General features: G+C 59.2%; 77 protein-coding genes, 1 tRNA gene and 1 pseudogene. 41 read left to right on the top strand and 38 right to left on the bottom strand.

What is annotated here, in order from left to right; all coding sequences use genetic code 11:
- The 10 genes from I3J13_RS09200 to glpK form a co-directional block, all read left to right on the top strand.
- On the top strand, nucleotides 1-365 hold a 365-nt coding region (locus I3J13_RS09200; protein WP_268884130.1), incomplete at its 5' end, for a formyltransferase family protein.
- Between the two features lie 166 nt (nucleotides 366-531).
- A complete protein-coding gene (locus I3J13_RS09195; RefSeq protein WP_020812079.1) occupies nucleotides 532-1,305 on the top strand; it encodes a DeoR/GlpR family DNA-binding transcription regulator in 774 nt (257 codons plus the stop codon).
- A gap of 108 nt (nucleotides 1,306-1,413) precedes the next feature.
- On the top strand, nucleotides 1,414-2,937 hold the full coding sequence (gene glpD / locus I3J13_RS09190; protein ID WP_196378625.1) for a glycerol-3-phosphate dehydrogenase: 1,524 nt from the start codon (nucleotides 1,414-1,416) through the stop codon (nucleotides 2,935-2,937).
- Between the two features lie 36 nt (nucleotides 2,938-2,973).
- A complete protein-coding gene (locus tag I3J13_RS09185; protein WP_196378624.1) occupies nucleotides 2,974-4,044 on the top strand; it encodes an ABC transporter ATP-binding protein in 1,071 nt (356 codons plus the stop codon).
- Nucleotides 4,045-4,056: 12 nt separating this feature from the next.
- Nucleotides 4,057-5,127: an ABC transporter ATP-binding protein gene (locus I3J13_RS09180; protein ID WP_059758107.1), complete on the top strand. Its 1,071-nt coding sequence runs from the start codon at nucleotides 4,057-4,059 to the stop codon at nucleotides 5,125-5,127.
- Between the two features lie 2 nt (nucleotides 5,128-5,129).
- A complete protein-coding gene (locus I3J13_RS09175; RefSeq protein ID WP_003519739.1) occupies nucleotides 5,130-5,996 on the top strand; it encodes a carbohydrate ABC transporter permease in 867 nt (288 codons plus the stop codon).
- A 3-nt stretch (nucleotides 5,997-5,999) separates the two neighbouring features.
- Complete coding sequence (locus I3J13_RS09170) at nucleotides 6,000-6,920, top strand: carbohydrate ABC transporter permease (protein ID WP_035261093.1); 921 nt, start codon at nucleotides 6,000-6,002, stop codon at nucleotides 6,918-6,920.
- A 2-nt stretch (nucleotides 6,921-6,922) separates the two neighbouring features.
- Nucleotides 6,923-7,216: a DUF2160 domain-containing protein gene (locus tag I3J13_RS09165; protein ID WP_003519736.1), complete on the top strand. Its 294-nt coding sequence runs from the start codon at nucleotides 6,923-6,925 to the stop codon at nucleotides 7,214-7,216.
- A gap of 75 nt (nucleotides 7,217-7,291) precedes the next feature.
- On the top strand, nucleotides 7,292-9,013 hold the full coding sequence (locus I3J13_RS09160; protein WP_196378623.1) for an ABC transporter substrate-binding protein: 1,722 nt from the start codon (nucleotides 7,292-7,294) through the stop codon (nucleotides 9,011-9,013).
- Between the two features lie 69 nt (nucleotides 9,014-9,082).
- Entirely contained in the window at nucleotides 9,083-10,582 is a 1,500-nt protein-coding gene (gene glpK, locus I3J13_RS09155) for a glycerol kinase GlpK (RefSeq protein WP_196378622.1), read from the top strand.
- A gap of 5 nt (nucleotides 10,583-10,587) precedes the next feature.
- Here the strand turns inward: glpK and I3J13_RS09150 are convergent, their stop codons facing one another.
- Nucleotides 10,588-11,448, bottom strand: coding sequence for a LysR family transcriptional regulator (locus tag I3J13_RS09150; RefSeq protein ID WP_003519733.1), 861 nt, complete (start codon nucleotides 11,446-11,448; stop codon nucleotides 10,588-10,590).
- A 98-nt stretch (nucleotides 11,449-11,546) separates the two neighbouring features.
- Here I3J13_RS09150 and I3J13_RS09145 point away from each other — a divergent pair, with 98 nt between their 5' ends.
- Nucleotides 11,547-12,566, top strand: a complete 1,020-nt coding sequence (locus tag I3J13_RS09145; protein WP_196378621.1) for a bile acid:sodium symporter family protein — start codon at nucleotides 11,547-11,549, stop codon at nucleotides 12,564-12,566.
- 66 nt (nucleotides 12,567-12,632) lie between these two features.
- Here the strand turns inward: I3J13_RS09145 and hspL are convergent, their stop codons facing one another.
- The gene (gene hspL, locus I3J13_RS09140) at nucleotides 12,633-13,115 is read right to left on the bottom strand and encodes a heat shock protein HspL (protein ID WP_065117174.1); all 483 of its coding nucleotides are present in this window, start codon (nucleotides 13,113-13,115) and stop codon (nucleotides 12,633-12,635) included.
- Nucleotides 13,116-13,494: 379 nt separating this feature from the next.
- On the opposite strand from hspL, the gene I3J13_RS09135 reads away from it, so the two are divergent.
- Nucleotides 13,495-14,436, top strand: a complete 942-nt coding sequence (locus tag I3J13_RS09135; RefSeq protein WP_196378620.1) for an alpha/beta fold hydrolase — start codon at nucleotides 13,495-13,497, stop codon at nucleotides 14,434-14,436.
- 21 nt (nucleotides 14,437-14,457) lie between these two features.
- On the opposite strand, the gene hisN is transcribed toward I3J13_RS09135, so the two are convergent.
- A complete protein-coding gene (gene hisN, locus I3J13_RS09130; RefSeq protein WP_196378619.1) occupies nucleotides 14,458-15,234 on the bottom strand; it encodes a histidinol-phosphatase in 777 nt (258 codons plus the stop codon).
- A gap of 318 nt (nucleotides 15,235-15,552) precedes the next feature.
- On the bottom strand, nucleotides 15,553-16,437 hold the full coding sequence (locus tag I3J13_RS09125) for an N-formylglutamate amidohydrolase (protein WP_196378618.1): 885 nt from the start codon (nucleotides 16,435-16,437) through the stop codon (nucleotides 15,553-15,555).
- 182 nt (nucleotides 16,438-16,619) lie between these two features.
- Here I3J13_RS09125 and cpdR point away from each other — a divergent pair, with 182 nt between their 5' ends.
- Together cpdR and I3J13_RS09115 are read left to right on the top strand one after the other, a co-directional pair.
- Nucleotides 16,620-16,982, top strand: a complete 363-nt coding sequence (gene cpdR, locus I3J13_RS09120; protein ID WP_003497910.1) for a cell cycle two-component system response regulator CpdR — start codon at nucleotides 16,620-16,622, stop codon at nucleotides 16,980-16,982.
- A gap of 81 nt (nucleotides 16,983-17,063) precedes the next feature.
- A tRNA-Val gene (locus I3J13_RS09115) sits at nucleotides 17,064-17,138 on the top strand.
- A 60-nt stretch (nucleotides 17,139-17,198) separates the two neighbouring features.
- On the opposite strand, the gene I3J13_RS09110 is transcribed toward I3J13_RS09115, so the two are convergent.
- From I3J13_RS09110 to I3J13_RS09100, 3 genes are all read right to left on the bottom strand, one after another.
- On the bottom strand, nucleotides 17,199-18,344 hold the full coding sequence (locus I3J13_RS09110; RefSeq protein ID WP_196378617.1) for a tyrosine-type recombinase/integrase: 1,146 nt from the start codon (nucleotides 18,342-18,344) through the stop codon (nucleotides 17,199-17,201).
- Nucleotides 18,345-18,532: 188 nt separating this feature from the next.
- Nucleotides 18,533-19,174 (bottom strand): hypothetical protein, encoded by a 642-nt coding sequence (locus tag I3J13_RS09105; RefSeq protein ID WP_196378616.1) that lies wholly within the window; start codon nucleotides 19,172-19,174, stop codon nucleotides 18,533-18,535.
- A 42-nt stretch (nucleotides 19,175-19,216) separates the two neighbouring features.
- Nucleotides 19,217-19,390, bottom strand: a complete 174-nt coding sequence (locus I3J13_RS09100) for an Arc family DNA-binding protein (protein ID WP_196378615.1) — start codon at nucleotides 19,388-19,390, stop codon at nucleotides 19,217-19,219.
- A 101-nt stretch (nucleotides 19,391-19,491) separates the two neighbouring features.
- Between I3J13_RS09100 and I3J13_RS09095 the strand changes: the two genes are divergently transcribed.
- Genes I3J13_RS09095 through I3J13_RS09085 form a run of 3 tightly spaced genes read left to right on the top strand, consistent with a single transcriptional unit; the run spans nucleotide 19,492 to nucleotide 20,458 of the window.
- Complete coding sequence (locus I3J13_RS09095) at nucleotides 19,492-19,935, top strand: Arc family DNA-binding protein (RefSeq protein ID WP_206696140.1); 444 nt, start codon at nucleotides 19,492-19,494, stop codon at nucleotides 19,933-19,935.
- Between the two features lie 8 nt (nucleotides 19,936-19,943).
- Nucleotides 19,944-20,237 carry a hypothetical protein gene (locus I3J13_RS09090; RefSeq protein WP_196378614.1) on the top strand — a complete coding sequence of 98 codons (294 nt, stop codon included), beginning with the start codon at nucleotides 19,944-19,946 and terminating at the stop codon, nucleotides 20,235-20,237.
- Nucleotides 20,237-20,458: a hypothetical protein gene (locus I3J13_RS09085; protein ID WP_196378613.1), complete on the top strand. Its 222-nt coding sequence runs from the start codon at nucleotides 20,237-20,239 to the stop codon at nucleotides 20,456-20,458. Before I3J13_RS09090 ends, I3J13_RS09085 begins: the two co-directional genes overlap by 1 nt.
- A gap of 7 nt (nucleotides 20,459-20,465) precedes the next feature.
- On the opposite strand, the gene I3J13_RS09080 is transcribed toward I3J13_RS09085, so the two are convergent.
- The 7 genes and pseudogenes from I3J13_RS09080 to I3J13_RS09045 form a co-directional block, all read right to left on the bottom strand.
- The gene (locus I3J13_RS09080; protein ID WP_196378612.1) at nucleotides 20,466-20,705 is read right to left on the bottom strand and encodes a hypothetical protein; all 240 of its coding nucleotides are present in this window, start codon (nucleotides 20,703-20,705) and stop codon (nucleotides 20,466-20,468) included.
- A gap of 17 nt (nucleotides 20,706-20,722) precedes the next feature.
- A pseudogene (locus I3J13_RS25730) lies at nucleotides 20,723-22,561 on the bottom strand (phage tail tape measure protein).
- Between the two features lie 44 nt (nucleotides 22,562-22,605).
- A complete protein-coding gene (locus tag I3J13_RS09065; protein WP_196378610.1) occupies nucleotides 22,606-23,712 on the bottom strand; it encodes a glycine-rich domain-containing protein in 1,107 nt (368 codons plus the stop codon).
- A 174-nt stretch (nucleotides 23,713-23,886) separates the two neighbouring features.
- Nucleotides 23,887-25,878 carry a head maturation protease, ClpP-related gene (locus I3J13_RS09060; RefSeq protein WP_196378609.1) on the bottom strand — a complete coding sequence of 664 codons (1,992 nt, stop codon included), beginning with the start codon at nucleotides 25,876-25,878 and terminating at the stop codon, nucleotides 23,887-23,889.
- Nucleotides 25,879-25,882: 4 nt separating this feature from the next.
- The gene (locus tag I3J13_RS09055) at nucleotides 25,883-26,425 is read right to left on the bottom strand and encodes a hypothetical protein (RefSeq protein ID WP_196378608.1); all 543 of its coding nucleotides are present in this window, start codon (nucleotides 26,423-26,425) and stop codon (nucleotides 25,883-25,885) included.
- A gap of 256 nt (nucleotides 26,426-26,681) precedes the next feature.
- Nucleotides 26,682-27,467: a helix-turn-helix domain-containing protein gene (locus I3J13_RS09050; protein ID WP_196378607.1), complete on the bottom strand. Its 786-nt coding sequence runs from the start codon at nucleotides 27,465-27,467 to the stop codon at nucleotides 26,682-26,684.
- Nucleotides 27,464-27,766 (bottom strand): hypothetical protein, encoded by a 303-nt coding sequence (locus I3J13_RS09045; RefSeq protein ID WP_196378606.1) that lies wholly within the window; start codon nucleotides 27,764-27,766, stop codon nucleotides 27,464-27,466. The genes I3J13_RS09050 and I3J13_RS09045 overlap by 4 nt, the downstream gene beginning before the upstream one ends.
- A 482-nt stretch (nucleotides 27,767-28,248) precedes the next feature.
- Between I3J13_RS09045 and I3J13_RS09040 the strand changes: the two genes are divergently transcribed.
- From I3J13_RS09040 to I3J13_RS09025, 4 genes are read left to right on the top strand one after another with little or no spacing between them, the layout of a single operon-like run.
- Complete coding sequence (locus I3J13_RS09040) at nucleotides 28,249-29,844, top strand: peptide ABC transporter substrate-binding protein (protein ID WP_196378605.1); 1,596 nt, start codon at nucleotides 28,249-28,251, stop codon at nucleotides 29,842-29,844.
- Between the two features lie 54 nt (nucleotides 29,845-29,898).
- A complete protein-coding gene (gene oppB / locus I3J13_RS09035; RefSeq protein WP_035265000.1) occupies nucleotides 29,899-30,822 on the top strand; it encodes an oligopeptide ABC transporter permease OppB in 924 nt (307 codons plus the stop codon).
- Nucleotides 30,815-31,945 carry an ABC transporter permease gene (locus I3J13_RS09030; protein ID WP_196378604.1) on the top strand — a complete coding sequence of 377 codons (1,131 nt, stop codon included), beginning with the start codon at nucleotides 30,815-30,817 and terminating at the stop codon, nucleotides 31,943-31,945. Before oppB ends, I3J13_RS09030 begins: the two co-directional genes overlap by 8 nt.
- A 1-nt stretch (nucleotide 31,946) precedes the next feature.
- A complete protein-coding gene (locus I3J13_RS09025) occupies nucleotides 31,947-33,557 on the top strand; it encodes an ABC transporter ATP-binding protein (RefSeq protein WP_196378603.1) in 1,611 nt (536 codons plus the stop codon).
- Nucleotides 33,558-33,632: 75 nt separating this feature from the next.
- On the opposite strand, the gene I3J13_RS09020 is transcribed toward I3J13_RS09025, so the two are convergent.
- Genes I3J13_RS09020 through I3J13_RS08985 form a run of 8 tightly spaced genes read right to left on the bottom strand, consistent with a single transcriptional unit; the run spans nucleotide 33,633 to nucleotide 42,676 of the window.
- Nucleotides 33,633-34,520: a ribokinase gene (locus I3J13_RS09020; RefSeq protein WP_196378602.1), complete on the bottom strand. Its 888-nt coding sequence runs from the start codon at nucleotides 34,518-34,520 to the stop codon at nucleotides 33,633-33,635.
- 12 nt (nucleotides 34,521-34,532) lie between these two features.
- Nucleotides 34,533-36,338, bottom strand: coding sequence for an ABC transporter ATP-binding protein (locus I3J13_RS09015; RefSeq protein ID WP_196378601.1), 1,806 nt, complete (start codon nucleotides 36,336-36,338; stop codon nucleotides 34,533-34,535).
- 4 nt (nucleotides 36,339-36,342) lie between these two features.
- Nucleotides 36,343-37,281: an ABC transporter permease gene (locus I3J13_RS09010; RefSeq protein WP_196378600.1), complete on the bottom strand. Its 939-nt coding sequence runs from the start codon at nucleotides 37,279-37,281 to the stop codon at nucleotides 36,343-36,345.
- Nucleotides 37,281-38,255 carry an ABC transporter permease gene (locus tag I3J13_RS09005; protein ID WP_196378599.1) on the bottom strand — a complete coding sequence of 325 codons (975 nt, stop codon included), beginning with the start codon at nucleotides 38,253-38,255 and terminating at the stop codon, nucleotides 37,281-37,283. The genes I3J13_RS09010 and I3J13_RS09005 overlap by 1 nt, the downstream gene beginning before the upstream one ends.
- Entirely contained in the window at nucleotides 38,237-39,232 is a 996-nt protein-coding gene (locus I3J13_RS09000; protein ID WP_196378598.1) for a nucleoside hydrolase, read from the bottom strand. Before I3J13_RS09000 ends, I3J13_RS09005 begins: the two co-directional genes overlap by 19 nt.
- A complete protein-coding gene (locus tag I3J13_RS08995; RefSeq protein ID WP_196378597.1) occupies nucleotides 39,229-40,188 on the bottom strand; it encodes a nucleoside hydrolase in 960 nt (319 codons plus the stop codon). Before I3J13_RS08995 ends, I3J13_RS09000 begins: the two co-directional genes overlap by 4 nt.
- 33 nt (nucleotides 40,189-40,221) lie before the next feature.
- Nucleotides 40,222-41,103, bottom strand: coding sequence for a dihydrodipicolinate synthase family protein (locus I3J13_RS08990; RefSeq protein WP_196378596.1), 882 nt, complete (start codon nucleotides 41,101-41,103; stop codon nucleotides 40,222-40,224).
- Between the two features lie 22 nt (nucleotides 41,104-41,125).
- Complete coding sequence (locus I3J13_RS08985; RefSeq protein WP_196378595.1) at nucleotides 41,126-42,676, bottom strand: ABC transporter substrate-binding protein; 1,551 nt, start codon at nucleotides 42,674-42,676, stop codon at nucleotides 41,126-41,128.
- 129 nt (nucleotides 42,677-42,805) lie between these two features.
- Between I3J13_RS08985 and I3J13_RS08980 the strand changes: the two genes are divergently transcribed.
- On the top strand, nucleotides 42,806-43,726 hold the full coding sequence (locus tag I3J13_RS08980) for a LysR substrate-binding domain-containing protein (protein ID WP_174058247.1): 921 nt from the start codon (nucleotides 42,806-42,808) through the stop codon (nucleotides 43,724-43,726).
- An 82-nt stretch (nucleotides 43,727-43,808) separates the two neighbouring features.
- Here I3J13_RS08980 and I3J13_RS08975 read toward each other — a convergent pair whose 3' ends face one another.
- The 7 genes from I3J13_RS08975 to I3J13_RS08945 all read right to left on the bottom strand — a co-directional run bounded on the left by I3J13_RS08975 (nucleotide 43,809) and on the right by I3J13_RS08945 (nucleotide 52,312).
- On the bottom strand, nucleotides 43,809-45,413 hold the full coding sequence (locus I3J13_RS08975; protein WP_206696139.1) for a SecDF P1 head subdomain-containing protein: 1,605 nt from the start codon (nucleotides 45,411-45,413) through the stop codon (nucleotides 43,809-43,811).
- A gap of 66 nt (nucleotides 45,414-45,479) precedes the next feature.
- Nucleotides 45,480-46,523 (bottom strand): ABC transporter ATP-binding protein, encoded by a 1,044-nt coding sequence (locus tag I3J13_RS08970; protein WP_196378593.1) that lies wholly within the window; start codon nucleotides 46,521-46,523, stop codon nucleotides 45,480-45,482.
- 15 nt (nucleotides 46,524-46,538) lie between these two features.
- Nucleotides 46,539-47,381 (bottom strand): carbohydrate ABC transporter permease, encoded by an 843-nt coding sequence (locus I3J13_RS08965; RefSeq protein WP_059758010.1) that lies wholly within the window; start codon nucleotides 47,379-47,381, stop codon nucleotides 46,539-46,541.
- A complete protein-coding gene (locus tag I3J13_RS08960; protein WP_196378592.1) occupies nucleotides 47,371-48,297 on the bottom strand; it encodes a carbohydrate ABC transporter permease in 927 nt (308 codons plus the stop codon). The genes I3J13_RS08965 and I3J13_RS08960 overlap by 11 nt, the downstream gene beginning before the upstream one ends.
- Nucleotides 48,298-48,352: 55 nt before the next feature.
- Nucleotides 48,353-49,612 carry an ABC transporter substrate-binding protein gene (locus I3J13_RS08955; protein WP_196378591.1) on the bottom strand — a complete coding sequence of 420 codons (1,260 nt, stop codon included), beginning with the start codon at nucleotides 49,610-49,612 and terminating at the stop codon, nucleotides 48,353-48,355.
- Nucleotides 49,613-49,641: 29 nt separating this feature from the next.
- A complete protein-coding gene (locus tag I3J13_RS08950; RefSeq protein WP_196378590.1) occupies nucleotides 49,642-51,252 on the bottom strand; it encodes an FAD-dependent oxidoreductase in 1,611 nt (536 codons plus the stop codon).
- Between the two features lie 16 nt (nucleotides 51,253-51,268).
- The gene (locus tag I3J13_RS08945; RefSeq protein WP_196378589.1) at nucleotides 51,269-52,312 is read right to left on the bottom strand and encodes a LacI family DNA-binding transcriptional regulator; all 1,044 of its coding nucleotides are present in this window, start codon (nucleotides 52,310-52,312) and stop codon (nucleotides 51,269-51,271) included.
- 359 nt (nucleotides 52,313-52,671) lie between these two features.
- Here I3J13_RS08945 and I3J13_RS08940 point away from each other — a divergent pair, with 359 nt between their 5' ends.
- From I3J13_RS08940 to I3J13_RS08885, 12 genes are all read left to right on the top strand, one after another.
- On the top strand, nucleotides 52,672-53,583 hold the full coding sequence (locus I3J13_RS08940; protein WP_196378588.1) for an HNH endonuclease: 912 nt from the start codon (nucleotides 52,672-52,674) through the stop codon (nucleotides 53,581-53,583).
- Nucleotides 53,584-54,002: 419 nt separating this feature from the next.
- A complete protein-coding gene (locus I3J13_RS08935; RefSeq protein ID WP_035264957.1) occupies nucleotides 54,003-54,272 on the top strand; it encodes an acyl carrier protein in 270 nt (89 codons plus the stop codon).
- Nucleotides 54,273-54,621: 349 nt separating this feature from the next.
- Nucleotides 54,622-55,638, top strand: coding sequence for a substrate-binding domain-containing protein (locus I3J13_RS08930; protein ID WP_035264955.1), 1,017 nt, complete (start codon nucleotides 54,622-54,624; stop codon nucleotides 55,636-55,638).
- Between the two features lie 70 nt (nucleotides 55,639-55,708).
- Nucleotides 55,709-57,229 (top strand): sugar ABC transporter ATP-binding protein, encoded by a 1,521-nt coding sequence (locus I3J13_RS08925; RefSeq protein ID WP_196378587.1) that lies wholly within the window; start codon nucleotides 55,709-55,711, stop codon nucleotides 57,227-57,229.
- Nucleotides 57,230-57,241: 12 nt separating this feature from the next.
- Nucleotides 57,242-58,243, top strand: coding sequence for an ABC transporter permease (locus I3J13_RS08920; RefSeq protein WP_196378586.1), 1,002 nt, complete (start codon nucleotides 57,242-57,244; stop codon nucleotides 58,241-58,243).
- A gap of 41 nt (nucleotides 58,244-58,284) precedes the next feature.
- Entirely contained in the window at nucleotides 58,285-59,259 is a 975-nt protein-coding gene (locus I3J13_RS08915) for a sugar-binding transcriptional regulator (RefSeq protein ID WP_059757988.1), read from the top strand.
- On the top strand, nucleotides 59,256-60,254 hold the full coding sequence (locus I3J13_RS08910; protein ID WP_196378585.1) for an aldo/keto reductase: 999 nt from the start codon (nucleotides 59,256-59,258) through the stop codon (nucleotides 60,252-60,254). The genes I3J13_RS08915 and I3J13_RS08910 overlap by 4 nt, the downstream gene beginning before the upstream one ends.
- 120 nt (nucleotides 60,255-60,374) lie before the next feature.
- Entirely contained in the window at nucleotides 60,375-62,096 is a 1,722-nt protein-coding gene (locus tag I3J13_RS08905; protein ID WP_196378584.1) for a glycerol-3-phosphate dehydrogenase/oxidase, read from the top strand.
- 2 nt (nucleotides 62,097-62,098) lie between these two features.
- The gene (locus tag I3J13_RS08900) at nucleotides 62,099-62,941 is read left to right on the top strand and encodes a class I fructose-bisphosphate aldolase (RefSeq protein WP_196378629.1); all 843 of its coding nucleotides are present in this window, start codon (nucleotides 62,099-62,101) and stop codon (nucleotides 62,939-62,941) included.
- On the top strand, nucleotides 62,934-64,433 hold the full coding sequence (locus I3J13_RS08895) for an FGGY family carbohydrate kinase (protein ID WP_196378583.1): 1,500 nt from the start codon (nucleotides 62,934-62,936) through the stop codon (nucleotides 64,431-64,433). The genes I3J13_RS08900 and I3J13_RS08895 overlap by 8 nt, the downstream gene beginning before the upstream one ends.
- 283 nt (nucleotides 64,434-64,716) lie before the next feature.
- Nucleotides 64,717-66,921: a methyl-accepting chemotaxis protein gene (locus I3J13_RS08890; RefSeq protein WP_196378582.1), complete on the top strand. Its 2,205-nt coding sequence runs from the start codon at nucleotides 64,717-64,719 to the stop codon at nucleotides 66,919-66,921.
- 125 nt (nucleotides 66,922-67,046) lie between these two features.
- Nucleotides 67,047-67,952, top strand: a complete 906-nt coding sequence (locus I3J13_RS08885; RefSeq protein WP_059757973.1) for a LysR substrate-binding domain-containing protein — start codon at nucleotides 67,047-67,049, stop codon at nucleotides 67,950-67,952.
- Nucleotides 67,953-68,015: 63 nt separating this feature from the next.
- Here I3J13_RS08885 and I3J13_RS08880 read toward each other — a convergent pair whose 3' ends face one another.
- Both I3J13_RS08880 and I3J13_RS08875 read right to left on the bottom strand, forming a co-directional pair.
- Nucleotides 68,016-68,708 (bottom strand): SDR family NAD(P)-dependent oxidoreductase, encoded by a 693-nt coding sequence (locus I3J13_RS08880; RefSeq protein WP_078052163.1) that lies wholly within the window; start codon nucleotides 68,706-68,708, stop codon nucleotides 68,016-68,018.
- A 10-nt stretch (nucleotides 68,709-68,718) separates the two neighbouring features.
- On the bottom strand, nucleotides 68,719-69,921 hold the full coding sequence (locus I3J13_RS08875; RefSeq protein WP_035225097.1) for a pyridoxal phosphate-dependent aminotransferase: 1,203 nt from the start codon (nucleotides 69,919-69,921) through the stop codon (nucleotides 68,719-68,721).
- A 448-nt stretch (nucleotides 69,922-70,369) separates the two neighbouring features.
- Here I3J13_RS08875 and I3J13_RS08870 point away from each other — a divergent pair, with 448 nt between their 5' ends.
- From I3J13_RS08870 to I3J13_RS08855, 4 genes are read left to right on the top strand one after another with little or no spacing between them, the layout of a single operon-like run.
- Nucleotides 70,370-71,284 (top strand): ABC transporter permease, encoded by a 915-nt coding sequence (locus I3J13_RS08870; RefSeq protein WP_236000851.1) that lies wholly within the window; start codon nucleotides 70,370-70,372, stop codon nucleotides 71,282-71,284.
- Nucleotides 71,281-72,084 carry an ABC transporter permease gene (locus I3J13_RS08865; RefSeq protein WP_196378580.1) on the top strand — a complete coding sequence of 268 codons (804 nt, stop codon included), beginning with the start codon at nucleotides 71,281-71,283 and terminating at the stop codon, nucleotides 72,082-72,084. Before I3J13_RS08870 ends, I3J13_RS08865 begins: the two co-directional genes overlap by 4 nt.
- 25 nt (nucleotides 72,085-72,109) lie before the next feature.
- Nucleotides 72,110-73,186 carry an ABC transporter substrate-binding protein gene (locus tag I3J13_RS08860; protein ID WP_059757965.1) on the top strand — a complete coding sequence of 359 codons (1,077 nt, stop codon included), beginning with the start codon at nucleotides 72,110-72,112 and terminating at the stop codon, nucleotides 73,184-73,186.
- 9 nt (nucleotides 73,187-73,195) lie between these two features.
- Entirely contained in the window at nucleotides 73,196-74,299 is a 1,104-nt protein-coding gene (locus I3J13_RS08855; RefSeq protein WP_196378579.1) for an ABC transporter ATP-binding protein, read from the top strand.
- Between the two features lie 154 nt (nucleotides 74,300-74,453).
- Here the strand turns inward: I3J13_RS08855 and I3J13_RS08850 are convergent, their stop codons facing one another.
- From I3J13_RS08850 to accB, 6 genes are read right to left on the bottom strand one after another with little or no spacing between them, the layout of a single operon-like run.
- Nucleotides 74,454-75,221, bottom strand: a complete 768-nt coding sequence (locus I3J13_RS08850) for a 5-oxoprolinase subunit PxpA (RefSeq protein ID WP_196378578.1) — start codon at nucleotides 75,219-75,221, stop codon at nucleotides 74,454-74,456.
- Nucleotides 75,222-75,240: 19 nt separating this feature from the next.
- Nucleotides 75,241-76,245, bottom strand: a complete 1,005-nt coding sequence (locus I3J13_RS08845; protein WP_196378577.1) for a 5-oxoprolinase subunit C family protein — start codon at nucleotides 76,243-76,245, stop codon at nucleotides 75,241-75,243.
- Nucleotides 76,242-76,955: a 5-oxoprolinase subunit PxpB gene (pxpB, locus tag I3J13_RS08840; protein ID WP_196378576.1), complete on the bottom strand. Its 714-nt coding sequence runs from the start codon at nucleotides 76,953-76,955 to the stop codon at nucleotides 76,242-76,244. Before pxpB ends, I3J13_RS08845 begins: the two co-directional genes overlap by 4 nt.
- On the bottom strand, nucleotides 76,952-77,392 hold the full coding sequence (locus I3J13_RS08835) for a biotin/lipoyl-containing protein (protein WP_196378575.1): 441 nt from the start codon (nucleotides 77,390-77,392) through the stop codon (nucleotides 76,952-76,954). Before I3J13_RS08835 ends, pxpB begins: the two co-directional genes overlap by 4 nt.
- Nucleotides 77,389-78,780, bottom strand: coding sequence for an acetyl-CoA carboxylase biotin carboxylase subunit (gene accC, locus I3J13_RS08830; protein WP_196378574.1), 1,392 nt, complete (start codon nucleotides 78,778-78,780; stop codon nucleotides 77,389-77,391). The genes I3J13_RS08835 and accC overlap by 4 nt, the downstream gene beginning before the upstream one ends.
- Complete coding sequence (accB, locus tag I3J13_RS08825; RefSeq protein ID WP_196378573.1) at nucleotides 78,777-79,241, bottom strand: acetyl-CoA carboxylase biotin carboxyl carrier protein; 465 nt, start codon at nucleotides 79,239-79,241, stop codon at nucleotides 78,777-78,779. The genes accC and accB overlap by 4 nt, the downstream gene beginning before the upstream one ends.
- 193 nt (nucleotides 79,242-79,434) lie before the next feature.
- Here accB and I3J13_RS08820 point away from each other — a divergent pair, with 193 nt between their 5' ends.
- Nucleotides 79,435-80,361 carry a DMT family transporter gene (locus I3J13_RS08820; RefSeq protein ID WP_196378572.1) on the top strand — a complete coding sequence of 309 codons (927 nt, stop codon included), beginning with the start codon at nucleotides 79,435-79,437 and terminating at the stop codon, nucleotides 80,359-80,361.
- Here the strand turns inward: I3J13_RS08820 and I3J13_RS08815 are convergent.
- Nucleotides 80,330-81,259, bottom strand: a complete 930-nt coding sequence (locus I3J13_RS08815) for a DMT family transporter (protein WP_196378571.1) — start codon at nucleotides 81,257-81,259, stop codon at nucleotides 80,330-80,332. The genes I3J13_RS08820 and I3J13_RS08815 overlap by 32 nt on opposite strands.
- Nucleotides 81,260-81,457: 198 nt before the next feature.
- Between I3J13_RS08815 and I3J13_RS08810 the strand changes: the two genes are divergently transcribed.
- Together I3J13_RS08810 and I3J13_RS08805 are read left to right on the top strand one after the other, a co-directional pair.
- Complete coding sequence (locus tag I3J13_RS08810) at nucleotides 81,458-82,345, top strand: LysR family transcriptional regulator (protein WP_003519683.1); 888 nt, start codon at nucleotides 81,458-81,460, stop codon at nucleotides 82,343-82,345.
- Between the two features lie 94 nt (nucleotides 82,346-82,439).
- Nucleotides 82,440-83,393 carry a tripartite tricarboxylate transporter substrate binding protein gene (locus tag I3J13_RS08805; RefSeq protein WP_196378570.1) on the top strand — a complete coding sequence of 318 codons (954 nt, stop codon included), beginning with the start codon at nucleotides 82,440-82,442 and terminating at the stop codon, nucleotides 83,391-83,393.
- The last annotated feature ends 42 nt before the right edge of the window (nucleotides 83,394-83,435 follow it).

Here is an 83,435-nt window from a genome sequence, read left to right as displayed (position 1 = left end):
TGTCCGACGATATGTGCCGGAAGATGTCGGGCAAAATCATCAACATCCACCATTCCTTCCTGCCCTCCTTCAAGGGCGCCAACCCCTACAAGCAGGCCTATGAGCGCGGCGTGAAGCTGATCGGCGCCACGGCCCATTACGTCACCGCCGATCTCGACGAGGGCCCGATCATCGAGCAGGACACGGTGCGCATCACCCACGCGCAATCGGCCGACGATTATGTCTCGCTCGGCCGCGATGTGGAAAGCCAGGTGCTGGCCCGTGCCATCCACGCCCATATCCACCACCGCACCTTCATCAACGGCAACCGCACCGTCGTCTTCCCGCCAAGCCCGGGAAGTTATGCTTCCGAGCGGATGGGGTAAACGTTGAACGCAGCGCGCGTGGACAGGGTGCGACGACAAGCGCGCTATCTTTCGCCGGCCGGTTCACACCGGCCGCCGCGTGCCATGGCTGAAAACCGTCCCTTGACATTGGTTTTTCGTTCGCTCTTCAATAAAACGAAAAAATTGAAAGAGGAGGGAGGGTGAAATGCTGCTCACACCGCGTCAGGATGAAATCGTTGCGCTGGCGAAAGCGAACGGGCGGGTGCTGGTCGACGAGCTGGCGGCACGGTTCTCCGTCACTCCCCAGACGATCCGCAAGGATCTGAACGATCTCTGCGATACGCGGGTTCTGACCCGCATCCACGGCGGCGCGCTTTTTCCAAGCGGCAATGAAAACGTCAAATACGAGGCGCGTCGGGCGATAGCCTCTTCCGAAAAGCAGGCGATCGGCGCTGCCGCTGCCGCCCTCATCCCCAACAACTCATCACTCTTCATCAATATCGGCACGACGACCGAAGCCGTGGGTGAAGCGCTGGCGGATCATCACGAGTTGATGGTCATTACCAACAACATCAATGTTGCCAACAGGTTGAGGGTTTTCCCCGGTATCGAGGTGGTGATTGCCGGCGGTGTCGTGCGCGGTTCCGATGGCGGTATCGTCGGCGAGGCGGCGGTGGATTTCATCCGCCAGTTCAAGGTGGATTTCGCTGTCATCGGCGTTTCTGCCATCGATGAAGATGGTGCTTTGCTGGATTTCGACTTTCGTGAGGTCAAGGTCGCGCAGGCAATCATCTCCAATGCGCGCCATGTCATTCTGGTGTCGGATTCGCTCAAATTCGAGCGCACGGCTCCGGTTCGTATCGGCCATCTTTCCCAGGTGCATACTTTCATCACCGATCATTGTCCGGTGGATTCGATCCGGTCCATCTGTGCCGATCATGACGTCCGGTTGATCGAAACCGAGATGGTCGAGTCCTGATCGGGACGGCCCGTGAATTTCGTTTGACATTCGTTTTGTCTTCGAATTAGATGTCCGTGCTTTCAGTATATCGATGAGGAGAGCGTCGATGAAAGCGCGGGAGGATTCATGTCTGACGAGGCAATCCACGATATTTTCGTGATCGGCGGCGGTATCAATGGCTGCGGCATCGCGCGTGACGCCGTCGGCAGGGGCTATTCCGTCGCGCTTGCGGAAATGAACGATTTCGCCTCCGGCACCTCGTCTGCCGCCACCAAGCTTATCCATGGCGGTTTGCGTTATCTCGAACATTACGAGTTTCGTCTGGTGCGCGAAGCGCTGATGGAACGTGAGGTGCTGTGGGCCATGGCGCCGCACATCATCTGGCCCATGCGCTTCGTACTGCCGTTCCAGAAGGGCGGGGTGCGCCCGGCCTGGCTCGTGCGTCTCGGGCTATTTCTCTACGACCATCTCGGCGGCCGCAAGCTTCTGCCCGCGACCCGCTCGCTCGATCTGCGCCGCGATCGCGCCGGGAAACCTTTGAAACCGATTTTTGCCCGCGCCTTCGAATATTCGGATGGCTGGGTGGACGATGCCCGTCTGGTGGTGCTGAATGCCCGCGATGCGGCCAATCGCGGTGCGCTCGTCCTCAACCGCACGCAGGTGGTTTCGGCCCGGCGCGAAGGCGCCTTCTGGCGGGTCGAAACGAAAAATGCGGCCGGAGAGGCCAAGACCTATCGGGCGCGCATGCTGGTGAATGCCGCGGGTCCCTGGGTGGACAAGGTGCTGTCCTCGGCATTCGGTAAAAACAATGTCCATAATGTCCGCCTGGTGCAGGGCAGCCACATTATCGTGCGCAAGAAATTTTCCGATCCGCGTGCCTATTTTTTCCAGAATCCGGACGGGCGGATCATCTTCGCCATTCCCTATGAACAGGACTTTACGCTGATCGGCACGACGGATCGCGACTATACCGCCGACCCCCGGGCTGTTAAGATCAGCGACGAGGAGATCAGCTATCTTTGCAATGCGGCCAGCGAATATTTCGCTGAACCGGTAGAGCCGGCGGATATCGTCTGGACCTATTCCGGCGTGCGCCCGCTGTTCGATGACGGGGCATCGAAAGCGCAGGAAGCGACCCGCGATTATGTGCTGAAAACCGAAGGGGCGGAAGGCGAAGCGCCGCTTCTCAATATTTTCGGCGGCAAGCTCACCACCTATCGGCGGCTTGCCGAACATGCTCTTGAAAAAATCGGCGATGCGCTGGGTGAAAAGGGTGCGCCATGGACGGCGGGCTCACATTTGCCGGGTGGAAATTTCGGCGCCGAGGCCTACACCGCGGAAGTTTCGGCGCTGCGGTCGCGTTACCCCTTTCTTGAAGAGCGTCATGCGGAGCGGCTTGTGCGCTGCTACGGAACGGATGCGGCAGTCCTGATCGGCAATGCCACAGAGGCGGCGGCGCTCGGGCGGTATTTCGGCGGTACGCTCTACGAGGCTGAGGTTCGCTGGCTGATGGCGCGGGAATGGGCGCTGACGGCCGAGGATATTCTGTGGCGCCGCACCAAGCAGGGGCTCTTTTTTACCCCGGAAGAGGTGCGTGGGCTGGAGGATTATGTCGAAGACATTGCAGGTGGGCGCTTAAGGGCAATCTGACGATCCGGATAAAAGCGGAGGAGGCTTTGGATCACCATGCTTGAATTGCGAAACGTCTCGAAGATGGTTGGCGGTGAATATCATATTCACCCGACCGATCTGACGTTGCAGCGCGGAAGCCTGAACGTCCTGCTTGGACCGACACTTTCGGGCAAGACGACGCTGATGCGGCTGATGGCGGGGCTGGACAAGCCGAGCGCCGGCTCGATCTTTTTCAATGGCGAAGATGTGACGGGATGGCCGGTGCAGAAGCGCAACGTCGCCATGGTCTATCAGCAGTTCATCAACTATCCGGCGCTCAGCGTTTACGAAAACATCGCCTCGCCCATGCGCGTTGCCGGCAAGGACCAGGCAACCATCGACAGGGAAGTGAGGAAAGCCGCCGAGCTTCTGAAGCTGACGCCTTATCTCGACCGCACGCCGCTCAATCTTTCCGGCGGTCAGCAGCAGCGAACGGCACTTGCCCGCGCCATCGTCAAGAACGCCAATCTGGTGCTGCTCGATGAGCCGCTGGCCAATCTCGATTACAAGCTGCGCGAAGAGTTGCGCGAGGAACTGCCGCGCATTTTCGCCGAATCCGGCGCCATCTTCGTTTATGCCACCACCGAACCTTCCGAGGCTCTGCTTTTGGGCGGCAATACCGCAACGCTCAACGAGGGCAGGGTAACGCAGTTCAGCCGCACCATCGAGGTTTACCGGCGTCCGGTGGATATCGTCACCGCGGAAATTTTTGCAGATCCGCCGCTCAACACCATCGAGGTCGTCAAGGCGGGCGCTGCATTTACCCGTGCCGACCAGGCGGTGATTGCGGTGCCGGCGCATCTTGCCGCCGTGCCGGATGGACCTTTGACCATCGCTTTCCAGCCGCATCATCTTTTCCCGCAGGCGAAGGGCGAGGCCCGCCAGTCGATCCGGGCGCGGACGCTGATTTCGGAAATCGCCGGATCGGAAAGCTTCGTGCATGTGGAGTTTTCGGGTCGGCGCTGGGTCATGCTCGCGCATGGCATTCACGATATCGAGCCGGACAGGGACATAGAGCTGTTTCTCGATACAAAACACCTGATGGCCTTTGACGCGAATGGCCGCGCCATCGGCGAAGCGGCTTGAGGGAGATCGGTCATGGCACGCATCACGCTCGATCACATCCGACACGCCTATAACGCAAAGGCGCAGGCTGCCGGCGACTATGCGCTGAAGGAAGTCCATCACGAATGGGAGGACGGCGGCGCCTATGCGCTGCTCGGCCCTTCCGGTTGCGGCAAGACCACGCTGCTCAATATCATTTCCGGGCTGCTGCGCCCCTCCGAAGGCCGCATCGCCTTTGATGGAACGGACGTGACGGATTTCGCCACGGAAGACCGCAATATTGCGCAGGTATTCCAGTTCCCGGTCGTCTACGACACGATGACGGTCTACGACAATCTGGCCTTTCCGTTGCGCAACCGGCATGTGCCGGAAGCCGAGGTCGACCGCCGGGTGCGGGAAATCCTCGAAATGACCGATCTTTCCGGCATGGCCAAACGCCATGCGCGTGGTTTGACGGCGGATCAGAAACAGAAGATTTCGCTGGCGCGCGGGCTGGTGCGGTCCGATGTCAACGCCATCCTCTTCGACGAGCCGCTGACGGTGATCGACCCGCATATGAAATGGGTGCTGCGCTCGCAGCTGAAACGGCTGCACCGGCAGTCCGGTTTCACCATGGTTTATGTCACCCATGACCAGACCGAAGCGCTGACCTTCGCCGACAAGGTTGTGGTCATGTATGACGGTCAGATCGTCCAGATCGGCACGCCGGCTGAGCTTTTCGAACGGCCGGGACATACCTTCGTCGGTTATTTCATCGGCTCGCCGGGCATGAATGTGCTGCCCGCCAGTATCGACGGCGCGACCGCAATGGTCGGCGGGCTTGGTGTGCCGCTGGCCGGTGCGCCAAAGGTTGACGGAGCGCAACGCATCGAGATCGGCATCCGCCCGGAATTCGTCCGGCTGGAACGGGGCGGCATGCCCATCACTGTCGACAAGGTCGAGGATATCGGCCGGCAGAAGATCGTGCGCGCCCGGTTCGCCGGCCAGAAACTCGCGATCGTCGTTGCCGAAGACGAGGAAATCCCGGCGGAAGCGGGTGTTCGCTTCGATCCGGCCGCCATCGGCGTCTTCGCCGACTCGTGGCGTGTAAAGATGGGGGCCTGACCATGGAAAAGAGCTGGAACAACAAGGCATGGTTCATGGTGCTGCCGGTGCTGGTGCTGGTCGCCTTTTCCGCCGTCATTCCGCTGATGACCGTCGTGAATTATTCGGTGCAGGATACGTTCGGCAATAACCAGTTCTTCTGGGCGGGAACGCAATGGTTTGAGGAAATTCTGGCCTCGGACCGTTTCTGGGATGCGCTGGGGCGCAACCTGTTGTTCTCCGGCATCATTCTGGCGATTGAAATTCCGCTCGGCATCTTCATCGCGCTCAAGATGCCGAAATCCGGCATCGGCGTGCCGATCTGCCTCGTCACCATGGCGCTACCGCTGCTGGTGCCGTGGAATGTCGTCGGCACCATCTGGCAGGTTTTCGGTCGCAGCGATATCGGCCTGCTCGGTTATTACGCCAATCAGCTCGGGCTCGATTACAACTATGTCAACGATCCGGTCGATGCGTGGATCACCGTCGTCATCATGGATGTCTGGCACTGGACGAGCCTTGTCGTGCTTTTGTGCTATGCCAGCCTCGTCTCCATTCCGGATGCCTATTATCAGGCAGCCAGGATCGATGGCGCGTCGCGTTTTGCGGTGTTCCGTTACATCCAGCTGCCGAAGATGAAGCGGGTGCTGCTGATTGCTTTCCTGCTGCGTTTCATGGACAGTTTCATGATCTATACCGAGCCTTTCGTCGTCACCGGCGGCGGCCCGGGCAATTCCACCACCTTCCTGTCCATCGATCTCGTGAAGATGGCGCTCGGCCAGTTCGACCTCGGGCCGGCGGCGGCCATGTCGCTGATCTATTTCCTCATCATCCTGCTGCTGTCCTGGGTGTTCTACACCGTCATGACCAGCCACGACGCGGAGACTTGAGACATGAGCGCCTCGAATGTCACCACAAGCGTGGAGCGCAACGGCATCGGCAGTTCGCCGGTGAGAGCCACTGCGACGGGACGATCCGGCCTTGCCGTCAATGCGCGGCGTCGCCACCATGGGCCGTCGCGTTTTTCCTGGTTGGTGCCGACGATCTATATCCTGCTGCTGCTCGTTCCGATCTATTGGCTCGTCAATATGAGCTTCAAGACGAACACGGAAATCGTGTCTTCCATGACGCTTTATCCGCATCAGCCGACGTTGCAGAACTATCGGACGATCTTCACGGATTCATCCTGGTATTCGGGCTATATCAATTCGATCATCTATGTCGTCATGAACATGGTGATCTCGGTCGCGGTGGCGCTGCCGGCGGCTTACGCCTTCTCGCGCTATCGTTTTCTGGGCGACAAGCATCTGTTCTTCTGGCTTTTGACCAACCGCATGGCCCCGCCGGCCGTCTTCGCGCTGCCCTTCTTCCAGCTTTATTCGGCTTTCGGGCTGATCGACACGCATATCGCCGTGGCGCTGGCGCATTGCCTGTTTAACGTGCCGCTGGCGGTGTGGATTCTTGAAGGCTTCATGTCCGGCGTGCCGAAGGAAATCGACGAGACCGCCTATATTGACGGCTATTCCTTCCCGAAATTCTTCGTGAAGATTTTCATGCCGCTCATCGCTTCCGGCATCGGTGTCGCCTGCTTCTTCAGCTTCATGTTCTCGTGGGTCGAGCTTCTGATCGCCCGCACGCTGACGACGACGGACGCCAAGCCGATTGCTGCGACCATGACGCGCACCGTCTCTGCCGCCGGCATGGACTGGGGCCTGCTTGCCGCCGCCGGCGTGCTGACACTGATCCCCGGCGCGCTGGTGATCTGGTTCGTGCGCAATTACATCGCCAAGGGCTTTGCGCTCGGGAGGGTTTGACCATGACGAAGATGCCCGATTTTACCTGGATGGCGTGGACTTGGCAGACGGCGGCCTTTTTCGGCGCGATTGCGCTGCTGCTCGTCGGCATGTGGTTCTGGGAATATCTCTCGCCCGGCGGCAATCCCCGCTTCGGCCTCTTGCGCTTCGAGACCACGCGCGGCGACAGGCTGTTCATCTCGCTGCTCGGCAGCGCCTTCATTCATCTCGCATGGCTCGGGCTGGTCGGCCCGAACCTGTGGTGGGCTCTCGCTCTATCCTTGGTTTACGCCATCGGCGTTTTCCGTTTTGTCTAGAGCAGGAAAACGGTGCGGCGGAGGAAAACCGCACCCGCAGACTTCATGCAATCGCAAACCCCTGGGAGGACTGATATGCGACGGCATCTGATGACGACGACGGCGGCCATGCTGCTGGCAATGACGGGTTCCGCTTTCGCCGGAATGGAGGAAGCAAAGCAGTTTCTGGACAAGGAAATCGGCGATCTTTCGTCGCTTTCGCGTGGCGATCAGGAAAAGGAGCTGCAATGGTTTGTCGATGCCGCGAAACCCTTCGCGGGCATGGAAATCAAGGTCGTTTCCGAATCTCTGACGACCCATGAATATGAATCCAAGGTTCTGGCTCCGGCCTTCACCGCCATTACCGGCATCAAGGTCACGCACGACCTGATCCAGGAAGGTGACGTTGTCGAAAAAATCCAGACCCAGATGCAGACCGGCCAGAACCTTTATGACGGCTGGGTCAACGACAGCGACCTCATCGGCACGCATTGGCGATACCAACAGGTGCGCAACCTGACCGACTTCATGGCCAATGAAGGCAAGGATGTCACCAATCCCGGCCTCGACCTCAAGGACTTCATCGGCAGCGCCTTTACGACGGCGCCGGACAAGAAGCTCTACCAGCTTCCCGACCAGCAATTCGCGAACCTCTACTGGTTCCGTTACGACTGGTTCAACAACGAAAAGAACAAGGCCGATTTCAAGGCCAAATATGGTTATGACCTCGGCGTGCCGGTCAATTGGTCGGCCTATGAGGATATTGCCGAATTCTTCACCGGCCGCGATGTCGGCGGTAAAAAAGTCTTCGGCCATATGGACTACGGCAAGAAGGACCCGTCGCTCGGCTGGCGCTTCACCGATGCCTGGCTTTCCATGGCCGGCAACGGCGACAAGGGCCTGCCGAACGGCCTGCCGGTCGATGAATGGGGCATCAAGGTCAATGACAAGTCGCAGCCGGTCGGCTCCTGCGTGGCGCGCGGCGGCGACACCAACGGTCCGGCTTCGGTCTATTCCATCGAGAAATATCTCGAATGGCTGAAGAAATATGCGCCGCCGGAAGCGCAGGGCATGACCTTCTCCGAATCCGGTCCGGTGCCGGCGCAGGGCAATATCGCCCAGCAGATCTTCTGGTACACGGCGTTTACCGCCGATATGGCCAAGCCCGGCCTGCCTGTCGTGAACGAGGACGGTTCGCCGAAATGGCGCGTCGCACCTTCGCCGCACGGCGTCTACTGGAAGGACGGCATGAAGCTCGGTTATCAGGATGTGGGTTCGTGGACGCTGATGAAATCCACCCCCGACGACCGCGCCAAGGCCGCCTGGCTCTACGCGCAGTTCGTGACCTCCAAGACCGTGGATGTGAAGAAGAGCCATGTGGGCCTGACCTTCATTCGCGACACCACCATCCACCACAAGAGCTTCACGGATCGGGCGTCCAAACTCGGCGGTCTCATCGAGTTCTATCGTTCGCCGGCCCGCGTGCAGTGGTCGCCGACCGGCACCAACGTTCCGGATTATCCGAAGCTGGCGCAGCTTTGGTGGCAGGCGATCGGCGATGCTTCGTCGGGTGCGAAAACCGCGCAGGCCGCGATGGACTCTCTCTGCGCCGAGCAGGAAAAGGTCATGAGCCGTCTGGAACGCGCCGGCGTGCAGGGCGATATCGGCCCGAAACTGGCGGAAGAGCACGATATCGAATACTGGAACAAGGATGCCGTTTCGAAGGGCAATCTGGCGCCGCAGCTGAAGATCGCCAACGAAAAGGAAAAGCCGGTCACCGTCAATTACGACGAACTGGTCAAAAGCTGGCAGAAGTAATGTCTGCGTAAAATCTGAAACCGGGGCGGCTTGCCGCCCCGGTCATTGCGTCTGAAAGGGAGTTGCATGATGGGCGGTTATATTCTGGCGATCGATCAGGGAACGACATCGACACGGTCGATGGTCTTTGATCGCGACATGCGGGTCATCGGTGTCGGACAGCGAGAATTTCCGCAACATTTCCCGGCCTCCGGCTGGGTCGAACACGATGCAGAGGATATCTGGAAAAGCGTGCTCGAAACCATCCGGCTGGCGCTTGCCGATGCCGGCATCGCCGCCTCCGATATCGAGGCGATCGGCATTACCAACCAGCGCGAAACAACGGTGCTGTGGGACCGGAACACGGGCGAGGCCGTGCATCGGGCCGTGGTCTGGCAGGATCGCCGCGCCGCTCCCGTCTGCGAGGATTTAAAAAAAAGGGGGCTGGAGCCGCTTTTTTCGAAAAAGACCGGTCTGCTGCTCGATCCCTATTTTTCCGGCACGAAGCTGAAATGGCTTCTCGATAGTGTCAGCGGCCTTCGCGAAAAAGCTGTGAAGGGCGAGATCTGCTTTGGCACGGTCGATAGTTTCCTGATCTACCGTCTCACCGGCGGCCGTCGCCATGTGACCGACGCCACCAATGCCTCGCGAACGCTGATCTACAATATCGAGGAAAATACATGGGACGATGAACTCCTGTCGATCCTCGACATTCCCCGCGCCATGCTGCCGGAGGTGCTGGATTGCGCCGCCGATTTCGGCGTGACCGACAAATCGCTGCTGGGCGCGGAAATTCCGATCCTTGGCGTCGCCGGCGACCAGCAGGCAGCGGTGATCGGCAATGCCTGCTTCGAGCCGGGCATGATGAAATCCACCTACGGCACGGGCTGCTTTGCGCTGCTCAATACCGGCACGGATCGCGTCGCCTCCACCAACCGGCTGCTGACGACCATCGCTTACCGTCTCGACGGCGTCACCACCTATGCGCTGGAAGGCTCCATTTTCATTGCCGGTGCCGCCGTGCAATGGCTGCGCGATGAGCTCGGTTTCATCTCGGTCGCTTCCGAGGTCAGCGCGCTTGCGGAAAAGGCTGACGCCAATCAGCGTGTCTATCTGGTTCCGGCCTTCACCGGCCTTGGCGCGCCCTATTGGGACGCGGAGGCGCGTGGTGCGATTTTCGGGCTGACGCGTAGCACCGGTCCGGCGGAATTCGCCCGCGCGGCGCTGGAAAGCGTCGCCTATCAGACCTTCGACCTGCTGGACGCGATGCGCAAGGACTGGGCGGGTGACAATGGCAAGACGGTGCTCCGGGTCGATGGCGGTATGGTCGCTTCCGATTGGACCATGCAGCGGCTGGCGGATATTCTCGCGGCGCCGGTCGACCGGCCGGTCTTCCTGGAAACGACCATTCTCGGGGCAGCCTGGCTTGCCGCCTCGCGCGCCGGCATCTGGCCGGATCGCAAGGCCTTTGCTGAACATTGGCGGCGTGACCGCCGTTTCAGCCCCGCAATGGAAGAAGCCGAACGGAAAGACGCCATTGTGGGCTGGCGCGACAGCGTCGGCCGCTGCCTGTCGCGACGGGAGAATTGAACAGGCTATACGAAACTGCCGGGTGCGATGCTCTTGCTGGAAACGAGATCGGAAAGGGCGCGCACCAGCTTCGCATCCGCACCCTTGCTCGGTTGAAGCACGAATTCCACGTCCTCCAGCGGCGGTAGCACGCCTGCGGCAATCTCCTTCAGGCCTGCCGGCGCCATGCTGCGCGGCTGCACCAGAATTCCCATGCCCGCCCTTGCTGCGGCGGTCAGCCCGCTGAGACTGCCGCAGGTGCAGACGATCCGCCAGGCGAGACCGGCCCGGTCGAGCGCCTCCTGCGCCGCCTTCCGGGTAATGCTCGGCGGCGGAAAGGCAATCAACGGCAGGGCATCCGGCTGGTTCAGCATCCGCTCCGGGTCGCGCGCCAGCCATACGAGCGGTTCGCGGTAGAGAAAGTGGCCGAGCTTGTCGCCGAGCCGGCGTTTGGCGAGCACGACATCCAGTTCGCCATTATCCTGCATCTGGTAAAGCACGCCGCTCAGTGAAACCGTCAGTTCCAGATCTACGAGGGGGTAAAGGCGGATGAACTCTTCCAGAATGGCGGTCAGCCGGCTGGCGACGAAATCTTCCGAAACGCCAAGCCTCAACCGCCCGCGCAGACGGTTCTCGCTGAACAGCGACGACACCTTGCTGTCGATTTCAAGCATATTGCGGGCATAACCCAGCAGCGCCTCACCTTCACCCGTCAGTTTTACCTGATGGGTGCTGCGGGCGATCAGCCGGCGGCCAAGTGCGGCTTCAAGCCTTTGAATATGCTGGCTGACAGTGGACTGGCCAATCCCCAGCCGTTCGGCCGCCAGCGTGAAGCTGCCGGTCTGCTGAAGCATCACGAAGCTCGCAAGATGTTGAAGGTTCAGCATTATCCTGAATCACGATAACTGTTAATCTTTGCATCGGAATTCATGATGAGCGATAGTAGCGCGCGTTTCAAGCAAAACCGACGCCGGAAAGATCTCCCATGACCCGCTTCCTACCTGATCGCTTCACCATGATGCTGGTGGCCACCGTCATTTTGGCCTCCATGTTGCCGATCAGCGGTGAGCCGGCGGAGTATTTCGGGCTGGCGACAAAACTCGCGATAGCGTTGCTGTTCTTCCTCCACGGCGCGCGGCTTTCCCGGGATGTGGTGATTGCCGGTATCCTGCACTGGCGCCTGCATCTGGCGATCCTTCTCGTCACCTTCGGCCTGTTCCCGCTGCTTGGCGTGGCAATCGGCTTCATTCCCGAGAATATTCTGCCTGCGCCGCTTTATATGGGCGTGTTGTTCCTCTGCGTCCTGCCATCCACCGTGCAGTCCTCCATTGCCTTCACCTCCATGGCGGGCGGAAACGTGCCGGCTGCGATCTGTTCGGCCTCCGCTTCGAATATTTTCGGCATGTTCCTGACCCCGCTGCTGGTCGGCCTGCTGTTTACGGTGGGGGGGCATGGCGGTGGATTTTCGCTGGATGCGTTCCTGCAAATCTTCCTGCAGCTGCTTCTGCCCTTCATCGTCGGTCAGGTGCTGCAGCCGTGGATCGGCGACTGGATCAGGGCGCGCAAGAAATTGCTGGCTCCGGTTGATCGCGGTTCCATCCTGATGGTCGTTTATCTGGCTTTTTCCGATGCGGTTATCGAAGGCATCTGGCACACATTTTCGCTCAGGGATATCGGCGTGGTCATCGTCATCAATATCCTGCTGCTGGCGCTTGTCCTGTGCGTGACGATGTTCGGCAGCCGTTTGCTGGGTTTCGACAAGGCCGATGAAATCACCATCACCTTCTGCGGCTCGAAAAAGAGCCTCGCCAGTGGCGTGCCCATGGCAGGCGCCATCTTCGCCGGCCAGAGCATCGGCGCAATCGTCCTTCCGATCATGCTTTTCCACCAGATTCAGTTGATGGTCTGCGCGGTTCTGGCCCAGCGTTACGCGCGCAAGGCCCATGAAAAAGCGGCGATGCCGGAACCGGCAGGCGCGGAAGGCGCGGCCGCTTCCAGCCGCTGACGCGAGGGTTCTCCGCAAATAAAACGGCCCCATGAAGGGGCCGTTCGTTTTGCATGTAAGGAAAGCTTAATTGACCTGAGCCGGGGAAATCTGGGCTTCGATGGTCTTCGGCGCATCGGCGCTGTCGGACGAGATCGCAATGCGGCGCGGTTTCATGGCTTCCGGAATATTGCGGACGAGATCGATGTGGAGCAGGCCGTTCTTCAGGGAAGCGGTCTGGACCTCGACATGGTCGGCAAGCTGGAAGCGGCGTTCGAAAGCGCGCGTGGCGATACCGCGATAGAGAAACTCGCCTTCCGTGGATTTTTCATCCGCGGATTTCTCGGCTTTCACGGTCAGCGCATTGGCGCGGGATTCGATGCTGAGTTCAGTTTCGTCGAAACCGGCAACGGCCATGGTGATGCGATAAGTGTTCTCGCCGGTCCGCTCGATATTGTAGGGCGGATAGGACTGGGCCTGCTCGGGCTGGCCGAGGCCATCAAGCATCGAGAAAAGACGGTCGAAGCCGACGGTGGAACGATAGAGGGGGGAAAAATCAACGTGACGCATGGTGTCCTCCTTAAGAAGCGACTGTTTGCGGTTAAGCCCGGCGTCCCGTTCTGGCGACGGCCGGACATGTGGCGCGGTCCCGTTCTGGCGACCGCATGAATGAGATGGGAATGGCCTGCGGCTGCGTCAAGGGGGCGTGAAAAGGCGAAAGCAACATGAACCATGGCTGAACGTCAGGTTCCGGCATCGTTCAGTTTGAGAGCCATAAAACATCGGTCATCGGAGACATTCTCCGTGGACAGAAGCAATAACGTCCCTTCTTCTTCTGTCTTATTCGCCGGAACCGCGACTGCTTTAACCGACGGTTCCGGCAATTTTTTCTTTGACCTTCCCGCGCCGCCGACCTATCCCGAAAAGGCAGAAAAGCCGGAAAAGACCGATGATCGAAGCCACATTGCGCGAGAGCGAAGACAACCCGGTTCCCGGCAACCATACCGTCGGATATTTTACCGGCGATCGCGGCAAACAGCTTCGCTATGCGATCTTTCGCGCCAGCCGCCAGGTGGCTCGCGGAACCGTGGTTCTGCTGCATGGCAGGAACGAATGTATCGAGAAATATTTCGAAACGGTCCGCGATCTCACCGCCATGGGTTTCTGGGTTGCGACCTTCGATACGCGCGGGCAGGGCGGTTCCGAAAGATTGCTGAAAAAACCGGGTGCCGGGCATGTGCGGCGGTTCTCCGACTACCAGCGTGATATCAGCCTTTTTCTCGAACAGGTGGTGTTGCCGGATACGCGGCTGCCATTCTTCATGATCGCGCATTCCACCGGCGCGCTTGCAGCGCTTGCCGCCGCGCCCGGCCTGTCGAACCGGATCGACCGTCTGGCGCTTTGTTCGCCCTTCATCGAGCTGGACAGCCAACAATCCGTCCCCTCATCCGTCATTCGGGCGGTGGCGACGGTTCTAAGTCTCGTTGGTCTTGGACGGGTTCAGCTCGGCAAGGATCAGCGGGAGCGGGATTTCGACGGTAATCCGCTCACCTCGGACGCCAGACGTTTTAAAAGAAATCTTTCGCTGCACAGGCAATTTCCGGAACTTTTCATCGGTGCGCCGACGGCGCGCTGGGTCTATGAGGCGCTGAAGACCATGGGACGGGTGGTCCGTCAGGACCATCTGACGAATATCACCATTCCGACCCTTATTCTGGCGCCGATGCTGGATACCATCACGCCCTATAAGGCGCAGGAAGAACTCTCACGCAATTTCCGGGCAGCGCAGCTTCTTCCGATCACCGGTGCGCGCCACGAATTGCTGCATGAGCGCGACGTTTTCCGCAAACAGGCGCTGGCGGCCATCGACGCCTTTTTCGCGCCGGAGTGATGGTCGCTTAAGCGGGCTGCCTCAGAGTTTTGAGAGAATGGCGAGCGCCTGTTCGTGCACCGCCTTTGAGCCGGCTGCGAGAATGCGGCCGCCATTTTCCGGACGCCCGCCATCCCAGGTCGTCATGATGCCGCCGGCCTGCTCGATGACAGGGATCAACGCGCCGACATCATAGGGCTTCAGGCCGGATTCGATCACCAGATCGACGTGGCCGGCCGCAAGCAGGCAATAGGCGTAACAATCCACGCCGTAGCGGAAAAGGCGAACCTGATCCTGCACTTTTTCGTACAGGGTCTTTTCCTCCGCGGTGAAGATGTGGGGGCTCGTGGTGAACAGCACGGCGTCCGATAGCGAAGCACAGTCGCGCGTGCGGATTTTCCGCTCGCCATCCGGTCCGAAATACCACGCCGCCTCGCCATCGGCGAAATAACGCTCTTTGGTGAAGGGCTGGTCCATGATGCCCATGGTGGCGCGGCCGGCCGACTGGAAGCCGATCAGCGTGCCCCAGACCGGCACGCCGGAAATGAAGGCGCGGGTGCCATCGATCGGGTCGATCACCCAGATATGCTCGCGGTCGAGACCGATATTGCCGTGTTCTTCGCCCAGAATGCCATGCTGCGGAAAACGGGCCTCGATCAGGGCGCGAATGGCTGTTTCCGCTGCCTGATCGCCTTCCGTCACCGGATCGTAGCCGCCATCCTGCTTGTTGGCGACGGCAATGCCCGTGCGGAAGCGGGGAAGCGTTTCAGCGCTGGCGGCATCGGCAAGTTTGAAGAAGAAATCCCGGTCGGGCAGCATGCGAACCTCATTGCCTGAATATTGGGTCTGAATTCTATGGGGCAATGCATAGACCGGAATCGCATCCGCCGTCCACTCATACGAATGAAGGCGCCGGTGTTTCCATATTTTCAGCATAAGCCTAAAAAATATGCATAAAATAAAATGATTGACAATTGTGCAATTACTGCGTAGCGTGATCCTACAGTCTTTGACTGTAAATACCCTCCTTGGGTGTTTCCTCCCTAGACTTGACCGCGCCAAGGCGCGGTTTTTTTTGTCCGGCGGGCTGCCAGACGATTCGGGATAAAAGATTGAAATAGCGGATGATTCGAGCTGCTATTCGGCAGCGAGCGACGTTTCTATCGCGTATTCGGAAACGAAGGCGCCAAGCTGGCGCATGAAGATTTCAAGCGACGCCTGAATGGCGTGAAAGTCGGCTTTTTTCAAAAGCGTCTTTTCGTCCACGTAAAGCGCCCGGTTGACCTCGATCTGCAGCGCATGGAGAGAGCGGATGGGTCGGCCATAATGTTCGGTGATGAAGCCGCCGGCATAGGGTTTGTTGCAGACCGCGACGAAACCCAGTTCCTCAAGAAAATGCAGCGCGGCGCGGGAGACTTCCTGGGATGCGCTGGTGCCGTAGCGATCGCCGATGATTACATCCGGCCTGAGATTCGAGCCGGCAACGCGGATATTGCCCGGCATGGAATGGCAATCGATCAGCACCGCCATTCCGAAATTGGCGTGGGTGCGAGACAGCAGGCGGCGCAGGCAGGCATGATAGGGCTTGTAGATCGTCTCGATCCGCGAAAGCGCCTCGTCGACCGGCAGGCGGTGGGCATAGATATCCATATTCTCGGCGACAATGCGCGGCACCGTTCCCAGACCGCCGGCGACCCGCATGGAGCCGATATTGGCATAAGGCGGAAGCGTGCCTTCGAACATGCGGGGATCGAGTTCGTAGGGCTCGCGATTGACGTCCAGATAGGCGCGCGGGAAATTCGCTTTGAGAAGCGGCGCGCCGATCTCCGGTGCTGCCGCAAACAACTCGTCGACGAAGTGATCTTCGGAGCGGCGGATCTCGTGCGAATCGAGCCTTGCCGATTCCAGGAAGGAAATCGGGTAGCAGCGGCCGCTATGGGGGGAATTATAGACGAATGGCAGGGTTTGAACGGCAGGTTCCGTTACTTCGAACAGCTCATATTCACCCGTTATCCAGTCCATTCAGGGTCATTTACCATGTCGCAAAACTATCAGGATGTTCATGTTGCCAGTTACGGCGCGGCAAGTCCATACTATCGCCCAATCAGCGCTATACCGATTCACGCGTTCACAGGATATTTACCGTGAAAATCCTATAATCGGGCTAGGGTATTCCAAACATTGAGTAGTTACGGTCACTTATGATGAATCAGAAAATTCTTCTCGCTGAAGACGACAACGATATGCGCCGCTTCCTCGTGAAGGCGCTGGAAAAAGCCGGTTACAAGGTTTCTTCCTTCGACAATGGCGCCAGCGCCTATGACCGGCTTCGCGAAGAGCCCTTTTCGCTTCTGCTGACCGATATTGTCATGCCCGAAATGGACGGCATCGAGCTTGCGCGGCGCGCGACCGAACTCGACCCGGACCTGAAAGTCATGTTCATTACCGGCTTTGCAGCCGTTGCGCTGAATGCCGATTCGAAGGCTCCGAAGGATGCCAAGGTGCTTTCCAAGCCGTTCCATCTGCGCGATCTGGTGGATGAGGTCAACAAACTCCTTGTGGCGTAAGGCCTCTCAAAAAACCTTCACAAAACCGAAAAAAAGCAGTTGACGCATGAACCGGTTTTGTGGTCTATCCGCCGCCACGGAGGGCGTGTAGCTCAGCGGGAGAGCACTACGTTGACATCGTAGGGGTCACAGGTTCAATCCCTGTCACGCCCACCATCCGATTACCTGATTTATCAGGCGTTTGCGAGGTTGACGACATAACCCGCATTTCCTTTCCTATCGTTTGCCCAAACTGTGCCCACGAAATCGCCTCTTGGCGTTCGGCATGGCGTCGGGGTGATGATGTCCATACACGTCACGGATTGTTTTCTCTGACGTGCCGGTGAAGCCCGCGACTTCCCAGATTGGAATGCCGCGTTGCATCGCCCAGGTGATGTATGTGTGCTTGAGGACGTGGGGCGTAACATCGTCATCGAGACCGGCCAGAACACGCGCCCGCTCGAAGCCCTTGCGCTCTTTCTGGATCAATCGCCCGTGATACTCGACAGCGCCGTTCACTGTGATACGCCGCCACCGCTCAAGGTGAGGTGCGAGGTTTTCCGCGATGGGAACAGCGGGGCGGCGCTTGTTGGTTTCCTTCTGGCCTTGGCCGCGCCGATACATGACGCCGCCGGCGAGATCGAACCAGCCGCCCTTTGTGTTCGCCTTCCAGCGCATGGCAAGAATGGCTTCATGTCTGGTGGCCGTGTAGAGGCCGATCAGGATGAAGCGGGCGACGTGATAGGAAGGGCGGAACATTCGCCCCCATTTGACCGGGCGGCGGGTTTTCACGTCGCAGGCGGTGGCAGTGAAGCCGAGAGCGCCGCCGATCAATGCGGCGGCCTCTGACCGCGTCAGCCAGCGCGTTCGCGCCTCGGCCTTCTCAGGAAACGTCAGGTCGATATCGACCGAAAGCTTTTTCTCTTTCCGGCAGAAGCGCAGCGCTGCCTGAAGCGTTTCCAGCTCCCGCCGCGCCGTCGCGGGCTGCACCTTGCGCCGGCCGATCCTGCCAGCCTCGCGGCCCGCCACATACTGGCGGCAGGATGAGGCATCCAGCCAGTCGCACATATGCTCCCCGAAGAATTCGAGGAGCGGTGTCATGTGATAGCCTACAAGTTCGGGATGGGCGTGGTTTACGGCCTTCTCAGTTCCGTAATATGCCAGCACGTCAGCGATGGAGACTTCGTGTGGATCGCCGGTGCGCCATTCCGGTTTGTGTTTGGCGGCTAGGTAGTCTGCAAGGGCTTTTTCAGCCCCTCCGCGATCGAGTTCGCCGACGCCAGTGCTGATTTCAGGCTGTCCGCTGTCGAGGATGACCCAGATTGACGGCCTGCCCTTACGGCGGCGCAGGTAGAGGCGTGGCCCCTTGGATTTTCGCGGCATCTTGCCCTCATGTCTGCAATGTCGTTCAGCGTGACGTAGATTTTCCCGGCGATGATTTCGCGGGCGAGGTTGCCGCGCCGGATTTCCCGGCGCAGGCTGTTTTCGGTTATCGATCCGTCAGGGAAAGCCCATTTGGCGGCTTCAGCCAGGCGCAGCGGAACGTCAGGGGCGGGGCAGGCTCGCAACATTCACGCGCCGCCCGCCTCTGCGAACGAGCGCAGCAAATCGAATGTGAAATCTTCGGCCATGCCGTTCAGGTATTGATCGCTCTGGAACAGATCGGCCTTGCGGCGAACCTCATCCATGGTGGCGCAGGGGTGTATGGAAAGCGCCAGCAGCGCCCGCTGTTCGCACAGCGCCTCCGGGGTGTCGCATGCGAGGTCGCTACCGTCGCCTTTGTCTGTGGCCTTCCACGCGTCGAATGCGGCGCGCCAAGCGTCTATCGCGGCGTCGAGGCCGGAAGGTTCGGGCGCAGCTGACAACATGCCAGCCTTTCTCATCTGGTTACGCAGATCGAAAAGCGCCGATGAAAGGTCGCTCGCAAGTTTCTCAAGGGCACGGCTGCGCTCAAAAGTATCGTCAACTTGATACGTCACATATCGCCGCTCATCAGCAGAGATCAGATGATATCCGGCAAACCGATCATCTTTGAGAAACCTCAAAGCGTCGCTGTCGCGAAACATCGCCTCGATTGAGTTTTGCAGGATCTCCGTCGAGGTGACGATTTTGGACGCGTCGTCACTGAGGAAATCACTCTCTAAGGCGATTTCATAGAAGCGTTCGGAAGCACTTGCGCCGCCGGCAATTTTCTGATTAATCTTCATACGCATTGAATGACCTTTCCTAAGGTTAGAAAAAGCCCACGCTGGTTCTCAGGCCGGAGCGTGGGCTTTTTGCATTTCCGATTGCGCATATGCGCGGCTTAATTGGAAAACGATCTCAGCATTCATCGACCGGTTATTGCGGTCAGCTTCACACCGGATTTGATCACGCATGCCATCAGGCAGGCGTAAGGGAAATTTGTCGCTCTCGCGGCCAGTCTTCATTTCGTCGACTCCATTTAAATCACCGTGATGTAAATTACGGTGATTTTATTGACTGTCAACAAAATAAATTACAGTGATATACTCAAAATGGGGATTTCGACGTGGCAGAGCAAAAAGTAGGGCGTGGATCTGATCAGTTTCCGTTGCGATTACCGGACGGGATGCGCGAACTGTTAAAACGGAGAGCCGAAGAAAACGGTCGATCAATGAACAGCGAAATCGTCGCGTTGATTGAGCTGGCTATGTTAACTCAGGCGGACGTCAAGAACGTGCATGTTTTAATCAGTGAGCAAGAGCAGGAAATCAAGGACGCTAACAGACGGTCAGATGAATGGCGCTCTATTGCTCAGTCTCATGTCAAAACAAAGAACAGCTTTACGAGCATTTTCAAATCGTTTTGTAAGCAAGTGATTTCAGAAGAGAAAAACGTGCCCCCCCACATTTCGGAGCTGGCGCGAGAATTAATTACTATCGCGGATACAAACATGGACCAGGCTCGCGAACCTGTAGGCCGTCAAAATTATAAACGTGGAGACGCTGAGTAGGGAAAACGATGGTTGAAGTTGGCGACGATGATCTTGTAACCCTTAATGAGGCTTGCGAATTATTCTTCGGCGGCCGGCTGAGCAAATCAGCTTTGAGATTAGAAGCATCACGCGGCAATCTCGAAATCATCCGGATAGCGAACAAGGACTTTGTCACTCGGAACGGCATTAAACGGATGATCGACAGATGCCGTCTTCCAGTAAAGGATGACACCGGAACCAAGTCTGAGAGTGACCGAGGTCTTACAGCTCAGAGCGCCGCGAGATTGCGGCTGGCCAAAATGAAAGAGGATCTCAGCTAATGGCGCGCGCATCCTTCTTAGAGGCCGATATCGCTCGCATCATTCGAGCTGCACGAAAACAGAATGCTATCGTACAGATGGACCTAAAAACCCTTGTCGTGACGATTTTCCCGGCAGAAACTCATAGTTTGGCGAGACCAGGTGATCCAAGTGGGCTTGCTCCGGATGGAAAGGATAATTTTGATGAGGCGGGCATCGATTACTCCCGCCCATCCCTGTGATCTGTGCTCAAGTGGTCAATTTGTCCACTTGCGGCAACCGCAGCACATTTGAAAGCCCGTCACCAGGTCGTCGCCGCACCAGCAAATCGCCTGCCTTCTCCGCCTTCATGACCGCAGTGCGCGCCGTTGATTTGCCGACGCCAGCCAGCTGCGCCACTTCGATGTGAGAAAGCTCGCATCGCCGGTTCTCGCGGATGTGGGCGCGGATGACATCGAGGGCGCGGGTTTCACCTTTTGTGTAGTTCATAGCCTCACTCCTATCCGCTACCAGCCGCCGCCACTCGGCTTACTGATGTCCGGCGGGAAGGTTCGGCCCGTGTCGGCGTTGACCATTCCTTTTCCGCCCTGCGCGCCGATGACAGTCGCATTCACCTTGATGTTCTGAAGCCTGTTCGCAACGTCGCTCAGTTGCCGGATCGCGCCGAGAAGGCCACTCACAAGACCGTCGCCGGCTTCCTTGATCGCGCCGCCAGCTTCCCGGCCGCCGTCACCCAGATTGGCCGCTGCGCCGGAAATGCTTTCCTCGATCATCCGATTGCTGTCAGCGAGGGCGCGGGAAACCTTGTCGCTCAACAGCATACCGGAAACATCGCCAACCGAGTTCATGGCGGCGCGGCCTCCATTATAGACGTCATAGTTCTCACGCATGACGCGGAAGCGCTCCGGGGCCATGCTTGGGCGCGGCTTCGGGATCGGCGGCAGGCCGGTGCCACCACCGGGAAACTCAGGCACATTGTTGACGCCTGCGCGACCCTTCCCATAGAGCGCATATTGGTCTTTCGCGCCCACAACGCGCTCGCGATAGGTTTTATCCTCGCGGCGCTGGATGTTGTATTCATGTACATCGGCAAGCTTGCCTTCGCCCACGAGCTTCAGCGCTTCCTTGTATGCCTTCTGGTAGGAGCCGAAGGACGCGCCGGGATTGTCGCGGCGATAATCGGCAAGGAATTTCTGGCCGTTCTGCTCGACCTCTTCCATACTCTGGCCTTTGACAGCAGCCCGGCGCTTGTCGAGATCCGATATCGCCTCATTGACCTGTTTCATGGCTTCCGTCAGCCAGGGCAACACGAATGTTTCTCCAGATGCAGTTGCGATCCCGCGCAGATTGTTCTGCAGGATGGTGAGCTGCGAATTGAAAAGCTCCAGCTTCTTCGTCTGAACCGCCACAATCGAATTGGAAGGGTTCGAAACGTGCTGTTGCGCCATCGCGAGATTGCGGCGCAACTCATCAGAACCTGCTACCAGGCGCATGATCTCGTCGTTGAAGCCTTCACCCAGCAGGCCGCCGAGGAGACTGGCGCGGCGCTGGTTCGAAAGCTTTTCGACCTGCTGAAGGAAGAATATCAGCTTGTTATTGCCGGACAGCTTCTCGAATTTCCCGAGATCGCCGACGATGGTCGTCAGCGCCGTTCGGGCTTTCGGCTAAAGGTTTTCCGGTGCCAGCAGTTTGCCGGTAAGGCTGTCCATCGCCCGCGCGCCAACCTCTGCGGGCATCTTCAGGTTCAGCAGCGCCGCTCCATATGCGGCAATTTCTTCCGGCGTCATGCCGAAGTTTTTCAGGCTGGCGCCGGCGCGGTCGATGAAATCTGCGATGCCCGTTTCGTCGGCAATGCCGCTATCGGCAAGGTCGTTGATCAGCGAGGCGAAGGCCTGAAGGTCTTTGCGCTGCATTCCCATGCCGGCGACAAACCCGGCGAAGGTGTTGCCGACATTTTCCGCTGTCGTGTCCCATGCATCCGCCACACCTGCGGAGAGTTTCGAGAATTCGCGCAATTCGTCGAGTGGAACGCCTGCCGCTGCGCCGCGTTCGAAGGCGCTGGCGATCTCCGACATGCTGACAGGCATTTCCTTCGATAGGCCTAAGATTTCTTCGCGGAGCTTGGCCATCTGTTCCGTGGTTGCGCCGCTCTTTTTCTGGATGTTGAACAGCGATTCCTCGAAGTTTGCGGCGGCCTTCGTCGCGTAGACTGTTGCGGCTGCCAGCGCGGATGGTCCTTTCGAACCCTGCCGCCGTCTTGTTGAAGCGGGACATTTGCCGCTCGATCTGCCCCATACGGGTGGCGACGGACCGGAAGGCAGGACTTGTCTTGTCCTTGCCTTCAATTTCAAGCTCTGCCCGGACTTTCCGATTTGCCATTTTGCGATCCTCATCCCGCGAAATATTCGATGGTCACCAGGCCGGCGGCACCTGCGCCGCCGGAGAAATTCATAGCTCCGCCGCCACCTCCGCCACCGGGCGCTTGTCCCGAAGCAGGTAGGCCCGAGGAAATACCGCCACCAGGGCCACCACCTGCCGCGGCGGCGCCACCGCTTCCGCCAATGCCATATGAGGCATTAAACACCCAAGACCCGGACGAACCTTGACCGCCCATAGCCTGCCGCTGCCCCCCGACACCCGTCCCGCCGCCGCCACTGGCCCCCTGCGTCCCATTAAGCGCACCCGCACCACCAGTACCACCTGAAGCAGATACCGATGGACCGAATGAAGAACTTCCACCTGCAACACCATTCTGGGCAGTCGAATTGAGGCCGCCCGCGCCACCAGCGCCAACGACAACGGTAACAGGAGTTCCGGGGGTTACCGCCACATAACCTTCAGCGTAACCACCACCACCGCCGCCGCCGCCTGCACCGGTATTCTGATTGCCACCACCCCCGGCGCCACCGCCCCACACGCGGACAAAGACCGAGCGCACGTTTGCGGGTGGATTCCATGAGAACGAACCGGCCGCGCCATAGGATACGATGGTGCTGCCTTTATTCAGGCGCTCCGTCAGCATGGCTGATGCAAATGTGACCTGAACATTGGTGCCGTCATAGACGAACACAACAACCGCCCCTGTTTTGAGGTCCCCTCCGAGCGGATCGCTACCGTTATCGATCTTGATGGACTTCGCGCCGAGTCCGTTGACGTTGAGCGTACATGCTCCGGTGTTCGTGGTGGTGATGGTGCCGCGAAGAGGCGTTCCGATCAGGTCAGACCAGGACGCGGGAGCTTCGGGGAGGGTCATCGTCAGCGCGTTTGCCGCCCCGCCAATGGCGCTGAAGTTCAGCTTTCCCGATTGAATAGCGGAGGCAAGTTGATTTCCATCAGCCGGCTCTTTTCCTGTCTTGCTGATGACGTTCACGATTTCACGCTGCGGAACCTCGACCGCTTTCGCGGGGATCGCAGATCCTCGCACCGCGCCCGGAACGTCTTTGTCGACGTAGGATGCATTCGGATCGATTGATCCATAGGGAGGATGATACTTCACAAAGCAACCTCGTGGTTTGAAAAGGGGTAAGCGAGCCTTGCGAACCTTGACTCCGTAATGACCACCGGGCGCGGCAGAGAGGTTCGCTTTTCGTTATCGGCCTAGCTCATCAGCCTCTAGGTAATCGCCGCGCCCTGAATATTTTCGCCGCCGGTTTTGCCAGCGACGATTGCGTCAGGCAGTGCCCTTATTGAAGTATGTGGCGCGGAAGTCGAACGGCGCGCATCCAAAGTCGAGAAGGCAACGGAATTCAACGCCCAGAACGTTCCAGCCCTCGCGGAACGCGAGGGTTGGACCTTCTGTGCCGTCGAGATATCCATGTTGGAATGCTGGGCGATGTCCCGGATCTGCGAACAGCCACCAGCCGACACCGTCATAACGATTTTCCACGGCAACGCTGAGTTTTCCGGAGAACGGATTGACATCGCCGCTGGTCGTCGCTGTCAACTGGGCAACGATTTTTTCCGCTACCGTTTCCAGTTTCGGGCCAACCAGCAGGACGGTCGGGACCACACCTGCCGTCCCTGTTCCGTTGACATTCTTTTGCAAACGCATCGCGGTGCGGGCATCACTCAGCGTAGAAACGGACGGTTCGCCATAATCGGTAGCAAGGTTTCCATGATCCGCGTGATAGAGCGATTTTCCATCCGACATAACCGCGCCGCCGAAATTGTTAGCCGCCAGCATCTGGTAGAACAGATCGCCCTCAGTTTCATGAGCCGAATCAGAGAAGGCCCGCATGAAGTCGGTGAACGCGCCCAAATTATCGTTGATGATCGCGTTTCGAGACATGGCGAACAGTTTGGCGTATGTCGAGATTTGGAGGCCGTTACTGTCTTCACTCGTCGTACCATAGGTGATCTCGCCCATCTCAGTGACTTTTTCAAGCTTCGGCGCTTCACCGGGGCGGATGAATGTCTGCGGCCGGAAGTCGGCAACGCTCCGTCTGGTGGAAAGAGCCTTCAGCGGCGACGGTGTACTATTGTACCGTTCCAACAGATACCGCTGTCCAGCTGCCAGCAACAGGCTGGGGAAATCTGATGTCGTATGCATGCCTGCCGCCATCTTGGCGTAACCAGATCCCCGAGAGGCGGATAATGTCGTCATGCGCTCTGCCAAGGCGGCATCACTCATGTTTGACACCCGCTGCCCCTGCGCGGCGTAGTAGCGCCGGCCGATTTCCAGCATCGAGCAACTCATGTAAGGATTATCGCCTCCGCCATCGATGGAAGCGCCAAGCCGCGCCGCAAGGGCGTCGACGATCTGACGGCCTTCGTTAAGGCCGGCGGTCGTCCAATAATCCCTGTCATGAACGTAGCTAAGGGTCATCGGCGGGTCTTTATCCGCCAGCATGTTGATAATGATGTCGCGGGCTTTATTGCCGTCGCCATTGGCATCCATCATCACTTTTTCGGTTTCTTCCATAGTCAGCTTTGCCGCGCGGCAACGGGAGAAAATATCCTGCGTCGTTTCTTTGACGCTGGTGGGCGTGCTCATGACAGGCTCCTTTGTAGTGGTTGCCAATATGTCGAGATTGCCGGGAGCCGCCACGGCGCGGTGTGCGAACAGGTTCGCGGGGGCATTCTTGAACAGGGAGTATTTGAAGGCGGGAGCCGCCATTTCCTCCCCGCTTTCCTCGGCTTCCTCCGCGAAACCGAGGGACCGCGCGACAGAGCCGCGCATCCATGTTTCGTCCGCCATCATCCGGAGAATTTCGCGCATCGAGCGGCCGGAACGGCTGGCGTAGATTTCTGCCGCAGAGGAGGCTATCTGGTCCAGCGTGAGTGCGGCCTTGCGGTGATCCTCGGAAGTGCCAATCGTGATGGTGCCGGGATTGTGGATCATCATCATTGCGCCAGGTCGCATAACGACATGATCTCCGGCCATGGCGATCAGCGAGGCCGCCGATGCGGCGAGTGCGTCCACGAAAACCGAAACCTTGCCATCATGGGACTTGAGTGCGTTGTAGATCGCGATACCCTGAAACGCGATCCCACCTCCCGAGTTGAGGCGCACCACGATATCGCCGGACAAATCCGCGAGCGCTTCAATCACTTGCTCGTCAGTGAAACCGGTGGAAACGATGCCATCCTCGTCCCAAGTCCAGTCACCGCCGACTGTGCCGTAAAGGTGTAATTCTCCGTTTTTGATCAGGCGGTGTGTCATTAAATCAGTCCGCCTGCCAGAGAGCTTCAGCGCTCCAATCAATCCCGTTCAGCTTCGCCCGCTCGCTGATGGCCTCAAACACGCATATCGGTGCTAGCAGGTGCAGATTAGTGATTGCCGCAGCTGCATTTCCGCTAAACTTTGATGCAATCTCTTCGAGCGTGCCGAATACGTTTTGACCGCCTATGCGCAAGGCAGCATAGCCGACAAGCTCAACAGCGCCAGTCTCGCAATACCGACGAACCGCTTCAGCCAAAAATCCGCGATTGTTCAAGATGACATGGGATGCGACGGGAAACGGCAATCCCCGCTTCATGTATCCGCCGCCTGAGGACAATTGCACGGCGGCAGCTACCGCAAGTACGTCTTTGGGCGTGTAGCGAGAATAAGATTTCCGGTTGTGAACGTCGTTCAAGTCATCCTCGAACCCATCATTTGCGATGATTGGCAAATCGTCGAGGCCCGTATCACGATCCACTTTCGCGGCATTTTTGAAAGCCTCGATGTTCATATCAGCCAAGATGCAGAGAGTTTTTCGGTTATACATTTCCGTCACCATCAATGTGAGTAATCTATACCCAAAATGAACCAAGGAATTGTGAGTGTCAATTCCCCACTTTTGAAAAAATTTGTCTCTGGGCGCACGCAGTCAGGTTTCACGTCAGGTCAGTCAGGTCAGTCAGGTCAGTCAGGTCAGTTTTTTGACGGCTTTCACTAGCGAACTCTCGGGGTCGTCCCGGCCCGCATGGCGGTAGGGGCCGGGAAGGACCCATGAGGGGGAGGGGGCGACCGGTGTCATCACGTCACCCGTCCGGCTTTCGCATCTGTGACACGCGCTCGACCACCACGGCGATGCCGCCGCCTTGGCGCTTCACTTCGGCAACGATGGCTTCTTGCTGGATCTCGGCAGTCATGCGCTCGTCGATTACGCTACGCATGGTCTCGCTCAGTGCTGCAATCGCATCCTCAAGCCGATGCCTCGCAGCTTCCTGCGCTGCTACAACCGATGGTAGTTGAGGCTTCGGGCGATGGGCTTTCCTCAGGCTGTCCCTCAGAAGCCCTTGAACTCTATCCGCTGACACAGGTCTGACTGGTCTTGGCGATGAAAGAGGCTCTGCCCTTCCACTTGCTCCGTCAGTATCAGTGAGTTCCTTAGGTGAGTTCCTTATATGAGTTAGGGTGAACGTTTGTTCACTGTCTAAGTGAACGTTTGTGCACTGAGTATGTGCACGTTTGTTCACTATCTCGGCGGCTCCATCTGCCTTTTCGAACGCCTCAACGACTTCCCGAAACTTGCCCCAGTTCGGCTGGTAGCTGCTCCGAAAACCGTTCCCGCCGTGGCGTGTCTTTACAACCAATCCGCTCTCATGGAGAGCGTTGGTGGCCTTCACAACGTTGCGAGTGCTGATGCCAGCCTTAGCCGCAATGCGGTCCGTTCCGGGGTCGCACTGTCCGGTCTTAGCATTAAAATGTGCAAGCAGAACCGCACCTACGGTCTTCGCATCGCCTGACAATCCACGGGCCAGCGCGATAGCTTTGAAGGCCATAGCGAAGTCATTCTTGCCGGGAAGATCCGGCCTGTCATTCATCGATACGTCAGCCTGTGTGCCGCGTGGGCAGCGTCTGTTGCCTCGATAATTGTGAGCGCGAACTTGCGTCGCAGCGCGACCAGAACATTACCTGACACGGCCGAGCGATTGAGATACAGCCATATCGCCGCTTCTCTGACGCGTGGCTGATACTCGTCGAGTAGCCTTATCAGATCATCCGTCGGGGCTTTTTGCCCGCCCAAACTACGCCCATGATATGCGTGATCAGAAAGAGAACATGCGCCAGATTTGTCAAATCCCGTTTCCTGCTCTACAAGGGTGTCCGCAGGTTTCAACATGGTTGACATCGTAGGGGTCACAGGTTCAATCCCTGTCACGCCCACCATCCGAATTCTTGAGTATCAAGGCCTTGCGAGAGATCGCAGGGCCTTTTTGCATAGTGGCCCCCCAGCGAGTGCACTTGCATCTGCCTTACCGTCTTCGACGCCACGCGGTTCGGAGATAAGGTTCGTATCGCGCAGGTATTACCCCCCGGGTTCCGATTTCTGCTCTGGGGTATTCAGGTCAGTCGTCGACAGTCCGGACATTGAAAGAGCATCGATGAGGTTACGGCGCTTTCCAATAAGGCGTTCGAACCGGCTGTAGGTCATCAGCACATGGGGTGGCTTATCGCGATCTGTAGTCATCACAGGTCCCATTTGGGCGGTTCTCTTTGTCTGCTGAGGTCACGGCTTCCCATCAACTCACAATTTATTGTTGTTGCGCTTCGGAGCAATATCGCCTTGTTTGTAGACTCAAAATCTTCACGGGGAGAGAAACGATGTCCATAAAAACAACAACTCGCGCCACTCTGCTGGTAGGATCGCTTCTGATTGGGGCGAGTTCTGCACTTGCAGAAACAGTTCTACACCGCGGCAATGCCGGGGAACCGCAAACGCTCGATCAGGCACAGACCTCCATCAACATCGAAGCCTTTATCCTGAAAGACCTTTATGAAGGTCTCACCATTTACGATGCCGCCGGCAAGATCGTTCCCGGTACGGCGGAAAGCTGGACACTGTCTGAGGATGGTACCGTCTACACGTTCAAACTGCGTGCGGATGCGAAGTGGTCGGATGGCACGCCGGTAACGGCCGGAGATTTTGTGTTCTCCTACCAGCGCGTCGAAGACCCGAAGACCGCCGCAAAATATGCAAATATTCTTTACCCGATCAAGAACGCCGAAAAGATCAACAAGGGCGATGTTCCGGTTGACCAGCTTGGCGTCAAGGCGGTGGATGACAAGACCCTTGAGATCACACTCGAGCGCCCGACACCTTTCTTCCTTGAACTCCTTTCTCACCAGGCGGCTCTGCCAATCTCCAAGGCAAGCTACGAAAAGAATGGCACCGACTTCGTAAAGCCCGGCGTCATGGTCTCGAACGGTGCCTATAAACTCGAAGCGCATGTTCCCAATGACAGCCTGACGGTCGTCAAGAACACCAGTTTCTGGGATGCATCCAACACCAAGATCGACAAGGTCATCTTCTACCCGATCGACGATCAGGCCGCATCCGTTCGTCGTTTCGAAGCAAAGGAAATGGACCTCGCCTACAACTTTTCCGCGGATCAGATTGAACGTCTGCGCAAGGCCTATGGCGAACAGGTTCACGTTTCGCCGACGCTTGCCACCTATTACTACACCTTCGATACCCGCGAAGCGCCGTATAATGACGTCCGTGTCCGTCAGGCGCTCTCCATGGCGGTGGACCGCGATTTCCTCGCCAAGGAAATCTATAGCGGTTCTCAGATTCCGGCCTACTCCATGGTTCCTCCGGGCATGGATTCCTACAAAGAGCCGGCAAAGGCCGACTTTGCCACGCTGTCTCAGCTTGATCGTGAAGACGAAGCCCTTAAGCTCATGAAGGACGCTGGTTACGGTGAGGGCGGCAAGCCGCTTTCCATCGAAATCCGTTACAACACCAACCCGAACCATGAACGCGTCGCGACGGCTATCGCTGATATGTGGAAAAACACCTTCGGCGCGAAGGTGTCGCTGGTGAACCTCGACGTCGCCTCGCACTATGGCTACCTTCAGGAAGGCGGCAAATTCAACGTGGCGCGTGCCGGTTGGGTTGCCGACTATGCGGATGCCGAAAACTTCTTGGCGCTTTCGGTATCTTCCAACAAGACCTTCAACTATTCCAAGTTCAACAACGCCGAATACGACGCGCTGATGCAGAAGTCCTACGACGAGAAGGATCCTGCCGCTCGCTCCAAGCTGCTGCATGAGGCAGAAACCATCCTCATGAAGGAACAGCCGGTTGTTCCGCTTCTGACGCAGGCCGATCTCTGGCTGGTTTCCAACCGCGTCAAGGGTTGGGTCGATAATGCTGCCAACGCACACCTCAGCCGCTTCCTGAGCGTTTCCGAATAAGCAGCGTCGGCACGGTGGCTCACGCCACCGTGCCATGCCGGAGCCCGAAAAAGCATGATCTCGTTTATCCTGCGCCGTTTGGCGAGTGCGGTGCCGACGTTGTTTATCGTCGTCACGATTTCGTTTTTCCTGATGCGTTTCGCACCGGGCGGTCCGTTCAATCTTGAACGTCCCCTGCCGCCGCAGACGATGGAAAACCTGATGAGAACCTATCATCTGGATGAACCATTATGGCGCCAGTATCTCATCTATCTCGGTAACGCCGTCACCGGCGATTTCGGTCCGAGTTACGTCTACAAGGACAATACCGTCGCGCAATTGATCGGCAAGGGTCTGCCTTATTCGCTGGAACTCGGCAGCTATGCTCTTTTGCTGGCGCTGGTCGGCGGCGTTCTTGCCGGTACTCTGGCTGCGCTGAGGCAGAATAGTGCCTTCGATTTTTCGATCATGTCGATTTCGACGGTTGGCGTTACCGTGCCGAACTTCGTTGTCGCACCGGTTCTCACGCTTGTCTTTGCCGTCATACTCGGTCTTCTGCCCGCCGGCAGCTGGGGCGACGGATCGCTGCGATATCTCATCCTTCCGATGATCGCGCTCGCTTTGCCGCAGCTCGCGGTCATCGCGCGCCTGACACGCGGCGCAATGATCGAGGCTTTGCGGATGGACCACATCCGCACCGCCAAGGCTTATGGCCTTCCGGCGCGCAACGTGGTGGTATTCCACGCCATGCGCGCGGCGATGCTTCCGGTAGTTTCCTATCTGGCTCCCTGCGCCGCAGCGCTGTTGACAGGTTCGGCAGTCATCGAGACGATCTTCACTATCCCGGGTGTCGGCCGCTACTTCGTTCTTGGTGCGATCAATCGTGACTATACCTTGGTGATGGGAACCGTCGTTCTCGTCGCCATTTTTGTCATCCTGTTCAATCTCGTGGTCGATATTCTCTACGGCCTGCTCGATCCGAGGGTCAGACATGACTGATATCCCCGGCAATATTGCCCCTCAACCATTGGTAAAAAGCCGAAGCCTGTTCCAGCTGGCAGCCCTGCGTTTCAGACGAAACAAGGCCGCCATGGCAGGTTCCGTCATGCTGCTGCTGATCACGCTTTTCTCGTTCATCGGTCCGCATTTCCTCACGCACACCTATGATCAGGTGTTTTCGTCCTATGTCTCCGTCCCGCCGAGCCTTGAGCCGCGCCCGGATGTGAACAACCTGCAAGACGTGATGGAGGGCGTTGCCAGCCGGGCGCGCGTGGAGCTGAGGGAATTCTCCGTCGAAGGGCAAAGCTTCACGGCAACCGTCACCTCCAGCAGCCTGATTGACCCGCGCACGACACGTTATTTCGACCGCGCCAACGAATTCGAAAACACGAAGGTCGTCGCCACCGAAGATGAGGGCCGAACGCTGAAGCTGGAAGGCGACGTCAACCGCGAATACTTCTTCTTCGGCACCGATTCCAACGGTCGCGACATGCTGGCGCGCGTGATGCTGGGGGGGCAAATCTCAATCGCCGTCGGCGTTCTGGCCAGCCTCGTTTCACTCGGGATCGGCGTGCTTTACGGCGCAACCGCGGGGTATATCGGGGGGCGTGTCGACAATGTGATGATGCGTTTCGTCGAAATCCTCTATTCGCTGCCCTTCGTCTTTCTGGTGGTCGTCCTGGTGGTGTTTTTCGGCCGCAGCTTCATCCTGATCTTCCTGGTCATCGGTGCGGTGGAATGGCTGGATATGGCGCGTATCGTCCGCGGTCAGACGCTTGCCTTGAAACGGCGGGAATTTGTGGGCGCCGCACAGGCTTTGGGTTTGAGCGACTGGCAGATCATCCGCCGTCACATCATCCCGAATACGATCGGGCCCGTCGTCGTGTTCGTCACGGTCGTCGTACCCAAAGTCATTCTTCTGGAAAGCTTCCTCTCCTTCCTCGGTCTTGGCGTGCAGGCGCCGCTTACGAGCTGGGGTGCGCTGATTTCCGAAGGCGCCAACAATATCCAATCGGCCCCCTGGCTACTGATATTTCCGGCGATCTTCTTCGTGCTGACCCTGTTTTCGCTGAATTTCGTGGGTGACGGGTTGCGTGATGCACTCGATCCCAAGGATCGTTGACATGAATACGACATCTGAAACCATCCTCACCGTCCGTAATCTCAAGGTCGATTTCACAACGCCGGACGGCACGGTGAAAGCCGTCAAGGGCATCGATCTTGACGTCAAGCCGGGCGAAACGCTTGCCGTTGTCGGAGAATCCGGTTCCGGCAAAAGCCAGACCATGATGGGCATCATGGGGCTGCTAGCATCCAACGGCGTTATTGAAGGCTCGGCAAAATATCGCGGACGAGAGCTGATCGGTCTGCCGGTCGGCGAGCTGAACAATATCCGGGGTGCGAAAATCACCATGATTTTCCAGGAGCCGATGACCTCGCTCGATCCTCTCTACAGGATCGGCGCGCAAATCGCCGAACCGATCCTTCACCACAGGGGCGGCAGCAAAAAAGAAGCGCGCGCCCGCGTTCTCGAACTGCTGAAGCTCGTGGGAATTCCCGAGCCGGAGCGGCGCATAGACAGCTATCCCCACGAACTTTCCGGTGGCCAGCGCCAGCGCGTCATGATCGCCATGGCTCTCGCGAATGAACCGGATATTCTGATTGCGGATGAGCCGACCACTGCGCTGGACGTGACGATCCAGGCGCAGATCCTCGACCTTCTGAAGTCCTTGCAACAACGCTTCGGCATGGCCATCGTCCTGATCACGCACGATCTTGGCGTGGTCCGCCATTTTGCCAATCGCGTGGCTGTCATGCGCCGTGGGGAGATTGTCGAGTCCGGTACGACGGAAGATATCTTCGATCGCCCGCAGGCGGACTACACCAGAATGCTTCTCGATGCGGAACCCAGCGGGCACAAGCCGGCCATTAGTGCAGAGGCGCCGGTCGTCCTCTCCGGCCAGGGTGTGACGATCGATTATACGATTCCTGGTGGCTTCCTGTCGAAGTCTCGCAGGTTCCGAGCCGTCGATGGCGTCAATGTCAACCTTCACCAGGGACAGACCATAGGCATCGTCGGTGAATCCGGGTCAGGCAAGTCTACGCTCGGTCGTGCGCTTCTGCGTCTAATTGTGGCAGATGGACGCATTTTCTTCGGCGGGCGGGAAATTACCGGACTTGATCGGAAGGCAATGCGGCCATTGCGGCGGCGTCTGCAGCTCGTGTTCCAGGACCCCTATGGCTCGCTTTCGCCAAGACAGACGGTCGGAGAGATCATCACGGAAGGCCTGTTTGTGCATGAGCAACGGCTGAGCCGAGCGGAACGGGACAAGCGGGCAATAGAAGCACTGAAAGAAGTCGGTCTCGACCCCGCCGCTCGCAACCGTTACCCTCACGAGTTCTCGGGCGGACAACGTCAGCGTATCGCAATCGCCCGCGCGATCATCCTCAAACCGGATGTCGTCATTCTCGACGAACCGACATCCGCACTGGACCGATCCGTTCAGGGACAAGTTATCGATCTACTGCGTGATTTGCAGAAGACGCATGGCCTTTCTTACATCTTCATCAGCCATGATCTTTCTGTCATCAAGGCGATTTCGGATTACGTCATCGTCATGAGAAACGGGAAGATTGTGGAGGAAGGGGAAACGGATGCCATATTCAACAATCCGACGGCTGAATATACCGAAACACTCATCAAATCTGCTTTTTCAGTGGAGGCGGCACCATAGATTATAGCACGGCCGTGGCAGGCCTTCTCTGGCCCTGAACCACTTAAAAAAGAGCGGCAACGTCATGCGGCCAGGTTAGTTGCATCTATTTTCGACGGAATCCGTAACCCCCCGCTCGGGAATACTGCTCTGACTGCCTTTTCGCGAGCATGTCAGCGCCGCAGCGATCGACGCCCGCCGCATCGCCGCCTTCAGCGGCAAGCCGGAGTCAAGTCCTGAGGCAAACACGCCGACGAAACAATCGCCCGCTGCCGTTGTGTCCTTTACGTCGACGGACATGGCCGCGATACGAACATATTCGCCAAACGCGCAGGCTTCCGCGCCATCCCCGCCGAGTGTGCGCAGAACGCCGGTGCCAAGACGCACAGACAAGGCCTCTGCCGATGCATCGCAACCGAGCCAACCCGCCAAAGCCTCGGCTTCGTCTTCATTGACGGCAATCAGATCGCATAAAGACAGAACTTCTTCCGACAAAGGAAATGCCGGTGCGAGGTTGAGGATCGAGGTGGCCCTTGAGGCATGCGTGCGGCGGATGAGCTTTTCCACTTCGGCCACATCGTTTTCCATTTGCATGAGCACGACATTGGCCCGCTGCAACAGATCCTCCTCCACGCAATTCGAAGAAACCGCGAGGTTGGCGCCAGCCGCCACCACAATCATATTCCGACCCTTGGCGTCGATATGGATCGAGGCATTGCCGGTCGGTTCGCCAAGAGAGGCGACGCGGCTGATATCCGTTGCCGTCTTCAGGTTCTGCAAGCCGATCTCGGCCAGACCATCCTGCCCGACCGCACCCACCATTACCACCTCGGCTCCGTCCCGGGCCGCTGCAAGCGCCTGATTGGCGCCTTTGCCACCGGCTTCCGTGCGGAAACCTTTGGCAAGCAGCGTCTGGCCCGGCTGCGGCATGTCCTCGACCTCATAAACGAAGTCGACATTGATTGAGCCGAAGGTGATGATCATGACGCGGTTTCCTTAAGCGATCTGAACGAAGTGGCCTTCGCCGGCTTCTTCATAGGTCCGCTTCGGCGGCACATAATCGGCAGCGCGGAACGGGCTTTTGATCTCGTCGTTGGAGATACGGCGTGTCTGTCGGCGCGAGGGATCGGCAATCGGGACCGCCGCCATCAGCCGCTTGGTATATTCATGCTGCGGGTTTTCGAAGACGGCCTGACGCGGGCCAATTTCGACGATCTCTCCGAGATACATCACGGCGACGCGGTGGCTGATGCGCTCGACAACCGCCATGTCATGGCTGATGAAGAGATAGCCGAGGCCGTATTTTTCCTGAAGGTCGAGCATCAGATTGATGACCTGCGCCTTGACCGAGACATCGAGCGCGGACACCGACTCGTCGGCAATCAGGAGCTTCGGTTCGAGCGCAAGGGCGCGGGCGATACAGACGCGTTGACGCTGGCCGCCGGAAAATTCGTGCGGGAAGCGGTCCGCCATCGAAGCGGAAAGGCCGACACGTTCCAGAAGGTCACCAACGCGCTGACGCGCTTGCGAAGCTGGCGCCAGACCATGGGTGATGATCGGCTCGGCGATCGCCTGGCCGACGCGGATACGCGGATTGAGGCTTTCGAACGGGTCCTGGAAGATCATCTGCGCTTCGCGGCGGATATCGGCGAGATCGCTCTTGCCGGCCGTGAGTACATTTTTGCCGCCGATCTGTACTTCACCGGATACCGCATCGGTCAGCCGAATGATCGAGCGGCCGGTGGTAGATTTACCGCAACCGGATTCGCCGACCAGCGACAGGGTTTCCCCCTGACGCAGTTCCAGCGATACGCCTTCGACCGCGTGGATGCAGCCGATGGTCTTGCGCAGGAAGCCCTTCCGGATCGGAAAGCGCGTAATCAGGTTGTCGACCTTGAGGATCGGTGGGTGATTGCGCTTGACCGTATCCTCGGTCGGCTTGACCGGCTGAATCTCCCCGGTTGCCATGTCCACCTGCGGGAAGCGCAACGGGCGATCCTTGCCGGTCATCGAGCCAAGCTGCGGTACTGCCGACAACAGCGCGCGGGTATAGGGATGTTTGGCGCCGGCAAAGAGATCATGCGTCGTGCCGGTCTCAACCTGTTCGCCACGATACATCACCACCGTACGGTCGGATATTTCCGCAACAACGCCCATGTCATGGGTGATGAAGAGAACGGACATGCCTTCCTCTTCCTGTAGTGTCTTGATGAGTTCGAGGATCTGCGCCTGGATGGTCACATCGAGCGCCGTCGTCGGTTCGTCGGCGATCAGCAGCTTGGGGTCGCAGGCAAGCGCAATCGCGATAACGACACGCTGACGCATGCCGCCCGAAAAGTTCATCGGGTATTCGTTAAGCCGCGACTTTGCCGAAGGAATGCGGACCTTTTCCAGAAGCCGCACGGCTTCCGCCTGCGCTTCGGTCTCCGTCATGCCGCGATGCTGGCGCAGGACCTCGGTGATCTGCGCACCGATCTTCAGCACCGGGTTGAGCGAGGTCATCGGCTCCTGAAAGATCATGCCAATGCGATTGCCGCGGATTTTCTGCATGTCTTCAAGCGGGATCGACAGAAGATCCTTGCCCTCGAACTCGATCTTTCCGGCCACGCGCGAATTGCCCGGCGACAGAAGCCGCATGATCGACATCGCCGTGACGCTCTTGCCCGAACCGGATTCACCGACAACGGCGACGGTTTCCTTCGGCGCGATATCGAAGCTGACATCATGCACGACATTGCGCCACTCACCACCGACGCGGAAGGCCGTGTTGAGATTGGAAATCGAAAGAATTGGATTGGTCATGATCTTAGCCCTCACGACGCGGATTGAGGATGTCGCGCAGGGAATCGCCGATCAGGTTGATCGCGACGATGAGCAACAGAAGGGCGATGCCCGGGAATAGGCTGATCCAGTAATCACCGGAAAGCAGGTATTCGAAGCCGTTCGAGATCAGCAGACCAAGGGACGGTTCCGTCACCGGCAGGCCGATGCCGAGGAAGGAAAGCGTTGCTTCCAGCATGATGGCATAAGCGACGCGCATGGTGGCGACGACGATCAGCGGCGGCAGGCAGTTCGGCAGGATGTGCCGGAACAGGATGTTGCGGTCCGGCAGCGCCATCGAGCGGGCGGCATCGACATAGGCGCGTTTGCGCTCGACCAGCGCCGAACCGCGGATCGTGCGGGCATAATAAGCCCATTGCGTCACCACCAGCGCCAGAATGATCTTGTCGACGCCCTGGCCGAGAATGGCGAGGAAAATCAGCGCAATCAGGATCGCGGGGAAGCTGAGCTGGATATCGACGATACGCATCAGCACCGAGTCCAGCCGGCCGCCGACATAAGCGCTGGTGAGGCCGATCGATGCGCCGATGACGAGCGCGATTGCCGCACTGGAGAGGCCGACGAGGATACTGGTGCGCAGGCCATAGAGAATGGCGCTGAACAGGTCGCGACCCTGCGTGTCGGTGCCGATCAGATAGGTCATGCCCGACATGCTTTCCGAACCCGGTGGCAGGCGACCGTCGAGAATGTCGAGCTGAGCCAGATCATACGGGTTTTGCGGCGCGATGACCGGTGCGAAGATGGCAGCCACGATAAAGATCGTCACCAGTATGATGCCGACGAGCGCGAGCTTGTCGTGCAGCAGCGCATGGACAACCTCCCGTGCGGGGGAACGCGAGGTGGGTTTCGCGCCGCTGTTTGCGGCGGCATGAACCGAAACGGTCGAGCTGTTGTTGTCGGTCATCACGAATTCCCCTCAAGGCGAACGCGGGGGTCGACGATGGAGTACAGAATGTCGACCAGAAGATTGATGATGCTGAACATCACCACGGTGATCATCAGGTAGGCGAGGATGACGGGACGGTCGAGAACGCCGATGGCGTCGATGATCAGCTTGCCCATGCCCGGCCAGGCAAAGATCGTTTCCGTGACGACAGCGAAAGCGATCAGCGAGCCAAGTTCCAGACCGATGACGGTGATCAACGGGATCAGCGTGTTCTTCAGCACATGCACGGTGACGATACGGCGTTCCGGCAGACCCTTGGCGCGGGCGAAACGAACGAAATCGAGCTGCATGGTTTCCATCACGCCGGCGCGTGTAAGACGGATGACCAGCGAAATCTTGAACAGCGCCAGATTGAAGGCCGGCAGCAGCAGATGCGTCAAGCCATCGAACGTGAAGAGGCTGAGCGGCACGCCAAGGACGTTGACAGTCTCACCGCGACCCGATGCGGGCAACCAGCCTAAATAGACGCTGAACAGCATGATCATGACGAGCCCGATCCAGAACGTCGGCAGACTGAAACCGAGGATCGAGAAGGTCATGATCGACTTGGAAATAAAGCCCTTCGGCTTGAGGCCGGCATAAACGCCGAGCGGAATGCCGATAACAAGCGCCATGAACAGCGCGACGAAGGCAAGTTCCAGCGTTGCCGGCATGCGGTTCAAAATCAGGGTCAGCGCCGGCTGGTTGAACACAAAGGAATTGCCGAGATCGCCGGAAAGCGCTTGCGTGAGGAACAGCCAGTATTGTTCCCAAACCGACTTGTCGAGGCCGAAGGACTGGATGACCTGCAGGCGTTCCGCCGGTGTCGCAGTCGGGCTCAGCAGAACGTCAACCGGATTGCCGACGAGATAGAGGCCGACAAAGACCAGAACCGACATGACAAAAAGCGTGAGCACGGTTTGTAGCGACCGGCTTAGAAGATATCCGCGCATGAGCTTGAGCCTCCCAGGGTTTTTCTGCCGAGCGCTGCACCGCCATGGCGGGCGATGCGCTCGATCAGCAATTCGATGAAACCGGCCTCGTTGACATCGGTGACGACGGTGGTGTTCGCCGCCCGGTCCATCTTCTTGTAGAAATCGGCATAGGTGTAACCCATCGTGAGGCCGGTGACCTCAACGCCGACAAAAGCCTCGCGGCTGGTGAACAATTCAGGTCGGATCAGCCACGCGATCGTCGTCGCATCGTGGATCGGTCCGCCCGGTCGACCGAAACGTTTGACGTCACTGCGGTCGAAGGTCGAGAAAAGATTGAAAAGGGCATCGCCCGCTTCGCCGCCGGCACGGAACCGTTCAAAATGTTTGGCCGTAAACAGCGCCTGGAAGGTCATGTCGAGCGGCATCAACACAATCGGAACGCCGGACTGGAAGACGATTTCGGCGGCGTGCGGATCGGCATAGACGTTGAATTCGGCCCATGGCGTGCGATGGCCAAGTGCGGTGAAAGCGCCCCCCATCGAAACGATCCGGCGGATGCCGCGGGCAACGTCCGGATGCTGGATCAACGCCAGCGCCACATTGGTCATCGGCCCGATAGCGCAGATGGTGACCGGCTCGCCTGCCGCTGCCGCCGCCCGCGCCGTGCGGACGATGAACCGCACCGCGTTTTCTTCCGCCGCAACGATATCGCCGGCCTTGACCAGCGTATCGTCGAAAGCGCCGATGCGGGCGTATTTCCCATAGACCTGTTCGCGCACCAGCGGACCGCTGGCACCGGCATAAACCGGCACATCACGCCGTCCGCTCACGCCGACCAGCTTGCAGGCATTGGCGACCGTATCGCGAAGCGGCACATTGCCGGCGACAATGGACAGTCCCAGAACCTCGATTTCCGGCGAGGCAAGCGCCATCAGAATGGCGGCGGCATCGTCCACGCCCGGATCCGCATCGATGATGACCTTGTGGGGTTTCATGCGACGACCTTTTCGGCATAACGCGACAGGCGCTCGAGGAAGAAAGCGATCACGCCTTCCGCATCGACCTTGGTGACGATGTCGGCATTCGGCTCCAGGCCGCTCTTGCCGTACCAGTCGGCAATCGTCTGGCCCATGCAAAGCTCGCTTTCATACTCGACGAAAACGCGTGCCCTCTGGGTTTCGAACAGATGTGGCGCAAGAATATAGGCCATGACCAGGGGATCGTGCAGCGGGCCGCCACGCGAACCATAACGGCGCACATCGTTGCGATCCCAAAACGCCATCAACTCGGCCAATGTTTCGGAAATACGGCCGCTGACACGCGAAAATTCGGCGACATGCTCCGGCTTCAACATGACCTGATGCGTGGCATCCAGCGACAGGGCAACAAGCGGAATTCCGCTCGAAAACACCACATGTGCGGCATGCGGGTCGGCCAGAACGTTGAATTCCGAGGTCATGGTGCGGTTGCCCGGTTCGCGATAAGCGCCGCCCATCATGACGATGCGTTCGATGCCTTCGGCAATCTGTGGCTTCATGCGCAAGGCAACCGCGACATTGGTGAGCGGTCCCAGGCAGCAGAGCGTGATACGCTCGCCCTGTTCGGCGGCCTTGCCCAGCGCGTCGATCAGGAAATCGACGGCGGACGTCTCTTCCGCCTTCTTCACCGGTTCCGGCAATACGGTGTTGCCGAGACCGGTCTTGCCATGAAACTGGCCATGGATCGGCTCGCGCAGCATCGGCCGGAAGCAGCCGGCATAGACCGGGATGTCGGCACGATTGCCGAGTTCGCAGACCTGCAGCGCATTGCGCACCGTGCGCTCCAGCGGCTGGTTGCCACAGACCGGCGTGATGCCCAGAATCTTAAGTTCCGGCGACACGAATGCGGTCAATAGGGCAATCGTGTCATCGATACCGGGATCACAATCGACGATGATCGAAATCGGCTTCATTCTCAATGCCTTCAATGTGTGGGATCAGAAAACTCAGAGCGCGCCGACATCGCGCAGCACACTGGCGATTTCCGCTCGCGCGGCTTCGCCGAGCGGCATTTGCGGATGCATCGGCGCACCGACGGCAAAACCCTGCAGATCGAGCGCCGTCTTGATGCAGGCGGCGATCGAATATTTCGCGAAAATCTCGTTGACCTTCCACATCGGTCGCTGAAGGTCCATCGCACGCGTCCAGTCACCGGCCCTGGCCGCCTCATAGAGCGCAATGCTCTGCTTGGGCACGATGCAGGCCGGACCGGCCATCCAGCCCACGCCGCCAATCATCATCACGCAGACCGGGATGTGCGCGGAGGCTGCAAACACCTCCATCCGGCCGCGGGTCCGCTCGATGATGGAAAGCAGGCGCCCCGTATTGGTCGAGGCGTCCTTGATGTAGCGGATATTATCGACCCGGCTCAGTCGCTCGATAACGGGCAACGAAAGATCGGAACGCTGGAATTGCGGATTGGTATAGAGCACCACCGGGCGGCCCTTGGCCGCCCTGGCGATCGCAGTGAAATAGGCTTCCACACCCTCGTCGCTCACCGGAAAATAAGCTTCGAGGATCGCCAGAATGCCATCCGCACCGGCCGCGACCATATATTCCGTCTGGGCAACGGCGTCGGCAGTGGAAGTCGACGCCACGCCGGCGACAACGGGAACCCGGCCGCGATTGGCCGAGATCACGGTATCGACGACGCGGCGTCTTTGCTCCTGGGAGAGATAGGCAAATTCACCGGTGCTGCCGAGCGGCGTCAGACCATGCACGCCCGCGTCGATGAGGTGGTCCACCAGATCCGTCAGCACACCTGGCATCACCTCGCCGGCGCTATCGACCGGGGAAACGAGATAGGGAAATACACCGCTGAAAGACATGGTGGATTGCTCCTTTTTTCGATCAGTTCGGTTTCACGTAATAGGGAAGCGTGTAACCGTCGGAACGACCCGCATAGTTGATATCGCTCTTCACCGCCCAGGTGTTGGCGAGATAGAAAACCGGAATGACACCGAGATCCGTCATCGCGATTTCCGTGGCCTTCTTCAGAAGTTCCTCACGCTTGGCGTCGTCGAGCGTCGAGCGGGCTTCGTTCAGGGCCTTGTCGAATTCCGGGTTGGAATAACGACCGCGATTGCCCTGACCGGCCTTTTCGCCGTAGGTCTCGAGGATCGGTCCAAGAACGCCCGAAGCCTCACCTGTTTCGACGGCGGCGCCGCCCATGATGAACGAAAACTCGAGGTTCGAGGCGCGTGTGAAATAGACGCTGCCCGGCAGCGTTGCGACTTCCGTTTTCACGCCAACGCGGCTGAAGAACTGGCCGATAGCCTGCGCAACCTTGCTGTCATTAGGATAACGGTCGTTCGATGCATGGAAGGTCAGCTGGAAACCGTCGGGATAACCCGCTTTCGCCAGCAGTTCCTTAGCCTTGTTCGGGTCATAGGCATCGACCTTGATGGCCGGATCGTAACCGAAATAACCTTCCGGCACGACCTGGCCGGCCGGCACGCCCTGCCCGTCCATGATGCGGTCGACCAGCGCTTCGCGGTTGATCGACAGGGATAGAGCGCGGCGCACTTCCGGTTTCAGGAGCGGGTTCTTGCCATCCGGACCCTTGGCGAAAGGCGATTCTTCGCGGGCTTGGTCCATGTGCAGATACATGATGCGGTTGCCGGCAATGTTGACGACCTTGAGCTTGTCGGATGCTTCAAGCCGGCGGGTATCGGCCGTTGGGATGCTTTCGATCATGTCGACATCGCCCGAAAGCATGGCGGCAACGCGCGCGCTCGGGTTCTTGAAGACCCGGAAGGTCACCTTGTCCCAGGCAGCTTTTTCGCCCCAAAAGGCATCATTGCGCGCAACAACGACATTGTCGTCCGGCGACCAGGAAACGAACTTGAACGGGCCGGTGCCGATAACACCCTTGCCGGTGTTCATTTCGCCCGTCGTAACCTTTTCCATTTCGGCCGGAAGCATCGCGATACGACTGAGATTGTTGAGCAGAAGCGGCGTTGGGCCGGCAGTCTTGATACGGACCGTTAGCGGATCGACGGCTTCGACCTCGGTTATAGCCTTCACGTAAGCGGCAAACGAGCTTGGGCTGTTGGTCGAGGCAAGTGGAATGCGCTTGATGCTGGCGACCACGTCTTCAGCGGTGAAATCGCTGCCGTCGTGGAATTTCACGCCTTCGCGCAGCTTGAATTCCCAGGTCTTGTCATCGACGATTTTCCAGGAAACAGCGAGCGCCGGCTGGATCTGCTGCTTGTCGTCCTGATTGACGAGGCCATCGAAAATGTTGCGCGCCATCGCACTGTTCGGGCCGACGACATAAAATTGCGGGTCCATGGACGTCGTGGAGGCGGACAGACCAACGGTCAGATCCCGGGCCTCGCTCGCGAACGGCATGGCGAAAACAGACGCTGCCAATGCGGCTGCGAAAACAGAAAACTTCATGACGAGGACTCCTCCAGGTTGTCCGACCCGCGCTCCCTGCGGGTAAAAGACGAATTAACGTTTTACCTGGCAAAAGAAAAATTGCATTTTGTACTTAAGCCATGCCGCAATGTTATGGAAGGAAACCAGGTGAGACTGAAACCAAGGCAGGTCGAAGCGTTTCGAGCCGTGATGATGACCGGTGGCATTACTGCCGCGGCCGAAGCCATGAACGTCACCCAGCCGGCCGTCAGTCGCCTTATCCGCGATCTCGAAGAGATCGTTCAAATGCGGCTGTTTGAACGCGTGGGCGCCAGATTGGTGCCAACCGCCGAAGCCACACAGTTTTATCGGGAGGTCGAGCGGCTTTATCTCGGCCTCGACCAGATTGCTCAGGCCGCCGATGACATACGCGCGCACAAGAACACCGTTCTGCGCATTGGCAGTGTGACGTCGCTGGTTCGCCCCTACCTGCATCGGGCGATTGTCGAAACCATTGGTGACCGGCTGGATATTCCGCTGGTGATCGACGTCGAAAACAGCCGGCATATATGGGATATGGTCGACCAGAACCGCTACGATCTCGGGCTGGTTTTCGGTTCTCCCAGAATGGCGGACAAGAACGCCACGCCTCTGCACAGTTCCTATGCCGTTGCCGCAATGACGGCAGATCATCGACTGGCATCCCGCCGGGTCGTCACGCCAAATGACCTTCTCGATGAACGAGTGCTCATTCCCGGCCGCAATTCTCCGCTCAGGCTGGCACTCGACCGCGCCTTCTCAATCGAAGATCACCAACCGATAAGCACGATGGAAACGTCAATGCTGAACTGCTGCCACTTTGCATCGGCGGGCATGGGCGTTGGCATCGTGGATCATACCAGCCTGCGTTCTGCCGGTGCCGAAGTGGTGGCGATACCATTCGAACCGAAGATCGAAGTGTCCTACTACGCGATACGGCCAATCGGTGCGCAGAGAATTGCCGTTCTTGATGAGTTGATTGAGCGCATCCGCCAAATGATGAGCGCCGCAGGAGACCTCGGTTCGCATCTAACATTACGAGAGTCTTGAGGAGATACGGATCGTTCCCGGTTATTGCCTCGCTCGAGTCCTTTGGCGACCAGCAGCGATCGCCATTTCCCTTTTTGCAGGATTATGGCGCCAACCGGACAATGATCGTGGCCTCGGAAGACGACAATTTCCGTTCGACGGCCAAAGCTTGCGCTGAATCAAGGCCACCGATGGTGACGTTGCCGCCCATGATCGGCTCTCTCACGACCGGTTCGAAGATGACGTCTCCATCAACCAGCAACTGGGTCTTCTGCCCGAGAGCCGCGCGTGTGAAATCTTCGAAGGCCTTGGCGCTTTCCGGTGTCAAGGCAATTTCCACCGCAGGTCCGGCAGCGGGATCGACCGAGGTTTTCACCTTTGCGACCTTGAGCGAAATCGGTGCAATGTCCCCGCCGCTGTCGGCAGGGGTTGTGCCACCCTCATTCTGGTTGGGAGAGGAAGCGGTATCGGCGTCGGCCTTCGGGCGGTACTGGTCCAGATCGATCGAAGCCTGCGTATTGTTTTTGGGTAGCGGCTCAACGCGTTGGCCAGACAGGGTCTCGGCGGTCCAGGCATGCGGTGCAGGCAGGACCGGTGGCTGATCCTCTCGCCAGATATGCACACCCACGGTGACCTTCATGCCGCCAACACTTGCGACCGTGTTTTCCAGCACTTCGATTGTCGAGCCGTCGCGTGTTGAATTCACATAGGTCACAGTCCGCGACTTGCCGGCGCTTCTGGCCTGCGCCAGTTGCGCATCGGTCAGTTGTTTCGCCCGGTCTGCGAAGCTTGCGATCATGCCATCGATCGAAGATTGCTGGGATTGCAGCAGGGCAGCCGGATCGTAGGTGACCGTCGCGCTGAATGTGGCTGTTTGCCGGGCCTTGTCGGCGGCTTCGAGTTTCCAGACGGTGCTTGTCGGAACGAGCACCCCCTTCAGTTCTTCGCTTCCCGCAACCGTCCATTCCTGCCCGATATCTGTCGTGAAAGCTTCGGAGGATTGCCCGAGCGCAAGGATCATGCTTTCCGGCGCAAGCACGGTGATAACGACAAGAGGATTACCTTTAACGGTCTGGAGCATGCGGGAGGCCGTGTTATCCGACGAGGACGTGGACAGGAGCATTTCCATATTGGCAATGATCTGATCGGCGCCGACAAGCGCCGTCGGAGCACCGCTCGGATCCGCGTCGAATTCCAGCTCCTCGACACCATAAGCGGCGAGCGAATTGCGGAACATGGCGTTCATCGCATAGGAATCCGCAGCACCCGTCGCATCCGGGGGAATGTCTGCGGAAAGTCTCCATTTCATCCGCATCCCCTCGTCGTTCCGCGACAGGACCGTTGCCGATTGACGGAAATCGCCCCTCATGACAACGGATGATGCTTCCGGCTTGTCGAACCAAAGCGACATATCGGTCTCGGTCGTCTTTTGAACCCGATAATGAAGCTCAGTCCCGACGGCAGGTTCGTAAGGTGGAACGGTCACGCTCTCCGCCGCCTGGGCCGGGCCGGCTGCCATCGTTGCCTGGAATATCAGCCCGGCGGCGAGAAAGAGGGAAGGGACCAGACCGATACTACGGCGCGTTGCGTTCGTGCGAATTTGCGTCTCCCTCCGATTACGGCTTTCCAACACCTGACACGTCGATTTCATACTGTCTATCCCAGGTTCAACGCCAAACGCCTCCCACAAGCAGTGATTTTTAATCATTGAATCCTGTCTTGCGCTGCGATTCCGCGATCATTGCATTCAGGCGATGTCACGGCGTGCAGTCCGCTAGTTGAGCCGTTGACTGGTCCTGGCATCGAACAGGTGGATCGATGCCAGATCCGGCTGAACCTGGATGGTTGCGCCCGGCTGCGCTTGTACGCGCTCGCGGAAGACGCCGATGACCTGGTGATCGCCGATCATCATTGTGACCTGCGTTTCCGACCCCATCGGCTCCACCAATAAAACGGTTGCTGTGAGGCCATGGTTGACCAGTTCGAAATGTTCCGGGCGGATGCCGTAGATCGCTTCGCCTGTGGCAGGGCCGGGCTGGAGGGGCAGGACGACGCCGTCAGCCTCGAAGCCATCGGCGGTAAGTCGTCCCTTGATGAAATTCATCGCCGGGGAACCGATGAAGCCGGCGACGAAGGGATTGGCGGGCCGGTCATAAAGCTCGAGCGGCGCCCCGCATTGCTCGACCCGTCCGGCATTCATCACCACGATCTTGTCGGCCATGGTCATGGCTTCCACCTGATCATGCGTGACATAAACGGTCGTGACCCCCAGACGCTGGTGCAACGCCTTGATTTCACCGCGCATCACCACACGCAGCTTGGCATCGAGATTGCTGAGCGGTTCGTCGAACAGAAAAACCTGAGGATTGCGGACGATTGCGCGGCCCATGGCGACACGCTGCCGTTGCCCGCCGGAAAGCTGGCGGGGGAAGCGTGCGAGCAATGGCGTCAGCCCCAATATCTCCGCTGCCCAGTTTACCCGCTCGGCGATCTCGGTCTTGCTGCCGCCGCGATGCTCCAGCGAAAATGCCATGTTTCGGGCCACGCTCATATGCGGATAAAGCGCGTAGTTCTGGAAGACCATGGCGATGTCGCGGTCTTTCGGTTCGATCTCGTTGACGACACGGCTGCTGATCGAGATATCGCCGCTGGTCACGGTTTCAAGGCCCGCGATCATCCGCAGCAGGGTGGATTTGCCGCAGCCCGAAGGGCCGACGAGGACAACGAATTCGCCATCGGCAATATCGATATCGACACCGTGGATGGTGGCGAGTGCGCCATAGCTTTTCTTGACGGATCTAAGGGTAACGGGTGCCATGGGTCAGCCTTTCGATTAGCCTTTGAGCCCGGTATGGGCGAGGCCTTCGACGAATTGTTTCTGCGCGACGATGAAGACGACGAGTACGGGAATGGCGGTCATCGTTGCTGCGGCAAGCTGGATGTTCCACATCGGTCCGCCATAGGCGTCGGTAAATTGTGTCAGTGCCTGGGGCAGGGTGAACCTGTCGGGGCTGGAAAGAAAGACGATGGGTTCGAGATAGAGGTTCCAGCTGCCGAGAAATGTGAAGATCGCAACGGCGGCCAGCGCCGGACGGGCAAGCGGCAGAGCGATGGTCCAGAATATCTTCAACCGGCCGAGGCCATCGACCCGCGCGGCCTCCTCCAGTTCCACGGGCAGGGAGATGAAGAACTGGCGCATGATGAAGGTGGCGAAGACCGCCGGCGCACCGAAGATCGGCACCAGGATCAGCGGCCAGTGTGTGTTGATCATGCCCCATTTGAGAAACATCCGGAACAGCGGAACCAGCGTCACTTCGGACGGGATCAGCAACCCCACCAGCACCACCATGAAGATGGCGTTGGCGAAGGGGAACCTGATGCGCGCGAAGGCATATCCGGCCATCGACGCTACTGCCATGGTGCCGATGGTGACGATTGCGGCGATATAGGCGGAGTTCCAGTATTGCAGCGCGAAGGGCTGTATTCTGAAAACGTCGGAATAGGACGAAAAATCGAAGGCGCGTGGCCAGATGTCCGGCGGAAAGGCAAATATCTGGCTGACGGGTTTGACCGACGACGTCACCATCCACCAGGTCGGAAAGACGAAGGGGACAAGCAGCACGCAGAGTATGAAATAGATCAGCGCCTGCGCGCGTGGGCTGAGCTCAGTTTTCATAGAATACGAACTTTCTGCGCAAGTGCCATTGGATGAAGGTGAGAGCGCCGACAATGACCAGCAGGATGATGGAGAGTGTCGAACCGTAACCGAAGAGGTAGAACTGGAAGGCCTGCTGATAGAGGTAATAAACGAGAACCGTCGTGGAAAAACCCGGTCCGCCCTGAGTGAGGATCATGATCTGCGCAAAGACCTGCAACGCGCCGACGATGGTGACGATGGAGGCGAGCAGGATCGTCGGGCTGATCATCGGCAGGGTAATGCGATAGAACTGCTTGAAGCGCGGCACACCGTCGACGCGCGCGGCTTCGAACAGTTCCCGCGGCACGCCCTGCAGTGCTGCGAGAAACAGGATCATGTTGAGGCCGAGATTCTTGAGCGCCTGCACGACGATGACCGAGATCATCGCTGTCGTGGGGTGGCGCAGCCAGTTGGGACCCTCGACGCCGATCATTTGCAGGAGGCCGTTGATGCCGCCATTATTCTGCAGCAAGAAACTCCAGACGATTGTCCAGGCGACCAGCGACACCACGACAGGAGAAAAGAACAGCGTGCGGAACAGTGTCATGAAGGCGAGCTTCTGGTTCAACAGCAAGGCAAGTCCCAGCGCCAGGCTCATATTGAGCAGGGCAAGCCCGGCGGAGAACACGGCGGTCACGGCCATCACTTCGCCTATGGCCGGATCGCTGAGCAGCTTCTGGTAATTGGCAAGGCCGGTGAACCGGAAAGATCCCGCCAGCACGTTCCACTCATGCAGCGAATACCAGAAGACCAGTACCAGCGGGACGAGCACGAAAACGACGATACCGATGAGTTGCGGCGCGATGAACAGATATCCGATCGCGGCGTCACGGCGCGCCATTGTCCAGAAACCGCGCCGGGCCTCTGTTTGCGCTGTCTGGAGGGCAAGCGTCATGGCTTTTCTTCCTTCTGCCTTTCGCATCCACGGAAAACCGAATGACTGCGAAGCGTCAATTGGCCGCCAGCAATGGGTCAAGACGGCTGCAAAGCGCTTGCAGGATAGCCGCGACATCGGCATCGGGTCGCCAGAGACCGTCGAGGCCAGCGCGAACAGTCTGTTGCAGCCGGGCAAAATTGCGAACCTGCTGCGTCGATTGACCGGTGGCGACGCCACGAATGACCACGGCCTCTATCTGCTCGCGCGACAGCAATGGGTTGGCGGCCGCGAGGACATCGGCGGTGAGCAGACTTTGCCGTGCCGGCGGGAAAAAGCGCGCGAGCTTGGCTACATTCGGCTTGGAGGAGAAAAACGCCAGGAATTCCGCCGCGAGCTTGGGGTTTTTGCCGCTGGCCATGACGCCAATGCCTGCGCGACCTGTAACGGCATAGTCGCCGGCAGGCCCCGTGGGCAACGGCACGAGATCCCAGTCGAAGGCCTTGTCGCCTTTTGGCAGCAGCGATGCGCGGCTGATCTGGGTGGTCGTCATCGCCGCATCCCCGGCAAAGATATCGGCCGAAACACCAGGTCCCGGCATGGCTTTCTTCACGAAGATCGCATCGTGGATGAAGCGCATGGCGTCAACCATCTCCGGGCTGGCAAAAGCGCAGGACTTGGTGTCTTTCGACCAGGGATAGGCATTCCAGCCGGTATAGACTTCGGCAAGGTTTTCCCAGGCCTTGTATTCAAAATCACGAATGATCAATCCCTGTTTGCCGGTCGTCGCGACTTTTGCCGCCGTCGCAATGGCATTGTCCCAGTTCCATTCGCCGGCAGCGATCATCTCGGCGGGCGTCTTTGCGCCTGCCGCCCGGATCATGTCGTTGTTGACGAAGACGCCGAAGGGCGATGTCGAGAACGGATAGAGATATTGCACCCCTTCATACGACCAGGCGGTGAGCGTTGCTGGGGGGAAGTCGCCCATGTCGTAACCTTCGGTATTGGCAAAGGTTTCGGTGAGGGGATAAAGCGCCCCGGCCGCCATGAAATCAGGCGCGGTCGTGTCGAACAGCCAGGCCAGATCGGGGGGATTGCCGCCGGCGATCTGGGTGGTCAGAGTGGTGGCATAGCCTTCGTAGGCAAGCGAATCGTAGGTGATCTTGACGCCGGGGTGGCTCACCTCGAACTCATCGGCGATCTCGTTGAACAGGGCCAGATGAGCTTCGTTGGCGCTCCAGATGGCCATCCGCAATTCCTGCGATAAAGCCGGAGAAACCAGCCCGGATGTGACCAGAAAACTGGCCACTGCAATTTTCACTATACTCCTGCGCATGAACAATCCTCCCAGATTATACGTATTAGCTAGTAGCCGCGAATATCAGGCCAATGGCGCTCCACCCCTTGGCGTTCAATATGGGTATGGAACTCCGCCAGCCGCTTTTCATCGGCATGCACGCCATGCGGGGTCTCGCCCTTGTCGAGACAATAGGCGGCCAGCATGCCGGCCACTTCGCCGATGTTCCATTCGACAGGATGCAGCCTGTAGCAGCCATTGGTGATATGCGTCGTGCCGATATTCTTGGATGCCGCCAGCAGGTTCGTTTTGTGGCGGGGAATAAGGGCACCCAACGGAATTTCGAATGGGCAGGCGCCGACATCGATATAGTTATCGCCGCCCGTCGAGGGGTGCAGGTCGATGCGGTACATGCCGATACCGATGCTGTCCGGATAATGCACCGCGCCGCGATCGCCGCGCACCGCAAGCGACAAATCCTGTTCCACCACCGTGGTCAGGGCACGAATGCGACGGCTTTCACGGATATAGGGCGCCATCGCCAGGCCATGCTCCGTGCCGGTGATGTCGCCGCGCAGGCGCAGACCCGGAAAGCCCTGGCCGCCATCCGGGCGAGGCGCTTCGGTCTGCATCCAGTAGAACATGGAATAGGACAGGCTTGCCGCATCGGCCAGCCGCTCGGCATATTGTTCGGGGGTAACGTCGATGATCGGCGCCTCGAAATAATCGATCATCGGCCAGTTCACGAGGCAGATATCGCTGGCATAGGCGCCGGGCCGAAATGTATGGCGGGCGGCAATACGGCGGAATATCCAAAGGCTCATATCGCCGGCGCTGTGACGCTGGTCGGCAACGTCGCGTGTTGCGTTGTCGACCGGGTTGGGATCGAAAAACCGGCGGCTGCGCTCCAGCGTCCGTGGATTGGGCGAGTCCCAGCTCAGCAGCGGGCCGCCCCAGAATTCGGGGGCAACCTGACGCCAGTGGTCGTACCGGGCGGGTTTGTCGATCACATGATTGCCGTCAACCTGATCGACGGCAAAGCAGATCGAGACGGCCTGCTGATTGTGGGGTTGCGCCTCCGCCGGCGCGCTCGGTTCGCCGGTTTCGGATTGCGCTTCGAAACCCGTGACATAGTCGGTTGCGGTCAGCGGCAGCAGATCGCCCAGTTCGGTAGCGTCGATAATGTAGCGGGCCGAGCAGGAAATGAGATCGCCCGTATTGCAATGGCGCAGCGTCACGGCCCGCACGGTGTCGCCGTCGACGTCTGCGGCGATCGGCTCATAGGGCTTGAGGATGGTCAGCTTGCCGCCGGCCGCGTAAGGGGCAAGCATTGCCTCCATCACCGCCAGCGAAACGCGTGGTTCGTGGCACAGGCGAGATACGTTGCCGTCACCGGGGTTGAGTGTCAGATCCGCCCGGGCGGTGTCCGTCAGCGGATAGTGGTCGCGGTAATATTGCCGCACGCCCGTGCGCAGGGCGCGATAGCTGGCCGTGATCCCGAACTGCTCGACCCAGCTGTGCTCGTCGGGCGGTACGGCCTGACTGGTCAGCTGGCCGCCAATCCAGTCGAACGCTTCTGTCAGGATAACGCTGCGGCCGTTGCGCAGGGCCCCAAGCGCCGCGGCCACGCCGCCAAGCCCGCCGCCAACCACAAGAATATCTGCATTGTATTCTCTCACGTCAGGTTCTCTTTCCTTAAGTTGGGCCTTGATTTGGGGAGCCAAGCGTTTCGCCCGCCACGATGTCGCAGCCCAGCAGTATTTGCCGTACGGGGCCGGGGGGGCTGGTAAGGGTTTCGACCAGCATGGAGGTCGCCTGCCGGCCCATCTCTTCGCGGGGGATGGCATAGGAGGTGAAGACGCGTTGCGACCGGAGCGTATACGTGCGTGTGCCGCTGCCCAGCACCACGATGGAAAGATCGCCGGGGACGCTCACCCCCTGGGCACGGGCATGATTGTCGAAGACCACTGCTTCGGCCACCTCGGCAAAAAAAACGACGCTCGCTCCGCTGGCGCGAACGGCAGCCAGCTGCTCGGCCGGATCGCCATTTTCGCTTTCGTGGGAATAGACCAACTCCGCCGCGCCCTCGATTGCGGCGAGAAAACCACGCCAGCGGTCGCTGATGGATTCCGCCGGACCCGTCGCACCGATAAAGGCGAAGCGGCGATGCCCGGCGACAAGCGCCTCTCGGACAAGAGCATGCGTGGCTGTGACGTAATCCGCGCCAACATAACGCACCGGCCCGCCGGCATCGTCACGACGACCGACTGCGACATAGGGATAGTCACCGGCAACCAGCTGGGCCAGCTCATCGCGGTCGAACTGACTGCCCAGAATGAGGCATCCGTCAGCAAGTCGAAGTCGCCCCGTTTCCCCGAAGATACGCTTGCGGCCGTTATCGTCGCGCGCCGCAGCCGTCATCAGCAGAAGGTCGTAGCCCAACCTCTCCGCTTCCTCCTCTATCCCCATCAGAAAAGGCGTGTAGAAATCCGCCTGCGCAATCGGGAAAGCCGGCTGATAGGTAAAAACACCCAGAATCCGGTTGGCGCCCTTGACCATGCTGCGCGCGATGGGGTCCGCCACATAACCCGTGTCCCGAATGGCCTTCAGCACACGCTCCCGCGTTTCAGGCGGGATGCGGCCCTCAGCGGATTTCGCCTCGTTGAGCACGAGCGAAACCGTCGCCTGGCTGACCCCCGCGAAGATCGCAATGTCCCGTTGCGTCAAGCGCCTAACCATCGAAACCTCGTTTCCTGCCGACTGCTAATTCGTATTAGCTGCTTATGCGTATAAACAAGGTTTGCGCGAGGATGTCAAGAGTGAGGTACGCCGCGAGGATGTGTTGGTTCCGGCACGGAGAATGGTGCCGCTATAGGCGGCACGCGAAATTGCAAGATGCTTGCTGAATGACTCTCGTGAGAGATGTGAAGAAAATTTTCGCTGCTTTTGGCAAACGCCGTCGGGCCTCGATCTATTGCCAAACTCTATCCCGGATACGCTCAGAAACGAGTGATGCGATCTGGAGATCACAGCTGATTTTGATTGATAATACAAAACCAGGTTGCACTTACCCGTCGCGTTGATGCTAATATTCGCACATGGGATTCGGGGTTTTCATTCATCGGTCAGATTCAATCTACGACGACAGTCCGGCGGAGCAATATCAGTTTCCGAGCCAATATCTCGGACGTGTGCAAGCCTGCGTCGGTGATTGGATCATTTATTACGAGCCGCGCAAGGTTGTAGCGACGCGTGGTTATTTTGCTGTCGCCAAAGTAGCCGAAGTCATTGCCGACCCCAAGGCTTCTGGGATGTATCTGGCTTTGATCGAGCCAGGAAGCTACCTCGACTTTGTCAATCCTGTTGCGTTCGGTGGGCAGGATGGAATTGTCGAGCGCGGGTTGCTGAATGATGAGGGCCGGATTTCTGGCAGAGCGCAGGCGGCCGTGCGCTCGATATCATCGGCAGATTTTAATCGCATCGTCTCTATTGGATTGGCGGAGCTTGAAGTGGAATTACCGCGGCTTGGTGAGCCGGAGGAAACGGGAGGCCCACTGGCGTTCGAAGACGAGCCTCAGACGCCCTTCGTCTTGGAGGAAGAGCGGGAGCGTGTCACGATGCTCTCTTCGCGCCTTGTTCGAAACCGCCTGTTTCGCCGGCTGGTTTTGCAGGCTTATGACAAGAGATGCGCAATTACAGGCCTGAAGCTTATCAATGGCGGCGGGCGGGCAGAAGTTGACGCTGCGCACATACGTCCTGTCGAGGCAAATGGCCCCGACATCATAAGCAACGGTATCGCCCTTTCAGGCACGGCTCACTGGATGTTTGACCGCGGGCTGATCGGCCTGTCTGATAGCCTCGAAATTATCGTTTCCCGCCAGGCCAATGATCCGGAAAGCATTTTTCATCTGATTAACAAGTCTGGCCGGGCAATCGTGCCAGCTCGGCCATTCGAGAGGCCTCATCCACATTTCTTGCAATGGCATCGGGAGAACTGTTTTAAGGCCTAGGGCTCGGTGCGTGCAATCTGGAGGTTACTGTCCATTGCCCGTTCGGCAGGGCTAGGTCAGATATCGTAGATCTATTTGGTTCAGACCAAAGCGGTCTGCGCTACGTGGTGCCGGACCGGCATTCATTTCTTTGTCTATGTCACCGGAGTGCGCCTGCGAGCCGGATACAATTCATGAAAGCCGGAAAAGTTCCGAGACAGAGAGCGGCCTAAAAGTCGGTTACGGGCAACAATAAATTACAAAATCTTCGTTGCAGGTCACTCATTCCGAAGCTTAGATTTTATCGGGGGGAGAAATGAGAGAGCAATGTCGAACCTGGGTAGCCTCATATCCCTTTTTGTCTTCGCGATAGGCATTTTCGCCTTCTATCGATGGATGTCGGATGGCATCGGCACGGAAAACAGGAAGTCGGAATCGAGATGGTGAGTTTTTCGGTCCCGACAGATACCGCAGTATCCGAGATAAGAAACCGGGTGACAAAAATCATCGGCGAGCAGCTCGGAATAGCTGATGATAAAATAGTCGATACAGCTGATTTTTCCGAAGATCTGAATGCCGATTCGCTTGAGGTCGTTCAGATCGTCATGGAGATCGAAGAGGAATTTGGCATCGAAATTCCCGATGCTGCCGCAGACAGTCTTTCCACCGTCGGTGATGCCATTCGCTTCATTCAGTTGGCAACGACTTAGTCGATCTGGAAAGGGCGCGTGCGATATGGCGATAATCCATCCCTTCATATACTTTCTTCCCGCCGTCGTCGGCGCCTATGTCCTCTATAAATTCATCCTCTATTTGCTCGGCGCCGATTAGGCGCCGGCCATCGCTTCCGTGCCTTGCGGCGCCGGTTTGCGTCGAAGTTCCCCTACGAGAAGCCGTATTCTCCATCCTACCGCATGAATTGAAATAAATTTCGCATCATAAAATAAAATTCAAACAGCATTGACGGCCGCTCGGTTTCCGGCTATCCCAATTCGCATGCAATAAATTACATCGAATAAAATTTATTGCGGACTAAGTCATTGTCCTTGGGAGGGGAATATGTTGGCTTTTCTGAAATCGACCGCTGCCGCGGGTGTTTTAGCCGTGGCAATTGCCGCTGGTGCCGGTTCGCAGGCCACCGCTGCTGCGGGCAAATTTGCCTGCGAGCCGGGTGAGACCTATGTGATGAACGTCATGGTTTCCAGCCACCCTTATTGGGTGCCGGTCTTCGAGGGGTTCAAGCAGGCCGCAAAGGCGCTCGGCTGCGAGGCCGTTTTCACCGGCACCCCGGAATATGACATCACCAAGCAGATCGCATCTTTCGAGCAGGAACTGGTGAAGAAGCCGAAGGGCATCCTGCTGCACCCGATGCAGGCCGATCCCTTTATCGAACCGATCAACAAGGCGATCGGCTCCGGCGTTTCGGTGACGACTTTTGCGGCGGATTCGCCGAAGTCGAAGCGCACCGCCTATATCACCTCAGACAATGTCGCCGAGGCGAAATTCGCGGCCGATGAAATCGTCAAGAAACTCGGCGAAAAAGGTGAATATGCCGTTCTGGAAAATCCGGGGCAGAGCAATCACGATCTGCGCGTCACGGCCCTCATCGACTATATGGGGCGCACCTATCCGCAGATGAAGCTGGTCGGCCGCCAGGCGACCAATCAGGATTCGAACCTTGCCTACCAGGCCGTCGGTGCATTGTTGCAGGCCAATCCCAATCTGGGTGCCCTGTGGATTCCCGAAGCCGGTTCGGCCGAAGGCGCGACGGCCGCCGTTCTTGAGGCGAAGAAGAAGGTCCTGATCCTGCATGCGGATATCACCCCGGCCACGCTGGAACATATCAAGCAGGGCAATATCTACATGTCCATCAATCCCAATCAGGGCGTGCAGGGCTTCATGGGTTTCATGAACACGTTTCTGGGAGCCCATTCGGATCTGATCGATCCGTTCAACGACTACAAGGTTTCCGGCTTCAACCCGATGCAGGTTCCTTCGATGGACAATGGTTTCGCTGTCATCACCAAAGCGAACGCCGCTTCCTTCGATCTCAACGACTATATGAAGGGGCGCTGACGCGTCGCTCTGGACCCGGCGAGGTTTGCGCCTCGCCGGCCACAAAGGGAAGCAGGTTCGGGAGGGCGTTATGGGTGAGGTCATCCTCAGCATGACGAATATTCACAAGGCGTTCGGCCCCGTGCGGGCGCTGCGCAATGCGGCGCTTGAGCTGCGGCGCGGCGAAATCCATGCGCTGGCGGGTGAAAACGGCGCCGGCAAGTCGACGCTGATGCATATCATCGACGGCATTCTGCAGCCGGATGGCGGGGAAATCGTGCTGGATGGCAAACCGGTCAAGATTTCCTCGCCCAATGCGGCGAACCGGCTCGGCATCGGTTTCGTGCATCAGGAGATCGCGCTCTGCCCGGAGATTTCGGTCGCCGAGAACATGTTTATGTCGCAGACGGGTCAGAGCCGCTCCTGGTTCATGAACTATCGCGATCTCGAAAAGCGGGCGGCAATTGTGCTGCGGGAAATCGGTGATATCGATCCCACCCGCCGGGCCGGCGACCTGTCGATTTCGCAACAGCAAATCGTCGAAATCGCCAAGGCGCTGACACTCGATTGCCGTATCCTGATCCTCGACGAGCCGACGGCGGCTTTGACCGAGACCGAAGCCCAGACCCTTTTCAGGATCATGCACCGGCTGGCGGAACGGGGCATTGCCATCATCTATATCTCGCATCGTATGGCCGAGATTTTCGAACATTGCGACCGCATCACCGTCATGCGCGACGGTTGCCATATCAGGACGGAGAATATTGCCGATATTTCCCCGGAGGAGGTCGTCAACAGCATGGTGGGACGGGTGCTCGACAAGCTCTACCCGCCAAAACTTTCGGAGGATGAAAAATCGGATGACGTCATTCTCTCGGTTCGGGGCCTGAATGAAGGAAAGCGGGTTTTCGATGTCGATTTCGATCTGCGCCGCGGCGAAATCCTGGGGCTTGCCGGGCTGATCGGTGCGGGAAGAAGCGAGATCGCCCGGGCCGTTTGCCGGCTGGAGGGGAAGCCGAGAGGCGAGGTTACGCTGCGCGGCCGGCCGCTGAGGCTCAAGGATTATCGCGACAGCATCCGCGAGGGGCTGGTCTATCTGTCCGAGGATCGCAAAGGGGACGGGCTTTTCCTCAATATGTCCATCGCCTCGAATGTCTCCGCGCTCGATATCGGCAGGGTATCGAACGGCATGGGCTTCATCGAACGGCGCAAGGAAATGAAGCGCGCCGATGAACTGGGACGCCGGCTGAAATTGCGGGCGAACAGCATCGGCGATGCGGTATCGACCCTGAGCGGCGGCAACCAGCAGAAGGTGGCGCTGGCGAAGATGCTCTCGGTGGAGCCGGAGGTCATCTTTCTGGATGAGCCGACACGCGGGGTGGATGTGGGGGCGAAGGCGGAAATCCATCGCCAGATCAGGGAACTGGCGCGCGAGGGGGTCGGTGTGGTCGTCATCTCTTCGGAACTGCCGGAACTTATCGGCGTCAGCGACCGCGTGCTGGTCGTGCGCGAGGGGCGCATCACGGGTGAGGTCGAGGGCGACGACATGACGGAGGAAAAGATCATGCAGCTCGCATCGATCAATATTGTGCATAGCCCGGAAAGGGCCTGAGGGAGCGGGAAAATGGCAACATCGGAAACACCTTCGGGCATAGCTGAGACGGCGGTTCGCCGCACCGCCTGGTGGGAGCCGGCGCTCAAGGCGCGGGAAACCGGGCTGATCGTCATCATCCTCGCGCTTTTTGCGGTGATGTCCTTCATATCTCCGTATTTCCTGACCGTGGACAATCTGCGGGCCATGGCCATGGTCTTCGCCATCGAAAGCATCGTCGTGGTGGGCATGACGATCCTGCTGATCTCTGGCGGTATCGACCTTTCGGTCGGCTCCGTCACCGCACTTGCGATGGTGGCGGCTGGCTGGCTGTTTCTCAATGGCGTCGACCCATGGGTGGCGGCGGCGCTAGCGATCTGCCTTACGACCTTGATCGGCATGGCCATGGGATTCCTGACGACGGTGATCGGCCTGCATCATTTCATCGTGTCGCTGGGCGTCATGGTGATTGCGCGCGGTGTGTGCCTGCTGGCGACGGGCGGGCGGCCGCTTGGGCTCTATTCCCTGCCGCCGGAATTCAAGTTCATCGGTCAGGGTGCGCTTGGCGGCATTCCGCTGGTGCTGATCATCTTCGCGGTGGTGGTTGTTGCTTTCGATCTGCTGCTGCGGCGCACGACCGCCTTCCGCAAGGTGTTCTATACCGGCAGCAATCCGAAGGCCGCGGCCTATTCCGGTATCCGCGTCGGCCGGGTGGTGTTTGCCACCACCACGCTTTGTTCGATGTTGTGCGGTGTTGCAGGCGTTATCTATATGGCCCGTTTCGGCTCCGCCCAGCCAAGCTTCGGCGTCGGCATGGAACTCAACGTGATTGCGGCGGCGGTCATCGGTGGCGCGAGCCTTTCGGGCGGCTCGGGCACCATTCTCGGCGCGATCCTTGGGGCGATCCTTCTTTCGGTGGTTTCCAGTTCGCTTGCCTTGCTCAATGTGTCTGTCTACTGGCAGGACATCATCAGGGGCAGCATATTGCTGACTGCGGTCCTGTTCGACCACTATCTGGTCAGGCGCCGCCGTTGAGCGCCCTTCGCTCGCCCGAGGGTAACTGGAGAAAGACGACCATGCTGGATATCAAGGACGATTTCGATCAACAGAGACAGATGTATTCCGTCCTAGTGCTGCATTTCATCGAGGGTGTGAAGCAGTCGGAAATCGCCGAGCGGCTCAATCTTTCCCATACCAAGGTGAACCGCATGATTGCGGCCGGCCGTAAGGCAGGCATGGTGAAGATCACCATCGCCAGTCCCTATCAGAGGCTGGTGGACCTCGAAAACGAGATCACCCGCCGTTTCGGCCTCAGGCAGTCGGTGGTGACGCCGACGGTCTCCGATAATCCGGAAACCGCCTTGCAGATGGTGGGTCGGGTGGCCGCCAACCACTTGCTGGAAACCATTCGTGACGGCGATGTGATCGCGATTACCGGCGGCAAGGCGGTGAGTGCCGTTGTCGACAATCTGGAGGCGGAGCGTCGTTTCGATGTGCGGGTGGTGCCGCTGACCGGCGGCGTGCAGGGCAAGCACTATACGGATGTCAATCATCTCGCCACGCAACTGGCGGAGAAACTTGGCGGCAGCGCATCGCTCGTTCATGCGCCGCTGTTTGCCGAGGATGAGGAACAGCGCGATCTGCTGATGAATGTCGCATCGATCCGCGAGGTCTTCGATCTGGCCCGGCAGGCGCAGGTGGCGCTGGTCGGCATCGGCTCCGTGGAGGCTCCCGGCTCCGGCTATTACGATCTTCTGCCGGATGCGGCCCGTGGCGGGCAGGCGCTGGTGGATGCGGGCATTGCCGGCGAGTTTCTCGCCCATCTCACCATGGCGGACGGACAGCTGGCGCGCATCGATCTCAACTCGCGCGTGGTAGCGCTGGACCCCGGGCAGCTTGCCCGGTGCCCGAATATCATCGGTGTGGCGGCAGGCGCCATCAAGGCCGGACCGGTGGCGGCCACGCTTGCCGGCCGCTATCTGACCTCGCTCGTCGTGGACGAGGCGATAGCCGGCTATTTACTGGATCATGAAGGAGGGGAAACCGCGTGACGGACAATGCAATATTGACCCGGACGATCGGCAGAAGCGGCATCGGCGCATCCGCCGTGGGGCTTGGCACCTGGGCCATCGGCGGCTGGATGTGGGGCGGCACCGACGAGCGGCAATCCATCGCCGCCATCCAGGCCTCCATCGATGCGGGTATTTCCCTGATCGACACCGCACCGGCCTATGGCATGGGGCTTGCGGAAACCATCGTTGGCAAGGCAATTGCCGGCAGGCGCGAGAAGGTGGTGCTGGTTACCAAATGCGGGCTCGTCTGGCATGTGAATGAGGGTGCCTATTTCTTCCATCAGGATGGCAAGCCCGTTTACCGTTATCTCGGTGCCGCTTCCATCCGGCACGAGGTCGAAGAGAGCCTGAAACGGCTCGGAACCGACTATATCGATCATTACGTGACCCATTGGCAGGACGCCACGACGCCGATTGCCGAAACGGTCGGGGCTCTGGTGCGGCTGAAGGAGGAGGGGAAGATCCGCTCCATCGGGGCAAGCAACGTCTCGCCCGGCGATCTCGAAGCCTATATCGCCACCGGCGCGCTGGATGCCATTCAGGAAGAATATTCCATGGTGAAGCGCGATATCGAGACGACGCTGCTGCCGCTTTGCCGAAAGAATGATGTCTCGGTCCTCAGCTATTCGTCGCTGGCGCTCGGTCTTCTCTCGGGCAAGGTCGGGCCTGAACGGGTCTTTGCGGAAGACGATCAGCGCCACGGCAACCCGCGCTTCAGCCAGGCGAACCGTCAGAAAATCGCGCGGTTAACGGGCGTGCTGGAACCGGTGGCGGCCGCCCATGGAGCTTCGGTCGCACAGGTGGTAATCGCCTGGACGATTGCCCAGCCGGGCATAACATTCTCGCTGTGCGGCGCGCGCGATCCGGCTCAGGCGGTCGAAAACGCCGCGGCCGCACGTCTTCGCCTCACGGAGAGTGAGCTGGCGCTCATCAGTGCCGGTGTCGCGGAGCATCTTGTGGGGCTCGATACCTGATTATGTAGGCTGAGACGGGACTTCAGGCGAACAGCGCATCATTTTCGTCCCGTCTCTCACGTCGCTTTAAACGGTCAACAACATTGGGACGCTGGTCATCCGCCAGCGAACGGTATTTCTATGCCCAGTTTTCGCGAGGACGCTCTGCGCCGCATCCGGCACGATGGTGATTTCGATGCCGTCGTTATCGGCGGCGGCATCAACGGAATTGCCGCCTATCGCGATCTCGCCTTGCAGGGGCTGCGGGTGCTGCTGGTGGAGCGCAACGATTTCTCCTCCGGTTGCAGCGCCGCGCCCTCACGCATGATCCATGGTGGCCTGCGTTATCTCGAAAACGGTGAATTCGGCCTCGTGGCAGAATCGTTGCGCGAGCGGGATGCGCTTCTCAGGCTCGCGCCGCATATGGTTCATCCGCTGCCGACCACGATCCCGATCTTTTCGACTTTCAGCGGCCTGTTCAATGCGGCAGCAACCTTTGCCGGCTCCGGCGGAAAACCCGCAAGCCGGGGCGCTCTCGCCATCAAGGCGGGTCTGTTGCTCTATGATTTCGTCACCCGCAAAAACCGTATCCTGCCCCGTCATGCGTTTCGCGGCGCTTCCGGGACTTTGCAGCATTGGCCGGATTTGACGCCGGAGATCAGATATTCGGCCACCTATTACGATGCGTGGATAAGCCAGCCCGAACGGCTTGCACTGGAGCTTTTGATCGACACCCGTGCCGATGCGCCGCAAAGCATTGCGCTCAACTATGCGGAGCTTGTCCGTATTGGCGACGAGTATCGTCTTCGGCTGGAGGGCATGGATGAAGCCTTGCCCATCCGCCCAAGGATCGTCGTCAATGCGACCGGCGCATGGATCGACGAGACGATTGGCGCGCTGGCTGCACCCCCGGCGGAGACAGCAAAACCGACCGTCTCCGGAACCAAGGGATCGCATCTGATCATTGCCAACGAGGCGCTTTTGAAGGCCCTGAACGGCCATATGATCTTCTTCGAGAACGACGATAATCGCGTCTGTATCCTTTTTCCCTATCTCGGCCGGGTTCTCGCAGGTTCGACCGATATCAAGGTGGATCGCCCCGAGCGGGTGCGCTGCGAGCCCGAGGAACGGGATTATATTCTGGACGCCATCCGGCAGGTCTTTCCGCAGATTGCCATTACTCATTCCGACATCGTCTTCAGTTTCAGCGGCATACGTCCGCTGCCGCGCAGCGATGCCGCCTTTACCGGAAGAATTTCCCGCAGCCATTTCATCCATCGCGTTGCGGGCGATCCGCCGCAGCTCTGCATGATCGGCGGCAAGTGGACCACTTTCAGGGCTTTTGGCGAGCAGGTGACTGACGAGGTTCTGGCCTTTCTTGGACGCCGGCGGCTGACCGGCACCATGGAGCGCCCGATCGGCGGCGGCAGGAATTTTCCCACCGGTGCCAGCAGCCTGCCCGCCTTGCTGTTGGAGGAATTTTCGATTGCCGGAGACCGGGCGGAGCATCTGGCTCTGGCTTACGGCTCCCGCGCCTTCGATCTGATGGGCTTTTGCCGGGATCGTGCGGATGATGTGCGGCTTTCAGAAAAATCGCCGATCACGGCCGCGGAGGTGGTCTGGCTGATCCGCTTCGAACACGTGCGACACCTGACCGATCTCGCCCTGCGGCGCACGACGCTCGCCATCACCGGCGTCATCGATGCCGATCTGATCGACGCGATCCTCGCCGTTGCGGCCCGCGAGCTTGGCTGGCCGGCCACCCAGGCGGCGGCGGAACGACAGCGGCTTATCCATGAGCTGGAGACTTTTTATGGGGTCACGCCGGCAATGCTTCAACACAGATGCAAGGAGAATGCATGATGATGCGGATTTCGAAAAAGGCGCGCATGAACCGGCTGTTCCGCAATGGCGGCTGCCTGGATGTGGCCATCGATCACGGGGTTTGCAACGAGCCAAGCTTCCTCATCGGGCTGGAGGATATGGCGCAGACCGTGGACAGGCTGGTCGAGGCCGGTCCCGATGCCATACAGATGGCCTATGGGCAGGCGGATCTGCTGCAGCAGAGGCCGGAGCGCGACAAGCCGGCCCTCGTCATGCGTATCGACATGGGCAACCCTTACAATTCCACACGCCACAGAACCATGTGGTCGCAGCTCCAGAACCATCACGATCCGATCATCGGTGCGCTGGAAATGGACGCCGCCTGCGTCGTCGTGAACCTGTTCATGCTGCCGGATGAGCCGGAGCTGTTTCGTCAATGCGTCGAAAACATCAGCCGCGTGCGGGCAGATTGCCATCGTTTCGGCATGCCGCTGATGATCGAGCCGCTGGTGATGCTGCCGAATGATGTGCGCGGTGGTTATCAGGTGGATGGCGACGCCGAAAAGATCGTCACGCTGGTGCGCCTTGCCTCGGAAATGGGAGCCGATATCATCAAGGCCGATCCGACCAGCGATCCGCGCGATTTTCACAAGGTGATCGAAGCCGCGCGGTGCCCGGTGCTGGTGCGGGGCGGGGGGCGTGAGGACTTGCGTAACGTGCTTACGAAATCGGCGGCTCTGGTGGCCGAAGGTGCGAACGGGATGGTTTACGGGCGCAATATTTACCAGCACGACAATCCCAAGGCCGTCGTTGCGGCGTTGATGGCCATCATCCATCAGGGTGCGGGTGGCGATGAAGCATGGGATATCTATAATCGTGGCTGACAAAAATTACATATTGGGTCTCGATGTCGGCAACACGGTCATCAAGGCCGTGCTGTTCGACACGGAAGGCCGGCAGGTTGCGCAACACGCCATCGACGGACAGTCGACATTCCCCCAGCCCGGCTATGTCGAGCGCGATCTAGAGGAATTGTGGCGGAACGGCTGCGAGGCGGTCCGCCAGCTTCTGGTGAAATCGTCCGTCGATCCCCGCAGCATCCTGGCCGTGGGCTGCGCCGGCCACGGCAATGGTCTTTACCTTCTGGACAAGGACCGACAGCCCCTGATTGGCATCCAGTCGCTCGACAGCCGTGCTGCCGATGTGGCGGCCGAGCTTGACCGGAAAAGCGGAGCGCAATTGCAGGCCCGTTGCCTGCAGCGGCCATGGCCTGCGCAAACACCCAGCCTTCTGGCTTGGGTGAAGCGACATGCACCCGATCTCTATGCCCGGACCGGTACGGTTCTATTCTGCAAGGATTTCGTCAATTTCCGCCTGACGGGGTGCCTTGCCAATGATATTTCCGATCTCAGCGGCGCGGGGTTGCTTGCCTTGCCGGAAGCGCGGCTCGACCGCGAGCTTCTGTCACTTTACGATCTTGAGGACGCGTTCGCGTTCTTCCCCCGTTGCGTGGAATCGGCTGACATCGTCGGCCATGTGACCGCTGAGGCTGCGGCTATGACGGGGCTGTCCGAAGGCACACCCGTGATCGGCGGTTTCTTCGATGTGGTCTCCAGCGCCATGGGGTCGGGGGTCATCAATGCCGGGGAAGCTTCCATCATCGCCGGCACCTGGAGCATCAACCAGGTTTTCGCGGACAAGCCGGTCATCAGTCCCGATGTCTTCATGGTCACCACCTTCGGCCGTGACCGCTATGTCAATATCGAATCCAGCGCCACCTCCGCCGCCAACCTCGAATGGTACGTGCACCGTGTTCGCGGCGACCATGGCGACCATGCCTTCGAGCGCTGCAACGAATTGGTCGGCTCGGTCACACCGCGCGCCGACGATCCGTTCTTCCATCCGTTCATTTTCGGCTCGCGGCTGGGTGCGGAATTCCGTGGCGGCTTTTACGGCCTCGCGGGATGGCACGGCGAAGGTCACATGTTGCGGGCCCTGTTCGAAGGGGTGTGTTTCGAGCATCGCCGCCATATCGGCGTCCTGCGTGAAGCGGGACTGCCGGTGGAAAGCGCCGTGATGTCCGGCGGCGGTTCCCGTAGCCAGCATTGGCCGCAGATCATGGCGGATGTTCTGGAAATTCCCCTGCGTGTCGCGGAAGCCCGCGAGACGGGCGCGCTTGGCGCGGCCATTGGCGCGGCCGTGGCGATTGGGCTTTATCCTGATTATGAGGAGGCGGTTGCGGCGATGACACGGGTTGCAAATGCTTACCGGCCGGATGCTGCGCAAGTCTCGCATTATGGGCGGCGCTATGGTCTCTATGCAGAATTGACCGCACAGTTGCGTGGCTTCTGGAGCGCTTTGCGGCTACCGCAATAGTCTCCGGTTTCTGCAGGGCGCAATCGCGCGCCCGCATCAATCAGAGCCCCTGCGCAGACAGAAAGTATCTGTGCAGGGGGTGAGGATATCGCGCAATAGTTTGTATATACTTCAATATTGCAACTTTATAAAGTATTGATGTTTTGATATGGCGCTTGAAAAAAGAATTGAAAGTAAATTTTAAACATAACTTCTTAAGCTCATCCTCCAGCCCGGTCGCCAACAGTTGCGCACGCACCCGTAACTCTCGCCACCGTCGCAGCATAGTTTTGGGGGATGGGACATGCTTTTTAAATCGACAACGGGTCGGAATATTTTTGCGGTTGCCGCATGCGGCGTCTTTGCGACGATCGCGGCCTCGGCCATGCTGTTTTATCGGTCCATTGAGGATACCAGGGCCAACAATCTCGAGCGTATGCGGCAGATCGCCCATAGCGAAGCCCTGGCGACCGAAAAGAATATCGGCGGCACGATCCATATCGTCAACAGCCTCGCCTCGGTTCTGGAATCGATGAAACAGTCAGGCGATGCCGACCGGGGTAAGGCCGATCAGATCATTCACCACATGCTGGCCAATAACCCCGACATCCTTGGCCTCTGGACCGGATGGGAGCCAAACGCGTTTGACGGCAAGGATGCGGATTTTGCCAACAGGGAAGGGCATGACGCGACCGGCCGGTACATACCCTATTGGGTGCGCAGCGGGGGCAAAATAAGCAATACCGCTTTGACGGACTATGCCACCGCAGGTCCGGGCGACTATTATCAATTGCCCTTCACCCTGAAGAAAACGGTCGTCGTCGAGCCCTATTCCTATGCAATCGACGGCAAGGAAGTCCTGATTACCTCGATTGCCAAGCCGGTTATGGTCGATGGCAGACCTCAGGGGGTCGCCGGCCTCGACCTGTCGCTCGATGAAACAAGCAAGGCGCTCTCGGCGGTGCGGCCCATGGGAACGGGTTTCGTCAGTCTCGTCAGCGGCAGCGGCAAGATCATCAGTCATCCGGATGCGGCGATCATGGGAAAAAGCCTCGCGGATGGCGGCGCGAAGACCGCTGGCTGGGACCAGCTGATTGCAAATCCCGGTGCGGAGCGCGAGATCACCGCACAGGATGGAACGGCGTCCTTCGCCATCGCCTTGCCCGTCATGCTTACTCAGGACATGAAATGGTACGCAATCATCTCGGTACCGGAAGAAACGGTGTTTGCGCAGCTGCATGCCATGATGCGTGACGCCGCTTTGACGATCGTGACGGCCACCGTGCTGCTGGCACTGGCGGGATGGTTCATCGCGCGGCGGTTCATCGGGCGCATCGCAAACATCATCGATGAGACCGCCCAGATTGCACAGGGAAATCTTCATCTGACATTGAAGGATATCGGGACAAGGGACGAAATCGGCGATCTTGCCCGCTCTCTCGATGTTCTGCGCGAAAACAATCGGCAGAAGGCCTCACTGGAACAGGAGGCCGAGAGCAACCGCACGCTTGGCGAAGAAGAGCGTGCGGCCCGGGAACGCAGGGCCGTCGATGAGGCGGGCAGCATCCGTTTTGCCGTCGACAGCCTGGCTTATGCGCTGGCGAAGCTCGCTGACGGCGACCTGTCCTGCCGTATCGACAATCCCTTTGTCGAGCAGCTCGACGCGGTGCGTGGCGATTTCAACGGCTCGGCCGGGAAATTGCAGGACGCGCTTCTGCGGGTATCGGAAAACGCCTCCGGCATCGACGCCGGCGCCAATGAAATCAAGGCGGCGTCCGATGATCTGGCGCGGCGAACGGAGCAGCAGGCGGCGGCCGTTGAAGAAACCGCTGCGGCCCTTGAAGAGATCACGACAACGGTAAAAGACGCCGCGAACCGTGCGCATGAGGCGGGCCGGCTGGTTTCCCGCACGCGCATCGGCGCGGAACGGTCGGGTGAAGTCGTGCGTCAGGCCGTGATGGCGATGGAGCGGATCGAGAAATCGTCGAACGAAATTTCCAGTATCATCGGCGTGATCGATGAGATCGCCTTCCAGACGAATTTGCTGGCGCTGAATGCCGGGGTGGAAGCGGCGCGTGCCGGTGAGGCGGGCAAGGGTTTTGCCGTGGTGGCGCAGGAAGTGCGGGAGCTTGCCCAACGCTCCGCCGCTGCGGCGAAGGAAATCAAGTCGCTGATCACCAAGTCGAACCAGCAGGTCGAAGAGGGCGTGCATCTTGTCGGCGATACCGGCAAGGCGCTCGATGTCATCGTTGCCGAAGTGCAGGAGATCAACCAGCACGTCGCCGCGATCGTGGAATCCGCGCAGGAACAGTCATCCGGCCTCCAGCAGATCAACGTCGCCGTCAACCAGATGGATCAGGACACGCAGAAAAATGCCGCGATGGTCGAGGAGATGACCGCCGCAAGCCACACGCTGGCAACGGAGGTCGATGCGCTGAACCGGCTGCTCGGCCAGTTCGAACTCGGTCAGGGAACAGGTGTGCATCGGGGGTCTCTGAAGGCGGCCTGACTGGGCGCCCTGAGCAGCCGTGTCCATCAGCGCCGATGGGCACGGCGGGGAAATGGAAGATGGACTTTGTCTGCAAATTGAGCATCTTATTTCCTGCAAGCAAGTAATGGGATGATCAACAGCAGATGGATATCAGGCGCCTGAAATCGTTTATCACGATTGTCGACATGGGTAGCATAACAAGAGCGGCCGATGTGCTGCATATTGCCCAGCCGGCGCTCAGCCAGCAACTGGCAAGCATCGAGGAGCATTTCCGCCAGAAACTGCTGACCCGAAGCCAGCAGGGCGTGGTCATGACCGATGCCGGCAAGGTCGTCTACAGGCATGCGCAGGTCATTTTGCGGCAGATGGAGCAGGCGCAGGCGGAGGCTCTGGAAGCGGGCGCTGTGCTTTCCGGCAAGGTATCCGTGGGCCTTGCACCCTTCAGCAGCGCCGCCACGCTTTCGCTGCGTCTGATGGAGGAAACCAAGCGGCTTCATCCCGGCATTCTGCTGCACATCACGGAAAGCGTCAGCCAGCCCTATAGCCAGATGATCATGAACGGCCGTCTGGAAATGGGTTTGATCCATGGCGTCGGGCCGATCCGGGGTGTCAAGTTCACGCCGCTGTTGCGTGAGGAATTCGTGCTGGTCGTGCATCGCAGCTTCGGCGTGGAACCGGGCGATGCGCCGATCACGGTCGCCGATCTGGCGTTTTTACCCTTCCTTCTGCCGCCGACCTATAATTTCGTGCGCCGCGCCATCAATCTCGCCTTTACCCGCAGCCGCAAGGATCTGATCGTGATGGCGGAGCTGGAATCGGTAAGGACCATCGCGCGCGGCGTGGATGCCGGGCTTGGCGCGACCATAACGCCCAAGGCCATCGCCGACCGTATCGTGGCGGAATCCAATGAGGACATCGTCGTGAGGCAGATCGCCAGCCCGATGATTGAGGAAACCTTGTCCTTCTGCGTATCGGACAATACGCCGCTCTCCGAGCCGGCACTTGCAGTGAAGGAAATATTGCTGCAACTGGCGGAGACCCTGAAATAAAAGGGTCAGGCCGGTTTTAAAGCCACGCGCAGCGCCGTTTCCCGGTGCCGCGCGTGGAAAAGATCAAAGCATTGCTTCCTTGCGGCAGTTCACCAGCAATTCGGCCACCGAAAGGTTGTTCGGCAGGCGAAGCAGGGTTTCGACCATTTCGGCGAGATCGTCCGGCTGGGTCATATCCTCGCGGCTGACTTCCGTTTCGCCAACGGTCATATCGGTTGCGATATAGCCGGGGCAAAGGGCGGTGGCACGCACGCCGCTGTCCCACAATTCCTGCCGGATGCCGTGGGTGAGGGCGACGACGGCGAATTTCGTCATGGCATAACCCACATTCGACCCTACGCGGCGTCCCGCCAGCGAAGCGACATTGATGACCCTGCCCTGTCCGGTTTTTACGAGATGAGGAATGGCGGCGCGGGTTACCCTCAGCGGACCCTTGACGTTGATGCGCCACATCTGGTCGAGGCTTTCTTCACCCGCATCCATGACCCGGACTTTGGGGTTGATGCCGGCGCAATTCACCAGCCCGTCGATCCGGCCATATCTGGCGGCAACGGCCTCAACCCAGGCCTCTGCCGAGCCAGCCTCTTCCGCATCGTAGCGATCGGCCGAAAGCCGGTCCTTTACCGCCACGGCGGCCGGATTTCTCGCTCCCGCCGCGACGGTGAAACCGGCTTCGTGAAGCCTTTTGGCGATCGCAAGTCCAAGACCCCGCGATGCGCCGGAAACCATGATGACACGGCCACTTCCTCCCAACATGCTGTTCTCCCTATTTCATTCCATTGCAGAATTCGGCGATGCGGGCGCAGCCTTCGGCAAGGTTTTCCATGCTGGTGGCATAAGAAAGCCGGAAGAAAGGGCTGAGGCCATAGGCCGCGCCTTGCACTGTCGCAACATGATGTTCGGCGAGAAGCGCCATGACGAAATCGGTATCGTTCTCGATCTTCGTGCCGCCCTTCGTCGTCTTGCCGATCAGCGCGGCAATGTTCGGGAAGATATAGAAGGCGCCTTCGGGCTTGTGGCAGCGGAGCCCCTCGATTTCCGAAAGCTTGCCGAGCACGAAGTCGCGGCGCGTCTTGTAGATATCGGCGCGCTCTTTCAGCAGATCCTGCGGGCCGTCGAGAACCGCGACGGCGGCAGCCTGCACGATGGTTGCGACACCGCCGCTGTTCTGGGTGTTGACGTTGCTGATGGCCTTGATGAGATCCTTCGGGCCGCCGCAGAAGCCGAGACGCCAGCCGGTCATGGCATAGGCTTTCGATGCGCCGTTGACGGTCAGGACACGATCATAGAGACGCGGCTCGACTTCGGCGATGGTGCAGAATTCGAAGTCGTCATAGATCAGGTGCTCATACATATCGTCGGTCATGATCCAGACATGCGGATGCCGCAGCATGACCTCGGCGATTTCCTTCATTTCCGCACGGGAGCAGGCGGCGCCCGTGGGGTTGTTGGGGAAGTTGAAAAGCAGCCACTTGGTTTTCGGTGTGATGGCGGCTTCGAGATCTTCGGCGCGCAGACGGAAACCGTTATTTTCCGGGCAAACCACCGGCACGGGCACGGCGCCCGCGAACTTCACGATATCGGCATAGCTGATCCACGACGGCGCGGGAATGACGACCTCATCGCCCGGGTCGCAGGTGGCCATGATGGCGTTGAAGATGATCTGCTTGCCGCCGCCCGCCACCAGAATCTGGCTCGGATCGTAATCGAGATTATTGTCGCGCTTGAACTTCCGCTGGATCGCGGCCCGCAGCGCCGGCGTTCCATCGGCTGGCGGATATTTCGTGTCGCCGGCAAGGGCCGCCGCATGCGCCGCCTCGACCGCGTGGGCAGGCGTCGGGAAATCCGGTTCGCCGGATGACAGGCTGATGACCTTGATGCCCTGAGCGGCGAGATCGCGGGCTTTCTGGGTCATGGCGAGCGAAGCTGACACGGTGACGTTGTTAAGGCGTTGGGCGATAGTGGGCATGGATTATTTCCGATTGTAACGGTGAAGGCAGGCATCGTCGCGACACCAGTGCATGACAAAGAGGTTACGGGAATTTTCCGCCGTTTCCCCAATACGACTTCGATGTGAGGTCATACGGGATTTTGATGCATCGCCGCCAAAATGGGGTGGGCAGTCCATATGCGTATGCGATGACCTCAGAGGAATAAAATATTATGCAGCCCGTTGGCTTAGCCCCTAAGCTTGGCTCAACAACAAGGGAACGACGCGTCGGGCAATGTTACCCAGAGAGGTAACCGGCGCGAAAATGCAGAAATATGCGACAGGCGCCGGCAAAAGACCGGATGCCTCGACAGGGAGCACACCCAGCAAATTCTAGTCATAGGGCCTGGACGATCTCGTTCGGCTCAAAGCGATGCCTCGTGCCGTATTCAACGCGACGGGAGTATAGATGTCGGATATTGCGATCATGGAACCACATGCCCCGCCACGCCGTGGAGTTTCCGGCTGGAAGGCCCTCGAGCGTCGGCTGTTTTCGCCCGGCATCCTCATCCTGCCGCTGCTGATCTTTCTGCTGATCTTTTTCTTCTGGCCGGCGGTTCGGCTGATGAGCTTCAGCGTCATGACCCAGAATTCGCAGGGGCTGATCGGCTCCCCCTTCACGCTTGCCCATTATGTCAGGTTTTTCGAGGTCGATCTTTACCAGAAGGTGCTCTGGGCGACGATCCGCATCAGCCTGATCACCTCGGCTCTTGCGGCGATACTGGCCTATCCGGTCGCGACCGTTCTCGTGCGCGGCAATATCGTCACGACCCGTATCATCACGTTGATCGTGATTGCGCCGCTTGCCGTCAGCGTGGTGGTACGTGCTTACGGCTGGCAGCTCATTCTCGGCAACGGTCCGACCGGCCTTTTGAACTACGTGCTGATGAATCTGAGCATCATAGACAGTCCCATGACGCTGCTGTTTTCGGATGCCGCCGTCATTATCGGCTCCCTGCACATTTTCTTCCCGATGATGGTGCTGCCGCTGTCCTCGGCTCTCGGAAAGATCGATCCGAATCTGCAACAGGCCGCCAGAACTTTGGGCGCGCCGACATGGAAAGTGTTCCTGCGGATCACCTTCCCGCTCAGCCTTCCAGGTCTGGTCGCGGGTTTCACGCTGGTCTTCTCTCTGGCCTCGGCATCCTACGTCATTCCCGCTCTGATCGGCGGTCCCGGCTCGCAGATGCTCGGCAACATGGTCGAACAGCAGGTTCTCGCGGTCTATGACTGGCCGTTCGGCGCCACCATCGCCACCATCCTCGTTTTCATCGTCATTCTGATCAACGCCGTCTCGATGCGGCTGCTCGGCGGGCGTCGTATCAAGGCAAGCGCGTCATGAACAACAAGCTGACCGGCACTTCCGCCATCGTCCTTTACGCGATCACCGCCGCCATGATGGTCTTCATCCTGGCTCCTATCATCCTCGTCGTCGCCATCTCGTTTTCCGACAGTTATTTCGTCACCTTCCCGCCGCAGGGTTTCACCTTCCGCTGGTATGCGGCGGTAATGCAGAATGAGGAATTTACCGCTGGCCTCACCTTCAGTGCGGCGCTGGCGGTGGCGACCACCATCCTTTCACTGGCGCTCGGCGTTCCGGCAGCCTTCTCACTCTCCCGTGGAAAATTCATCGGCCGCTCGTTGATGAAGGGGCTGCTGCTTTCGCCGCTGATCTTTCCCGTGCTGGTGACCGGCCTGGCATTGCTGCAGCTTTTCTCCGGCTATGGCTGGATGGATACCAAGCTGAAGCTTCTGATCGCCCACACCGTCGTGACGTCGCCCTATGTGATCCGCACGGTGCTGACCAGCCTCCAGCTCGTCAATGTCAGCCTCGAGGAGGCGGCGCGCACGCTTGGCGCCACCCGGTGGAAAACCTTCACCCGGGTGATCTTTCCGCAGATCGCGCCCGGCGTCGCCTCCGGTTCGATATTCTGCTTCATGGTTTCTTTCGACAATTATCCCGTTTCGATGTGGCTGGCGGATTCCGCGAACCTGCCCGTGCCCATCGTTCTCTATCGCCAGATCGGCACGGTCTTCGATCCTTCGGTCGCGACCATGTCCACCATCATCATCCTTCTGGCGGTGACCATCGTGCTCGTCCTCGACAGGCTGGTGGGTCTGCGCCGGGCAATGGCTATGTAAATCAACAACAAGAGGGGTACCGGAAATGACAGACAAGACCATCATCATGAAACGGCGCAGTTTCCTGACAGTCACCGCAGGCGCGCTCGCCACACCCTATTTCTACACCGCGGCTTCCGCACAGGACCGCACCATGTATGTCGGCGTCTATAATTCGGCGCAGGGCGGACTGATCAAGAAGGAAGTGATCCCGGCTTTCGAAAAGGAATATAAGTGCCGGGTGCTGACGACCGAAGGCGCGACGCTCGCCAACATCGCCACGCTGCGTGCCACCCGCGAAAATCCGCAATATAGCGTGATGTCGATGGACGATGTCGGCGTGCCGCAGGCCAAGGAGGAAGGTCTGATCGAGCAATTGCCGGCAGACGAAATCCCCAACCTCAAGAACGTCTATTCGCGCTATCTTTTCGAAGACAATTTCGGCGTCGGTTTTGCGATTTCGATTGCCGGCCTGTTCTATAATCCGACGACGGGCAAGCCGTTCGAAAGCTACGAACAGATGTTCGACAAGAAATATGCCCGCCGCATGCTTCTCAACACACCGAAGAACACCCAGAGCGTTCTGATGCTGATGGTGGCGGCCGCTCTTGCGACCGGCAAGCCGCTGAAGGAAGCGCAATATGATACCGATGCCGGCTGGGCGAAACTCGCCGAGCTGAAGCCGAACGTGCTCTCGATCTATGACGCGGAAGCACAGACGATGATGGTGGCGCAGGGCCAGGCGGATTTCGGCGGCATCGAGTATTCCAAGGCGGTTTATCCGCACACCAAGAAGGGCGTGCCGCTGGATATGACCTTCCCGAAGGAAGGCGCATTCACCGGCATCAATTCCATCGCGCTGGTAAAGGGCGGACCGCACCGCGATCTCGCGCTTGCCTATATCAACCGCATTCTCGATCCGGGCGTGCAGAAGATGCTTTCGGAAGCGACGCTGAGCGCCCCCTCCGTCAAGGGCATCGAGTTCGGCGCAGATACGGCGAAGTTCCTCGCCTACCCGGAAGCGAAGATGGAATCGCTCAACCTCTTCACGCCGGACTGGAAATACATCATCCCGCGCCGCGCCCAGTGGCTCGAAAAATACAACCAGACCTTTAACGGCTGAGGAACGCTGATGAAATCCGTAGAAGTCCGCCTGGAGAGACTGACCAAGCATTACAGCGGTCAGGTCGTTGCCGTCGATGATGTTTCGCTTACCGTCAAGGCAGGGGAAATCCTGGCGCTTCTCGGTCCGAGCGGATGCGGGAAAACGACTTGCCTGCGCATGATTGCGGGGCTTGTCGATCCCACCTCGGGTGAAATCGTGGTCGGCGGCAAGCCGACCACGCGCACCCCGGTTCATCGCCGCAATGTCGGCATGCTCTTTCAGAACTACGCCCTGTTTCCCCATATGACCGTTGCCGAAAACGTCGCTTTCGGTCTGGAAATGCGGGGCATCTCGAAGGCTGACCGGGAAGGGCGCGTTAAACAGGCGCTCGATCTCGTTCAGCTGCACACCTTCGGCGACCGGCTGCCGGTGCAGCTTTCCGGCGGCCAACAGCAGCGTGTGGCGCTGGCGCGCGCGCTGGTGATCGAACCTTCGATGCTGCTCCTCGACGAGCCGCTCGGTGCGCTCGACAAGGGGCTGAGGGAAAGCATGCAGGTCGAGATCCGCAGCCTGCAGCAGCGGCTTGGCCTCACCACCATCATGGTGACCCACGATCAGGACGAGGCCCTGACCATGGCGGACCAGATTGCCGTGATGCGTGACGGCAATCTCGAGCAGATCGCACCGGCCGGCGAAATCTACCAGAAGCCGCTGACCCGCTTCGTTGCGGGTTTCATCGGCGCCTCGAACTTCTTCGAGGCGAGCGTGGTAGAGCGCAATGGTCGTTCCGCAAGGTTGGTCACCGGTTCCGGCGTGCGGCTCGATGTCGAGGATATGGGGGCGGTTCAGGGCGACAAGGTCGTCGTGACCGTTCGCCCCGAAGCGATCTCGGTTTCACCGCTTGCGGTGGACGCAGGTGAAAACGCCAGCAATTCCACCACGGCGCGGGTGGAGCAGGTCGTTTATCGCGGTTTCATGCTGCATTATTATCTGCGGCTGGACAATGGCGAGCCGATGATCGCCTACCGGCAGACCCAGACGGAAGGCTTCACCAATGCCGTCAGCGCCGCCGGTGATCGGGTGAGACTGAGCTGGATGAGCGACAGCAATCACGTGATCCAGCTGAATTGATGATTTCGCGGCCGGGTCGCTCAAGCGGCCCGGTTGGCGACGGATCGAAATCCGGGCCGTATTCCATAGCCGGCAAAAATTACGGCACCGCGCTCCTGACCTGGAATGCGGTGCCGTAATTTTTGTGCTTCAGGATATGAGGGCGACTCCCGCTTCAGGCGACCACTTCGCGAGCCGGCACGACGCTGCCGCCGCAGGCTTCCACTTCGCTGCGCACCGTGCGCGCAAGCTCCAGTGAGCCAGGTGTATCGCTATGAACGAGGATCGATCTGGCGCGAACGGGGATGGTCTCGCCCTCGATGGTCGTGACCGTGCCTTTCTCGAGAAACTGGCGCACGCGTGCGCGAACTTTTCCTTCTTCCTTGATGACGGAATTGGGCAGCTTGCGTGGCACGAGCTGGCCCTTCACATCATAAGCCCGGTCGGCGAGAAAGAGGTTGAGCACTTTCAGCCCGCAATCCAGAGCCGCCTTTTCGATCAGCATGTCCGGCATCGAAAAGACGATGAGATCGGGATCGACCATCCTGATCTTTTTCATGATCCGTTCGGCAAGCGCCGCATCGCGGTTGATCATGTTGCCCATGGCGGCATGGAAGCTGATATGGGAGAGCGCGACCTCCTGCGCCCTGGCAATCGCCGAAAGCGCGCCGAGCTGGTAGAGAACCTGCTGTTCCATTTCTTCCGCATCGACGGGAATTTCGCGGCGGCCGAAGCCGAGACGGTCGGCAAGGCCCGGATGGGCGCCGACGCCAACGCCGTTCTGTTTGGCGAGACGCACCATGCGCGCCATCATTTCCGGATCGCCGGCATGGAAGCCGCAGGCAATATTCGCCGAAGAGACGACTTCCATAAGCTTCTCGTCGTCGCAGACCTTATAGACGCCGAAACCTTCGCCCATGTCGGAATTAACATCGATCTTCATGGTTCCCTCTCCGTGTTTTTCAGGATTGTCGTTTTGTGAACGTGCCGAGTGCGGCGGTGACCAGCGGCAGGGTCTTGCGGATACCCGCGAAATAGGTGTCGATTGCCTGTTCGACCTCCAGCGCCTCGCGCACCGTTGCCTGCACGAAGCGGATGCGGCTGCCGATGCGCGCCTGTCCGAGCCGCCAAAGATCGCTGTCGATGATACCAGCCATCTTGGGATAACCACCGGCGGTGTTGGCGTCGCTCATCTGGATGATCGGCTCGCCGCCCGGCGGCACCTGAACCACGCCCGGAATGACGCCATAGGAGCGCAACTCGACGGGAGCCGAAAGCATAAGTGGCGCGCCGGCAAGCCGGTAGCCGGTGCGGTCGCTCTGCGAAGTGATTTTCCAGGCTTCGGACCAGAAACGTTCCGCACCTTCGCCGAAAAGATCATGTTCGGCGGCGGGAATGGCTCTCAGCAGCAATTCGCCATTGTCGGATACCGGAAACATGTCCGGCATCGCCTCCGCAAGCGGCATGACGCCGAGGCCGCTTGCCGGCAGCGCCGGTGGTTCGGATGGCAGGACGGACAGCCTGTCGCCGGTGGTAAGGTGGCGTCCCTCATGGCCGCCGAAGGAACCGCGAAGCGAAGTGCTTCGTGATCCCATCACCACCGGAACGTCGACGCCGCCCTGAAGGCAGAGATAGGCGCGTGCATTTTTCATGGGCGTCGAAAGCTCAAGGGTTTGCCCCTTCTCGGCTCTAACGCACCAGTAGGGCGGCAGATCGGCACCATTGAGCCGGGCGGCGCAATCCGCACCGGTTACGGCGAAGGTCAGTGCCTCTTCGAATTCGATGCGGAACGGAAAGGTCTGGATTTCAATGGCAGCAGCATCCTCGCCGTTGCCGACAAGAATATTGCCGACCCTGAGCGCGATGGGGTCCATCGCGCCCGTGGCGGTGATGCCGATATTGCGGTAACCGGCGCGACCGAGGTCCTGCACGGTGTTCAGCGGACCGCAGGCAAGAATATGGATCATAGTTCGATCCTTTCAGGAAGGAAACGAACGCGGTCACCGGGCGCCAGCACCGCCGGCTGTTCGGCTGCGGCGTCGAACATGGTGATTTCGGTGAAGCCCAGCGAGTTCCAGCCATTCGGCCCGGTCAGAACCGAGATGCCGGACTGCATGCCGCCAATCGTCACCATGCCCTTCAACATGCGAAGCGACGGGACTTTCTTGCGCGGCATGAAAATGCGCGGATCGAGACCGCCGAGATAACCGAAGCCCGGCGCGCTGCCGACGGCGAAAACCGTATAGGTCCGCTCGAAATGCAGGCGCACGACTTCCTTGTCCGGCAGGCCGGAATAATCGCAGATCGCCGCAAGGTCGATGGCGTGTTCACCGCCATAGGTCGTCGGCACTTCGATGGTCTTGCCCAGAAGATCGAGCTCCGCCGTCCTTTGCCAGATGTCGAGAAACTCATCCTGCAAACGCCCGGCATCTTCAGGCGTGCCGCGCAGCACGATCAGCAGGTTGGTCATGCCGGGTATGAGTTCCAGCACCTCGGGGCGGTCCTTCAATGCGCGCGTCAGCGCCCAGATACGCCGCTGGGCGGGCAGGTCCAGCTCGCCGGGCGCTTCGATCAGAAACGTCTTGTTGCCGATCATCGAGATTTTCGGCAGACCCAGATGGGCGGGGGTGAGGTGGGGCGTTTTCAGCGGGAGGTTGCTCATCGACGTCACCATCATGTTTCGGTCTTGAGAAGGGTGGAGCCATAGCCGACAAGCGTGCTGGTTTCCGCCGCGATTTCGCTGACGGTGCCGGCTTTTTCGGCAATGACCGGAACGATCACGGGGCCTGCCGCCACGAATGCGACGATCTCACCTTTCGCGACGGATTGTCCTGTCCGAACCGCCCGATCGGGGCGCTGCGGATGGGCGGGTGTGAAGATGCCGGCCATCGGCGCGCGGGCGAGGATATCCCCCGCCTTTACCGGCACTTTCGCGGCTTCGATGGGCCGCTGCGCGGCAGGGGCCTGACCGCCTGCCATGGCGACGATCTTCAATGACCCATCCGGCGTCTCTATTTCAATGGCGGAGACATTGTTGTGCTCGAGGTGAGCAGCAAGATCGGCAATCGTGCCGGGCTCGCTGTAGCGGGATATGGAAACAGGCTGTCGCTTCACTTTGCACTCCGCGCTGCAAGCCAATGCTCGAGGTAATGAATATCCGTGCCGCCTTCGGAAAAGGCCGGGTCCTGCAATATTTCCCGGTGCAGCGGCAGGTTGGTGGAAACGCCTTCGATGCGCATTTCGCCAAGCGCGCGCCGCATGCGCAGGATCGCCTGTTCGCGGGTCGGCGCATGGACGATGAGCTTGGCGATCAGCGAATCGTAATGTGCCGAAACCCGATAACCCGCTGTCACATGGGTATCGACCCGCACGCCGGGGCCGCCCGGCAGGTGAAGCACCGTAATCAGGCCGGGGCAGGGAATGAAGCTATAGGGGTCTTCGGCATTGATGCGGCACTCGATGGAGTGGCCTTCGCAGACGATATCCTCCTGCGAAATCTCAAGCGGATGGCCGAGAGCGACGAGAAGCTGCTGGCGCACCAGATCCACGCCCGAGGTCATTTCCGTGACCGGATGTTCGACCTGCAGGCGGGTATTCATCTCGATGAAATAGAATTCGCCATTCTCGTAAAGAAACTCGAAGGTGCCGACGCCGCGATAACCGATCTGGCGGCAGGCTTCGACGCAGCGATTGCCGACGAAAGCCGCGACATCGGGCGGGATGCCGATGGCCGGACCTTCTTCGACGACCTTCTGGTGGCGGCGCTGCATGGAACAATCGCGCAGCCCCACCCAGACCCCGCCGCCCTGACCATCGCAGAGAACCTGAATTTCGACATGGCGCGGATGTTCGAGGAACTTCTCGATATAGAGTTCCGGCGTGCCGAAGGCCCGGCTCGCCTCCTCCCGCGTGACGAGAACGGCATCCTGAAGGGCGGAGGCCTCGCGCACGACACGCATGCCGCGCCCGCCGCCGCCGCCGGCCGCCTTGACGATGACGGGATAACCGATTTCGGCGGCGATTTTCGAGACTTCGGCCATGTCATCCGGCAGGGCGGAATCGGGGCCGGGCACGCAGGGAACGCCGGCCTCCATCATTGCCCGCTTCGCCGCGATCTTGTCGCCCATGGTGCGGATGGCGTCGGCGCGCGGGCCGATGAAGACTGCCCCCGCCGCCTCCACGGCTTCTGAAAAAGACGCTCTTTCGGACAGAAAACCATAACCGGGGTGAACCGCGCCAGCGCCGGTCAGCTCCATCGCAAGCAGTATGGCCGGCGCATTGAGGTAGCTCTGGCCGGGAGAGGCCGGGCCGATGCAGATGGCGGTATCGGCAGCCTTCAGATAGTCGGCGTCCTTATCGGCTTCCGAATAGATCATGACGGTCTTCAGACCGAGCTCACGGCAGGCGCGCTGCACCCGCAAGGCAATCTCGCCGCGATTGGCGATCAGGACGCTGTCGAATGCTCGTGTCTCAGCCACCTTTGGGAGTGTCGCATCCATCATTCGAACTCCAGCACCGGCTGTCCAAGTTCGATGTCTTCGCCGTCATTGGCGATAAATCTGGCGATCCTGCCGCTTCGTTGGGCCCTCACGGTGTTGAACACTTTCATCGCCTCGATGATGAAGAGTTCCTGCCCTTCCTTCACCTCGTCGCCGGCTTCGGCGAAAGGCGCCGCACCCGGGCTCGGGGCGCGATGAAAAAGGCCGAATGAGGGTGCTGCGACGATGCCGGATGACGCCGGTGCGGCTGCGGCGGATGCCGGCGCCTGTTCTTCGGCGCGGGGTGTCTCGGATGCCGTTTCGGCTACCGGAACGGGCCGTGGCTGCGATGATGGTGCCTGCGGTGAAACGGCATTGTTTTCGCGGATGATCCGGACCGTGGTTCCCTCCTGGCTCACGGTCAATTCGGACACTCGCGAAGAGCCGACGAACTCGATCAGTTTCTTGATCTTTTCCAGATCCATATTGGTTTCCAACGTCTTTTTTGTCCCCACGACGGCAGGCGGGCGGAGCGGAATCCGCACCCTGTCCATCAGCAATAGCTACCATGGAGGCGGGATTGATGGGGTCAGACGAAGTTCCTATGGACATTGCTTTCCGGTTTGATATCCCGCCGCCGCGTGGTGAAACGGTTCGAAGACTCCGAAGGAACGAACCATGGAACCCCGCAAAGGCATTCTCCTCAAAATCTCCGCTGCGCTTGCTCTGGTGCTGATGGGCGCCTGCATCAGCAGCCTCAGGGGCGAAATACCCATCGGGCAGGTCGTCTTCTTCAGGTCGGCGGTGGCCATGTTGCCGCTCTGTCTGTGGATGGCGGCGCAGGGCGGTTTTCGAAGGCAGATGGCCACCAGCCATATTGGCGGTCATCTGGTGCGGAGTTTTTCCGGCACCGGCGGCATGGTCTTCAGCTATCTGGCGCTCGCCTATATTCCGCTGGCCGACGCGACGGCCATCAGCTACGCGACACCGCTCTTCACCGTCATTCTGGCGGTGCTGCTTTTGAAGGAAGTCGTCAGGATTTACCGCTGGACGGCGGTTGTTGTCGGGCTGTGCGGCATCGTGCTGATCCTGTCGCCGCATTTTTCCTTCGATGTTTCGGATGTCGCTTCCGGTTCCGGCGTCGCCATGCTCGGCGGTCTGTTCGGTCTGGCGGCTGCTTTTTTCTCCGCCATATCGATGATCCAGATCCGGCATCTGACGCAGACGGAAAATACCGGCGCGATCATCTTCTATTTCACCCTGCTCACAACCGTCATCGGCTTTGCCAGCATTGGCATGGGCTGGAAAATGCCGACCGCGTGGCAATGGACCCTGCTGATCGGCACCGGTCTCATTGGCGGAACCGCGCAGATACTGGTGACGCTCAGCCTGCGTTATGCCGAGGCCTCGCTGCTGGCGCCGTTCGATTACACCACGATGATCTGGGCGCTGTTGATCGGTTATGCCTTCATGGATCAGGTCCCGGCCCTGACGACCATTCTGGGGGCTTCTATCGTGGTTGCCGCCGGTTTGTTCACGCTGTGGCGGGAAAGGCGGCTGCACAAAAAGCGTGTTACGGAACAGCTGACGCTGTCGGCTCCCTGACGGCCTGTTTCGCCAGCCGGTTTTCGCGCCACATCGCAAAAAGGCCGGCGGCGATGACAGTCAAGGCGCCAACGATGGTTGCACCCGTCGGCACTTCGGCCATGAAGAGATAACCGAGGGCGATTGCCCATATCATCGTGGTGTAATCGAACGGCGCAAGCAGCGAGGCCTGGGCGTGGCGCAGGCTGAGCGTCATGGCGATCTGGCCGATGCCGCCGGCAAGGCCGCCGCCAGCGAGCAGCAGGAACTGGTGAAAATCCGGCATCTTCCATCCAAATCCGAGCGTGGCGAGGCCGGCCACCACACCCGTCAGCGTATAGATGAGCACGATGCGCGACGGCTTTTCAATGCTGTTCAGATGGCGGACGGCGATGGAGGAAAAGGCCGCGCAAAGCGCACCGGTCAGCGCCAGTGCGGTTCCGATCATCGCGACCCTGTCGATTTGGGCGGGGCCTGAGGCGGCATCGAAGATCAGTTTCGGCGAGAGCGTGATGAAAACGCCGATGAAACCGGTCAGCACGGCGGACCAGCGATATATCCGCACTTTTTCGCCAAGCAGCAGCGCCGCCAGCATGATGGTGAAAAGCGGTGTCGTGTAGCTCAGCACCGTCACATTCACCAGCGGCAGATAGGCGAGGGCGAGAAAGCCGAAGAACATGCCGCCAAGCCCGGCCGAGCTGCCCGCAAGCAGGCTGCCGATGTTCTTTGCGGCCGGCACGGTTATCCGCTCCGAGGAGGCAATGAACCAGAGACAGAGGGGAATGAGGGCAAAAAATCCCCGGCAGAAGACGACTTCGCCGACGGGGATCGCCCCGTCCAGGCCCTTCACGCAGGCGGACATGACTGTGAATGCCAGCATGGCCGTCAGCTTGAGCAAAATTCCGGTCTTAGGATTCATCCCGCTCCCCATAGCAGCCAGGACCGTGCCATGGGGAAGACATTGGGAAAAGCCTTAGCCGGCTGTCATAAGAATCTTGTCTTACCCCATCACTCCCCTGAAGACCGGCAGGACCACCGCACGGCGCTTTTCCCCTAGGCCTCCGCGGTGATTTGGTGTCATGATCGCATCTCGAACCGGCGGGAGGTTTAAGCGGGCATGTTGGATTTGCGCAGGCTGCGATATCTGGTCGCGATTGCCGATTGCGGCTCCATGTCGGCGGCGGCGCGGCAATTGGGGATAGCCCAGCCGGCGCTCAGCCATCACATTACGGAACTGGAACGGCTGGTGGGTTTTCCCGTGCTGCACCGGCTGGCGCGGGGCGTGAAGGCGACGGAAAAGGGTGAAGTTCTGCTTTCCCATGCGCGAGAGATTACCGAGAAGGTGCGGCAGGCGGAGGCGGAAATCCGGGCCATGGCCTATCTGGATGAGCGGGTGATCCGGCTGAGCCTCATTCCCTCCTGGGCCACGGCCTTTGCGCCGAGCATCATCAGCGAGGTTGCCGCTTCGATGCCCAAGGTTTCGCTGCGGCTGATAGAGGCGCGCAATGACGAATCCCTGCGGCTCATTCGTCTCGGCAAGGTGGATATGGCCGTTGCGCTGGTGGGAGCGGAGGACAAGGCCGACGACCTCATCGTCAAGGAGAGCCTGTTTGCCGTTTCTTCAAGGCCTATCGGCCGGTCGATGCCGCTTGAGGCTGCGGCAGGGCTCAACCTGATCCTGCCGCCGAAGGACAATCCGCTCCGCATATCGATCGACGAGGCCGCCGCCCGTGCGGGAATAACATTGAACGTGACCATGGAGATCGACGGACAGGATACGATCAAACGCGCCGTCAGCGCCGGCATCGGTGCGACGATCCTGTCATGGAATTCGGTGCAGCAGGAGCAGGAAGCCGGTCAGCTTCAGGCCGCGCATATTACCGAGCCCGTCATTTATCGCTCCATCCATCTGCTGAAGGGCAGGGAGGTGGATGAGCGAACGTTCAGGCTGTTCCGCGACCTTTTGCGGGCGGTCGCAAGACGCGAACCGGCATCCAACCCATAAACGATCTGTATGGGTAAATTGAAAACTCGGTATTTGTATTGTTGATGGCTTCTTCCTAGCCTCCCCGGTGAAAGCGTATCGGGGAGGAAAAGATATGCGTTTGAAGACATCTCTGTTTGGCATGCTGGCGGCGGCGGGAATGCTGGCTGCGGGAGGGGCGGCGGCGGAATATCCGGAGCGGCCGGTGACGCTCGTCATCGGTTATCCGGCCGGTGGCGGCACCGATATCCAGTCGCGGGCGCTGGTGCCCTATCTCGAAAAATATCTTGGCACATCCGTTGTGGTGGAAAATCGCGAAGGCGCTGGCGGGCTGATCGGAGCGACCTATATCGCCAATGCGAAGCCTGACGGTTACACCATCGGCGCGCTGAATTTCCCGTCGATGTATTCGCCGATCGTGCAGGGCAATGCCAGCTACAAGGAAGAGGCCTTCACGCCGCTCGCAAACCAGATCGGTGGCGATCTGGCGCTGACAGTCAACAAGGTGTCGCCGATCAAGACCGCCAGGGAATTCGTGGAGGCGGCCAAGGCGAACCCGGTCGTCGTCGGCGTGACGGGTATCGGTCATCCAAGCCAGATCACCGCGCTGCTGTTTGAAGAGGCGGCGGGCGTGAAGCTCAATTTCGTGCCCTTCAATGGTGGCGGGCCGGCACGGCTTGCCATGCTCGGCAACCACGTGACGCTCGGTTTCATGAACCTCAACGAGGTCTTTGCCGACAATCGTTCCGGCGCGCTGCGTGTGCTCGCGACCTCCGGTGCCGAGCGTTCGCCGCTTTCGCCTGATGTGCCGACCTTCAGGGAAGCCGGCTACAATGTTCAGTTCAGCCTGCTGGCGGGCTTCGGCGCGCCGAAGGGCTTGCCGGCGGATGTGGAGGCAAAGTTGGTCGATGCCTTCCAGAAGGCGCTGAAGGACCCGGATTATCTTGCCGATGCCAAAAAGCGCGAGCTGACGATGCTGCCGCTGACACAGGCCGAATTTGCCGAGGCGCTCAAGAAGGGCAACGCCAATCTGGCCGAGCTTTGGAAAAGCAAGCCCTGGACAAAATAAGCGGCCCGTACCGACCGCTTCTCTCACCCCCACCAAATGACG

Source organism: Agrobacterium leguminum, assembly GCF_015704895.1.
GTDB lineage: Bacteria > Pseudomonadota > Alphaproteobacteria > Rhizobiales > Rhizobiaceae > Agrobacterium > Agrobacterium leguminum.
Note: the sequence above shows the minus strand (reverse complement) of the source record. Positions and strands in the feature narration are given on the sequence as shown.

Excerpts from the sequence above, each read along its gene's own strand:
- I3J13_RS09195 (WP_020812079.1), top strand. The coding sequence starts at position 532 with ATGCTGCTCACACCGCGTCAGGATGAAATCGTTGCGCTGGCGAAAGCG.
- glpD (WP_196378625.1), top strand. The coding sequence starts at position 1,414 with ATGTCTGACGAGGCAATCCACGATATTTTCGTGATCGGCGGCGGTATC.
- I3J13_RS09185 (WP_196378624.1), top strand. The coding sequence starts at position 2,974 with ATGCTTGAATTGCGAAACGTCTCGAAGATGGTTGGCGGTGAATATCAT.
- I3J13_RS09180 (WP_059758107.1), top strand. The coding sequence starts at position 4,057 with ATGGCACGCATCACGCTCGATCACATCCGACACGCCTATAACGCAAAG.
- I3J13_RS09175 (WP_003519739.1), top strand. The coding sequence starts at position 5,130 with ATGGAAAAGAGCTGGAACAACAAGGCATGGTTCATGGTGCTGCCGGTG.
- I3J13_RS09170 (WP_035261093.1), top strand. The coding sequence starts at position 6,000 with ATGAGCGCCTCGAATGTCACCACAAGCGTGGAGCGCAACGGCATCGGC.
- I3J13_RS09165 (WP_003519736.1), top strand. The coding sequence starts at position 6,923 with ATGACGAAGATGCCCGATTTTACCTGGATGGCGTGGACTTGGCAGACG.
- I3J13_RS09160 (WP_196378623.1), top strand. The coding sequence starts at position 7,292 with ATGCGACGGCATCTGATGACGACGACGGCGGCCATGCTGCTGGCAATG.
- glpK (WP_196378622.1), top strand. The coding sequence starts at position 9,083 with ATGGGCGGTTATATTCTGGCGATCGATCAGGGAACGACATCGACACGG.
- I3J13_RS09150 (WP_003519733.1), bottom strand. The coding sequence starts at position 11,448 with ATGCTGAACCTTCAACATCTTGCGAGCTTCGTGATGCTTCAGCAGACC.
- I3J13_RS09145 (WP_196378621.1), top strand. The coding sequence starts at position 11,547 with ATGACCCGCTTCCTACCTGATCGCTTCACCATGATGCTGGTGGCCACC.
- hspL (WP_065117174.1), bottom strand. The coding sequence starts at position 13,115 with ATGCGTCACGTTGATTTTTCCCCCCTCTATCGTTCCACCGTCGGCTTC.
- I3J13_RS09135 (WP_196378620.1), top strand. The coding sequence starts at position 13,495 with ATGATCGAAGCCACATTGCGCGAGAGCGAAGACAACCCGGTTCCCGGC.
- hisN (WP_196378619.1), bottom strand. The coding sequence starts at position 15,234 with ATGCTGCCCGACCGGGATTTCTTCTTCAAACTTGCCGATGCCGCCAGC.
- I3J13_RS09125 (WP_196378618.1), bottom strand. The coding sequence starts at position 16,437 with ATGGACTGGATAACGGGTGAATATGAGCTGTTCGAAGTAACGGAACCT.
- cpdR (WP_003497910.1), top strand. The coding sequence starts at position 16,620 with ATGAATCAGAAAATTCTTCTCGCTGAAGACGACAACGATATGCGCCGC.
- I3J13_RS09110 (WP_196378617.1), bottom strand. The coding sequence starts at position 18,344 with ATGCCGCGAAAATCCAAGGGGCCACGCCTCTACCTGCGCCGCCGTAAG.
- I3J13_RS09105 (WP_196378616.1), bottom strand. The coding sequence starts at position 19,174 with ATGCGTATGAAGATTAATCAGAAAATTGCCGGCGGCGCAAGTGCTTCC.
- I3J13_RS09100 (WP_196378615.1), bottom strand. The coding sequence starts at position 19,390 with ATGAAGACTGGCCGCGAGAGCGACAAATTTCCCTTACGCCTGCCTGAT.
- I3J13_RS09090 (WP_196378614.1), top strand. The coding sequence starts at position 19,944 with ATGGTTGAAGTTGGCGACGATGATCTTGTAACCCTTAATGAGGCTTGC.
- I3J13_RS09085 (WP_196378613.1), top strand. The coding sequence starts at position 20,237 with ATGGCGCGCGCATCCTTCTTAGAGGCCGATATCGCTCGCATCATTCGA.
- I3J13_RS09080 (WP_196378612.1), bottom strand. The coding sequence starts at position 20,705 with ATGAACTACACAAAAGGTGAAACCCGCGCCCTCGATGTCATCCGCGCC.
- I3J13_RS09060 (WP_196378609.1), bottom strand. The coding sequence starts at position 25,878 with ATGACACACCGCCTGATCAAAAACGGAGAATTACACCTTTACGGCACA.
- I3J13_RS09055 (WP_196378608.1), bottom strand. The coding sequence starts at position 26,425 with ATGTATAACCGAAAAACTCTCTGCATCTTGGCTGATATGAACATCGAG.
- I3J13_RS09050 (WP_196378607.1), bottom strand. The coding sequence starts at position 27,467 with ATGAATGACAGGCCGGATCTTCCCGGCAAGAATGACTTCGCTATGGCC.
- I3J13_RS09045 (WP_196378606.1), bottom strand. The coding sequence starts at position 27,766 with ATGTTGAAACCTGCGGACACCCTTGTAGAGCAGGAAACGGGATTTGAC.
- I3J13_RS09040 (WP_196378605.1), top strand. The coding sequence starts at position 28,249 with ATGTCCATAAAAACAACAACTCGCGCCACTCTGCTGGTAGGATCGCTT.
- oppB (WP_035265000.1), top strand. The coding sequence starts at position 29,899 with ATGATCTCGTTTATCCTGCGCCGTTTGGCGAGTGCGGTGCCGACGTTG.
- I3J13_RS09030 (WP_196378604.1), top strand. The coding sequence starts at position 30,815 with ATGACTGATATCCCCGGCAATATTGCCCCTCAACCATTGGTAAAAAGC.
- I3J13_RS09025 (WP_196378603.1), top strand. The coding sequence starts at position 31,947 with ATGAATACGACATCTGAAACCATCCTCACCGTCCGTAATCTCAAGGTC.
- I3J13_RS09020 (WP_196378602.1), bottom strand. The coding sequence starts at position 34,520 with ATGATCATCACCTTCGGCTCAATCAATGTCGACTTCGTTTATGAGGTC.
- I3J13_RS09015 (WP_196378601.1), bottom strand. The coding sequence starts at position 36,338 with ATGACCAATCCAATTCTTTCGATTTCCAATCTCAACACGGCCTTCCGC.
- I3J13_RS09010 (WP_196378600.1), bottom strand. The coding sequence starts at position 37,281 with ATGACCGACAACAACAGCTCGACCGTTTCGGTTCATGCCGCCGCAAAC.
- I3J13_RS09005 (WP_196378599.1), bottom strand. The coding sequence starts at position 38,255 with ATGCGCGGATATCTTCTAAGCCGGTCGCTACAAACCGTGCTCACGCTT.
- I3J13_RS09000 (WP_196378598.1), bottom strand. The coding sequence starts at position 39,232 with ATGAAACCCCACAAGGTCATCATCGATGCGGATCCGGGCGTGGACGAT.
- I3J13_RS08995 (WP_196378597.1), bottom strand. The coding sequence starts at position 40,188 with ATGAAGCCGATTTCGATCATCGTCGATTGTGATCCCGGTATCGATGAC.
- I3J13_RS08990 (WP_196378596.1), bottom strand. The coding sequence starts at position 41,103 with ATGTCTTTCAGCGGTGTATTTCCCTATCTCGTTTCCCCGGTCGATAGC.
- I3J13_RS08985 (WP_196378595.1), bottom strand. The coding sequence starts at position 42,676 with ATGAAGTTTTCTGTTTTCGCAGCCGCATTGGCAGCGTCTGTTTTCGCC.
- I3J13_RS08975 (WP_206696139.1), bottom strand. The coding sequence starts at position 45,413 with ATGATTAAAAATCACTGCTTGTGGGAGGCGTTTGGCGTTGAACCTGGG.
- I3J13_RS08970 (WP_196378593.1), bottom strand. The coding sequence starts at position 46,523 with ATGGCACCCGTTACCCTTAGATCCGTCAAGAAAAGCTATGGCGCACTC.
- I3J13_RS08965 (WP_059758010.1), bottom strand. The coding sequence starts at position 47,381 with ATGAAAACTGAGCTCAGCCCACGCGCGCAGGCGCTGATCTATTTCATA.
- I3J13_RS08960 (WP_196378592.1), bottom strand. The coding sequence starts at position 48,297 with ATGACGCTTGCCCTCCAGACAGCGCAAACAGAGGCCCGGCGCGGTTTC.
- I3J13_RS08955 (WP_196378591.1), bottom strand. The coding sequence starts at position 49,612 with ATGCGCAGGAGTATAGTGAAAATTGCAGTGGCCAGTTTTCTGGTCACA.
- I3J13_RS08945 (WP_196378589.1), bottom strand. The coding sequence starts at position 52,312 with ATGGTTAGGCGCTTGACGCAACGGGACATTGCGATCTTCGCGGGGGTC.
- I3J13_RS08940 (WP_196378588.1), top strand. The coding sequence starts at position 52,672 with ATGGGATTCGGGGTTTTCATTCATCGGTCAGATTCAATCTACGACGAC.
- I3J13_RS08935 (WP_035264957.1), top strand. The coding sequence starts at position 54,003 with ATGGTGAGTTTTTCGGTCCCGACAGATACCGCAGTATCCGAGATAAGA.
- I3J13_RS08930 (WP_035264955.1), top strand. The coding sequence starts at position 54,622 with ATGTTGGCTTTTCTGAAATCGACCGCTGCCGCGGGTGTTTTAGCCGTG.
- I3J13_RS08925 (WP_196378587.1), top strand. The coding sequence starts at position 55,709 with ATGGGTGAGGTCATCCTCAGCATGACGAATATTCACAAGGCGTTCGGC.
- I3J13_RS08920 (WP_196378586.1), top strand. The coding sequence starts at position 57,242 with ATGGCAACATCGGAAACACCTTCGGGCATAGCTGAGACGGCGGTTCGC.
- I3J13_RS08915 (WP_059757988.1), top strand. The coding sequence starts at position 58,285 with ATGCTGGATATCAAGGACGATTTCGATCAACAGAGACAGATGTATTCC.
- I3J13_RS08905 (WP_196378584.1), top strand. The coding sequence starts at position 60,375 with ATGCCCAGTTTTCGCGAGGACGCTCTGCGCCGCATCCGGCACGATGGT.
- I3J13_RS08900 (WP_196378629.1), top strand. The coding sequence starts at position 62,099 with ATGCGGATTTCGAAAAAGGCGCGCATGAACCGGCTGTTCCGCAATGGC.
- I3J13_RS08890 (WP_196378582.1), top strand. The coding sequence starts at position 64,717 with ATGCTTTTTAAATCGACAACGGGTCGGAATATTTTTGCGGTTGCCGCA.
- I3J13_RS08885 (WP_059757973.1), top strand. The coding sequence starts at position 67,047 with ATGGATATCAGGCGCCTGAAATCGTTTATCACGATTGTCGACATGGGT.
- I3J13_RS08880 (WP_078052163.1), bottom strand. The coding sequence starts at position 68,708 with ATGTTGGGAGGAAGTGGCCGTGTCATCATGGTTTCCGGCGCATCGCGG.
- I3J13_RS08875 (WP_035225097.1), bottom strand. The coding sequence starts at position 69,921 with ATGCCCACTATCGCCCAACGCCTTAACAACGTCACCGTGTCAGCTTCG.
- I3J13_RS08870 (WP_236000851.1), top strand. The coding sequence starts at position 70,370 with ATGGAACCACATGCCCCGCCACGCCGTGGAGTTTCCGGCTGGAAGGCC.
- I3J13_RS08865 (WP_196378580.1), top strand. The coding sequence starts at position 71,281 with ATGAACAACAAGCTGACCGGCACTTCCGCCATCGTCCTTTACGCGATC.
- I3J13_RS08860 (WP_059757965.1), top strand. The coding sequence starts at position 72,110 with ATGACAGACAAGACCATCATCATGAAACGGCGCAGTTTCCTGACAGTC.
- I3J13_RS08855 (WP_196378579.1), top strand. The coding sequence starts at position 73,196 with ATGAAATCCGTAGAAGTCCGCCTGGAGAGACTGACCAAGCATTACAGC.
- I3J13_RS08850 (WP_196378578.1), bottom strand. The coding sequence starts at position 75,221 with ATGAAGATCGATGTTAATTCCGACATGGGCGAAGGTTTCGGCGTCTAT.
- I3J13_RS08845 (WP_196378577.1), bottom strand. The coding sequence starts at position 76,245 with ATGATCCATATTCTTGCCTGCGGTCCGCTGAACACCGTGCAGGACCTC.
- pxpB (WP_196378576.1), bottom strand. The coding sequence starts at position 76,955 with ATGATGGTGACGTCGATGAGCAACCTCCCGCTGAAAACGCCCCACCTC.
- accC (WP_196378574.1), bottom strand. The coding sequence starts at position 78,780 with ATGATGGATGCGACACTCCCAAAGGTGGCTGAGACACGAGCATTCGAC.
- accB (WP_196378573.1), bottom strand. The coding sequence starts at position 79,241 with ATGGATCTGGAAAAGATCAAGAAACTGATCGAGTTCGTCGGCTCTTCG.
- I3J13_RS08820 (WP_196378572.1), top strand. The coding sequence starts at position 79,435 with ATGGAACCCCGCAAAGGCATTCTCCTCAAAATCTCCGCTGCGCTTGCT.
- I3J13_RS08815 (WP_196378571.1), bottom strand. The coding sequence starts at position 81,259 with ATGAATCCTAAGACCGGAATTTTGCTCAAGCTGACGGCCATGCTGGCA.
- I3J13_RS08810 (WP_003519683.1), top strand. The coding sequence starts at position 81,458 with ATGTTGGATTTGCGCAGGCTGCGATATCTGGTCGCGATTGCCGATTGC.
- I3J13_RS08805 (WP_196378570.1), top strand. The coding sequence starts at position 82,440 with ATGCGTTTGAAGACATCTCTGTTTGGCATGCTGGCGGCGGCGGGAATG.